Origin of the sequence: Lysinibacillus xylanilyticus (assembly GCF_001708185.1) — a bacterium.
GTDB lineage: Bacteria > Bacillota > Bacilli > Bacillales_A > Planococcaceae > Lysinibacillus > Lysinibacillus xylanilyticus_A.
In genome coordinates this window covers 1-115343 of record NZ_MDDN01000007.1, presented here as the reverse complement: position 1 = coordinate 115343, position 115343 = coordinate 1, and the positions used below count along the sequence as shown (strand labels likewise).

115 protein-coding genes, 1 rRNA gene, 1 pseudogene and 1 riboswitch are annotated in these 115343 nt (G+C 36.4%); of the genes and pseudogenes, 91 read left to right on the top strand and 26 right to left on the bottom strand.

All coding sequences use genetic code 11. From position 1 onward, the window contains the following. Positions 1 to 30: 30 nt before the first annotated feature. From BFJ97_RS23710 to BFJ97_RS14570, 4 genes are all read left to right on the top strand, one after another. Positions 31 to 273 carry a glutaredoxin family protein gene (locus tag BFJ97_RS23710; RefSeq protein ID WP_068985383.1) on the top strand — a complete coding sequence of 81 codons (243 nt, stop codon included), beginning with the start codon at positions 31 to 33 and terminating at the stop codon, positions 271 to 273. A 145-nt stretch (positions 274 to 418) separates the two neighbouring features. Continuing rightward, positions 419 to 1009: a sigma-70 family RNA polymerase sigma factor gene (locus tag BFJ97_RS14580; RefSeq protein WP_068985382.1), complete on the top strand. Its 591-nt coding sequence runs from the start codon at positions 419 to 421 to the stop codon at positions 1007 to 1009. 5 nt (positions 1010 to 1014) lie between these two features. Then, complete coding sequence (locus BFJ97_RS14575) at positions 1015 to 1215, top strand: hypothetical protein (protein WP_068985381.1); 201 nt, start codon at positions 1015 to 1017, stop codon at positions 1213 to 1215. Positions 1216 to 1790: 575 nt separating this feature from the next. Continuing rightward, a complete protein-coding gene (locus BFJ97_RS14570; RefSeq protein WP_068985380.1) occupies positions 1791 to 2819 on the top strand; it encodes an S-layer homology domain-containing protein in 1029 nt (342 codons plus the stop codon). A gap of 57 nt (positions 2820 to 2876) precedes the next feature. Here the strand turns inward: BFJ97_RS14570 and BFJ97_RS14565 are convergent, their stop codons facing one another. Continuing rightward, positions 2877 to 3542, bottom strand: a complete 666-nt coding sequence (locus BFJ97_RS14565) for a ZIP family metal transporter (protein ID WP_254660177.1) — start codon at positions 3540 to 3542, stop codon at positions 2877 to 2879. 258 nt (positions 3543 to 3800) lie between these two features. Here BFJ97_RS14565 and BFJ97_RS14560 point away from each other — a divergent pair, with 258 nt between their 5' ends. The 3 genes from BFJ97_RS14560 to BFJ97_RS14555 all read left to right on the top strand — a co-directional run bounded on the left by BFJ97_RS14560 (position 3801) and on the right by BFJ97_RS14555 (position 7526). After that, on the top strand, positions 3801 to 5489 hold the full coding sequence (locus BFJ97_RS14560; protein ID WP_068985379.1) for an FAD-dependent oxidoreductase: 1689 nt from the start codon (positions 3801 to 3803) through the stop codon (positions 5487 to 5489). Positions 5490 to 5635: 146 nt separating this feature from the next. Further along, positions 5636 to 5806, top strand: coding sequence for a hypothetical protein (locus tag BFJ97_RS24750; RefSeq protein ID WP_175401759.1), 171 nt, complete (start codon positions 5636 to 5638; stop codon positions 5804 to 5806). Between the two features lie 52 nt (positions 5807 to 5858). Next, positions 5859 to 7526: a GNAT family N-acetyltransferase gene (locus BFJ97_RS14555; protein WP_068985378.1), complete on the top strand. Its 1668-nt coding sequence runs from the start codon at positions 5859 to 5861 to the stop codon at positions 7524 to 7526. A gap of 81 nt (positions 7527 to 7607) precedes the next feature. On the opposite strand, the gene BFJ97_RS14550 is transcribed toward BFJ97_RS14555, so the two are convergent. Beyond that, positions 7608 to 8270 (bottom strand): NUMOD4 domain-containing protein, encoded by a 663-nt coding sequence (locus BFJ97_RS14550; RefSeq protein WP_068985377.1) that lies wholly within the window; start codon positions 8268 to 8270, stop codon positions 7608 to 7610. Positions 8271 to 8524: 254 nt separating this feature from the next. On the opposite strand from BFJ97_RS14550, the gene BFJ97_RS14545 reads away from it, so the two are divergent. The 8 genes from BFJ97_RS14545 (at position 8525) to BFJ97_RS14510 (ending at position 17120) form a co-directional block, all read left to right on the top strand. After that, complete coding sequence (locus BFJ97_RS14545) at positions 8525 to 8980, top strand: SACOL1771 family peroxiredoxin (RefSeq protein ID WP_068985376.1); 456 nt, start codon at positions 8525 to 8527, stop codon at positions 8978 to 8980. Between the two features lie 187 nt (positions 8981 to 9167). After that, the gene (locus BFJ97_RS14540) at positions 9168 to 9803 is read left to right on the top strand and encodes a sugar transferase (RefSeq protein WP_068985375.1); all 636 of its coding nucleotides are present in this window, start codon (positions 9168 to 9170) and stop codon (positions 9801 to 9803) included. 361 nt (positions 9804 to 10164) lie between these two features. Then, complete coding sequence (locus BFJ97_RS14535) at positions 10165 to 11259, top strand: glycosyltransferase family 4 protein (protein ID WP_068985374.1); 1095 nt, start codon at positions 10165 to 10167, stop codon at positions 11257 to 11259. Between the two features lies 1 nt (position 11260). Beyond that, entirely contained in the window at positions 11261 to 12934 is a 1674-nt protein-coding gene (locus BFJ97_RS14530) for a GNAT family N-acetyltransferase (protein ID WP_068985373.1), read from the top strand. Beyond that, on the top strand, positions 12915 to 13661 hold the full coding sequence (locus BFJ97_RS14525) for a hypothetical protein (RefSeq protein WP_254660176.1): 747 nt from the start codon (positions 12915 to 12917) through the stop codon (positions 13659 to 13661). The genes BFJ97_RS14530 and BFJ97_RS14525 overlap by 20 nt, the downstream gene beginning before the upstream one ends. After that, entirely contained in the window at positions 13649 to 14665 is a 1017-nt protein-coding gene (locus tag BFJ97_RS14520; protein ID WP_068985372.1) for a polysaccharide deacetylase family protein, read from the top strand. The genes BFJ97_RS14525 and BFJ97_RS14520 overlap by 13 nt, the downstream gene beginning before the upstream one ends. A 445-nt stretch (positions 14666 to 15110) precedes the next feature. Beyond that, positions 15111 to 16100: an agmatinase family protein gene (locus BFJ97_RS14515; protein WP_068985371.1), complete on the top strand. Its 990-nt coding sequence runs from the start codon at positions 15111 to 15113 to the stop codon at positions 16098 to 16100. Positions 16101 to 16232: 132 nt separating this feature from the next. Next, positions 16233 to 17120 (top strand): 5'-3' exonuclease, encoded by an 888-nt coding sequence (locus tag BFJ97_RS14510; RefSeq protein WP_068985370.1) that lies wholly within the window; start codon positions 16233 to 16235, stop codon positions 17118 to 17120. Positions 17121 to 17300: 180 nt separating this feature from the next. Here the strand turns inward: BFJ97_RS14510 and BFJ97_RS14505 are convergent, their stop codons facing one another. Together BFJ97_RS14505 and BFJ97_RS14500 are read right to left on the bottom strand one after the other, a co-directional pair. Continuing rightward, on the bottom strand, positions 17301 to 17804 hold the full coding sequence (locus tag BFJ97_RS14505) for a C39 family peptidase (RefSeq protein ID WP_068985369.1): 504 nt from the start codon (positions 17802 to 17804) through the stop codon (positions 17301 to 17303). Between the two features lie 59 nt (positions 17805 to 17863). Continuing rightward, positions 17864 to 18217 (bottom strand): thioredoxin family protein, encoded by a 354-nt coding sequence (locus BFJ97_RS14500; RefSeq protein WP_263297577.1) that lies wholly within the window; start codon positions 18215 to 18217, stop codon positions 17864 to 17866. Positions 18218 to 18603: 386 nt separating this feature from the next. Between BFJ97_RS14500 and BFJ97_RS14495 the strand changes: the two genes are divergently transcribed. The 18 genes from BFJ97_RS14495 to BFJ97_RS14410 all read left to right on the top strand — a co-directional run bounded on the left by BFJ97_RS14495 (position 18604) and on the right by BFJ97_RS14410 (position 39869). Further along, positions 18604 to 20988 (top strand): 3-hydroxyacyl-CoA dehydrogenase/enoyl-CoA hydratase family protein, encoded by a 2385-nt coding sequence (locus BFJ97_RS14495; RefSeq protein ID WP_068985367.1) that lies wholly within the window; start codon positions 18604 to 18606, stop codon positions 20986 to 20988. A gap of 53 nt (positions 20989 to 21041) precedes the next feature. Then, the gene (locus BFJ97_RS14490; RefSeq protein ID WP_068985366.1) at positions 21042 to 22214 is read left to right on the top strand and encodes an acetyl-CoA C-acetyltransferase; all 1173 of its coding nucleotides are present in this window, start codon (positions 21042 to 21044) and stop codon (positions 22212 to 22214) included. A 137-nt stretch (positions 22215 to 22351) separates the two neighbouring features. Next, entirely contained in the window at positions 22352 to 24136 is a 1785-nt protein-coding gene (locus BFJ97_RS14485) for an acyl-CoA dehydrogenase family protein (RefSeq protein ID WP_068985365.1), read from the top strand. A gap of 115 nt (positions 24137 to 24251) precedes the next feature. Beyond that, a complete protein-coding gene (locus BFJ97_RS24745) occupies positions 24252 to 24389 on the top strand; it encodes a hypothetical protein (RefSeq protein ID WP_175401758.1) in 138 nt (45 codons plus the stop codon). 333 nt (positions 24390 to 24722) lie between these two features. Next, the gene (locus BFJ97_RS14475; RefSeq protein WP_068985363.1) at positions 24723 to 25079 is read left to right on the top strand and encodes an arsenate reductase family protein; all 357 of its coding nucleotides are present in this window, start codon (positions 24723 to 24725) and stop codon (positions 25077 to 25079) included. Between the two features lie 82 nt (positions 25080 to 25161). Further along, complete coding sequence (gene gcvH, locus BFJ97_RS14470; RefSeq protein ID WP_068985362.1) at positions 25162 to 25542, top strand: glycine cleavage system protein GcvH; 381 nt, start codon at positions 25162 to 25164, stop codon at positions 25540 to 25542. Positions 25543 to 25726: 184 nt separating this feature from the next. Continuing rightward, positions 25727 to 26068: a hypothetical protein gene (locus tag BFJ97_RS14465; RefSeq protein ID WP_068985361.1), complete on the top strand. Its 342-nt coding sequence runs from the start codon at positions 25727 to 25729 to the stop codon at positions 26066 to 26068. 14 nt (positions 26069 to 26082) lie between these two features. Beyond that, positions 26083 to 26394, top strand: a complete 312-nt coding sequence (locus tag BFJ97_RS14460) for a thioredoxin family protein (protein ID WP_068985360.1) — start codon at positions 26083 to 26085, stop codon at positions 26392 to 26394. Between the two features lie 53 nt (positions 26395 to 26447). Further along, positions 26448 to 26551, top strand: a riboswitch (SAM riboswitch). A 171-nt stretch (positions 26552 to 26722) separates the two neighbouring features. Next, positions 26723 to 27751 (top strand): methionine ABC transporter ATP-binding protein, encoded by a 1029-nt coding sequence (locus BFJ97_RS14455; protein ID WP_068985359.1) that lies wholly within the window; start codon positions 26723 to 26725, stop codon positions 27749 to 27751. Further along, positions 27741 to 28409, top strand: a complete 669-nt coding sequence (locus BFJ97_RS14450) for a methionine ABC transporter permease (RefSeq protein ID WP_068985358.1) — start codon at positions 27741 to 27743, stop codon at positions 28407 to 28409. The genes BFJ97_RS14455 and BFJ97_RS14450 overlap by 11 nt, the downstream gene beginning before the upstream one ends. A gap of 67 nt (positions 28410 to 28476) precedes the next feature. Next, positions 28477 to 29313 (top strand): MetQ/NlpA family ABC transporter substrate-binding protein, encoded by an 837-nt coding sequence (locus BFJ97_RS14445; protein WP_068985357.1) that lies wholly within the window; start codon positions 28477 to 28479, stop codon positions 29311 to 29313. 1101 nt (positions 29314 to 30414) lie between these two features. Beyond that, positions 30415 to 31311 (top strand): response regulator, encoded by an 897-nt coding sequence (locus BFJ97_RS14440; protein WP_068985356.1) that lies wholly within the window; start codon positions 30415 to 30417, stop codon positions 31309 to 31311. 2 nt (positions 31312 to 31313) lie between these two features. Next, positions 31314 to 32357, top strand: coding sequence for a HEAT repeat domain-containing protein (locus BFJ97_RS14435; RefSeq protein ID WP_068985355.1), 1044 nt, complete (start codon positions 31314 to 31316; stop codon positions 32355 to 32357). Beyond that, positions 32354 to 33778, top strand: a complete 1425-nt coding sequence (locus tag BFJ97_RS14430) for a glycosyltransferase family 2 protein (protein WP_068985354.1) — start codon at positions 32354 to 32356, stop codon at positions 33776 to 33778. The genes BFJ97_RS14435 and BFJ97_RS14430 overlap by 4 nt, the downstream gene beginning before the upstream one ends. Further along, entirely contained in the window at positions 33775 to 36966 is a 3192-nt protein-coding gene (locus BFJ97_RS14425; RefSeq protein WP_068985353.1) for a hypothetical protein, read from the top strand. Before BFJ97_RS14430 ends, BFJ97_RS14425 begins: the two co-directional genes overlap by 4 nt. A 24-nt stretch (positions 36967 to 36990) precedes the next feature. Then, positions 36991 to 38085: a polysaccharide deacetylase family protein gene (locus BFJ97_RS14420; protein WP_068985352.1), complete on the top strand. Its 1095-nt coding sequence runs from the start codon at positions 36991 to 36993 to the stop codon at positions 38083 to 38085. A 337-nt stretch (positions 38086 to 38422) separates the two neighbouring features. After that, on the top strand, positions 38423 to 39586 hold the full coding sequence (locus BFJ97_RS14415; RefSeq protein WP_068985351.1) for a dicarboxylate/amino acid:cation symporter: 1164 nt from the start codon (positions 38423 to 38425) through the stop codon (positions 39584 to 39586). A 31-nt stretch (positions 39587 to 39617) separates the two neighbouring features. Further along, positions 39618 to 39869, top strand: coding sequence for a hypothetical protein (locus BFJ97_RS14410; RefSeq protein ID WP_068985350.1), 252 nt, complete (start codon positions 39618 to 39620; stop codon positions 39867 to 39869). 233 nt (positions 39870 to 40102) lie between these two features. Here the strand turns inward: BFJ97_RS14410 and BFJ97_RS14405 are convergent, their stop codons facing one another. Next, a complete protein-coding gene (locus tag BFJ97_RS14405; protein ID WP_068985349.1) occupies positions 40103 to 41005 on the bottom strand; it encodes a LysR family transcriptional regulator in 903 nt (300 codons plus the stop codon). A 940-nt stretch (positions 41006 to 41945) separates the two neighbouring features. Between BFJ97_RS14405 and sufC the strand changes: the two genes are divergently transcribed. From sufC to BFJ97_RS14295, 22 genes are all read left to right on the top strand, one after another. Further along, entirely contained in the window at positions 41946 to 42725 is a 780-nt protein-coding gene (gene sufC, locus BFJ97_RS14400) for a Fe-S cluster assembly ATPase SufC (RefSeq protein ID WP_068985348.1), read from the top strand. 18 nt (positions 42726 to 42743) lie between these two features. Further along, complete coding sequence (gene sufD, locus BFJ97_RS14395; RefSeq protein ID WP_068985347.1) at positions 42744 to 44051, top strand: Fe-S cluster assembly protein SufD; 1308 nt, start codon at positions 42744 to 42746, stop codon at positions 44049 to 44051. After that, a complete protein-coding gene (locus BFJ97_RS14390) occupies positions 44051 to 45280 on the top strand; it encodes a cysteine desulfurase (protein WP_068985346.1) in 1230 nt (409 codons plus the stop codon). The genes sufD and BFJ97_RS14390 overlap by 1 nt, the downstream gene beginning before the upstream one ends. Continuing rightward, positions 45270 to 45695 (top strand): Fe-S cluster assembly sulfur transfer protein SufU, encoded by a 426-nt coding sequence (gene sufU, locus BFJ97_RS14385; RefSeq protein ID WP_068985345.1) that lies wholly within the window; start codon positions 45270 to 45272, stop codon positions 45693 to 45695. The genes BFJ97_RS14390 and sufU overlap by 11 nt, the downstream gene beginning before the upstream one ends. 115 nt (positions 45696 to 45810) lie before the next feature. After that, positions 45811 to 47208, top strand: coding sequence for a Fe-S cluster assembly protein SufB (gene sufB, locus BFJ97_RS14380; RefSeq protein ID WP_068985344.1), 1398 nt, complete (start codon positions 45811 to 45813; stop codon positions 47206 to 47208). Between the two features lie 632 nt (positions 47209 to 47840). Beyond that, positions 47841 to 48569: a LytR/AlgR family response regulator transcription factor gene (locus tag BFJ97_RS14375; protein WP_068985343.1), complete on the top strand. Its 729-nt coding sequence runs from the start codon at positions 47841 to 47843 to the stop codon at positions 48567 to 48569. An 11-nt stretch (positions 48570 to 48580) separates the two neighbouring features. Next, positions 48581 to 49876, top strand: a complete 1296-nt coding sequence (locus tag BFJ97_RS14370; RefSeq protein ID WP_068985342.1) for a sensor histidine kinase — start codon at positions 48581 to 48583, stop codon at positions 49874 to 49876. Positions 49877 to 50261: 385 nt separating this feature from the next. Then, positions 50262 to 51164, top strand: coding sequence for an ABC transporter ATP-binding protein (locus BFJ97_RS14365; protein WP_068985341.1), 903 nt, complete (start codon positions 50262 to 50264; stop codon positions 51162 to 51164). Next, on the top strand, positions 51157 to 51918 hold the full coding sequence (locus BFJ97_RS14360) for a hypothetical protein (RefSeq protein WP_068985340.1): 762 nt from the start codon (positions 51157 to 51159) through the stop codon (positions 51916 to 51918). Before BFJ97_RS14365 ends, BFJ97_RS14360 begins: the two co-directional genes overlap by 8 nt. Before the next feature lie 4 nt (positions 51919 to 51922). Further along, positions 51923 to 52519: a CPBP family intramembrane glutamic endopeptidase gene (locus BFJ97_RS25715; RefSeq protein ID WP_068985339.1), complete on the top strand. Its 597-nt coding sequence runs from the start codon at positions 51923 to 51925 to the stop codon at positions 52517 to 52519. A gap of 2 nt (positions 52520 to 52521) precedes the next feature. Further along, entirely contained in the window at positions 52522 to 52959 is a 438-nt protein-coding gene (locus BFJ97_RS14350) for a hypothetical protein (protein WP_068985338.1), read from the top strand. Next, on the top strand, positions 52952 to 54214 hold the full coding sequence (locus BFJ97_RS14345; RefSeq protein WP_068985337.1) for a radical SAM/SPASM domain-containing protein: 1263 nt from the start codon (positions 52952 to 52954) through the stop codon (positions 54212 to 54214). The genes BFJ97_RS14350 and BFJ97_RS14345 overlap by 8 nt, the downstream gene beginning before the upstream one ends. Before the next feature lie 88 nt (positions 54215 to 54302). Further along, complete coding sequence (locus tag BFJ97_RS14340) at positions 54303 to 55994, top strand: ABC transporter ATP-binding protein (protein WP_068985336.1); 1692 nt, start codon at positions 54303 to 54305, stop codon at positions 55992 to 55994. Positions 55995 to 56398: 404 nt separating this feature from the next. Beyond that, positions 56399 to 57256, top strand: coding sequence for a DUF72 domain-containing protein (locus BFJ97_RS14335; RefSeq protein WP_068985335.1), 858 nt, complete (start codon positions 56399 to 56401; stop codon positions 57254 to 57256). After that, complete coding sequence (locus tag BFJ97_RS14330) at positions 57256 to 58083, top strand: sulfite exporter TauE/SafE family protein (RefSeq protein WP_068985334.1); 828 nt, start codon at positions 57256 to 57258, stop codon at positions 58081 to 58083. The genes BFJ97_RS14335 and BFJ97_RS14330 overlap by 1 nt, the downstream gene beginning before the upstream one ends. Positions 58084 to 58183: 100 nt before the next feature. Continuing rightward, complete coding sequence (locus tag BFJ97_RS14325; RefSeq protein ID WP_068985333.1) at positions 58184 to 59551, top strand: bifunctional metallophosphatase/5'-nucleotidase; 1368 nt, start codon at positions 58184 to 58186, stop codon at positions 59549 to 59551. Positions 59552 to 59586: 35 nt separating this feature from the next. Next, positions 59587 to 60681 (top strand): HD-GYP domain-containing protein, encoded by a 1095-nt coding sequence (locus BFJ97_RS14320; protein ID WP_068985332.1) that lies wholly within the window; start codon positions 59587 to 59589, stop codon positions 60679 to 60681. 35 nt (positions 60682 to 60716) lie between these two features. Continuing rightward, positions 60717 to 61517, top strand: a complete 801-nt coding sequence (yunB, locus tag BFJ97_RS14315; protein WP_068985331.1) for a sporulation protein YunB — start codon at positions 60717 to 60719, stop codon at positions 61515 to 61517. A gap of 103 nt (positions 61518 to 61620) precedes the next feature. Continuing rightward, positions 61621 to 62544: a lipoyl synthase gene (lipA, locus tag BFJ97_RS14310; RefSeq protein ID WP_068985330.1), complete on the top strand. Its 924-nt coding sequence runs from the start codon at positions 61621 to 61623 to the stop codon at positions 62542 to 62544. 32 nt (positions 62545 to 62576) lie between these two features. Further along, the gene (locus BFJ97_RS14305) at positions 62577 to 62930 is read left to right on the top strand and encodes a YutD family protein (RefSeq protein ID WP_068985329.1); all 354 of its coding nucleotides are present in this window, start codon (positions 62577 to 62579) and stop codon (positions 62928 to 62930) included. 174 nt (positions 62931 to 63104) lie between these two features. Next, a complete protein-coding gene (locus BFJ97_RS14300) occupies positions 63105 to 63632 on the top strand; it encodes a D-glycero-alpha-D-manno-heptose-1,7-bisphosphate 7-phosphatase (protein WP_068985328.1) in 528 nt (175 codons plus the stop codon). Positions 63633 to 63704: 72 nt separating this feature from the next. Further along, positions 63705 to 63896, top strand: a complete 192-nt coding sequence (locus BFJ97_RS14295) for a hypothetical protein (RefSeq protein ID WP_175401764.1) — start codon at positions 63705 to 63707, stop codon at positions 63894 to 63896. Between the two features lie 172 nt (positions 63897 to 64068). Here the strand turns inward: BFJ97_RS14295 and BFJ97_RS14290 are convergent, their stop codons facing one another. After that, positions 64069 to 64335, bottom strand: a complete 267-nt coding sequence (locus BFJ97_RS14290; protein ID WP_068985326.1) for a DUF3055 domain-containing protein — start codon at positions 64333 to 64335, stop codon at positions 64069 to 64071. An 88-nt stretch (positions 64336 to 64423) separates the two neighbouring features. Here BFJ97_RS14290 and BFJ97_RS14285 point away from each other — a divergent pair, with 88 nt between their 5' ends. Then, complete coding sequence (locus BFJ97_RS14285; RefSeq protein WP_068985325.1) at positions 64424 to 64876, top strand: DUF86 domain-containing protein; 453 nt, start codon at positions 64424 to 64426, stop codon at positions 64874 to 64876. After that, positions 64873 to 65625, top strand: coding sequence for a TIGR01457 family HAD-type hydrolase (locus BFJ97_RS14280; RefSeq protein ID WP_068985324.1), 753 nt, complete (start codon positions 64873 to 64875; stop codon positions 65623 to 65625). Before BFJ97_RS14285 ends, BFJ97_RS14280 begins: the two co-directional genes overlap by 4 nt. Before the next feature lie 177 nt (positions 65626 to 65802). Here the strand turns inward: BFJ97_RS14280 and BFJ97_RS14275 are convergent, their stop codons facing one another. Beyond that, positions 65803 to 66039, bottom strand: a complete 237-nt coding sequence (locus tag BFJ97_RS14275) for a YuzB family protein (protein ID WP_068985323.1) — start codon at positions 66037 to 66039, stop codon at positions 65803 to 65805. A 346-nt stretch (positions 66040 to 66385) separates the two neighbouring features. Here BFJ97_RS14275 and BFJ97_RS14270 point away from each other — a divergent pair, with 346 nt between their 5' ends. Continuing rightward, positions 66386 to 67450 (top strand): NAD(P)/FAD-dependent oxidoreductase, encoded by a 1065-nt coding sequence (locus BFJ97_RS14270; RefSeq protein ID WP_068985322.1) that lies wholly within the window; start codon positions 66386 to 66388, stop codon positions 67448 to 67450. Between the two features lie 300 nt (positions 67451 to 67750). On the opposite strand, the gene BFJ97_RS14265 is transcribed toward BFJ97_RS14270, so the two are convergent. Continuing rightward, positions 67751 to 68086 carry a YuzD family protein gene (locus BFJ97_RS14265; RefSeq protein WP_068985321.1) on the bottom strand — a complete coding sequence of 112 codons (336 nt, stop codon included), beginning with the start codon at positions 68084 to 68086 and terminating at the stop codon, positions 67751 to 67753. A gap of 83 nt (positions 68087 to 68169) precedes the next feature. Between BFJ97_RS14265 and BFJ97_RS14260 the strand changes: the two genes are divergently transcribed. Then, positions 68170 to 68406, top strand: a complete 237-nt coding sequence (locus tag BFJ97_RS14260; RefSeq protein ID WP_010857481.1) for a NifU family protein — start codon at positions 68170 to 68172, stop codon at positions 68404 to 68406. A gap of 53 nt (positions 68407 to 68459) precedes the next feature. Here BFJ97_RS14260 and BFJ97_RS14255 read toward each other — a convergent pair whose 3' ends face one another. Then, positions 68460 to 69152, bottom strand: coding sequence for a DUF2225 domain-containing protein (locus tag BFJ97_RS14255; protein ID WP_068985320.1), 693 nt, complete (start codon positions 69150 to 69152; stop codon positions 68460 to 68462). Between the two features lie 181 nt (positions 69153 to 69333). On the opposite strand from BFJ97_RS14255, the gene BFJ97_RS14250 reads away from it, so the two are divergent. After that, positions 69334 to 69705, top strand: coding sequence for a HesB/IscA family protein (locus BFJ97_RS14250; protein WP_068985319.1), 372 nt, complete (start codon positions 69334 to 69336; stop codon positions 69703 to 69705). Positions 69706 to 69960: 255 nt separating this feature from the next. On the opposite strand, the gene BFJ97_RS14245 is transcribed toward BFJ97_RS14250, so the two are convergent. Then, entirely contained in the window at positions 69961 to 70413 is a 453-nt protein-coding gene (locus tag BFJ97_RS14245; protein WP_068985318.1) for a GNAT family N-acetyltransferase, read from the bottom strand. Between the two features lie 215 nt (positions 70414 to 70628). On the opposite strand from BFJ97_RS14245, the pseudogene BFJ97_RS25255 reads away from it, so the two are divergent. Continuing rightward, a pseudogene (locus BFJ97_RS25255) lies at positions 70629 to 70733 on the top strand (iron-sulfur cluster assembly accessory protein); the annotation flags it as partial. 180 nt (positions 70734 to 70913) lie between these two features. Then, positions 70914 to 71315 (top strand): NUDIX hydrolase, encoded by a 402-nt coding sequence (locus tag BFJ97_RS14240; protein ID WP_068985317.1) that lies wholly within the window; start codon positions 70914 to 70916, stop codon positions 71313 to 71315. Positions 71316 to 71394: 79 nt separating this feature from the next. Here the strand turns inward: BFJ97_RS14240 and BFJ97_RS14235 are convergent, their stop codons facing one another. Then, positions 71395 to 71886, bottom strand: a complete 492-nt coding sequence (locus BFJ97_RS14235) for a CarD family transcriptional regulator (protein ID WP_068985316.1) — start codon at positions 71884 to 71886, stop codon at positions 71395 to 71397. 157 nt (positions 71887 to 72043) lie between these two features. Here BFJ97_RS14235 and BFJ97_RS14230 point away from each other — a divergent pair, with 157 nt between their 5' ends. Continuing rightward, positions 72044 to 72475, top strand: a complete 432-nt coding sequence (locus BFJ97_RS14230; protein ID WP_223555807.1) for a MarR family winged helix-turn-helix transcriptional regulator — start codon at positions 72044 to 72046, stop codon at positions 72473 to 72475. A gap of 261 nt (positions 72476 to 72736) precedes the next feature. Here the strand turns inward: BFJ97_RS14230 and BFJ97_RS14225 are convergent, their stop codons facing one another. Then, on the bottom strand, positions 72737 to 73288 hold the full coding sequence (locus BFJ97_RS14225; protein ID WP_068985314.1) for a hypothetical protein: 552 nt from the start codon (positions 73286 to 73288) through the stop codon (positions 72737 to 72739). 300 nt (positions 73289 to 73588) lie between these two features. On the opposite strand from BFJ97_RS14225, the gene BFJ97_RS14220 reads away from it, so the two are divergent. Further along, a complete protein-coding gene (locus tag BFJ97_RS14220; protein WP_068985313.1) occupies positions 73589 to 74086 on the top strand; it encodes an NUDIX hydrolase in 498 nt (165 codons plus the stop codon). 144 nt (positions 74087 to 74230) lie between these two features. After that, the gene (locus BFJ97_RS14215; RefSeq protein ID WP_068985312.1) at positions 74231 to 74560 is read left to right on the top strand and encodes a YuiB family protein; all 330 of its coding nucleotides are present in this window, start codon (positions 74231 to 74233) and stop codon (positions 74558 to 74560) included. Between the two features lie 263 nt (positions 74561 to 74823). Here BFJ97_RS14215 and BFJ97_RS14210 read toward each other — a convergent pair whose 3' ends face one another. Continuing rightward, complete coding sequence (locus BFJ97_RS14210) at positions 74824 to 75306, bottom strand: divergent PAP2 family protein (RefSeq protein ID WP_068985311.1); 483 nt, start codon at positions 75304 to 75306, stop codon at positions 74824 to 74826. A 112-nt stretch (positions 75307 to 75418) separates the two neighbouring features. Here BFJ97_RS14210 and BFJ97_RS14205 point away from each other — a divergent pair, with 112 nt between their 5' ends. The 12 genes from BFJ97_RS14205 (at position 75419) to BFJ97_RS14150 (ending at position 88376) form a co-directional block, all read left to right on the top strand. Then, positions 75419 to 76927 (top strand): leucyl aminopeptidase, encoded by a 1509-nt coding sequence (locus BFJ97_RS14205; RefSeq protein WP_068985310.1) that lies wholly within the window; start codon positions 75419 to 75421, stop codon positions 76925 to 76927. 66 nt (positions 76928 to 76993) lie between these two features. Further along, positions 76994 to 77179, top strand: coding sequence for a uroporphyrin-III methyltransferase (locus BFJ97_RS14200; RefSeq protein ID WP_068985309.1), 186 nt, complete (start codon positions 76994 to 76996; stop codon positions 77177 to 77179). Between the two features lie 651 nt (positions 77180 to 77830). Beyond that, entirely contained in the window at positions 77831 to 78607 is a 777-nt protein-coding gene (gene cobA / locus BFJ97_RS14195; protein ID WP_068985308.1) for a uroporphyrinogen-III C-methyltransferase, read from the top strand. 12 nt (positions 78608 to 78619) lie between these two features. After that, positions 78620 to 79369 carry a sirohydrochlorin chelatase gene (locus BFJ97_RS14190; protein WP_068985307.1) on the top strand — a complete coding sequence of 250 codons (750 nt, stop codon included), beginning with the start codon at positions 78620 to 78622 and terminating at the stop codon, positions 79367 to 79369. Further along, positions 79359 to 79508 carry a YezD family protein gene (locus BFJ97_RS23705; RefSeq protein ID WP_083227049.1) on the top strand — a complete coding sequence of 50 codons (150 nt, stop codon included), beginning with the start codon at positions 79359 to 79361 and terminating at the stop codon, positions 79506 to 79508. The genes BFJ97_RS14190 and BFJ97_RS23705 overlap by 11 nt, the downstream gene beginning before the upstream one ends. Before the next feature lie 115 nt (positions 79509 to 79623). After that, positions 79624 to 81426, top strand: a complete 1803-nt coding sequence (locus BFJ97_RS14185; RefSeq protein ID WP_068985306.1) for an assimilatory sulfite reductase (NADPH) flavoprotein subunit — start codon at positions 79624 to 79626, stop codon at positions 81424 to 81426. 120 nt (positions 81427 to 81546) lie between these two features. Next, entirely contained in the window at positions 81547 to 83265 is a 1719-nt protein-coding gene (gene cysI / locus BFJ97_RS14180) for an assimilatory sulfite reductase (NADPH) hemoprotein subunit (protein WP_068985305.1), read from the top strand. Positions 83266 to 83633: 368 nt separating this feature from the next. Continuing rightward, positions 83634 to 84335, top strand: coding sequence for a phosphoadenylyl-sulfate reductase (locus BFJ97_RS14175; RefSeq protein ID WP_068985304.1), 702 nt, complete (start codon positions 83634 to 83636; stop codon positions 84333 to 84335). Between the two features lie 12 nt (positions 84336 to 84347). Then, a complete protein-coding gene (locus BFJ97_RS14170) occupies positions 84348 to 85412 on the top strand; it encodes an inorganic phosphate transporter (protein ID WP_068985303.1) in 1065 nt (354 codons plus the stop codon). A 305-nt stretch (positions 85413 to 85717) separates the two neighbouring features. Next, positions 85718 to 86857 carry a sulfate adenylyltransferase gene (gene sat / locus BFJ97_RS14165; protein WP_068985302.1) on the top strand — a complete coding sequence of 380 codons (1140 nt, stop codon included), beginning with the start codon at positions 85718 to 85720 and terminating at the stop codon, positions 86855 to 86857. Continuing rightward, the gene (cysC, locus tag BFJ97_RS14160; RefSeq protein ID WP_068985301.1) at positions 86854 to 87447 is read left to right on the top strand and encodes an adenylyl-sulfate kinase; all 594 of its coding nucleotides are present in this window, start codon (positions 86854 to 86856) and stop codon (positions 87445 to 87447) included. The genes sat and cysC overlap by 4 nt, the downstream gene beginning before the upstream one ends. 461 nt (positions 87448 to 87908) lie before the next feature. Further along, positions 87909 to 88376, top strand: coding sequence for a GNAT family N-acetyltransferase (locus BFJ97_RS14150; RefSeq protein WP_068985299.1), 468 nt, complete (start codon positions 87909 to 87911; stop codon positions 88374 to 88376). 56 nt (positions 88377 to 88432) lie between these two features. Here BFJ97_RS14150 and mnhG read toward each other — a convergent pair whose 3' ends face one another. From mnhG to BFJ97_RS14115, 7 genes are read right to left on the bottom strand one after another with little or no spacing between them, the layout of a single operon-like run. Beyond that, a complete protein-coding gene (mnhG, locus tag BFJ97_RS14145; RefSeq protein WP_068985298.1) occupies positions 88433 to 88801 on the bottom strand; it encodes a monovalent cation/H(+) antiporter subunit G in 369 nt (122 codons plus the stop codon). Further along, a complete protein-coding gene (locus BFJ97_RS14140) occupies positions 88785 to 89066 on the bottom strand; it encodes a Na(+)/H(+) antiporter subunit F1 (RefSeq protein ID WP_068985297.1) in 282 nt (93 codons plus the stop codon). The genes mnhG and BFJ97_RS14140 overlap by 17 nt, the downstream gene beginning before the upstream one ends. Then, complete coding sequence (locus tag BFJ97_RS14135) at positions 89063 to 89542, bottom strand: Na+/H+ antiporter subunit E (protein WP_068985296.1); 480 nt, start codon at positions 89540 to 89542, stop codon at positions 89063 to 89065. The genes BFJ97_RS14140 and BFJ97_RS14135 overlap by 4 nt, the downstream gene beginning before the upstream one ends. A gap of 4 nt (positions 89543 to 89546) precedes the next feature. After that, complete coding sequence (locus tag BFJ97_RS14130) at positions 89547 to 91034, bottom strand: Na+/H+ antiporter subunit D (RefSeq protein ID WP_068985295.1); 1488 nt, start codon at positions 91032 to 91034, stop codon at positions 89547 to 89549. Further along, entirely contained in the window at positions 91027 to 91368 is a 342-nt protein-coding gene (locus BFJ97_RS14125) for a Na(+)/H(+) antiporter subunit C (protein ID WP_053593262.1), read from the bottom strand. The genes BFJ97_RS14130 and BFJ97_RS14125 overlap by 8 nt, the downstream gene beginning before the upstream one ends. Next, on the bottom strand, positions 91368 to 91790 hold the full coding sequence (locus BFJ97_RS14120; RefSeq protein ID WP_068985294.1) for a Na(+)/H(+) antiporter subunit B: 423 nt from the start codon (positions 91788 to 91790) through the stop codon (positions 91368 to 91370). The genes BFJ97_RS14125 and BFJ97_RS14120 overlap by 1 nt, the downstream gene beginning before the upstream one ends. Further along, on the bottom strand, positions 91777 to 94191 hold the full coding sequence (locus BFJ97_RS14115; RefSeq protein WP_083227048.1) for a Na+/H+ antiporter subunit A: 2415 nt from the start codon (positions 94189 to 94191) through the stop codon (positions 91777 to 91779). Before BFJ97_RS14115 ends, BFJ97_RS14120 begins: the two co-directional genes overlap by 14 nt. Positions 94192 to 94344: 153 nt before the next feature. Between BFJ97_RS14115 and BFJ97_RS14110 the strand changes: the two genes are divergently transcribed. Next, on the top strand, positions 94345 to 94908 hold the full coding sequence (locus BFJ97_RS14110) for a DUF5366 family protein (RefSeq protein WP_068985293.1): 564 nt from the start codon (positions 94345 to 94347) through the stop codon (positions 94906 to 94908). A gap of 78 nt (positions 94909 to 94986) precedes the next feature. Here the strand turns inward: BFJ97_RS14110 and BFJ97_RS14105 are convergent, their stop codons facing one another. After that, entirely contained in the window at positions 94987 to 96837 is a 1851-nt protein-coding gene (locus tag BFJ97_RS14105) for a transglycosylase domain-containing protein (protein ID WP_068985292.1), read from the bottom strand. Positions 96838 to 97246: 409 nt separating this feature from the next. On the opposite strand from BFJ97_RS14105, the gene BFJ97_RS14100 reads away from it, so the two are divergent. Next, positions 97247 to 97834 (top strand): peptidylprolyl isomerase, encoded by a 588-nt coding sequence (locus tag BFJ97_RS14100; RefSeq protein WP_068985291.1) that lies wholly within the window; start codon positions 97247 to 97249, stop codon positions 97832 to 97834. Positions 97835 to 97856: 22 nt separating this feature from the next. Then, a complete protein-coding gene (locus tag BFJ97_RS14095; RefSeq protein WP_068985290.1) occupies positions 97857 to 98069 on the top strand; it encodes a hypothetical protein in 213 nt (70 codons plus the stop codon). Between the two features lie 223 nt (positions 98070 to 98292). Here BFJ97_RS14095 and BFJ97_RS14090 read toward each other — a convergent pair whose 3' ends face one another. Then, complete coding sequence (locus tag BFJ97_RS14090) at positions 98293 to 99465, bottom strand: MalY/PatB family protein (RefSeq protein WP_068985289.1); 1173 nt, start codon at positions 99463 to 99465, stop codon at positions 98293 to 98295. A 72-nt stretch (positions 99466 to 99537) separates the two neighbouring features. Here BFJ97_RS14090 and BFJ97_RS14085 point away from each other — a divergent pair, with 72 nt between their 5' ends. After that, positions 99538 to 99798 carry a DUF1871 family protein gene (locus BFJ97_RS14085; protein WP_083227047.1) on the top strand — a complete coding sequence of 87 codons (261 nt, stop codon included), beginning with the start codon at positions 99538 to 99540 and terminating at the stop codon, positions 99796 to 99798. Positions 99799 to 99872: 74 nt separating this feature from the next. On the opposite strand, the gene BFJ97_RS14080 is transcribed toward BFJ97_RS14085, so the two are convergent. Next, positions 99873 to 101213 carry a sodium-dependent transporter gene (locus BFJ97_RS14080; RefSeq protein WP_068985287.1) on the bottom strand — a complete coding sequence of 447 codons (1341 nt, stop codon included), beginning with the start codon at positions 101211 to 101213 and terminating at the stop codon, positions 99873 to 99875. 115 nt (positions 101214 to 101328) lie between these two features. On the opposite strand from BFJ97_RS14080, the gene BFJ97_RS14075 reads away from it, so the two are divergent. From BFJ97_RS14075 to yugI, 4 genes are all read left to right on the top strand, one after another. Then, a complete protein-coding gene (locus tag BFJ97_RS14075) occupies positions 101329 to 101661 on the top strand; it encodes a hypothetical protein (protein ID WP_068985286.1) in 333 nt (110 codons plus the stop codon). Between the two features lie 38 nt (positions 101662 to 101699). Beyond that, a complete protein-coding gene (locus BFJ97_RS14070) occupies positions 101700 to 102251 on the top strand; it encodes an RNA polymerase sigma factor (RefSeq protein ID WP_068985285.1) in 552 nt (183 codons plus the stop codon). Continuing rightward, positions 102241 to 103893, top strand: coding sequence for a hypothetical protein (locus tag BFJ97_RS14065; protein WP_068985284.1), 1653 nt, complete (start codon positions 102241 to 102243; stop codon positions 103891 to 103893). Before BFJ97_RS14070 ends, BFJ97_RS14065 begins: the two co-directional genes overlap by 11 nt. A gap of 89 nt (positions 103894 to 103982) precedes the next feature. After that, on the top strand, positions 103983 to 104360 hold the full coding sequence (yugI, locus tag BFJ97_RS14060; RefSeq protein ID WP_068985283.1) for a S1 domain-containing post-transcriptional regulator GSP13: 378 nt from the start codon (positions 103983 to 103985) through the stop codon (positions 104358 to 104360). A 158-nt stretch (positions 104361 to 104518) separates the two neighbouring features. Here yugI and BFJ97_RS14055 read toward each other — a convergent pair whose 3' ends face one another. After that, positions 104519 to 105826: a sigma 54-interacting transcriptional regulator gene (locus BFJ97_RS14055; RefSeq protein WP_068985282.1), complete on the bottom strand. Its 1308-nt coding sequence runs from the start codon at positions 105824 to 105826 to the stop codon at positions 104519 to 104521. Between the two features lie 145 nt (positions 105827 to 105971). Here BFJ97_RS14055 and pruA point away from each other — a divergent pair, with 145 nt between their 5' ends. From pruA to BFJ97_RS14035, 4 genes are all read left to right on the top strand, one after another. Then, positions 105972 to 107516 carry an L-glutamate gamma-semialdehyde dehydrogenase gene (gene pruA, locus BFJ97_RS14050; protein WP_068985281.1) on the top strand — a complete coding sequence of 515 codons (1545 nt, stop codon included), beginning with the start codon at positions 105972 to 105974 and terminating at the stop codon, positions 107514 to 107516. Between the two features lie 230 nt (positions 107517 to 107746). Continuing rightward, positions 107747 to 108940 (top strand): ornithine--oxo-acid transaminase, encoded by a 1194-nt coding sequence (locus tag BFJ97_RS14045; RefSeq protein WP_068985280.1) that lies wholly within the window; start codon positions 107747 to 107749, stop codon positions 108938 to 108940. Between the two features lie 83 nt (positions 108941 to 109023). Further along, a complete protein-coding gene (locus BFJ97_RS14040) occupies positions 109024 to 110268 on the top strand; it encodes a Glu/Leu/Phe/Val family dehydrogenase (RefSeq protein WP_068985279.1) in 1245 nt (414 codons plus the stop codon). Positions 110269 to 110698: 430 nt separating this feature from the next. After that, a complete protein-coding gene (locus BFJ97_RS14035) occupies positions 110699 to 111862 on the top strand; it encodes an iron-containing alcohol dehydrogenase (RefSeq protein ID WP_068985278.1) in 1164 nt (387 codons plus the stop codon). Between the two features lie 236 nt (positions 111863 to 112098). On the opposite strand, the gene BFJ97_RS14030 is transcribed toward BFJ97_RS14035, so the two are convergent. Both BFJ97_RS14030 and BFJ97_RS14025 read right to left on the bottom strand, forming a co-directional pair. Further along, positions 112099 to 113085, bottom strand: a complete 987-nt coding sequence (locus BFJ97_RS14030) for a cation diffusion facilitator family transporter (protein ID WP_068985277.1) — start codon at positions 113083 to 113085, stop codon at positions 112099 to 112101. 14 nt (positions 113086 to 113099) lie between these two features. After that, a complete protein-coding gene (locus BFJ97_RS14025) occupies positions 113100 to 113819 on the bottom strand; it encodes an MgtC/SapB family protein (protein ID WP_068985276.1) in 720 nt (239 codons plus the stop codon). A 279-nt stretch (positions 113820 to 114098) separates the two neighbouring features. On the opposite strand from BFJ97_RS14025, the gene BFJ97_RS14020 reads away from it, so the two are divergent. Both BFJ97_RS14020 and BFJ97_RS14015 read left to right on the top strand, forming a co-directional pair. After that, positions 114099 to 114998: a DMT family transporter gene (locus tag BFJ97_RS14020; protein ID WP_068985275.1), complete on the top strand. Its 900-nt coding sequence runs from the start codon at positions 114099 to 114101 to the stop codon at positions 114996 to 114998. A gap of 276 nt (positions 114999 to 115274) precedes the next feature. Next, positions 115275 to 115343 (top strand): 16S ribosomal RNA (locus tag BFJ97_RS14015); the annotation flags it as partial.

The window sequence follows — 115343 nt, the reverse complement described above, 5'->3', positions numbered from 1 at the left end:
CCTCTTTATAGAAAAAAGGAGGTCTCTAAGATGAAGTATGATTTAACGGTTTATTCAAGCGATGGATGTCAATATTGTGTCAGGTTAAAGGAATGGTTAGAAGCAAATAATATTACTTATATTAATAAGGACATTAATGAAGAACACGTATTACAGGAGTTTAAGCAATTTAATAGTAGCGCTATCCCATTTACTTTAGTAGTCGCTGATAATAAAGTGGAGGAAATTATAGGCTATCAGCCAGAGAAAATAAAAGCTATTTTAGATAGTTGAAGAAGTTGGATTAAATCACCTTTTTTGTATAAAAGGTGATTTTTTATTCTCTTTTTAAGAACATTTGTTCTTATTTTGGTTTATAATATAGATACTACATTCACTTTATATAGAAAGAAGGCGGATATATAGGAGGGATTATTAAATGGAGAAAGATAATCAAAAAGTAGAGGAATTCTTCTATAGGAATAATAAACAGGTAAACAATCCAATTATAAAAAGCTTTTTGTTGGATTCTGAAAATCTTTATTTGGTACAAAAAGCGATCTTATATCCAACTGATAGTAATAAAAAACTCGTGGATGAATCTTTTCAATCTCACTTTATAAATGTTAGGAAGATCAAATACGTCAGTAATTTAATTTATTTCTTCAGTTTAGATTTTGATAAAAAAAGGAGAAAGCTGCAAAAGCATACTTTATTAATATTAGATAAGGGCTTATCAGAAGAAGGTGGAACGACTGCAAAAGAGCAAATAGAAGATGCAAGCAATGAAAAGGAGCTTGAAAATATAGTTGGAGAAGGGTTATTAGACAATATTGAGGATGAACAACTTTTAAAGTCCTTGCAAAAATTAACGGTTAAACAGCTACAAGTTTTAGAGATGATTTATGTAAAAGATCTTACTACAAAAGAAATAGCTCAAAAATTAAGAACAACACCACAGAATATATCCAATCTTCATCGCAAAGCTTTAAATAAGCTTAATCATACACTCAGAAAAAAGGAGGAATAATTTATATGGCAAATTTAGAAAATCAATTTAACGAAGAAACGCTTACAATTATAGAGAATTTCACACCTAAAATTAAACAATGTCTACACAGTACAGACTATCAAGAAAGGGAAGATTTAGAACAAGAAATCAAATTGAAAATTATAGAAAAGCTGGCGACAGTAAAGTTTCAGAATGCACCAAGTTTTTGGGATTTTTTCTTGTAATTCTTATAAAAAGAACGTCGAATTTATATACCTGACTTCAAGTAGGACGACAGAAAAAAGGGCAAGCTTCTACTTGCTCTTTTTGTGGATATGAACTACAGACGATTTTGACTGAACCTTACTTAATAAAAGAAATTGAGAGAAAATATTACTATAAAATTCATTAATTGGAATAAAAATACCTTCAAACAAGTTAATGGTACTTTCTAATTACTTTCTAGTGATAGAACAATACTGTGTGATTAGATCTTTATGACTACTTTATACCTAGTTAAGCAAGAACGAATTTACTAATTTTTTTCTATAAATCAAAAATAGAAATGAACATATTTGAGATAGTATTTTTATTCAAAAGCAGAAAAAAACGTTAGAATTTGTTAGGTTTATTAAAAAAATTCCTTAATTCATTGTAGAAATTATGCAATATATTTTCTGGATTTACATAAATATTTAGTAATTTTTTATGTTGTGGAATATAGGACTTTTATATAATTTTGATAAATTTACATATTTTTATAGATTTACTAACAGTTGTTTTAGTACACTGAATCTATGAATTGAAAGGGGAAAGAAACATGAAGAAAACAATTATTGCTGGAGCACTTAGTATCGCATGTTTAACTGGAGGCTTTAGTATACAAGCTAATGCACAAGAAAATGTAGATGTTTCTAGCTTCATCCAACCAAAAAATGTAGTTGCAGCTACTAATCAAGTGCAATCAATGTCCTACCAAGATATTTACAAAACGTTTTTACTTTCTAAAGTACAATATGACGATAAAGAAATGATCTTAGTATGTACAAAGGATAGTATTACAGTAAAAATATCCTTACAAGGACTTATGAAATTCTCTGAAGTGAGTGCAGAGGAGCAAAAAGAGTTTAAAGAGCTTTTCGGTGACTTTATGCAAATGAAATTTACTCCATCTGGAAAGACATTCAAAGCTGAAATGTTTGCTGAAGGAAGATGGCAAACTTTAACTGATAAAGAATTGAATGATTTTGTAACATCTATTAGTGAAGATATTTCAGACTTAAAACCAGGCGGTTACTTCACTGATACTATTGGACATTGGGCTGAGAGCTATATCCAATTACTGTACCAAGCTGACATTATTAATGGAACAACGGCTACAACATTTAATCCAAATGGACAAGTAACACGCGGACAATTAGCTTCTATGATTTTCCGTGCTGGTGGATTAGATGTGAAAGAGGATTACGAAAGCCCTGCTTCATATAAGGATTTGGGAAAATACCCAGGTGCTAAAGAAGTAGCGATTTTAGAGGATTATGGCTTAATCGATATTTTTGATGGTGCTAATTTTGAGCCATACAAACCTGTAACACGTGAGGAAATGGCCTATGTAACAGCAAGCTTATTAGAGGCAATGGAATTTGATGTAGCTAAGGCTAGCAAAAATAACACATTTACAGACAAAAATCAAATGCGTAAAGAAACGGTAGAATCAATCGGTTTATTACAACAATTAGGTGTTATTGACGGATCAAGTGGTAAATTTAATCCAAAAGGTAATCTTACACGTGCACAATTCTCTAAAATTTTATCACTTACATTATTAGCAGCAGGTGAAGAAGAATAATACGATTCTTCTTTTAACTGAAAAAAGCAATCCACATTATTTTGGTGGATTGCTTTTTTATTCGACTAGCATATGAAATACATAACTTAAAAAATAACCTAATAAAATATATGTTAAAAAGGATTTACGTGTTACTGAACGAAAATGATGCAAAATAAATTCTGAAATACTGGCGGTTGCGATTAACCCGATTGATATGCCCATTAGTAGCCCTTGTTCTTTCTCGGTTAATTCCCAATACTGACCAATCTGTATAAAGATACTAAAGAAAATTGAAAAGGCTATGAAATAGAGAAAGAGTTTCCATAGCCTTTCTCCTTGTGATAATAATGCTGTTGAAAGTGCAAAGCCTTCTGGCAGATGATGTAGAATAATGGATGCTGTAATGGTAATACCTAATGCAGAGTTCCCTAATAAATTTCCGACAGTGAGACTAATTGGAATGGTATGGATAATTATAGCCATTGCAAGTAGCGTTACAGAGGGGTTTTGTGTATGGGAAACGTGTAATAAACTATTGAGTATTTGAAAAATTAAATAGCCAATAAGAATTCCAAGTAAAAGACCGAATGATTTGTATAGATGAAAAGAAGAAGGAATAATGTCTAATATAAGTAAGCCAACTAAAAATCCGCCACATAATAATGATAATCCTTGAGTTGTATGCTGAAATAGCTTAGAAAATACCCAGGCTATCGCTCCTCCGATGCTAACACTGAACAAAAGAAATCCACCTAATATCATTGCATTCAACTGCAAAATTCCTTCACCCCATCGCCGTTTTACAAAATATATGCTAAATAGAAATGAATATGATTAGCGGAAGTTTTAGAAGAAAAGGATTCAATGTAGTAAAAGGCTATTATATGATCGAATGCTAGATAGGTATTAATTGACTGAAAATTTATTTAATTCTATACTTTTTAGATAATACCAGATTCATTGATTTAGTAACTACTAATGAAGGTGAGGAATATAAGTATGAAATGGGATGCGAGTTATGATGTAGTAGTCGTAGGTTCAGGAGCAGCGGGGTTAACAGCAGGTCTGACAGCAAAGCTACAGGGCCTAAAATCACTAGTTATTGAAAAGACAGATCGTTATGGTGGAGCTTCTGCCTTGTCTGGTGGTGCATTATGGATTCCAAATAATCATGTAATTAAGGGTGAAGGCGTTCCAGATACACATGATTTAGCACGTTTATACTTAGATTCAACCATTGGTGATCGTGTGCCAGAGGCTTTAAAGGAAGCTTATATTACAAGAGGACCAGAAATGTTAAGGTTTTTAAATAATCATACGAGGCATATGCGTTTCCAATATGCTAAAGGTTATTCTGATTATTATCCTGAAAAACCAGGTGGCTTACCGCAAGGACGGTCGATTGAGCCACGGATTTTTGATTTGAAGAACATGGGCTCATTAGCAGACACGATGCGTCGTTCGACCTTGTCCACTAAAGGCATTACGATGAATAGCTATGAATTTCATAAGGTCAATATGATTAGACGTACGACAAAGGGGAAAACGACAGCATTAAAATTAGGCATGCGATTGGTGAAGTCGAAAGTTACAGGAAGTTTGCCTGTTGCATTAGGCGAAGCATTAATTGCTCGTTTACGAATGTCACTTGCTGAAGCGAATGCAGAGTTGTGGATCTCGACTGCATTTAAAGATTTTATCGTTGAAAAAGATCGGGTGACTGGTATCGTAGTTGAGCGAGATGGGCAGGAGATGCATATTGAAGCAAAGCGTGGGGTTGTGCTTTCTGCAGGTGGTTTTTCTCATAATCAAGCATATCGCGAAAAATATTTGCCAGCTCCAACAAACACAAAATGGACTTCTACACCAGAAGGGCAAACAGGTGACATTATCGAGCCAAGCGTAAAAATAGGGGCGTCACTAGATTTAATGGATAAAGTATGGGGGGCACCTTCAGTGATTGATCCACAAGGACATCCTTTCTTCCTAGTTGCAGATCGAGGCGTTCCTAATATGATGGTTGTAGATGGTGCAGGAAAACGTTATTTAAACGAAGCGGCACCTTATCATGAATTTGTAGACAATATGCATAGTCACCATGAAAAAAACAACAAAGCTATACCTTCTTGGATCTTGATAGATGCAACAGCAAAGAGTCGTTATATTTTCACGGGACTTTTCCCTGGACAGCCCTTTCCAAAAAGTTGGTTTGACAGTGGTATTGTGAAAAGTGCACAAACAATTGAAGAGCTTGCATGGCAAATGAATGTTTCTCCAGAAAATTTAGTGGATACTGTGGAACGTTTTAATGCTTTTGCTCGTAATGGTCATGATGATGATTTCCTTCGAGGAGATAGTGCCTATGATAATTATTATGGAGATCCTACATTGCAGAATCCGAATCTAGCAGAACTGAAGAATGCTCCATTTTATGCACTTCGCTTATATCCGGGAGATATCGGGACAAAGGGAGGCTTAGTAGTTGATCAGCATGCTCGCGTTGTAAAGGCAGATGGTACGGTAATTGGAGGCTTGTATGCCTCAGGAAATTGTTCGGCCTCTATTATGGGCGAAACATACCCAGGGCCAGGTGCAACATTAGGACCTGGTATGACATTAAGCTATATTGCAACAACGCATATGGCAAATGTAGTTAAAAAAGAACACGCAACGCTGCTAGAGGTATAAATTAAAAGATGCTATTTGTAGACCTAAGTTCAGCAGTTTGCTGAATTTAGGTTTTTTGTTTATTTTCATTCAATTCCTTACTGAATAAAGGGTTCTATAAGATAAAAGCTAGGAATATGGTGGATATTAAGTGTTAAATTGGTTCATTGTCAAAAGTTGTGAATGACATTTGTTACATTAATGCCATATATAGGTTGCTTGGAGCGGAGGCGAAGCGGCTCATTGGACGCCCCCAGGAAGCTCTGCTCTGTGCGAAAGCGAAGCGACAGCTTACAAAGCGCCCAGCCGGAACGGAAATCAACCACACGTTATGGTGATGAGCGGTAAAATCGATAATTCATTGGAACATAAAAAGGAGTGAATCAGCACGTGCTATCTTATAGACTCGTAACAACGATGGAAGAGTTAGAGTCCTATAAAAATACTTGGTCAGAGATACTTGAACGTGAAAAAAATGATAATCCGTTCATTGAGTTTGAATGGGTTTCGACATGGTGGATGACGTTAGGTGCAAATGACAATGTTGAGATTTACATAGTCGAGCAAAACGGAGTAGCAGTAGCATTTTTCCCACTTGTTCGTTATGTACGATTTGGTGGTATACATTATTTTGTTTTTTTAGGACAAGGGTTTGCCACTTATATGGAAGTAATTGCAGAGAAGCAATGGAAGGAACCTGCAATTGAATACTTACTAAAGGAGCTTTCTCGGAAATATAAACGATTTATATTAGTGTTACAAGGCTTATTAGAAAGTAAACATACATCTCAAATTCTGGAAAAATATGCAATAGAGTATCAGGTACCTTATTCTATTTTTCGTACTGTCACTCCTTATATTGATTTTCAATCTATAAAACTTGAGGATTTTCTTTATAAGCATAGAAAAAAATTTAAAACGATTCAGCGGCGTGAAAAAAAATTAAAGGCTCTTGGTCAAGTAACCTTTCAAGAGGTACATCGTGAAAGGTTAGCTGACATGTTCGACTTGTTTACGAGAAGATGGCAAAAGAAAATCGATAAAAGTGGATTTACAGAACAACAAACGCGTCGTTTTTTTGAGCGTTTAGCAACGCAGAAAAGTAACGCGTTACGAGTAGAAGTAGATAGTCTTCAGTTTGAGGGGCATTGGATAGGCTTTACGATCGATATTTGCTGTAGAGATCGAAATTTTTGTCAGGCGATGGGACATGAGCCTGATTTTAATATTTTTGGGCCTGGTCGTTTAATAGAGCGAGAAAATATGCTCAAAGCACATGCTTCGAACTACCGTTTCTATGATTTAGGCAGTGGTTATGAGCCTTATAAGTTTGAATGGTATACACATGTTGATTTTACTAGAAAATTTATGATGAGTACGAAAGGCAAAAGGGAACGTACCTTAAGGCTAATGATGGTCTTGTTTAATAGATTGAAAGGCCAATTAACGAATAATCATCAGCTCGTGAAATTGAAACGAGATCGATTGGGAGAACTACGTTATTTTTTAAAAAGTGCCCGTTCAAAGGATTGGTTCCATTCTTTCAAGAAGGGGATTAATCGCCTAATAGCTGTGCATATTTTTGATATTTATGTTGCTGAGAATGGCCAAGGTCAAACGACATCAAACTTTAATGAAGTGTTTATCCAGGATGTAATGGTAAGTAGAAGACGTGCTAACTATGTTTCGAACTTTCATAAAGGCTATCGGATCTTTAGAAATAGCACGAACGAAATAGCTTATTTAAGACATGATCAAATATTTCGTGAAGAAGCGACAGGATTTACACACGAGCTTCCATCCAATGTTTCATACATTCAGGACCATAATCATCAGCTGTCCGAAATCGTCGCTAACATGCAGGAAGAAGGAAGAGCCATCTGTACTTCCGTTCAATGGTATGAAAGGAAAAGACGACGAGAGCTAGTACAGTTAGGGTTTCAAAGGGTAGAGAGGATAACAATAATTCAAATATTGAAAAAGAAAAAGGTATATCGCCAAGTAAACAATTGGTTAAAATATCTCCAATCACAAGGGAATAGTATTTATCATCTCTGACATTTAGCGCTATGACCTTTATTTATTAAAAAAATCCCCAGCGTTTATGAAGCGGCGCTGAGGATTTTTTTCTGAAAGAAATTAAAAGTGTATACCTGGTTTATCAGTAAGCTTACAGCCTGTGCCATACTTTGCTTTTAAGGCACCTTTAAAATTCGTTTGTTCAAGTTCAGGGTATGCCTGTTTCCAAAGTTCAAACACATTGTGACTTGAAGCAGAGCCGTCCTTTGTTAGTCGAACAATATGGAAACCATATTCATCATTGCATCGAGTTAATGGACGATTTTCACGCACTGTAATGATACGACCACTCGCTGTAACATCATATAGGCCCTCGTAGCCTGAAATGGCACGTCTTTCTTCATCGAAGTCAACTGCTTTTTCTTCTTTAACTTCATCTTGCTCTACAAGTTTAGCTGCTTCTTTGACTTCATCTTTCTCTACAGGCATAGCTGCTTCTTTGACTTCATCTTTCACTACTGGTTTAGCTTCTTCTTTACTTTGAGTTGGAAGCTGTTCCACAATGACAAAATCCTTATTTGAAGCTTTGTCGCTCATTGTAGCCATTACGTTCATAATGGAACCGACATAACGCAATGGTTTGTCTTTGCCTTCTTCAAAAACAAAAATATTATAATCGGTTTTATTCATTTTTTTAATAATAATATTTCCTGTTGTAATCGTAAAACCGATAAATTTGTTCTTTTTTAGTGCTTGTACTGCTTGTTGCTTTGTTAAAATCATTATTAAATCTCCTAAAGAATTGTTTTTTCTATTCTACCATAAAATTAGTTTTCTTGTTTTTCTTATAGTTTTGATGTTTCATTATTGTTCTGTTAATTTTTAATAAGAGGTGAGAAATAGAACCGCTCAGGTAAGTCAAGGAAGTAATCGGGCCCCATAGCAATCGCTCGGCTACGAAGGGGCAAAATACAATCTGTATCTCTAAAAAGTCATGTGTAAGTTATTACACTACATCATCAAAAGGAGGATTTTTTATGGTTCAACATTTATTTAGTATGAATTTAAAATGGTCGGAGGGGAGAAATGGGACAGGTACTATTAGTGCGGACAATTTAAAAACGAAAATCTCTATCCCTCGAGAAATGAATGGACCAGGGATTGGGACAAATCCGGATGAAATGCTGCTTGGAGCAGCAGCAACTTGCTATTTAATTACACTGGCTACGTTACTTGAAAATTCGAAGATTGCTGTGTTGGATTTGTCTATGCAAGCGGAAGGTTTTGTTGATGTCACGAATGGCATTTTTACTTATGAGAAAATCGTACATAAGCCAAGAATTGTTGTACAAGATTTATCTGAACGACAGCACAAACGAATTGATCGATTAGCTGAGAAGGCTGAACAATCTTGTATGATTAGTAAGGCATTAAAAGGAAACGTTCAAATAGAATGCGAGGTGCAAATTATTCAAGGATCAATAGATAGTTGAACAGATAAGGGTTATGCACTTTGAAGGTTTATCGAAACAAAATCTCATTTTATCGAAACTATTTGAATGTTTATCGAAACAAACTCCCTTTTTATATTTTATTATGTAAATGCTTTTCGAAAGTAGTTCTATAAATGTCCCAAATGAATATATAAAGTTAAGTGCAAAAAATGCAAAGGATGATGTATTGCACGAGCAATCAGCTCAGACGACCACATTTTATAGTCAGTACGGCAAGAGAATTTTTGATATTACCGGGGCACTCCTACTACTTTTTATAACCATTCCTCTTATGTTACCTGTATTCCTCATTTTACTCATTAGTACAGGCCGCCCTTTTTTCTTTAAACAAATCCGTACTGGATTGGCTCATCAACGCTTTATTATTTTGAAGTTACGGACAATGACCATACAGGCAGTTCCAGTGACTACGCCTACTGTGTGTGCAGACGGAATTCCAGATGATTATTACTTTAAAACTGAACAGGATGCACGAATCACGAAGGTTGGGTCCGTTCTTCGGAAGCTAAGTATTGATGAAATTCCACAACTCATTAATGTCTTAAAAGGAGATATGAGTATTGTTGGACCACGCCCTGAAGTTCCACCCATCACAAATGCTTATAACACTGTCCAGGCACGACGATTAGAAGTAAGGCCGGGATTAACGGGGCTTGCTCAAATTAACGGTCGATCTAATATTTCGCATGGGCAAAAAATTTCATATGATCTAGAATACGTTGATAATTATTCGTTTTGGATGGATTTGAGAATTATCATCAAAACATTTTACGTAGTGTTAGCGAGAACAGGTGCTTATTAACTTCTTTCAGCAGAAGTCCCCTACCTCTATAGGTGGTGAGATGGATGCGAATTTAAGCTGTTTTCAGGGGGGCCAAACGCCTGCTGAAAAAGAGGAACTCAGTCTAAGAACACCACGTCCTGTGGCAACGACTGAGTAACCAACATCGTGTTGGCTCAAAGCCTCCGGCGGATGTCATGGAATCGGAAAGGAGTTCTTAAAGGATGTTAGCCTAAAATCATCGCATCCATGCGATAACGGCTAACTGACCTGCATCACGCAGGCCTAAGCACAAAGTCGATTCCAGACGCAATTATGCCAAGGCACAATTGATAAAAATAAGGAGTGTTAGGTACTGAGAATTGTTCAGCTTATTACACGTATGGATAAGATTGGCGGAGCGCAAAAGCATGTGGAGGCACTTGCCATAAAATTAAAGCAAGACGCACATGAAGTAACTATTGTAACAGGCCTATACGATCCATCACTGTGGCGCTTACAAGCAGAAAAAATTGATGTTATCAGTATCCCAGCCATGCAGCGAGCGATTCATTTAAAAAAAGATTTACAATCCTTGTGGCAATTAAGAGCCGCTTTTAAAAAAATAAAACCCGATATTATTGCAGCACATTCATCAAAAGCGGGTGCAATTGGACGTGTAGTAGGTAGTCTTTTAGGCATTCCAACTGTTTTTACAGCCCATAGCTGGAGTTTTACAGAAGGCGTACCACATAAAAAAAAGATTTTGTATAGTCGAATGGAAAAATCAGTTCAGTCGCTAACAGCTAAAATTATTACGGTATCTGAATATGATCGCAAGCTAGCATTAACAAAAAGAATTGCTCCTGCCCATAAAATGTTGACCATTCATAATGGCATTGACCAAATAGATAAGCGAATAGCACCTAATCGAGAGAAAGAGGAGCATCCACTAATTGTGATGGTTGCTCGCTTTGAAGTGCCAAAAAGACAGGATTTACTGTTAGAGGCTTTAGCAGAGCTTTCTGATATTCCTTGGCGCCTTCAATTGATAGGTGATGGCTCATTGCGTCCTAATTTAGAAACATTTGTTGCTAATAAAGGCTTAACGGATCGTGTTTCATTTTTAGGCAACCAATTAGAGGTCACACCTTTGCTTGAGGACAGTCATTTATTTGTCTTGCTATCCGATTGGGAGGGCTTACCGATCTCAATTATTGAGGCGATGCGGGCAGGACTTCCGATTATCGCCACGAATGTAGGTGGCGTCAATGAGCTAGTTTCTGATCATGAGAATGGATTTTTAATGAACCGAGATGATACAGATTTACTAAAGAAAAGGCTTAAACAATTGTTAATGGATGAGAACTTGCGTCAAAAAATGGGGGACGCCAGTGAACGTTGCTTTTTAAGGAATTTTACGTTTCTACCAATGTATCAGAAAACCCTATTTGTCTACGAACAGGCTGTATCAAAGTCGGCTAAGAAAGGTGATTAATTTGCAATTAATTCGCATTCGAACAGATGATGAGCTCATGTGGTACAAGGATATTTGGGATGAAATTTTAGCAGCTGAGGTTAATGATAATCCATTTATAGAATTTTCTTGGTTTTATAACTGGTGGCAAATAGTTGGGCGAAGAGCGCGTGTTGAGCTCTACGCTGTTGAAGAAAATGGTCATATCATTGCCTTTTTCCCATTCACAGTTCGACTTCGATGGGGGATACGAATTTATGCCTTTACGGGAGAAAATATTGCAAATTATTCAGGTGTTGTAGCGAAAAAGGAATGGCTGCTGCCCGCTATAACCTTTGTATTTGATCAGCTCATCGAACGGCATAAAGATGTCATATTTTCGTTTCATGGATTATTGGAAAGCAAAGAGTCTACAAAGGTGATTGAACAATATTTTGTTGAAAGGCAGTTACAACCGAGTATTTTTCGTGTAGTGACACCGTATCTTGCCTTTCGCGATATAGATTTCCATAAGCATTTCAATCAACGTAGAAAAATGCATGGTGTGGATAGAAGGGAACGAAAGCTGCGGAATTTAGGTTCATTAACGAGGACAGTACCTTCGCGGGACGAGCTTTGGCAAATGTTTAGATTGTTTGATCGGCGATGGGCCAAAAAGCTAGATACGAGTGATTTTACAAAAGGAAAGAAAAGAGATTTTTTCGAACGGCTAACACTTCTTAAAGGGGAGGCATTGCAAGTCGAGGTAGACGCACTTGTTTTTGAAAACCAATGGATTGCCTTCACCTATGGCATTTGCTGTCGAGGACGTTATGTCACTTACGCCCTTGCGCATGAGCCGACATTTAATATATTTGGGCCTGGTAGATTAGTTAATCAGGAAATTATCAAGCGCACCTTTTCTGAAAACTATCATTTATTCGATATGAGTATTGGTTATGAGCCTTATAAGTTTGACTGGCGCTCTAGTATTGATTTTACAAGGCGTATGCTTGTAGGCAGTGGAACGAAGCGGGCAAAACTATTAGTAGGTCATTATTCGCTGAAGGAACGAATAAAGGAAATGTTAAAAGGCAATTATCGTGTTGTTGACTGGAAACGCAATACGCTCGGTCAATTACGGTACTTAGTAAAGTATGGAAAGGTAAAAGATTGGCTAGAATATGGACAACTATTCGTAGAAAAATTTATTCGTTTTAAGCTAGTGGATTTATATGAATTATCCCCATCAGATAGTGTCACACCGCATCGGCCTGTAGGAGATTTGTTTGAGGAGTTGTCAATACAGGAGGCGATGCAACTCGATGATGAAGAAATTATTTCTCTATTTTATAAGGGATACACCATTTATAAAGATTCCTTTGCTGAAAAGAATAAGGCTGCGTTTGCATTACATGCTGTGAACTGGCGTGTAGATGAATTGCAAATTGTTGAAGCATTGCCGAAGCAGACCTATTTTTTAACCTATGATGTTTATAAAAATATCGATATTATAACAGCTTTTTTTCAAAAAATGAAACCTGCACAAACACTTTGGGTTACAGCAAGCTTTTGGCAATGGCGAAAGCGTAAACGACTATTGCAGCTAGGTTATAAACGTATTTCTCGAATGAAACATTTCAAATGTGCTCGTTATGAACGAAATCATGTAGAAAAATACACAGAGAGTGGGGGCGATGTTCATTCTGTCCATTAAAAGTAAGCGATGGAATATCGCAATGCAGCATTTTTATTTTGTAGAAAAGCCAGCCAATGTTAGAAAATCAAAGAAGGTTGTTGGTTATACACATTCACTTGTACCTAGCCGTAAACTTGTTAAAAGTGAAACGGTTCATATTCACCTTACAGAAAGTGAGTTATCGTTATATCTTGCTCTTTCAGAAAGTAATCGAAAAATACTTCGTCGTGCACAAAAAGAGTCCTACCAAGTTTTTATTTATAAGGAACCATCAGAAGAAAATTTACGAGCCTTTCAGCAGTTTTATAATAATTTTGCCAAAAGGAAAAAACTCGAGTTAATTAGTAAGTCTCAAATGGAAGCTATTACGCTCTTAAAAGATAAAGGAGCACTATGGTTGTCCGAGATTCGAAGTATTTGTGGACAAACATTATGCTATAGACTCGATATTGTACACGCTAAAAAAGCAATGTCCTACTATGCAGCGACTTGTCATTCACAAATGATGCAAGATCATTTACAACGACCAGCTCGTTATGCAAATCGTTTCTTACTATGGCATAATTTATTGCATTTAAAGGAGCAAGACTTTGATTTATATGATATGGGGAAGCTGACAGATGACCAAAATGTTCGTGAGTTTAAACTGGGCTTCGGTGGACAGGTTGTCAATGTTTATTCCGGCTATATTACCCAATCCAAAATAAGTGCACTGTTACTGGGCGTGCAAAAATGGAGGAAGTAGCAATCAAAGTAAACCGTGGGGGTCTTGTCATATCATTAGATTTTGAGCTGAATTGGGGTGTCCACGATGTATTTAAATACGGTCAATACAATAAAAACTTATACGGTGTACGTGAGGCATTGCCTGAAATGCTGGAGTTGTTTGAACAATACGGTATTCATGCGACCTGGGCAACAGTTGGTTTATTGTTTGCAGAAACTAAAGCAGAAATGGCTCATTACTTACGAGGTATCCCGGTAAAATATAAAAACATGCGCTATGCAGCACATACACAACTTATTAAAGTAGGAGAAAATGAGCAGGAGGACCACTTACATTTTGGTAACTCCTTACTTGAGAAGATTAAACGTACACCGCATCAGGAAATAGGAAGTCATACATTTTCACATTTTTATTGTTTAGAAGATGGCCAAACTGAAGCGGATTTCCGTGCAGATTTACATGCTACTGCCATGATATGTGAAGAGTATATCGCACCGATGAAATCAATTGTATTTCCGCGAAATCAAGTGAATGAAGCGTATTTCACAGCTTGTCAGGATGTGGGGTTTGTTTGCTATAGAGGGAATGAAAAACACCCTTTGTACGATCCTCAAAAATTTACGAAAAAAGGTCGGCTATTAGGTGCGAAGAAGTGGCTGGATAGCTATGTAAATGTAACCGGAAATCATCTAGTAACATTAGCTGAAATGCAAAAGGATTCATTTATTAACATTCGTTCAAGTGCATTTTTAAGGCCATATTGTAGCCCATTACGGTTTTTTGAGGGCTTCAAGATAAAACGTATTAAAGAGGGCATGCATGCAGCTGCAACGTCTGAGGCTTTTTATCATCTATGGTGGCATCCTCATAATTTTGGCAAGAATATTGAAAAAAATTTAGCTATGCTTGAAGAAATTTTACAGTATTATCAGGAATTACGTCAGCAATATAACTTTCAAAGTTATACGATGCACGAGGTTGCGGAGCTTTGCCAAAACTTGTCTCGCATTAACGGACAGTAATTTATTTGTACCGAAAGAGATATGTCAGGTACAAGACGCCCATCTCAACATTCATCGAAAGCAAAGAAGTGGAGTGGAGTAGATTAGTGTTCACTTTATCCAAGCAAAAAAAGTAGCAAACTAGAACATTGCCTAGTTTGCTACTTTTTATGTTATTGGGGTAAATGGCGTGTGGAAAATTTTTTTAAAAAGAGGGGAAATACCGAACTTTGACGAAATTATACGAACTAATGGTACTATTAATATCAAAGGTAATTCTCTAGGTATATTTATGTGAACAATAAAGTAGCATAGGGCAATTGACTTCCATTTGGCTCATCACCAAAAATGGGATGACATTTTGTTCAAACGTTTCATGTGGATATGTTGATGAATTTTCAATACATAAAGAATGAAAGTACTTGAAGATAGTTATAGAAAAATGACGTGAAGGTGGTAGGTTAACATGTTTATTCAACCAGAATGGCGGTATAAGCAAGAAAATGGTTCAGCTATGCATCAATGGATTAAACAAAAAGAAAATCCGATTCCGGGTGATGTAGATATTATTTTGTATGGTGCTTTATTATCTTATGGACGTAAACCTTCCCCAAAAGCACTCTATCCAACGGCATTTCGAAAAGCTTGGCCAAGCTTTCAATCCTATAATTTAGATGAGCAAGTAGATTTACGCTCGTTGGCAGTTGTGGATGTAGGTGATGTAGCGATTCATGCGACAGATAGAATGCTTTCAGAGTCAGCTATCGAAGCTGCAGCAGAAAGCTTAAGTACCGCTTATTCTAAAAGTTTCACCTGTCTCATTGGTGGTGATCATGCGATTACGGCTTGCTCCTTAAGAGGAATAAAGAATGCTTTCCCACAAGATCGAATAGGGATTATTCAAATTGATACACATTTGGATGCACGGAATCAGGAGGAAATTGGCTTAGCAATGGATTCTCCAATACAGAAGCTAATTGCGGCAGGCATTGTAGAGGGAAAACATGTTTATAATGTAGGGCTACATGGTTTTTTCAATTCGCCGGAAATGATTCATTACGCGAAAGAACAAGGCATTCATATGATTACATTAAAGCAAATGCGTCGTGACGGCATACAATTAACAATTCGCGAAATGCTTCGTCAGCTGATGTATGCGGTAGATCGTATTTATGTATCTGTAGATTTAGACGCACTTGATATTATATTCGCACCAGGTGTACCTGCTGCAACACCAGGTGGACTAACTCCCTATGAATTATTCGATATCCTCAAGCTCATTGGAGAAAATGAAGGTGTCCGCCATATTGACTTTGTTTACGCAGATCCAAAGGAAGGAGATCTACGTCCAGAAACAGTAAAGATGGGTGTTACAGCATTTTTACATTGGCTAACAGGGATTCAACTGGATCATCGCAATCGTATTTCAAAGAAAGGCAAAACTGGTATTAGGTAGTGATGAAGCGGAACGTGGAACAATGGCTTGTATATATTTACAATGAAGTTTAATGATAGTTTGCTATAATAGAACAATGCTTAATAATGAATTACTACAATCATTGTATTGTTATAGAGAGGATTAGTTATCATGACTACAAAACCAAAATTATTAATTGTTGATGGCATGGCGTTATTATTCCGTTCGTTTTTTGCGTCAGCTGCGATGGGGCATTATATTCGCCTCGCGGATGGGACACCAACAAATGGTGCCCAAGGATTTGTGCGTCATGTATTAACGGCACAATCTATCATGAAGCCAACACATCTTGCTGTTTGTTGGGACATGGGTGCCCATACATTCCGTAACGAATTATTTGATGGCTATAAGGCAAATCGTCCAGCACCACCAGAGGAAATGCTGCCACAATTTGATATGGCGAAAAATTTATCTGAACAAATCGGCTGGCAAAATTTCGGTGTTAAAGGAATGGAGGCAGATGATTTAATTGGCTCGATGATTACGAAATGGCAGGATGAGGCTGACATTACGGTAATTAGTGGCGATAAGGATTTACTGCAACTTTTAAGACCATCAACGGAAATTGCTTTTACGAAAAAAGGCTACACAGAGTATGACGTTTATACGCATACACGCTTTACTGAAGAATATGGCATCGAACCAATTCAATTTGCACAAGTTAAAGCTTTTATGGGGGATACGAGTGACGGTTATCCAGGCGTTAAAGGAATTGGACCAAAGCAGGCACTTACATTAATTCAAACGTATGGTTCCATCGAAAATGTTCTTACATCAATAGATGAATTAAAGCCTGGTCAACGCACGAAAATTAAAGAGAATCTAGACATGCTAAAATTGTCACACGAGCTTGCAACCATTCAAACGAATGTACCTATTCAGGCAGAATTAGCGAGCTTAGTATTACCTGATTACGAGCCTCAAACGTTCAAAGAAATAGAACAACGTGGCTACACATTAATCGCCAAGCAGGCACGCTCACTGTATTCGCTTATTTAAAAACAAACAGCATGATCATCAACGCAGAGTATAGAAATATGCTCTGCTTTTTTTGGCTTATCACCAAATGTATAGAACAACAGATATTTTTGCACAAGTTCTAAAGGATATTCTTGAGAAAAGTAAATAAGCGTTGAATTATAAGAAGAGCGTGTCTAGACATTGCAGGCACGCTCTCACTTAGTTCGGTGTAATTTTCACGAAGCTCAATACTTTTTCATTATCTTTAAAAGGAGCCGTTCGAATTTTACTTTCACGATCACGGCCACCATTATCATGGAATATTAACAATAGCTCATCATTTCGTATTTCATAGCCAATAAGAGGTACCCAATGATAGGCGAAGGCAGATTTTTTATCGCGCCATTTTAGGCTGAAATATCTGTCAAAGCGTATGGCGACAGGGCGGCCTGCATCGATTTCCTGCATTGCCTCCTTTAATGTACAATCACGAATATCCCATGTTGGACGAAGCCGGCGAAGATTGCGAATTAGACGCCATTTAAATAACCCGATTTTTGTGCCGCCAAGAAGTTTATAAAGTTCATTTACCGAAGGAGCTTGATCTTCTAAATAGTTTAAGACTACGTGTACAGTTGTAGGTCCACAGGCAGAATTACGATAGTTTGGCGAAATCGATGCATCATATTGTGATTTTCCGAGCAGTGATAATTGTTTGCGCATCAAAATTTCCTTTCTAAAAAAGAGCTGCATTTCAACAAGAAATGCAGCTCTTTTTTTAATTATTGTTGTGCAGATAAGAACTCAATAACTTGCTGAGGTGATTTAGCATTGGCGCTATGTAAGTGCGCTAATTTTTCACCGTTTTGGAAAATTAATAGGCTTGGAATACCCATTACATCATATTTGTCCGCAATTTCTGGAAGCTCATCGCGATTAAGTTCGTGCCAGTCATATTGGCTGTACTCTTCGATAATTGGATCGATGAACATATCCATGCGTGTGCAATCTGGGCACCAGCCAGCGTAAAATTTCACAAGAACCTTTTTGTCACCAGAAATTAGTTCATTAAATTGTTCAGCAGTTGTAATTGTTTTCATTAGTGTTTCACTCTCCTTGCTTTCCATTCTACACATTTTTTGCGCAACCTGAAAGTTTTCTGTTTGGTATGGTTGTTATCTACTTATTGTTTTGTTTTCGCTCGTAAAAAACAAAAAAAGTTGTATATTGCAAAAAATAATGATGAAAAAAGATTGCTAAATTAAACAAAATAATCTACACTAAAATCAGAAAAAGTAGTTTTATTTTCATTCAGCGGAAAATATTTACCTCTGATATAAAAATGGTAGCTGAACGAAAATAAGCCTTAGTCGTATGTCACAGAAGGCGCTAGCGCGTTAAACTTGAATTGAACTAGATCAATGCAAAATCTGGACGAAAATACACTAAGGTAAACTTGATATTTTTTTGGACAAAAAATGAATGGCTATTCATTCAATGGGAGAATAAGGGGGAATTGCTTGTGACTTATAACATTAAAAAAGCGGCTGTTCTAGGTTCTGGAGTAATGGGTTCTGGGATTGCAGCACATTTAGCAAACATCGGTATTCCAACATTATTATTAGACATTGCACCGAAGGAATTAATAAAAGAGGAAGAAGCAAAGGGTCTTTCTTTAGAGCATCCTGCGGTAAGAAATCGTATTGTAAACGGGGCTCTTCAAAAGTTATTAAAGCAAAAGCCAGCACCACTTACTTCTAAGAAAAATTTATCACTACTAACGGTTGGTAACTTTGAGGACGATTTAGAGAAATTAAAAGATGTAGATTGGATCATTGAAGTTGTCGTTGAAAATTTAGCGATTAAACAAAGTCTATATGAAAAAATTGATGCAGTACGTAAACCTGGCACAATTCTTAGTTCAAACACATCTGGCATAAGCATAAATGCAATGGCAGAAGGGCGTTCCGAAGATTTTAAAAAGCATTTCCTAGGAACTCACTTTTTCAACCCACCTCGCTACTTGAAATTACTGGAGGTCATTCCAGCGAACACAACAGCGCCAGAGGTTGTAAGCTTTATGAAAACATTTGGCGAAGATGTCCTTGGGAAAGGTGTCGTACTTGCTAAGGATACACCGAACTTCATTGCCAACCGAATTGGAACGTACGGTTTACTCATCACTTTACAAGAAATGATGAAAGGTGGTTATTCAGTTGGTGAGGTGGATTCTGTAACGGGTCCATTAATCGGGCGTCCCAAATCTGCTACCTTCCGAACGCTAGATGTAGTTGGGTTAGATACATTTATCCACGTAGCGAAAAACGTCTATGATCAAACGACAGGTGAAGAGCAGCAAGTATTTGCAGTACCAGAATTCCTACAGAATATGGTCACAAACGGTTGGCTAGGAGCAAAATCTGGTCAAGGGTTCTTCATAAAGCAAGGTAAGGAAATACTTGAAATTGATCCAAGCACATTAACGTATAGCCCAGTGAAAAAATTAAAAACACCATCTATCGAAATGGCAAAACAAACTCGTGGGTTAGCAAATAAAGTGAAAGCATTAACATATGCTAAGGATCGTACAGGAGAGTTACTATGGGGGATATTCGCTCCAACGTTGATTTACTCGGCGCAGCTACACGGTGAAATTGCTGATGATATTGTTGCAATTGACAATGCCATGAAATGGGGCTTCGGCTGGCAGCAAGGTCCGTTTGAACTATGGGATGCAATTGGCGTGAAAGAGTCCGTAGCCAAAATGGAGGCTGAGGGTCGTGAGGTGCCGGCATTTGTCAAAGATATGTTAGCAAGCGGCTTTGAAACTTTCTATTCGGAAATTGACGGTGACCTAGCATTTTATAATGGCTCTGAATACGTTAAAGTGCCAGTTAATGAAAAGGAAATTAACTTAAAACGCTATAAGAAAAAACATGGCGTTATTAAATCAAATACAGGTGCTAGTTTAATAGATTTAGGTGACGGAATTGCATTACTTGAATTCCACTCTCAATCAAATGCAATAGGCTTAGACATTATTCAAATGATTAACTTTGCGATCGATGAAGTAGAAGCTAACTATAAAGGCTTAGTCATCGGTAACCAAGGGAAAAACTTCTGTGTTGGTGCGAATCTAGGAATGATTTTAGTAGAAGCACAGGATGATAATATTTTTGAGCTAGATTTCGTTATTAAAGCATTCCAAGATGCGATGCAAAAGATTAAATACTCTCGCAAGCCTGTTGTGGCAGCACCTTTTGCTATGACACTTGGTGGTGGAGCAGAGGTTTGCTTACCAGCTGCACATATTCAAGCAACAATGGAAACATATATGGGCTTAGTAGAAGTTGGCGTAGGATTAATTCCTGGCGGCGGCGGTAATAAGGCACTATACCAAAAGTTCCTTAAAGGGCTACCAAATGGTGTTGAGGTAGACTATCAACATATTGCGAATAAAGTATTTGAAGCAGTTGCGATGGCAAAAGTTTCGACATCTGGCGAAGAAGCACGTGAAAATAACTACTTAAACTTTGCTGATGGGATTTCTGTTAACCCAGATCACCAACTATATGATGCAAAACAAGCTGCACTAGCGCTTTATGAGGCAGGCTATCAAGCACCTGTACCTACGAAAGTTCCTGTAGTCGGTGCATCAGGCTACGGTACGCTACTAATCGGTGCGCAAGGAATGTTTGAATCAGGCTATATTAGTGAACACGATTTAAAAATCGCTAAAAAATTAGCGTATGTCATTGCTGGTGGTAAAGTTCCATATGGCACATTAGTAGATGAACAATACCTATTAAACCTTGAGCGTGAGGCGTTCCTAAGCTTAGTTGCAGATCCTTTATCTCAACAAAGAATGCAACACATGCTTCTAAAAGGAAAACCACTGCGTAACTAATTTCAAGACGAAATCAACCATACTTGCACATGAAACAAAGGGGGATTAATACGATGCGTGAAGCCGTTATTGTAGCAGGAGCACGAACTCCTATTGGAAAAGCAAAAAAGGGTTCTTTAGCAACAGTTAGACCAGATGATTTTGGAGCGGTCGTTGTCAAAGAAACATTAAAAAGAGCGGGCTATGAAGGTCCGATTGACGATTTAATTTTAGGATGTGCAATGCCAGAAGCTGAGCAGGGCATGAACGTAGCACGTAATATAGGAGCGCTTGCCGGGTTACCAGATACAACACCAGCGCTGACAATTAATAGATTCTGTTCATCGGGTTTACAAGCAATTGCTTTTGCAGCAGAGCGTGTAATGCTAGGACATTCTAAGGCGATTCTTGCGGGTGGCGTCGAGTCGATGAGTATGGTGCCAATGGTCGGTAATACACCTCGCTTAAATCCAACTTTAGCAGAAACTGCTCCGCAATATTATATGGGGATGGGGCATACGGCTGAGGAAGTGGCACGTCAGTACAATGTAAGCCGAGAAGATCAGGATGCATTTGCTGTTCGTTCACATGAGCTTGCAGAAAAAGCGATTAAAGAAGGTAAATTCAATGATGAAATTGTACCTATCGAAGTGGAACAGCATTATGTAGATGATAACAACAAACCACAAGTGAAAAAATTCACTTTTAGCATGGATGAAGGTGTACGTCCAGGGACATCTGTAGAAGGTTTAGCGAAGCTTCGTCCAGCCTTCCATGTACAGGGAAGTGTTACAGCTGGTAATGCCTCTCAAACTTCTGATGGTGCAGCAGCAGTACTTGTGATGGATCGTGAGGAAGCTGAAAAGCAAGGGCTTACACCAATGGCTAAGTTTTTAGGGTTTGCAGTTGGTGGCGTACCTCCTGAGGTAATGGGTATTGGTCCAATCGTGGCAGTACCAAAAGCACTTGAAATTGCAGGTTTATCAATAGATGATATTGACTTATGGGAAATTAACGAAGCATTTGCGTCACAGTCCTTACAGGTCGTACGTCATTTAGGCATTGACCAAAATAAAGTAAATGTCAATGGTGGAGCAATTGCCGTTGGTCACCCACTTGGTGCAACAGGAGCCATTTTAACATTAAAGCTTATTCATGAATTGAAGCGCCAAGGTAAAAAATATGGTGTCGTGACAATGTGTATTGGCGGCGGTATGGGTGCTGCAGGAGTATTTGAAATTCTTTAACTTCTTTAACTTCTTTATTTTCGCTAGATAAGCTTGGAGTGCGGCGTTTCTGGTTGCCTCCGGACAAGGTGCTTCAAGCTTTTCTATATATCGGGAAAAAAAACCATTAACAATAGATGCATAGGGAGGAATTTAGAATGACAGAAAAAACAACGGATTTCATTAAAGGCGGCGGATTTATTATTGAAGATGTGGAATTAAATCGTGTATTTACACCAGAAGATTTCACAGATGAGCATAAGATGATTGCTAAAACAACAGAAGAGTATGTTGCAAATGAAGTGTTACCAGTCGTTGAAAAATTAGAAAACCATGAATTTGAGCATTCAGTTCGTCTACTAAAAAGCGCAGGTGAGCTCGGCTTACTAAGTGCAGATGTACCTGAAGAATATGAGGGTCTAGGCTTAGACAAAGTTTCTTCTGCATTAATCGCAGAAAAAATGTCTGTTGCTGGTGGCTTCTCTATTACACACGGTGCACACGTAGGTATTGGTTCTTTACCAATCGTACTTTTTGGAAATGAAGATCAAAAGAAAAAGTATTTACCGAAGCTTGCGTCAGGTGAATTAATTGCTGCCTACGCATTAACAGAGCCAGGTTCAGGTTCTGATGCATTAGGTGCAAAAACAACTGCGAAGTTAAATGATGCAGGTACACATTATATTTTAAATGGTGATAAGCAATGGATTACAAATGCAGGCTTTGCAGATGTATTTGTCGTTTATGCAAAAATTGATGGCGATAAATTCACGGCATTTATCGTTGATCGTGCCTTCAATGGCGTTTCAGTTGGCGCAGAAGAGAAAAAAATGGGGATCAAATCTTCATCGACACGTACATTAATCCTTGAAGATGCAGAAGTACCTGTAGAAAACCTTTTAGGTGAAGTAGGTCGCGGACACGTTATTGCTTTTAATATTTTAAATATCGGTCGCTATAAATTAGGTGTTGGAACGATTGGTGGTTCGAAGCGTGCATTAGAGCTTGCTATTCAATATACAAACCAACGTCAGCAGTTTAAAACGAAGCTGTCTGATTTCAATCTAACAAAAGAAAAATTATCGACAATGGCTTCACAATTATATGCGTCTGAGTCATTAAATTATCGTACTGTAGGTTTATTTGAGGATCGTTTAAGCCAGCTAAGCCCAGATGAGCAAAAGCAAGGAAAAGTTATTGCTAGTGCAATTGCTGAGTATGCTATTGAATGTTCTATTGCGAAAGTATTTGGTTCTGAGACTTTAGATTACATTGCTGATGAAGCGGTTCAATTACACGGTGGTTACGGCTTTATGGCTGAGTATGAAGTGGAACGCATTTATCGTGACTCTCGTATTAATCGTATTTTTGAAGGAACAAATGAAATTAACCGCATGATCGTACCAGGAACATTTATGAAAAAGGCATTAAAAGGTGAATTGCCATTACTACAAGTCGCTCAAAATTTACAACAGGAGCTTCTCATGCTTATGCCTGAGGATGTTGGCACAGAGCCGCTAGCACAAGAAAAGTATCTTGTGAAAAATGCGAAGAAAATTGCTGTATTAGCATCAGGTTTAGCAGCACAACGCTACGGCGCAAAGCTTGATCAAGAGCAAGAAGTATTGGTGAATATTGCAAATATCGCAAACCAACTATTCGCTATGGAATCAGCTGTATTACGTACAGAAAAAGCGATTGCTCGTGACGGAGTTGAAAAAGCGCATCAAAAATTACTTTACACTCAAATCTTCTGCCAAGAAGCATTTGCAGAAATTGAAAAAGAAGCAAAAGATACGATTCTTGCTTCAGCAGACGGCGACGCTGCACGCATGACATTGTCTGCGCTACGTAAGTTAACGCGCAACAATCCGTACAACTTAATCGCGAAGAAACGCGAAGCTTCTGTTAAATTAATTGAAGCTGAAAAATACGTAGTTTAATAACAGACTTAACCTGGCTATCCGACATGTGATAGCCAGGTTTTTTGTTGAGAATAAAAGTATAGCTCTTGCAAATTGAGGGGGTGATTTCCGTTCCAGGCTGGGCGCTTTACCGATGTTGGTCACAGGCGTTATCACAGGACGTGATGGTTTTTATCGACCAACTTTCACGATTTATCACCCAACTTATGAGTTTTATCGACATCCACCTGCAAAAGAGCAAAAAAAGGATTCATACACAAACTGTGTGTGAATCCTTTGTTGCGCAGTCTTCACTCTCATTCAAATAATACGCATAGCATGCATCCTCTGACATTTGTTTTATAGCAAAAGGGTTTCGTCTGCGCGAAAGCAAAGCGTCAGCAACAAATGTTTTCTGTAGCGAAAGCAAAGCGGCAGCAACAAATGTTTTCTGTAGCGAAAGCAAAGCGGCAGCTACAAAGCGCCCAGCCGGAACGGAAATCAACCCCACGCTTTGGCAGGATGAGTTTCATTTTGGTTCGTAACGGTTATGATGGTATACTACAGAAAATGAGGGATACACTGAAAATGTAGTTCCTAAAAATGATTGTAGAGGAGCCTTTAAATGACGATTCAATTTATTCATTATCCAAAATGTACAACTTGTAAAAAAGCTCAAAAATGGTTAAAAGACAATGAGATTTCATTCGAAGAGGTACATATTGTCGAGCAACCGCCTACAAAGGACGAATTAACAAGTTTATGGCAAGAAAGTGGACTGCCATTAAAGAAATTTTTCAATACTTCTGGTATGAAATATCGTGAGCTTGGCTTAAAGGATAAGCTTGCTGACATGACTGAAGAAGAGCAACTTGAACTGCTTGCTTCAGATGGTATGCTGATTAAACGTCCGATGGTAACAGACGGGAAAAAAGTTACTTTAGGGTTTAAAGAATCAGATTTTGAGCAAGCTTGGAAATAACCCTATTTATCCTTGTTTTTATAGGTGAAGTATGGCAAACTGAAAGTGAATATACTACATATTTTATGGAGGGGTTTATTGCATGAGCACACCAAAAGACTTACGTTACTCTGAAGAGCATGAATGGGTAAAATTAGAAGATGGTAAAGTACGTATCGGTATTTCTCACTTCGCACAATCTGAACTTGGAGATATCGTTTTCGTTGAGCTTCCACAAGTTGGCGACGAAATTAAAACAGATGATCCATTCGGTAGTGTAGAATCTGTAAAAACAGTTTCTGAATTATACGCACCAATCTCAGGTACAGTAGTTGAAGTAAATGCAGATTTAGAAGATAGCCCAGAATTCGTTAATGAATCACCATATGAAAAAGCATGGATGATCGTTGTAGAGCCTGCTGATGCATCAGAAGTTGAAAAGCTTATGACAGCTGAGCAATACGAAGAAATGATTGCTGAATAAGACAAGCCCTAATAAAAAAACGTCGGAAATCACCGGCGTTTTTTATTATCTTTGATCATTTCCCACTTTAGTTGGGGAGACGAAAGCCGTTGTAGTCCCTTATCAATGGGTGTCTTATATGATCACCGACAGAGTATAATGGATATAATGAGCTATAAGGGATATGTCTAATGGGGGTGGCGTGATGTTCGAGGGAAAATGCTTAATTGTCGAAGGGCGTTCGGATAAACTTCAAATTAAACCTATTTTAAGTGAGGATGTTATAATACTTTGTACGAATGGTACAATTGGTGTGCATCAATTAGAAGAGTTACTCGATCCATATGAGGGCTGTGAGCTATATACATTTTTTGATGCAGATACATCGGGTGATAAGCTACGGGCATTAATGGACAGACATTATCCAGAGGCTGAGCATTTACGTACGATGCCGACATATAAGGAAGTTGAGACAACTCCGAGAAAGGTGTTAGCGATGATATTGCTGCGTGCACACTTCTCAATCCATAATGAATATATTTTGTAAGGTTGCGTGAAAAAATGGAAGAATGGTCAAAAGAGCAGTGGGATACGGCTGTACAGTCCGGTGAAAAGGCTGCCTTTTATTTATATACGCCTATGTGTGGAACGTGTGCAGTTGCATCGAAAATGATGACGATTGTCGAGCAATTGCTGCCACAGCTACAGGTTGGTAAAGCGAATATTAATTTTATAGAGCACATAGCTTTTGATAATAAAATCGAAAGTGTACCATGTTTACTCGTCTGTGATGGCGGAAAAGTAACAGAAAAGGTATATGCGTTTCAATCCGTACCATTTTTATACGAATTGTTAAAAAAATCAATTGACTGAACTTTGATAGCGTGATAAAGTACGAATATACTAAAAAATATAAATATATCGAACTCTTATAAAGAGTGGCGGAGGGAAGTGCCCTATGAAGCCCGGCAACCATCACAAAGTGAAAAGGTGCCAAATCACTCAAAGATTTATCTTTGAAAGATGAGAGAACGGTTTAGCGTATAATTACGTGACCCCTTCTACTTGTCTATAAGTGAAGGGGTCTTTTTAACTACTTTCAACACACGACTGAGTGACCAACATCACGTTGGCTCAATGCTTTCGGCGGACGACGCTATTATGCCGGGGCATAATTGATATGAGAAAAGGAGAATTCGCTATGATTCAACTTCAGAATATTACAAAAAAATACAAAACCGCGAATGGCGAATTAACTGCAGTCAAAGACGTCAATCTTTCTATTAATAAAGGTGAAATTTTTGGCATTATCGGCTATAGTGGCGCTGGTAAAAGTACGATGATTCGCTTATTAAACGGTTTAGAAAAGCCTACAACTGGTACTGTGACGGTTAACAATCAAGAATTTTCATCTATAAAGGGGCAAAAGCTCAGAGATGCTAGACAAAAGGTAAGTATGATTTTCCAGCATTTTAATTTACTTTGGTCAAGAACTGTTGAGGAAAATATCGCTTTCCCACTAGAAATCGCAGGTGTTCCAAAGGCACAACGTGAAGCACGAGTGAATGAATTGATCACACTTGTTGGTTTGGGGGGGCGTGCTAAGGCGTATCCATCACAGCTATCCGGGGGACAAAAGCAACGTGTAGGTATTGCTCGCGCGCTTGCTAATAACCCAGAGGTATTATTATGCGATGAGGCAACATCTGCACTCGATCCGGAGACAACAGATGCTATCCTTGATCTACTTGTCGATATTAATGAACGATTAGGTCTAACGATCGTATTAATTACACATGAAATGCACGTTATTCGCAAAATTTGTCATCGTGTAGCGGTTATGGAAGCCGGAGAAATTGTAGAACGTGGTGAGGTATTACAAGTATTCCAAGCACCGCAAGCTACCATTACGAAAAAATTCGTTTCTCAAATTACAGATACGAAAGAAACACAGGAAACTGTGGCTCAAATTAAAGCAAATTACCCTACTGGACAACTTGTAAAGCTGATCTTTGTAGGAGAAAAAACAGAGCAGCCTGTCATTTCACATCTTGTGAAACAGTTTGATGTGGAAGTAAGCATTGTACATGGTAATATTTCGCAAACGAAAAATGGTGCGTACGGTACACTTATTGTGCAAATAAACGGCTCAAAGGATAATGTTGCGGATGCACTTAACTACTTAAATACAGTCGAAGTACAAACGGAGGTGATTGCAAATGCTAACTAGTCTCTTTCCGAATGTCGACTGGGAAAAAATGTGGGAAGCTACGTATCAAACACTGTACATGACAACGATCTCTACAGTTATCACATTTATACTTGGCTTAGCAATTGGGATCTTACTATTTTTAACAAGTCCAACCCAACTATGGGCAAATAAAATTGTGAATTTTTTGACAAATTCGATTGTTAATATTTTTCGTTCTATTCCATTTATTGTATTAATTATTTTGTTAATTCCATTTACGAAATTTTTACTTGGCACAATTCGCGGAGCGAACGCAGCTTTACCAGCATTAATTATTGGTGCTGCACCATTCTATGCACGAATGGTATTAATTGCATTACGTGAAATCGATAAGGGTGTTATTGAAGCAGCTCGTTCAATGGGGGCTAAAACGTCAACAATTATTTGGAAAGTATTAATTCCAGAATCGTTACCAGCACTTATTTCAGGTATAACAGTTACTGCCGTAGCACTTGTTGGTTATACTGCGATGGCAGGTATTATCGGTGCAGGCGGTCTGGGGAATTTAGCTTTCTTAGACGGTTTCCAACGTAATCATGAAGATGTGACATTAATGGCGACTATTTTGATCTTAGTAGTTGTATTTATCATTCAATGGATTGGCGATATGATTACAACGAAAACCGATAAACGCTAAAAATTACAGGGTTATTTTGGTTTTATACCACTAACATATTTAAACAAGATTAAAGGAGTGTAATAAAATGAAGAAATTATTAGCAGGATTATTCTTATCAGTACTGGTACTAGCTTTAGCTGCTTGTGGTGCTGGTAAAAAAGAAGATACAAACGGAACAGACAGTAAAGAAAATGTAACATTAAAAGTAGGTGCTTCAAATGTACCTCACGCGGTTATTCTAGAACAAGCAAAACCAATCTTAGCTAAACAAGGCATCGATCTTGAAATTGAAACATATCAAGACTATGTATTGCCAAACCAAGATTTAGAAGGTAAAGAAATTGATGCAAACTACTTCCAACATATCCCTTATTTAGAGAAGGAAATTAAAGATAAAGGATATGATTTTGTAAACGCTGGTGGTATTCATATCGAGCCAATCGGTATCTACTCTAAAAAGTATAAATCTCTTGATGATCTACCAGAGGGTGCAACAATTTTACTTTCTAACTCTGTTGCAGACCACGGGCGCATGCTTTCATTATTAGAAGCTAAGGGCTTAATTAAACTAAAGGATGGGGTAGATAAAACATCTGCTGAGCTTAAAGATATCGAAGAAAACCCTAAAAAGTTCAAATTTGATGCAAATACAGCTCCTGAAATGCTTGTACAAATGTATGAAAATAATGAAGGTGATGCAGTTCTTATCAATTCTAACTACGCAATCGACAACGGTCTAAATCCAATGGAAGATTCTATTTCTCTTGAAGATAAAGAGTCTCCATATGTCAACATTATTACAGTACGCGCTGGTGATGAAACAAAACCAGAAATTAAAAAATTAGTAGAAGTATTAACATCTAAAGAAATCCAAGACTTCATCGTTAAAAAGTGGGGAGGCGCGGTGGTTCCAGTTAAATAATTTATCCTCATTCAGTGGATGAAATGAGGCTGGGACAAAAAGAAAAAATGTTAGACCGATTGCATTGGTCTAACATTTTTTTTGATTTAGGAAGGAACACTCTACTCATTGAAGCGAAAAGTTAATATCTGATTTCGCTATTTTTCGAAATAATCTAGTTCTGTCCCAGCCTCATTTTTTTGTAAAAATAGAGAGGGATTGAGCCATCCACCATCTTGAAAGTTGGATTGAAATGCGACCATAAATATCTTATCGGCTATTTAATTAACCGAGATAAAGTTGTCTTGTAATCAGCAATAAACAGGCATTTTTCCTTTATTTGTTCATTGTCATAAAAGGAAATAATCAGGCTCATCACCAAAAGTTGTGGATGACATTTGTTAAGACGCCATGTTTATAGGTTGATTGGAGTGAAGACTGGACGCCCAGTCAGAACGAAAATTAACCACACGTTATGGTGATGAGCTAATAATCTGTAAAACTTCTTCAGCTTATGTGGAGAAAGTAGCAAATTTTTTCATTCTATCCTATGGTATTTTGATTGAATTTTTGATTTGTTTAGAATTTGTTTAGTTTGAACTGATATCCTTAAAAAAGGATTCTAATATGATATACTGTAAAACGTTGAAAAAGCACATAACGAAATCGAGTAAAAAGCAATATCCTACCTTTATCTTTATCTCCAAGAAGCACATATTACTAAGGAAAAATATCTTGTATATATTCGTGTGACCGTTAACTATTTTTTATCTTCCTTCAGTAGATGTTTTGCTGCGAAAGCAAAGCGTCAGCTACAGAATGCTTGTACCTCTATGTAGAAAGTTCTAGAAGCAGTTATACTCATTTGATAAAACTAAGTTTATTTTAGGGTGGATTAGATGATTGAGTCTATACAAATTTGTTATAGCGGATATTGTATTAGTAATCATCAATTTTTTGTGGAATATATTCTATTTAATTTTACAGTAATGGATTCCCGCACTTCAATAAGTGAACTTAAAAATAAGAAAATCGTATGAAACTATGAAAACTATCTATTGATCATGATAGTTTTACAGAACAATCAAATACCATATTAAAAAAATGTAAGAGGAGTATAGGATGGACACTTTAATTAAAGCTACACAAAATGTAAAAATTTTGAAAGAAAGTGATATTATACCACTTTTTGATGTATTAAAGGCAAATGTTATTCGTTCACATATGGAAATGACAGTAATTTTTTTAAAGGCAACTGTGGCTGATTCCCATCAAATTAATGTGATTGAAAAATTAGAAGAACAAATTGCTCATTTTTTTGTATCCGAAGTTCGGAACACCGATATGCTTTTTAAGTTAGAGGGAAGTTTACGATGGGGAATTTTGCTACCACAAAATGGTGAGGAGGAGGGAAAAGCGTTTTTAAATCGAATTTTTCAACTCGTAAAAAATGAGAACTTCCCTACTAAAATCGATTCAGCTTTTACATTGCAAGGAATCATTGTAGAGATTAAAAATGATCAAGTAATGTTTGAAGATTTAATAGATAAACAGTTTGAAGTTTTAAGTCAACTATCGGAACCTTGGGAAATCGAAATCGTGACGAGCTATAAGGCACAGCCAATTAAAAGAGTGAAAGTCAGTATTTTAGAGGAAAATGCTATTTTTAGAGAAGTATTAGAATTGACAGTTCAAAAAATGATAGTAGATCACTTTCAATTGGAAACAAAAGTTTTTTCAGATGGATACGAATTTTTACAGTCAGATTGGTATTTATCTGGACATACGCATATCGTCATTATGAATGATATTTTACCTCGTAAAAATGGCCTTAATGTTTTGCATACATTAAGGCAAATGGCTAATCAAAAGAAATTTATTATTTATATGATGACAAATAGAAAATCTCAGTCAGATATGATTTACGCATATGAAAGTGGCGTTGATGAGTATTTAATTAAGCCATTTGATTTAAATTTATTTCAAGCACAATTAAAAAGAACATTTGCGAGGTTATGATTATGATTGAATTATCTATTCAATTGTTATTGTATATTATTGCTATTCTCTTAGGGTTTTGTGGTGTAGCAATGATTTATTTAATTTATCAAAAAAGAAACGAAGAAAAAAAGAATCATGAGATGGAAAAGTATATACAAAATACAAAAATACTTTGGCAGGGGTACTTTCTAGGCGACGACCAATTTGCTGTGACGCTAATTCCTAAAAATAAATATCAAATATTAGCGGTAGAACACATATTTTTATCGTATTTAAGAAATATATCCAATCCAATTATTCAACAAAAAATCTATACTTTTACACAGATGTATTTAAAGGAATATTACCAAAATGAATTAAAATCCAGAAACTGGAGTAGGAAAATGAATGCCATGTACCGCATTGCTGATTTTCATATACAAGAGCTTATCGGTACTTGCGAAGTATCGATTAAACACAAACATTCTATAGAAGTATTTCAGCTATTAAAAATATATTCTATTCTTGAAAAAGAAAAATTTATACAAGAAATATTGCTATGTAATTATTCTTTTTCAGAAAGTGAATATAAAAAGTTATTCTCATATTTAGAAGTAGAGATGCTTCAACGACTTATGGAAAAGATAGAGAATTTACAACAAGCAGCACAATATGCATTGATTGATACAATTGCAGCAAAGGGCAGTATGGCTGTTATAGAGGGACTTGAAGAATTACTAGTAAGTGAGGATACTGAAATTCGCATTCGTACTCTTAGAGGACTTGAAAGACTTGGCGTTATCCGAAATTTAGAGACGTATATTCCATTTGTCAATTCGTCTATATGGGAAGAAAGATTAATGGTCGCAAAATTATTTAAATATGCACCTTTAACATATACTGCCGAGCATTTAGAAAAATTGTTACAGGATAGTAATTGGTGGGTACGATCACAAGCAGCAAGCACGATCATTGAAGATCCACGAGGTTATCAGAGATTAAAAGAATTCATTGCAACGACAAATGACCAATATGCAATTGATATGGCTAATGAAGTATTAGAAAAAAGGATGCGTGCAGTATGATAATACTTGACTATTTAATGTGGTTTTTTGGCGGGTTAATCATAATTTATATGCTACTAGTTATAGTAACGTATGGGCTTATGTTCTTCTTCGCACTTTTAAAGCTACGAAAAGAATATAGGCTTGATCAAACTGAAATGGATGAAACGTATATTGATGCGTTCTATTCTAAGCCAGTATCTGTAATTATACCTGCTTATAATGAAGAAGTAGGTATTGTGGATAGTATTCATTCTCTACTTAGTTTACACTATCCAGAATTTGAAATCATCATGGTCAATGATGGTTCTACTGATCGTACTCAAGAAATAGTTATTGAGCAATTTCAAATGAAAAAAATTGAAAAAGTAATAAAAATGGAAATCCCAGCAAGTCCCATTATTCAAATCTATCAATCACAAATACACCCAAATTGTTTTTTAGTAGAGAAAGAGAATGGTGGAAAGGCAGATGCTTTGAATGTAGGTATTAATGTTGCAAAATATCCTTATTTTTGCTCTGTTGACGGAGATTCAATTTTGGAGAGTACATCTTTATTGCGTTTAATGAAGCCAATTGCCTTATCTGATGGTGAGGTAATTGCGGCAGGAGGAAATGTTCAAATAGCCAATGGAATGAATATGCAACTTGGCTCCATATTAGAAACAAACGTATCTAAAAATTATTTAGTTACGATGCAAATTATTGAATACTTTAGATCTTTTTTGATAGGACGAATTACATTAAGTAAATTTAACTTGGTTTTAATTATTTCAGGTGCATTTAGTGTGTTTTCAAAAAAATGGGTAGTAGAAGCAGGTGGTTATACTAAAAGTATGATTGGTGAAGATATGGAACTTGTAGTAAAACTGCATCGATATATCCGTAAAAAGAAAGAAAAAAAACGTATTGAATTTGTAGAGAACCCTGTTTGTTGGACAGAGGCACCAGAAACGATGGCTGTTTTAAGGCGACAAAGAAGGAGATGGCATCAAGGGTTATTGGAGAGTTTATGGAATCATAAAACAATGACTTTAAATCCGAGATATGGCGGTATTGGGTTATTATCCTTCCCGTATTTTTGGCTCGTAGAAGGTTTAGGGCCGATTATTGAACTAGGTGGGTATATTTATATTGTTTGTGCTTTTTTCTTAGGTGATATCTATTATGAGATAGCCATTTTGCTACTTTTAACATTTGTACTTTATGGTGTTGTATTTTCAATGATGGCTGTGTTATTTGAAGCATGGAGCAAAAATAAAACGTTCAAGGTTGCTGATTTAATACGTATGATGTTATTAAGTTTCACAGAAATTTTTTGGTATCGTCCCATTACACTCATTTGGCGCTGTGAAGGTCTTTTAAACTTTTTAGTAAGAAGACGAGAGTGGGGCAAAATGGATCGTAAAGGTATTTCAAGCAAGGAGCAAGAATCGATATGAAACGTATTTATTTGGGAATAATAGTAGTGCTATTACTTATAGTGATACCAATAGCTCTTTGGTTTGTGTCACCTAATAAACAACTGAATGTTGCAATTATTGATAAAACAGTGAAGGATGATTCATATCGAGAGCATTTAGGGTTAACTTGGCTATTAAATTATTTGAAGTACGAACATAAAGAAGACCAATATGATGAGTCCGAGGATTATTTTGGTACAATTCCAGATGTAAAAAATAACAGTGTGTCTACTTCTGAAATGCCAAAAGATTACAAAGGTTATGATGCAATCTATTTAGCAGATACGTATGGTGTCTATGAAGATGATCTTAACCCAAAGCAAGAAAGATTGGGGGCACGGTCAAAGAAAATTGTTGGTGGATTAGAATCGCAAGAATGGGATGCTATTATGAAACGTTTAACTAGTGAAGAAAAAAGTTTATTTATAGCAGAATTTAACTCTATTGCATCACCAACGTCTCCAGAAGTTCGAAATCAAGTGCTAGAGTATTTGAAAATAGATTGGACTGGCTGGATTGGTCGCTATTTTGAAGAATTAGACTATAGAAAAAATAATGAAATTCCACAATGGGTTGTTGATAAATTTGAGGATGACTGGAAATATGAAGGTGGGGGCTTCATATTAGTGAATGACTTTACAGATGAGGTTATTGTTTTAGAATTCAATAAACATATTGATAAAGAAGGTATTTATCTTAACTTCACTAAAGAAGGACAAAAGTTCTTGGATGTTTCATCAAGCCCTCGTTATGATTACTGGTTTGATATTGTTACCGCGGAAAATGAGCAAGATGTTTTAGCGAATTATGAGTGGAGTTTAACGAATGAAGGTAAAAAATTATTAAATAAACATGATATTCCCCTTTCATTCGCAGCAGTTGTTTCAGGTGAACAAAAAAACGCTACGAATTATTATTTTGCAGGCGATTTTAATGATATGAATAAAGTTCCATTTTTCTATAAGATGAAAGGGCTAGCATCAGTCTATAAAGTTTTACAACATTTTTCAGATGATGATTTTTATTGGTCAGCCTATGTACCGATGATGAAGTCTATTTTGGAAGACTTCGAGAAAAAAGAAGTTAAGCAGAAAGCTGACAATTCAGCAACAAAAAAATTAGGTTATAATGCACGTATTAATGATCAAACATTTGAAATCTTAAAAGATGGACAGTGGGAAGCGATCACCCTTAAAGGCGTTAATCTAGGTATGGCAAAACCCGGTTATTTCCCTGGAGAGGCAGCTATTACGGAGGATGAATATTATCGTTGGTTCCAACAGATTGGTGAAATGAATGCCAATACAATTCGAGTCTATACGTTACATCCACCTGGCTTTTATAGAGCTTTGAAAAGATATAATGAAGAAGCAGAAAATCCTTTATATGTACTACATGGAGTGTGGATTGAAGAAGAAGGTTTAGAGGAAACTTTAGATGCTTATGACCCTGCAACGCTTGAGAAATTCCGAGCAGAAATGAAAACCCTTGTAGATGTTATTCACGGTAATAAATATGTAGAACACGAAGTAGGACATGCTTCTGGTTATTATGATACGGATGTTTCTCAGTATATAATCGGTTGGGTTATTGGTATTGAATGGTACCCTCATATGGTAAACGGAACAAATGAAAAGCATGCAAATATTGGACAATATGATGGTGTTTATTTCGAAACGAAAGATGCTTCCCCATTTGAGTATTGGCTTGCAGAGCAAATGGATTACCTTACGCAATATGAGCAAAATAATTATGGCTGGATGCACCCTATGAGCTTTACAAACTGGGTTACAACAGATTTATTAGATCATCCATCTGAGCCGAATACAGATGAAGATATTGCAAGTGTTAATCCGAATGTTATTTATACAAAAGGGTTGGCGAAACAAACAGGTCAATTTGCATCGTACCATGTGTATCCATACTACCCAGATTTCTTTAACTATGATCAAAAATACTTATCGTATGTGGATCATCGTGGAGAAAAAAATAGTTATGCAGCTTATTTAGCAGATTTACACGCTGCACATCGTATGCCGATATTAATCGCTGAGTTTGGAATTCCTGGTTCACGTGGTTTAACCCATGATAATCCGTACGGCTGGACTCAAGGATTTGTCTCAGAGCAGGAACAAGGTGAAATATTAACCCATCTATTTGAGGATATTATGGCAGAGGATTTATTGGGCGGATTAGTATTTACCTGGCAAGATGAGTGGTTTAAACGTACATGGAATACGATGGACTATGATAATCCAAACCAACGCCCTTATTGGTCTAATGCACAAACAAATGAACAACAATTTGGTTTACTAAGCTTTGATCGGCATAAGGTTCAGGTTGACGGAGATACGTCAGAATGGAAAGCTCCTCCCTTATATGAACAACAAAAAAACAAGCCCGCAATGAGCGTGGATTATGATGAAAGATACTTGTACCTTCAATTAAAAGGAGATTTACTCAATAAAACATCTTCTACTCAAATTCTATTAGATGTTATTCCGAATCAAGGAAAAACAGCCAAATCTGATTTGAAAGGAGTAACGTTCAGGAATGGTATTGAGTTTGTTGTCGAGCTTAATAAGAATAAGGAGTCACGTATTGTCATCGACCCGTATTATGATTTCTATTCTTATTTATATGGGCATGAATTAAAGCTTATCGACATTCCATCTCCAAACGTTATGAAGGATAACACTACGTTCAATCCGATTTACTATGCTTTAAATAAGGAGCTATACTTGCCAGAACGGGATATAGCTGTACCTTTTGAAGCATATGAAACAGGCAAATTAATAGAGGGGAATGGTAATCCGGAGGCAGAGAATTATAATTCACTTGTCGATTATAATTGGAGCGACGACGGAACGATAGAATTACGTATTCCTTGGTTACTTCTTCAATCAAAGGATCCTAGTCATAAAGAATTTATAGGGGATTTTTATAAAGAAAACGGAGAAGTATCAGTTTTTGTAGATGAAATAAATATAGGTGCATTGTTTGTGAATGATAAGCATGAGGTTGTCTCTTCGTTGCCAGAAATTGAAAAAGGTGAACTTAATCAATTGCATAGTTTTACATGGGATAATTGGAATATGCCTAAAACTGAAGAACGCTTAAAAAAATCCTATGGAATTATGCAAGAAACATTTAAGAGGTTTGAATAGTGGTTTAAAGGAGAGCGAGAACGATTGATTCAGTGGAGAAAGCTGATCGTTGTATTAGCGATACCATTTGTGCTTTTTTGCATAAATGGTATTACTATAACAAAAGCCGAATCTTTGGTAGAGCACAAAGAAATTGCAGATTTAAATAAGGAATGGACGATTACATTTAACCATCCAATTAATAAAGAATCGATTACTAGCTCGTCAATTACGATTAAAGATGAAGCGGGAAATGATTTTCCGATTACATTAGAGATTAATAAGAATAAAGTCAAAGTGAAGCCTAAAAAACCATATGAAAACTATACGACATATACGTTAAATGTCCAAACTGATATTGAAAATGATAAATCAAAGCGTTTGAAAAATAGTTTTAAGTTGATTTTTACGACCAATTTTGCGATCGAAAGTATTAAAAAAATCACGCCTTTAAATACTTCTGATTATCATGGACAGGCACTTGTAACCCTATCCTATGACGATGGCTATCGAAATTGGTATGATAAGGCACTACCACTTCATTCGAAATATAATATGCCGGGAACTTTTAATATTATCGGTAATAAGTTGTACTCAGGTGATGAGATTTATATGACACCATCTCAAGTATGGGTTGCACATGATTTAGGTTTAGAAATTGCATCTCATACACAAAATCATCAATTCCTAACAAAAAAATCTGTGGGCGATATTCATTATGAATTTTCTGAAAGCATAAAAACAATCGAGTCTTTACTAGGTAAAGGTGTTGTTTCAACGGTTGCGATTCCTTATTCCGATTATAATGAAGAAATACGGAAAATTGCTATGCAATATTTTGACGGTATACGTGTATTAGGTAGAGAAACGAATATACCTAATAATTATGATCCGTACTGGCTAAAATCATATGCTATTACAAATACAACAGAATTTTCGGATGTGAAAAAATGGATTGATAAAGCGGTTGCTGAGAAATCTTGGGTTATTATTATGTTGCACGGTATTACAGAAGAGCGATTGGAAGAGTATGAAACAACGCCAGAAATTTTAGAACAGATTATGAAATATATTAATGGGTTAGGTAAAGATTCAATTTTACCAGTGAGTACAGAGGAAGGATTACAGCTCACTAAATAGGAAAGTGGAATCCGAAAATCAGCAGCAGTTAATGTTTTGGTTATTTGAGACTAGCGTACAACTTGAACGTAACGAATGAAGCTAATCCTGTGCTAAGCTACAAATTCTCTATGTAATAGTAGTAAATTGAAAAGGAACCTTAAAGTAGACACATTGTACTTGTCTGCTTTAAGGTTTTTTATCTTTTCTGAGAACGAGGGCGAGATTATTTTTAGATTATAAACAATAATTCTTCGATTCTGTCTATTTATCAAACGGTTTATTAGAGCAACAATTTATGATAAATTACTAATATACATTCAGGGAAGACAGTTGTTTTTGTAAGGAGGACAATCAAGTGAAACTAAAATTTGGTCTATTGGCAAAAATCATTATCGCTATTTTGTTAGCGGTAATACTTGGGAATTTCGTGTCAGAGCCATTTGTACGTATATTTGCAACATTTAATGGTTTATTCGGTAATTTTTTAAATTTTGTTGTACCACTTATTATTATTGGATTTATTGCGCCGGGTATTGCCCAGCTTGGAAAAGGCTCAGGGAAATTATTAGGGTTGGCAACATTCTTTGCTTATTTCTCAACAATACTGGCTGGTATAGTCGCCTTTTTCGTAGCGCGAAATGTATTGCCTAATTTCATTGCAAACGGTGAAATGGAAAGTATGAAAAACCCGGAGGAATTTTTAGCGCAGGCATTTTTTAAAGTTGACATGCCACCATTAATGGATGTGATGGCTGCACTAATTTTTGCGTTTATTATAGGTATTGGGATGGCTGCCATTCAAAGTGATGTTATGAAACGTGGTTTTGAAGAGTTTAATGTTATCATTGAAAAATTGATATCATTCGTTATTATTCCACTTTTACCATTCCATATTTTCGGTATCTTCTTGAACATGACATTTGGTGGTCAAGTAGCAAAAATCTTATCTGTTTTCGCAATTGTATTCGTACTAATAATTGTGATGCATTGGGTAATATTACTCGTTCAATATACAGCTGCGGGAATTTTAAATAAGAAAAACCCTCTTAAGTTACTTCGAACTATGCTTCCTGCGTATTTTACAGCATTGGGCACACAATCTTCAGCAGCGGCAATTCCAGTTACATTGCGTCAAGCACAAAAAACGGGCGCTTCAGAAAAAGTAACGAACTTTACAATCCCATTGTTTGCAACAATTCATTTATCGGGCAGTACAATTACATTAGTGACATGCTCTTTAGGTGTAATGATGATGAACGGTATGGATATAAGTTTTGCACAATATATAGGCTTTATTTTTATGTTAGGTATTACGATGGTTGCCGCACCAGGTGTCCCAGGGGGCGCTGTTATGGCAGCGATTGGTTTGCTGCAAACAATGCTCGGCTTTGATGAAACAATGGTTGCACTGATGATCGCATTGTACCTAGCGCAAGATAGCTTTGGTACAGCTACAAATGTAACTGGAGATGGTGCATTAGCCATGATTGTGGATCGTTTTAACAAAAAAACGAATTAGTACATGCTGAGTGATGGATAGAAACGTCGGAGTGGCGGATAGAAGTGCCGAGGCGACGGATGGAAAGGCGAGAGCGACGGAAAGAAGAGCCAAGGTGACGGATGGAAACCAGAGCGACGGAAAGAAGAGCCAAGGTGACGAATGGAAAGGCGAGAGCGACGGAAAGAAAGGCAAGAATGACGGAAAGAATCACCAAAGCGACGGAAAGAAGAGCCAAAGTGACGGAGTGAAATCAAAGCGACGGAAAGAAAGGCGAGAACGACGGAAAGAAACGTCAAAGTGACGGATGGAAAGGCGAGAACGACGGAAAGAAGAGCCAAAGTGACGGATGGAAATCAAAGCGACGGAAAGAAAGGCAAGAACGACGGAAAGAAACGTTAAAGCGACGGATAGAACAGCCGAAGCGACGGAAAGAAGAGCCAAAGTGACGGAGTGAAATCAAAGCGACGGAAAGAAAGGCAAGAACGACGGAAAGAATCACATAAACCCAAAAAATCGCCGTAGCTGGCGATTTTTTTATTGGAATTGAGAAAGGCGTGAAAAGAAGTTCGTAACAAAATTTAAAAATATTTTTTCTGATGGTGCAATTTCACGATTTACGGGTGAAATGATGCCGACTGTTCTTGGAATCGTAGGTGATTTAATTGGCACTTTTACTGTGAAGCGGGCAGCTGAATCATACAGGGAGCTTTCTGGTAATAAGCTGACCCCAATACCTGCAGCGACAAGACCCTTTAGTGCATCTAAGTCCTCCCCCTCAGAGATGACGTTTGGCAAGAAGCCGGCAGCTCGACAGGCATCCATAGCCACTTTGTGTAAAATATAGCCATCTGGGAATAAGACAAATAAGTCGTTGCGTAAATCAGCGAGTTGGATACTTTCCCTTTTAGCTAATGGGTGTTTTGCTGGTAGTAAAGCGGCGATATTTTCAGTAAACAAAATTGTTGATTGAATCGCTTCATCCTTCGGTGGAAGAGGGCCTAAAAATGCTAAATTTAATTCACGATTTTTGACTGCATCAATTAAAAAACGATAGGAGCCTTGACGGAGCTGGAATTGCAAATCTGGATATTCACGTTTGAAGGCTGAAATAACCGTTGGCAATACATAGCTAGCCAAGCTTGTTGGAAAACCGATTTTTATCGTACCTTTAGCCGGATCTAAATATTCTTCTACTTGCTTTGCGGCAAAATCAATGGCTTTCAGGGCGGTAATTGTGTGCTCAAGAAACGTTTTTCCAATCGGTGTCAATTTAACATTTCGTCCTACCCGTTCAAAAAGTGGTGTGCCTAATTCATCTTCTAGATTAGCAATTTGTCGGCTAATTGCAGATTGAGCAACATGAAGATGTTCAGCAGCCTCAGAAATGTGTTCACGTTCAGCAACTTCAACAAAATAACGTAATTGACGTAACTCCACTAGATATTCACCTCTATTAATCGAAAAATACGATTGATTATACCTCAATTATATACTATTTAAGATGAGAAATGATTGTAAATAAAACAGATGTTTAAATCAATTTGGCCCATCATCATAACGTGTGGTTGATTTCCGTTCCGGCTAGGCGCTTTGTAGCTGACGCTTTGCTTTCGCTACAGAAAACACTTGTAGCTGCCGCTTTGCTTTCGCATAGAGCAAAGCTTCCTGGGGTCGCCCGATGAGCCGCTTCACTCGCGATGCTCGCTCCAGGGTCTCGGGCCAACAGATGTTTTTTGCGCGAAAGCGTAGTGCAAACGCAGCGTCAGCAGCACGATGTTTTTTGCGCGAAAGCGTAGTGCAAACGCAGCGTCAGCAACACGATGTTGGTCACGAAGGCGTTATCACAGGACGTGATGCTCTTAGCCTCCGTTCCTCAATCGCTGATCCCAAAGGAGTCGCCCAGCCTCCACTCCAATCAACGTATATACATGGCATATGTTCTTATTACTAATGTCATCCCTGAATCTTGGTCATAAGCAGAATAAGTTTCCGATAAAATCATACTTCCTTGATTTCTTTCCCTTAATTGATTCCATTCTAATGAAAAAGGTTATAGTATAGGTATTGTTATTTATGCATAACTGTCACAAAACCGCTACAATTAACGCTTCCTGCGAGGTTTCCACTATGTTGCTAGATGAAATTCATTCTCAATTAGATCTGATTTATTGAAAATGAAGGAAGTCGATTCTCATTGTCAATAATGATTGGCAATAATCTGAAAATGCTTACAAAGTCTTTGTTTTTAAGGATTATATCAGAAGAGAATGAAAGTGATTGAAATGGTTTGCATAGAGAACGATTTTCAGTTAAGATTAGAATGATGATAATTAAGGAATGGTTCACCATTCACTGAACACACTATGGAGGTATTTTCATGTCAACTTTAGTTATTAAAGATCTTCACGTTGAAATCGACGGGAAAGAGATATTAAAAGGCGTAAACCTTACTATCAATACAAATGAAATTCACGCAATTATGGGACCAAACGGAACGGGTAAATCTACACTAGCTTCTGCAATCATGGGTCACCCTAAATATGAAGTAACTTCTGGTACAGTTGAACTTGATGGCGAAAACGTACTTGAAATGGAAGTAGACGAGCGTGCTCAGGCAGGTCTATTCCTAGCAATGCAATATCCTTCTGAAATCGCTGGTGTAACAAATGCTGATTTCTTACGTTCAGCTATTAATGCACGTCGTGAAGAAGGCGATGAAATTTCACTAATGAAATTTATCCGTGAATTAGATAAAAACATGGAATTCCTTGAAATGAATGAAGATATGGCACAACGTTATTTAAACGAAGGTTTCTCTGGCGGTGAGAAAAAACGTAACGAAATTCTTCAATTAATGATGATTAAACCAACTTTCGCGATTTTAGATGAAATTGACTCTGGTCTTGATATTGACGCACTTAAAGTTGTATCAAAAGGTATCAATGCAATGCGTGGAGAAGGCTTCGGTTGCTTAATGATCACTCACTACCAACGCCTACTTAACTACATTACACCGGACCATGTACACGTAATGATGCAAGGTCGTGTTGTTAAATCTGGTGGCGAAGAATTAGCACAACGTTTAGAAGCAGAAGGCTATGACTGGATTAAAAAAGAATTAGGTATCGAAGAAGAAACAGAAGAACAAGAAGCATAAGAGGGAGGACGAACTAGCATGACAGTGGAACTTAACTTGCCTGTAACAGTACAGGACGTGCGCTCGTTCTCAGAAGCAAATGGTGAACCGGCTTGGTTTACAGAGCTTCGCGCGGCAGCACTAGACAAAGTAACTGGTTTAGATTTGCCAAAACCAGACAGAACAAATATTACAAAATGGGATTTTGTGAATTTCCCAACTCATACAGTTGACAGTGAAGGATTCGCTTCACTTGATGTATTACCAGAAGAAGCAAAAGGCTTAATTGATTTTGAGGCACAAGAAAATCTTTATATTCAACGCAATAACACACCAGCTTTCATTAAAACATCACAGGAACTTACTGATAAAGGTGTTATTTTTACAGATATTTTAACAGCGATTCGTGAACATGATGAGCTTGTTAAAAAGTACTTTATGACAGAAGCAGTAAAAGTTGATGAGCATAAGCTAACAGCGCTTCATGCGGCACTTGTAAATGGTGGTGTGTTTGTATATGTACCGAAAAATGTAATTATCGAACAGCCGCTTCAAGTAGTATTCTTAAACGATAACGCAGAAGCTTCTTTATATAACCACGTGTTAGTTGTAGCTGAAGCAAATTCAGCTGTAACGTATGTTGAAACATATATTTCAACAGTTGAAGAAGCAAAAGGTCAAGCAAATATTATTGCAGAAGTAGTAGTGCAAGATAATGCACAAGTAACTTACGGTGCTGTTGATGTACTTGCAAAAGGATTTACTACTTATGTTAATCGTCGCGCTCGACTAGCTCGTGATGCGAAAGTAGATTGGGCTCTTGGCTTAATGAATGATTCAGATACTATTTCTGAAAACATTTCACATCTAATCGGTGACGGTTCTCATGCTGATACAAAAACAGTAGTTGTTGGTCGCGGTGAACAAAAACTTAACTTTACTACTGAAGTTCGTCACTGGGGTAAAAACTCAAACGGTCATATCTTAAAGCATGGTGTGATGAAAGACGCAGCACAATCAATCTTTAATGGTATTGGCTACATCGAACACGGTGCAACAAAAGCTGATGCACAACAAGAATCACGTGTATTAATGCTTTCTGAAAAAGCTCGTGGCGATGCAAACCCAATTCTATTAATCGATGAAGACGATGTAACAGCAGGACACGCAGCATCTGTTGGTCGAGTTGATCCACTACAACTGTACTACTTAATGAGTCGTGGTATCTCAAAAGCAGAAGCAGAGCGCCTTGTTATCCATGGATTCCTTGCGCCAGTTGTTACGCAATTACCAATCGAGGGCGTTCAAAAGCAACTGACGGAGGTTATTGAAAGGAAAGTTCGCTAATGATGAATAAAGACATTAAAAGCTATTTCCCAATTTTAAATCAGGAAGTAAACGGTCATAAGCTTGTTTACCTTGATAGTGCAGCCACTTCTCAAAAACCTATTCAAGTGATCGAAGCAATGAAGCATTATTATGAATTCGATAATTCCAATGTTCACCGTGGTGTGCATACATTAGGAAATCGTGCTACTGACAAGTATGAAGGAGCACGTGAAAAGGTTCGTAAGTTTATCAATGCTACATCAACACAAGAAATTATCTTTACTCGTGGTACTACAACCGCTTTAAATACAGTAGCAGCAAGTTATGGTCGTGCTAATGTTGCTGAGGGTGATGAAATTGTCATTACTCACATGGAGCACCACTCTAATATTATTCCTTGGCAGCAGCTAGCAAAGGAAAAAAATGCAACACTGAAATACATTGAACTTGAAGCAGATGGCACACTTAACTTGGAGAAGGTACGTGCGACTATTACGCCTAAAACAAAAATTGTGTCGGTGTCAATGGCTTCAAACGTATTAGGAACGATTAATCCAATTAAAGAAATCGCTCAAATTGCACATGCTAATGGTGCTGTAATGGTAGCTGATGGGGCACAAGCAGCACCACATATGAAAATCGATGTCCAGGATTTGGATGTAGATTTCTTAGGATTCTCAGGCCATAAAATGTGCGGACCAACAGGAATAGGTGTACTATATGGTAAAAAGGAACACCTTGAAAAGATGGAGCCAATTGAATTTGGTGGCGAAATGATTGACTTTGTTGGACTTTATGACTCGACGTGGAAAGAATTACCGTGGAAATTTGAAGGTGGAACGCCTATTATTGCAGGTGCAATAGGTTTAGGAGCCGCTATTGATTTCTTAACTGAAATAGGGCTTGATCATATTGCGGAGCATGAGCATAAGCTTGCAGGTTACGCGATGGATCAGCTTGAAACAATTGACGGACTTAAAATTTTCGGCCCGCGTGATCCAATGAAGCGTTGTGGACTTGTTACGTTTAACCTAGACGATGTACATCCACATGATGTGGCAACGGTTCTTGATATGAGCGGTATTGCTGTTCGTGCAGGACATCATTGCGCTCAGCCATTAATGAAATGTCTTCAACAAGTAGCGACAGCGCGTGCAAGTTTCTATCTGTATAACACAGAGGAAGATATTGACCGCCTAGTTACAGGGTTACGTTCTGCGAAGGAGTATTTTGGCGATGTCTTTTAATAATTTAGATCAACTATATCGTTCAGTCATTATGGATCATTATAAAAATCCTCGTAATAAAGGATCGATTGAAGAAGATGCTGTAACGATTGATATGAACAATCCAACTTGTGGTGACCGTATTCACTTAACGCTTAAAGTGACTGACGGTGTTGTAGAGGATGCGAAATTTGACGGTGAAGGCTGTTCAATTTCGATGTCGTCTGCATCAATGATGACACAACTTATCAAAGGGAAAAAGGTTGAGGAAGCATTAGACCTTGCTGATATCTTTTCTAAAATGATGATGGGTGAAGACTATAGCGACAAATATGACCTTGAGGATGTTGAAGCACTACAAGGTGTTTCACAATTCCCTGCACGTATTAAATGTGCGACGTTAGCTTGGAAAGCGATGGAAAAAGGCGTAAAGTAATAATTTTATCCCAATAAACACTTGAATAAAAGCAATAATACATGTTTTCATTCAGGACGAGGGGTTTCGTTTTAGACTAGATAAATAACAATAATTCATGAACGGAGGAGAAACAATGGCTAAAAAAATGCCTGATATTGGCGATTACAAATACGGTTTCCATGACAAGGACGTATCAATTTTCCGTTCAAAACGTGGTTTAACTGAAGAAATCGTCCGTGAAATTTCAACTATGAAACAAGAGCCTGAGTGGATGCTTGAGTACCGCTTAAAAGCACTTGAAACTTTCTATACAAAACCAATGCCGCAATGGGGTGGCGACCTAGGAGACTTAGATTTTGATGAAATTACGTACTACGTAAAACCATCAGAAGCTACACAAAAATCTTGGGATGAAGTACCTGATGAAATCAAAGCTACTTTCGATAAATTAGGTATTCCAGAAGCAGAACAAAAATATCTTGCTGGTGTATCTGCTCAGTACGAATCTGAGGTAGTGTATCACAACATGAAACAAGATCTTGAAGACCTTGGTATTGTGTTCAAAGATACAGACTCAGCTTTACGTGAAAACGAAGATATTTTCAAACAGTACTGGGGTAAAGTGATTCCTTACACTGACAACAAATTCGCTGCATTAAACTCAGCTGTTTGGTCAGGTGGATCATTCATCTATGTACCACCAGGTGTAAAAGTGGAAACACCGTTACAAGCTTACTTCCGTATTAACTCTGAAAACATGGGTCAATTCGAACGTACGCTAATTATCGTAGACGAAGGTGCTCACGTACACTACGTTGAAGGTTGTACAGCTCCTGTTTACACAACAAACTCTTTACACTCAGCAGTAGTAGAAATTGTTGTACGTAAAGACGCATACTGCCGTTATACAACGATTCAAAACTGGGCGAACAACGTTTACAACCTAGTAACAAAGCGTACAGTTGTTGAAGAAAACGGTACGATGGAATGGATCGATGGTAACATCGGTTCTAAGTTAACAATGAAATATCCAGCTTGTATCCTTAAAGGTGAAGGCGCTCGTGGTATGACATTATCAATCGCGCTAGCAGGTAAAGGGCAACACCAACATGCGGGTGCGAAAATGATTCATATGGCACCAAACACATCTTCAACAATCGTATCGAAATCGATTGCAAAACAAGGTGGTAAAGTAACATATATGGGTCAAGTTCGTTTCGGTCCTAAAGCAAGTGGTGCACGTGCGAACATTGAATGTGACACGTTAATCATGGATAACCAATCTACTTCAGATACAATTCCTTACAACGAAATCTTAAATGATAATGTTTCTTTAGAGCATGAAGCGAAAGTTTCAAAAGTATCAGAGGAACAATTATTCTACTTAATGTCTCGTGGTATTTCTGAAGAAGAAGCGACAGAAATGATCGTAATGGGCTTCATTGAACCATTCACAAAAGAATTACCAATGGAATACGCAGTAGAAATGAACCGTCTGATCAAGTTTGAGATGGAAGGTTCAATCGGATAAAACTTCAAAATCCCGTCACAGCAATTTGTGGCGGGGTTTTTTTATGGAATGTTTTGTGGCTAATATATCAAAATAACCGTGAACCTTACTTGTTTCTCCAGTGACTATTTATTGATCCACTATTTTAATAAAAATAAACAAAAGAATCGAAATAAATCTAAAGTGACAGGACGTAATATACAATCTGAAGAAAGCACGCTTGTTATACAAAGCACTTATCGATGTTTGTATTTATGAGTAGATAAACCTTTAATTTCCATTTATCAATCTTTTCATATATTTTGACAAAAGTTGATAAACTTCGAATAGAAGTTTGCTAGAAATACCGCCATATCAATATTTATGGCAACTTTTTATAAGTTTGAACGCTCTTTTTCGTAAATTTGTGAAATTATAAATATATAGTATGATAGATACAATCTACTATATTTAAGTGATTATGGTATATTATTTAGTTGGTTTCTTTACGATTAGACATGATAGGAAGGGAAAAACAATGGTTTAGCAAGTTTTGTTGTCTATTTAAAATCTTTTTTGTCATTGGAAGGGTCGATTTCTTAGAAAATTTTCAGACACTCAAAAAATGGCGTGATCATTGATATATCATTTAAAGGGTGTGGATGGAGGAGAATATGAAAATTTATATTTCAATATGTGATGATAATATTAAAGATACAGTAATTTTAGAAGAGAATATTAACAAGGTCTTTAATCAAATAAAAGAAGCCACTATTGAAATTGATGTTTATCATAATCCACATAACTTTTTAGAAAATTTCCAGAAGGGTCTAGAGAAATACAATATCATTTTCTTGGATATAGAAATGCCTGAAGAAAACGGTATAAGAATCGCCCGAAAAATAAGAGATATTGATTCGGATGTATTAATCATTTATGTAACCAGCTATGACAGGTATATGAGAGAAAGCTTTGAAGTACAACCATTTAGATACATCCTCAAACCAATAAAATTTGAAGAGTTTAGAAAATCAATTTTTCAAGCTTTTCATTTTATTGTAAATAATAATAATTTGATTACTTTTTCATTAAAGAATATTACTTATCAGCTTCGTATAAAAGATATTATCTACATAACCGTAGAGAACGGGAGAAAACTAAATATAATAACATCAGAAAACGAATATAAAACTTATGGTAAACTTGGAGATTTAGAAAAACATTTAAAACCATATTTTTTTGCGAGAGTGCATACAGGTTATGTAGTTAATATGGACAATATTCGATCAATAAATAATGTTCAAATCATTATGAATAACGAGGATGAGATTCCGATAAGTAGAGGTAGACGGCAGGAATTTAAGCTTCAATATCACAATTTTATTGAATTAAGATTAATATAATGGTGAACACTATGGAATTTAACTTATTTCAAATTTTGCTATTAATTCTTTTTTATATCTTTATTAGTTTACTTCAAGGTTATTCACTCTACATTTTTTTATGTATTTTTTTTCAGAGAAAAATAACTTTAATAAAAATGTTCTTTATCATCTTTGGCACTTTGCTCTTAAAATCTTTAGTAGGAAGCTATTTAAGTAGTATTGGAATTATTATTTTCTCAGTTTTAATGTATTTTATCGTTTCTGTAAAAGGTTTTTATGGAGATTATCCTCAGAAAATTTTTGTATCTATATACTATACGGTTTTTGTTCTTTGTACGGAGCTTTTAATTACATTTTTATTTGGATTCGTTAGCAATTTTGTAGAACCATTTATTATTTATAGTGTGCAAATGTTATTTGTTATAACCATTACCCTTTTAATTGTAAAAAGACTATATGTATTTAAAAATGATAGCTATATTACTTTAACTTCTAGAGAATGGCTCACTTTAACAGTTATATCCATGTGTTCATTAGCTATACTCTTAGTAAATTTGTATAAAAAGGATAAAGATATCGCAAGCATTAACGAATATATGAATATTCAATTTGTAATCATGGTTGTATGTTTATTAGTAATGAACATAGCCATTTTATTTTTATACCAGAAACTTCTTGAATTCACAAATAATAAATTGAAAACACAACTAATAGAAAAACAAATTTTGGAGTATGAAAAGAGATTTCAAAATCAAAAAAAGATACACTATTTACGCCATGATATTAAAAATATTCTAGTCACAATTAGGGGTTTCATTATGAGTAAATCAACTACGAAGGCAGAAAACTATATTAATACAATCATTGAAAGTCACGCTATGTCTAATGAGTCTATAACGGGGCATATCGTAATTGATGCTATTTGTAGTGAAAAGATTGAAGAGGCAAAAAAAAGAGGCGTTTCTATTATAAAGAACATTGTAATCCCTTATGATATGCCTCTTGAAGGTAAGGAACTCGAATTATCTTTAATATTAGGGAATGTTTTAGATAATGCTTTAGAAGAAGTAGTAACATTAAAAAATCAGACAGAGCGCTGGATTGAAATTGAAATGAGATACTATAATAACAATCTCATCATTAGAGTAATGAATCCTACGAAAAAAATAAAGGAGTTATTTTATTCTAGTGAAAAAAACGCTTTAAATGCTAGAGGAAATGGTATCAATATTATTAAAATGTTTGTTGAGAAATTAAATGGAACGGTAACTTTTGATCAGTCCAATCAAGTATTTAAGGTTGTTATCCTTCTAAATATGGAATAGGAATAATGTAATGTCTAAATGCCCTGAAGACCCATATCTTCAACGGCATTTAGACATTTTTTATGACCACAGGATGTTATTTACTACAACATCCATGCATGTTACTACATGTAGGTAAAGAACTCCTTAAAAGCACGATAAATTATATGTGTATACTTCAAAAGAAGTACAAATGTATTGAAGAGAGGAGGAAAGAAAGATGTTATTTAATTCTAAAAGTAGATTTGGTTCAGGATGTATTAGCGTGGGAGCTGTATTTGTTTGTATAAGTTACGGCAAGAAGGGTTTATAGCTTAATAGCTTAAAAGAAAGGTGCGAACATCTTTAACGTCTGTTAAGTTGCACCTTTCATTTAAGGATATTAAAGGAGTAGAGGTGATACATTGTGAAAAATATTTTATCTGTGCAGGGTGTTTCTAAAATATTTAATAATAACAAAGTATTAAATAATAACTCTTTTAACATAAAGGAAGGTGAAATTGTTGGATTAGTTGGAAGAAATGGGGCAGGTAAAACAACGTTAATGAAAGGAATACTGGGGTTAGTTAATTTAAATACGGGTACTGTAAGTTATTTAGGGGATGAAAAATATATTAATAACTCAAAACTTATGGACTCATTAGGTTATCTTATTGATTATAAATTTTATGAAGATTTAAATGCAGCTGATAACATTACAATTCAATGGCTATATAGTGGTAGGAATAACGATCAGCAAATGTCACAAAAAATTGATGAAGTTTTGTCGTTCGTTGGATTGGAAAATAACTCGAAAAGAGTTTCTGAATATTCATTCGGAATGAAACAGAGGCTTAGATTAGCTTTGGCCCTTATAGGTGAACCCAAACTGTTGATTTTAGATGAACCATTTGTAGGGTTAGATCCAATTGGAATAAAGACATTTAAAGAATATCTCTCCAAACTTACTAAAGATAAAAAGTTAGCTGTTCTTATGTCAAGCCATCAATTGTCTGAAATCGAAAATTTATGTACTAGATATCTTTATTTGGAAAACGGAAAGATTATGGAATATGAGGGATATAAAACCAAGGAAATTAAATTTTCGTTTTATTCAACTAATAAGGATAATTTAGCGTTTCTAATTAAAAAATATCAAGAAGATATTTCAATTATTAACAACCAGATCATTCTCCATCAATCAAATAGTTATTCATACAATGACTTATTTTATGATTTTTTAGAATTGGGCATTGAAATTCAAAGTATAGATTTAGAAATAAATTCGATAAATGAATTATTTGAAAAGGATGAATTGACCAATGGATAGTATAGCTTTGATGAGAGTGGAACTTTATAAACTTAAGAAAAAGAAAACGGTTAAGATTTTATTTCTCATAAGCATAATACCGTCATTTTTTTATGCTATGGCGATGAAATTTAACTGGAGCTTTGTTAGTGTTACTGTAGATGGATTTTCAATAATAAATTATATTACAAGTATATATACAATTATTTTTATATTAGGAATCCCTATGTTTATATTATTTTTCATTTCAACAAATTTAATAGCAAATGAAATATATGAAGGTCAGATGATGTTAGCTATCACTAGAGTGGCAAAGAGGGAGCGCATATTAAGTGGTAAATTTTTAGCTATTACGTACTTATTATTTTTATTTTTTATCACAAATATTATAGCTTCTATTGTTGCCTTTTACCTTTTTATTTATGATACGAAGTATTTTATACCTTTTACACTTAATATGGACACATTGAATAAAGTTGTTAATTTATTTGGCGTTCAAATTTTTCTGTTATTACTTTGCTACATTGTTATGCTCTGTTCGACAAGATTTAATTTAGTTATATCTATAGTATGTGGATTACTGTTTTTAACTATTACTTCGTTTGCAAATTATATTCCTTATGTTAAATATATTTCTCCAGGTTATCTAGCATTGAGTGATCTTGATATCGGATCAAATTACTATATTATATTCATTCAAATATGTATTAATTTAATGTTGTTTATTTTTATTGTTAGAAAAGGATGGAAAAACTTTAGGCAGATAGAGTTTTAAGAATATGGAAACGGGACTCAGAGTTTATCGAATATTCACTTATATTTTTGTGACAATTCTAGTGTTAGTTAGTACAGTAATCCTTACTTTTATTATCACACTACTGTTTAATTCCAAGCATCAGCTCATGTTGTTAATGAGTCTATCTTTCCCATTACTAGTATGTCTAGTGATCATCCCATGTCTAATTAGAAGAAAATATATTAACATTTTTTTAATAGACAATAGACAGTTACTGATAACAACGGCATTGTACCTTGGTATTTTACCTGTTCTCTTTATTTACGTTAGTATGCAAGAGCCTTTAGTATATTGTGTACATTTACTAGTTATTTCAATAGCAGAAGAATTCTATTGTAGAGGTGTTCTAACTAAAGAATTACAAAAATCTTTTTCTAGAAATAGAACATTAATAATTGTAAGTTTAATATTTGCGTTAATATTTCATCTTAATGAATCATTTGTGCAAAATCTTTTTATAAGATTTCCCTTAGGATTAGTGTCGGGTATATCTTACAACAAAACTAACAATATATGGATACCGATTTTGATTCATACGGTTTATAACTCACTTATTATTATAATTATAGGAGGACAGTGAACATGAAATTATTACAATTATGGATTTTCTACCCAATTATATTAGGGATCAATTCGATTTTAATTTTTTATTTTATTAATTCAAATTTAATACCATTAGGGCTAATCTTTTTAACGATCTCTATTTTCTTACCTGCTATTATATATTTCTTTATGGTAAGAGAAACTCCTAGGGGAAATGAGCCTATAATTATTGCGGGGATTATGGCAGCAATTAGTAGTTTATATTTTTATTTGTTAAACAACCACATTATAAAAAAAGAGTCTATCAATAATATTTCGAATTTTTTGTCTTTTTATAATAACGAAAACTTGGAAATATCTTTTAGTATGACGGGTGCGAAACCTGTGTTGTCACTATGGTTTATTACTTTCCTTAGCATATTAGTAGTACATAAAATAAAACAATTCATTCTAGGGAAGAAGGTTAATTATGGATAAGGTATTAATAAATAAAAAAGTAACGTTTAATGATTATATTCGAATTTTTACAGTAGATGATATTCATTTCATTGGGAATTTAAAGAATACCGTGATTGCTGGGTTAGATCAAGAAGGAAGAAATTTAGTATCAGATATCCGAAAAGGTAAATTAGTTGAATTAGACACTAAAAATAAAAAACAACTATTTGACTTTTTGGATAAAAATGATTTTTTTATCGATCCTAATTATAAAGTTTCAAAAAATAAACATGAATTAGATATAGCTTATGTTCATGTTACAAATAAATGTAATTTGCACTGTACTGGTTGTTATTCGTTTAATGATAGTAGAAATAATGTGGAAGATTTAGAAAAGAGTGAAATCTTTTCGGTCATTGATCAATTGTGTGATGTTGGAATTAAATCTGTGGTTATTTCTGGTGGAGAACCTTTGATGAATAAGGATATACTCGAAATTCTAAATTATACGAAAAACATAAAAAAGTTAGGGGTAACTCTTATTACAAACGGAATGGTCCGAAAATTGGGTATTATAGAAAATTTACGTGGCAAAGTTGATGTAGTTAGTGTTTCTGTAGATGGTTATAGCGAAGATTATCCAACCTTTTTAAGGGATGAAGGTATTTTTGAGAGAGTTATTGGTACAGTTAAAATATTTAAAGAGTATGGATTAGATGTCTCGATATTACCGACAATTCATTCTCAAAATTCTTATCGTATTACAGAGTATTTGAAGTTGGCGGATTCATTAAAAGTACCCATTAGCTTTAGTTTACTAAGTTGTAGCACAGAAGTTTTTCGAGATTTCATTCCAAGTAAACAACAGTTGAAAGATTTAGCTGACACTATATATGGTAATGGTGCAATTATTGAAGATTCTACATTTACTGGTGATCTTGGAGTAAGAAATAATTGTGGTGCAGGAACTAGTACGATAAGTATTGGTACAGACGGTCACGTTTATCCATGTCATGCTCTTATGTATCCAGAATTTGATATGGGGAATTTATTAGAAGTTCCACTAATTGATATACTTGAACAAAATGAGATTGCACAAGAATTCCAAGAGTTATCGGTTGAAAAAATTAGCGGCTGTAGCAAGTGTGATTTAAAGTATTTTTGTGCTGGATTTTGTCGAGCGAGATCGTTCTATGATTATAATACAATTTATAAACCAGATCCGTATTGTAGTTTAAGCAAAACATATAATAAGAGAGTTTTGAGTGAGTTGAAAGCACATCTCCAACATTAGAGTGTACAGAGTCAAAGTGGCTAGTTCTTAGGCAATATTCTGTACTTTCTTCAAAACATAGTTATTGGTGATGAATGGAGGATAGCATATGCTTTCCTATTTAAATAAGGTTAAAAAAGTTCTTATCTTTTTAATTTTTTTCCTAATTCTTGGATCACTTTCTAGTGTACTTTTTGCAATAATAATTGAAAGAGCTATTGATGTAACGGTGACTGGAGAATTTAATGAATTTAAGAAAATCTTGTTTTATTTCTTATTGTTTGTAGTTGGAAGTTTTTTAGTTGGTTATATTAGTAATGTTTTAAACGCTAAATTAAATAAAAAAATAATGGTGAATTTAAGAAGGGATGTTTTTATATCCTTAATATTTTTAAAATTTGATGATTTTAAGAAGTCTAGTTCAGGAAATAAGATTTCAATTTTTGAAAATGATTTAAAAATAATTGAACGCGATTATTTCAATAGTATAGTTTCCATTATTCAAAGTCTACTCTTATTTACATTTTCTGTAATCTATTTAATTCAGATTAACTTCATATTAGCTTTGAGCATTATAATAGGAAGTATCTTATTATTAATAATACCTGTTTTATTTAGCAGGGAGCTTAATGTATTAAACAGTAAGCTTTCAGATCAAGTTGGCCAGTATTTAACTAGTATTAAAGACTACTTTACAGGAATAGAAGTCATTAAATCGAACAGTATTGAAAAGAAAGTAATAGAAGAATACACAATTTCCAATGAGAAAATGGAAGATGCACGCTATCATTTTAATAAAAAATTAGCTTTATTTGAACAAGTTTCCTTGAATAGCAGTTATATACTAGTTGTGATTTGTTTTGCCGTCGGTGGGATTTTATTATTAAATAAGGATATTTCAATTGGACAATTGATTGCTTCAGTTCAACTATTGAATAATATAATGAGTCCGGCATCAAACATTAGTCAATCTCTTATGGGTATTAAAGGGTGCACGCTACTCATTGAAAAGATTGATAACTTACTTAATAGTAAAAAAGAATCTGGATTGTCTGAAGAAATTTCCTTACCAAATTTATATTCTATTCAACTTAAAAATGTAAGTTATTCTTATGAAACGAAGGAAAATGCTTTAAGGAATCTCAATCTAACGTTGGAAAATAAAAATAAATATGCGATCGTAGGGACTAGTGGAAGTGGAAAGTCAACTATATTAAAGTTAATAACTGGTTTCATTGATTCGCTTTATATAGGTAATATTTTCTTAAATAATAAAAATATCCGCGAGATTAAGAGTGAAGAATTACTTAACTATTTTTCATACATTCATCAAGATACTTTTATATTTAATGATACGATTGAAAACAATATAACATTGTTTCAAAATTACTCTAAAGAAAAGCTCGATAAAGCTATTCGTGATGCACAACTATATGATTTAATAGAACAGCTTCCTGAACAAATGCAGTATATATGTAGTGAAGATGGATCTAACTTATCTGGTGGTGAAAAACAAAGAATTGCAATCGCTAGGGCTTTATTACGAGACTCTCCTGTTATAGTATTAGATGAAGGAACAAGAGCCTTAGATAATGGAACAGCCTCAAAAATAGAAGAAATTCTACTACATCTTAATGATAAATTAATAATTGTAGTAAGTCATAAATTAGAAGAAAATTTTTTGAATAAATTTGATCAAATAATTTGTTTACATAAAGGTGAGGTAACTGAAACAGGAAGTTTTTACGAACTTGTGAAGAAAAAGCAATTCTTCTTTAGCCTGTACAATGTATACAAATAATCAAGTTTGTTGAAAAGATTAATAAGAATTTCATCTTTCTTATCACATGAAAATTCAAATCTTGATTTTACTAAAGGTACAAATATATAGGTTTAGTTAGTGCTAATTTTTGTACAGGTACAATTCAACAATCGTAAAAATGCATTCTTTTCACTGAATGCATTTTTTTTGCTCTACTTGTAACTGAAATGATTACAAGTGAAAAAGAAGAGTAAAAGTAAAGGAATACTAGCAGTGACATCTATTAAAACGTATATCATGTGCTTAGGTTGATCTTCGTTCCAGCTGGAAACCCTCAGGAAGCCTTGCTCTGTGCGAAAGCGAAGCGTCATCATTTTTTATGATACGTTCATATTTCGTTAGAAAGTGTGTGCTATGATAATGTACATAGAGGAGGGAGTCACATGATTCGAGTTGGATTAACTGGTTGGGGTGATCATCCTTCACTTTATAGTGGAGTGACTGCCTCAAAGGAAAAATTATTCGATTATACAGGTCATTTTTTAGCGGTAGAAGTAGATACTTCTTTTTATGCCATACCTTCGATAGAGAATGTTCGGAAATGGTGTGTGGATACGCCAGAAAATTTTCGTTTTGTTGTGAAGGCCTATCAAGGGATGACTGGTCATTTACGTGGGGACATACCATTTGAATCGAAGAATGACATGTTTAATGCCTTTATCGAATGTGCTAATGAATTTAAACGTCATGGGAAGCTAGCGATGATACTTGCACAATTTCCACCTTGGTTTGATTGTCAGGCAAAAAATGTCCAATATCTTTTGTATATTAGGAAGCAGCTCGAAGGTTTTGACGTAGCTATAGAGTTTCGCAATCGGACGTGGTATGCGGACAATGTAGCGCAGCAAACGATGGATTTTTTACGAGAGCATCAATTTATTCACACGATTTGTGATGAACCACAGGCTGGCGTAGGCTCTGTACCATTTTATCCTACTGTTACTGCGACAAAGGCACTTGTACGTATTCATGGACGTAACATTCATGGGTGGCGTAATACTGGTAATGCCGAAAATTGGCGCAAGGTTCGTTTTTTATATGATTATAATAGTGAAGAATTACAGCAGCTTGGTCAGCATGTGAAACGTCTCCAATCAGAGGTACAGGATCTGTATGTATTATTCAATAATAACTCAGGGCTTCATGCTGCTAAAAATGCAAAGGAGTTACAAGGGATTTTAGCGATTAAAGATGTAGGGTTAGCGCCTAAGCAATTAAACATGTTTGAAGGGGAACTATAATGGAATTTATTCTTTTAGCGATTATTGCATTATTTTCAGGGTTAATTGGCTCATTAGTTGGGCTTGGTGGAGGAATTATCTTAGTTCCAGCAACATTATACATTGGATTAAATCTAGGGATGATGCCAGATATAACTCCCCAAAAAGTGGTTGGTTTATCTGTTGTTATGATGATTTTCACTGGACTTGCCTCAACGTTAAGCTTTATGAAATCTAAAACAGTTGATTATAAAAGCGGTTCTATATTTTTCATAGGGAGTATTCCTGGGACAATGCTGGGCGCATGGGTAAATAAGGGATTAGATCTACCATCTTTTAATTTATATTTTGGTATTTTATTGATCATTTTAGCGACGATATTACTTGTACGTGATCGATTGAAACCTGTAAAATGGTTTGTAAAAAATGGTGTGCAACAGGAATTCACGGATAATGAAGGAAATACCTTTGTATACGGCTATCCAATTTGGTTTGCCATTATATTAACATTTGGCATAGGCTTTGCCTCTGGATTATTTGGGATCGGTGGAGGCTCAATGATGGTGCCTGCTATGATTATTTTATTTTTATTCCCACCACATGTTGCAGTGGCAACATCGATGTTTATGGTCTTTCTTTCGTCGCTTGTTAACTCAGCGAGTCATATTTATTTAGGGCATGTACCATGGCTCTATACAATACCAGTTATTCCAGGGGCTTATATTGGGGCAAAGCTTGGGGCAGCATTAAACAAAAGAATTAAATCGGATACTCTTGTAGTAGCACTTCGAGTTATTTTGTTGTTATTAGGAATTCGTTCTATTATCGAGGGTTTATTGTCAACTTGATTGGAAGTGTCTAGAAAACGACTTTATACAGACATTAAGGTCTGATGAGTTATAGCACTTATACAGAAACAGAAGCTATTTTAAAGATGAGGTGGCTTTCATGCAGGAAAAAATTCATATTTTTCATACGAATGATTTGCACAGTCATTTTAAGTATTGGCCACGAATGCAAAGCTATGTGAAAGAGATGCGTATCGGGCTTACAAACCTGGGGGAAACAAGCTATTTATTTGATGTCGGAGATCATTTAGATCGGTCAAATATTTATACAGAAGCAACAGTCGGTAAGGGCAATGTGATGTTATTAAATGAAGCTGGCTATGACGTAGTGACAATTGGTAATAATGAAGGTATAACATTGTCCCATGAGGAGCTATATCATCTGTATGATGAAGCAGCTTTTGATGTTGTCGTTGCTAATGTGTATGCCTCACAAGGAACAAATCCAGCGTGGATGAAGCCGTATATTGTATTAACAACTGCTCATGGTACAAAGCTAGCAGTTATTGCAGCCACTGCTATGTTTGAAATTTATTATAAGGAATTAAACTGGGAGATGAATGAGGCACGAAGTACACTCATTCACTTAGCACTGCAGCTCCGTAAAGAAGTAGATATTATTGTTTGTCTGTCACATTTAGGGATAACAGAGGATGAGCTTTTAGCGGAGGAATGCCCAGAAATTGATGTAATATTCGGCTCACATACACATCATGTTCTCCCGAATGGAAAACTAGTGAATGGCGTTTTATTAACAGGTGGCGGTAAATTTGGACAATATACTGGTCATCTTGTTGTAGAATTTGATAAAAAAATGAGGAAGATTGTTGAAAAAAAGGATATATTAATTCATAATAAGGACTTGCCAACTGTTCAATACGAAAAAAATATTGTACAGTCTTTAGAGGAAGAAGGTAAACGATTACTTGATATTCCAGTATTCACCACGAAAAAATCGTATAACAAGGAATGGTTCCATTATTCGCAATTATCCGATTTGTTTGCGCAGGCCATTTTAGAAAAAAGTGGAGCGGACTGTGCGTTATTTAATGCGGGTATTTTTTTAGATGGTTTACCTAAAGGAACAGTGACTGCACTAGATTTGCATCGAATTTTCCCTCATCCTATAAATTTATGTACGATTGAATTATCAGTTGCTGAAATGAAAGAGATTTTTCAGGAATCTAAAAATGAAGAGTGGCCCTATATTGAGCTCAAAGGATTAGGGTTTAGAGGCGTTATCTTTGGAAAGATGCTGACTTATGGCTTTTCAATGAATGAAGATCGTCAATTACTTATCAATGGTAAGGTTGCAGATAACGATCGAATTTACAAATTAGTAACGCTGGATTTGTTTACGTTCGGTTATTTTTATCCAAGCTTTAAATATGCGAAGAAGAAATATATTTTACCAGAATTTTTACGAAATATTATGATAGATTATGGGCAAAGATTCTTTAAGCAATAGATAAAGATGCTTTAGAATGGAATGGGGAAGAGGTCATGCGTTTAATTTCAATCGATGCAGTAAAAGAAGGAATGCTATTAGGGAGAACCATTTGGAATGAGGCAGGACACCCTCTTTTAAAGAAAGACGTTGTCATTAATGCACGTATTATTCAAAGACTACAACAATTAAATACACATTATGTATATATAAATGATGAAATTTCTGAAGGTATTGAGGTAAAGGAAACCGTTCCAACTGTTATTCGAAATAAAGCAATTTCAACCATTAAAGAGTCTTTCCAATCAATCAATGGTTTAAATTCAGTAAATGCCTCTTATGTACTTGACAAGCAATCAAAAGCAATTATTTCAATTGTAGATGAGTTATTGTCTGCAATTAGTAGTAATGATGAAATTCTAACAATCCTAACAGATGCTTATTTATTTGATGAATATTTATATCAACACTCCTTTCAAGTCACTCTTTATTCGATAGCAATTGCTAAAGAGCTTGGATATTCAGTTGAGGATTTACGTTTGATTGGGATTGGCGCTTTGTTACATGATGTAGGGAAGCTGATGGTACCAAAAGAGATCCTAACTAAACCAGGGCGACTAACGAATGAGGAATTTGAAACGATGAAGCAGCATACTCGATATGGCTTTGATTTGTTACGTAATTTACATTCCATATCATTGCTTGTCGCACACTGTGCCTTCCAACATCATGAACGAATTGATGGGAGTGGCTATCCACGGGGCTTAGTTGATTTTGAAATCCATCCGTTTGCAAAAATTATTGGTGTAGCAGACGTCTTTGATGCGGTGACTACCAGTCGTGTATATCGTGAAAAAATGCTACCTTCTCAGGGCCTAGCAATTGTAGAAGCCGGCTCTGGAACTATATACGATGCACGTATTGTGCAAGCATTGAAAAAGTCTGTTGTCCATTATCCAAACGGTGTTATTTTGAAATTATCGGATGGGAGTCGAGGTATTGTATCTAGACAAAATCCATCTTGTGCAGCATTACCATGGATTCGTATTTTTGAGAAGCAAAATCAAGTATTGTCGGCTACATATGAAATTAATTTAATGGACTACCCATCCGTAACAATTGAAAGTGTTGAAGCGGATTATATACCATAGAAAATCGAATAAACATCTCCTCTTGTTCATACGTTATGGAACAGGAGGAGATTTTTTTGTTTTTCCCTCGAAAAAGGATGAAATTACGATCATATAGCAATTCTGGAAACTATCGAAAAAAGGGAAGTCGTTTAAATCGTTTAACCCTATTAATTGTATGTGTGATTGTTGGTGTTTTTTTATTTATTTATCTTCTGAATGAAAGGCTTATGCCAACCTATTTAGAATATGCGGAAGCACAAACGAACAAGATTGCCTCTTATGTTGTCAGTAATGCCACATCCAATGTTTTAGATATTGATGATATTCTTGTAGAAGTATCCCCTGGTGATAACTCTAATTTGAAATTTAATACAGAAATGATTAATCGAGTTCGTGCCGAAACAGTAAAGCAAGTAAAGATGAATTTAGAACAGGCTGAGCAAGGGGAGTTATCGCATTTACCAAATCTTGATAACATAGAATATGATTACAACAAGATAAAAGAGAAAGAAGGAATTGTTTTTTATGTACCTCTCAGCCAGGCGGCCAATATCCCTTTACTCGGGAATTTAGGACCTAAAATTCCAGTACGCTTCCATGTAATGGGTAATGTGCATAGTGATGTTACTTCTTCAATAGAGGAATATGGTATTAATAGTGCGTTTGTGAAGGTAGGAATTCATTTAGAGGTAAATGTACAAATTATTGTCCCTTTTGCTAGTAAAACCGCTATAGTTTCCCAGGATATTCCGGTAGCAATGGGCATAGTGAAGGGCCATGTGCCAAATGTTTATTCAAATGGCGATGGAGCAACACAGCCGTCAATTGAAGTCCCTCTTACTAAAGACAAATAGAAAAGTTACTGTGATAGTTGTTGGAGTTCATATATTATGTTACATTGACAACAGTGAAGATAGTTTTATAAAAATGCATATTTTTGATAGGGGCGATATTCGTATGACATCTTGTAAACCTACAAGCAAAGAAAGAGAAGAACATTTAAGAAAACCTGATTGGTTAAAAATAAAGCTTAACACAAATGATGAATATAAAGGGCTAAAGAAGCTCATGCGTGAAAAAAATCTGCATACAGTTTGTGAAGAAGCACGCTGTCCTAATATTCATGAATGCTGGGGTGAACGACGTACAGCAACAATGATGATTCTTGGGTCGGTTTGTACACGTGCTTGCCGTTTCTGTGCTGTTAAAACAGGTTTACCAAATGAGTTAGACTTAGCAGAGCCAGAACGCGTAGCAGATTCAGTAGCTATTATGAACTTAAAGCACGTTGTTATTACAATGGTAGCGCGTGATGACTTAAAGGATGGCGGTGCACAAGTATTAGCTGAAACAGTGCGTGCGATTCGTCGTAAAAGTCCGTTGACATCTGTTGAAGTATTACCATCTGATTTAGGTGGCTTGGAAGAAAATCTTCAAATTTTAATGGATTCGAAGCCAGATATTTTAAATCATAATATTGAAACAGTGCGTCGCTTAACGCCAAGAGTACGTGCACGTGCAAAATACGAGCGTTCATTAGAGTTTCTGCGTTTAGCAAAAGAAATGCAACCAGATATCCCTACGAAGTCATCTTTAATGATTGGCTTAGGGGAAACAGAGGAAGAAATTATAGAAGTTATGGACGATCTACGAGCAAATGACGTAGATATTATGACAATTGGCCAATACTTACAACCAACGAAAAAACATCTACCTGTCAAAAAGTATTATTCTCCAATAGAGTTTGGTAAACTGCGTAAAATAGCGATGGAAAAAGGTTTCAAGCATTGTGAAGCAGGTCCACTTGTACGTAGTAGCTATCATGCTGATGAACAAGTTAACGAAGCAACAAAAGCACGTCAGTTACATGCAGAACTGTAAAAACATATGTTGAAATAGAAGGTGGTGTCCCTTTGATTAATATTGAAGGATATGAATACGAGCTTATTGAAGATTACCGAGAAGCTTTTCAAGAAGAAGTGTTCAAGGAACGATACTCAGATATTTTAGCCAGATATGATTATATTGTGGGCGACTGGGGCTATAATCAATTACGCTTAAAAGGCTTTTTTGACGATAAAAACCAGAAAGCTACGTTCGATACAAAAATTAGTACACTTCAAGATTACTTATATGAGTATTGTAATTTTGGCTGTGCATTTTTCGTATTGCGCAAATCCGGTAAGTCTATTCAACAGCCAGAAGTTGTAGTGAGTGAAGCGAGCGAAGTGACAAAGCCTGTTGAGAATGAACGACTAGCAGAATAAACTTTTAAAGCCTGATGTAATTTGCATCAGGTTTTTATTTTGTAGTGATAGGTTTTTTTAAAATTGGGAATAATAATAACGTAGTTCATCAACCACATGTTATGGTGATGAGCCTGCATTTTTTGACTTTTATACTAACCTACTTATTTTATATTAAAGGTGTGTGTTGTTTAGATGAAAAAAGCTGTATTTTTGGACCGTGATGGGGTCATCAATGAAGTCTTAACGAATCGCGTTAAATTTGTGAATAAGCCTAAGGAACTTTATTTCCTGCCGCATGTTCCGGAAGCTATAAAAAAATTAAATAAATACTTTGACTATATATTTGTGGTAACCAATCAAGGTGGGGTTGGATTAGGGTATATGAAAGAAATGCAGCTTCAAAAAATACATGAGCACATGATGAAGGAATTGAAGAAGGAAGGGGCTATTATTCATGAAGTCGTATATTGTCCCCATAAACCAAAGTCGGGCTGTGCCTGCCGTAAGCCCAATAGTAAATTAATCGTTGATCTGGGTGAAAAGTATAATATTAATTTAACACAATCCTATATGGTGGGAGATACGGATACAGATATTATAGCAGGTAAAAGAGCAGGGACTAAGGGAGTATTCTTAGGTGAGAAAGATCCACTTGCTGATGCCGTTTTTCCAGATTTAATAAGTGCTGCTGATTGGATTATTAAGGATGCAACAGCATAATTCGATGTAGCAAAGCATCATCCAAGATACGTATAAATCCATTAAAAAAGGATAATTTATTTATTGGAGGTGATGAATTTGACTAAAGAAAAACGCAATAAAAAACCGTTAGACCGAGAAGAATATGGTTATGGCTTTGATATTAGTGTAGATGATTTAGCTGTCATTGGACAAAATCAACAAGCGAAAAAGCAAAATGATAATGAAAATAAAGACAAGCCTCACAATAAGGATAATCCTGCAATTGTAAATAATAATGAATAGAACAGCCCGATAGATGCTCTCCATTTAGCTGTAAATTTGAGATATTTACAAAAAAATTTCGTTTACCTTCTGCCGAACGGTGCACAAAGCTACCATATGCTTGCAGAAAGAGCGGAATTTTTTTGTATTGAATCTTTTATGGAAGCATAAAAAAAACACCCAATCAAGGGTGTTAGTTCAATAATTCACGTAAATATTCACGTAGTTCTACTGTATCTTCTTCTGTACGATTGTAAACATGTTCTAGGTAGCCCGGCTCTTCTACATCATCTGGCCCTATTATAGCAAAGCGTCCAAATTGGATATCCATGACAAGCACTTTACCAAAGAAGCGACCTGATTGCAAAATGGCTAAATCATAACGTAACTTATTTCCAGCAAAACTAACAAAGCGTGTTTTCGTATCCTCTACATCATCATATAAAAAAAAGCGTTCCATCTTTTAATCTCCTTCCAGTCCTATAGATATGGTACTATAGAAGAGAAATGACTATCAACTTTTAAAGATTTGAATGGGGGCTTTCCTTGTGTATTTTGTAGATCGTAATAAAATCACAAAAAATTTACAGTACTTAGATGGACTATTAGCTATTTTAGAGTCAGAAGATAACTGGCTAGAAAACGATATTAAGAAATTAGCAATCGAGCGAATTGGTCACAATGTGATGGAGTCGATGATGGACGTAGGAAATTTAATGATTGACGGTTTCATTATGCGTGATCCAGGAAGCTATGAGGATATTATTGATATTTTAATCGATGAAAAAGTCGTGTCATCTGAAATGGAAACACCGTTAAAAGCAGTTGTTGGCTTACGTAAAATGCTTGTTCGTGAGTTTATAGAAGTAGATATTCAAGAAGTCGTAAATGTGTTAACAGCGAGTCTACCTACCTTAAAGCAATTCTCACCAGCTGTGAATAGCTATTTAACAAATGAACTAGGCCCTGTTTCAGCATTTTTGCCAGAGGATCATCAATGAAAACGTACAAGGCATATTGCTTTGATTTAGATGGTACAGTCTACCGTGGAAAGGAAGCTATTCCTTCTGCGATTACTTTTATTCATCGTTTACAACAAGCAGGAATTGAGCCATTTTACGTAACAAACAATTCTTCTAAAACAAGAGAGCAGCTGCAGGAAGCTTTATGCGCTATTGGTGTGGGAGCACCGTTAGAGCATATTTACTCTAGTGCATTAGTTACAGCGAAATATGTAGCGTTGAATTTCCCAGGCAAAAAAGTGGCCATGTTAGGTTCTGATGGTATACGAAAAGCGTTATTTAATGAAGGCATTGAACCTATCGAGGAAGAGCCTGAAGTATTTGTCATGGGGATTGACCGAAATCTAGATTATATGGCACTTGCAAAGGCGACGATTGCCGTGCAAAATGGAGCGACGTTTATCGCAACGAATCAAGATATTAAATTTCCGACAGAATATGGATTTCTCCCGGGGAATGGGTCCTTCGCTCGATTAGTAGGTGAGGTTGCAGATGTTGAGCCCATCTACATCGGTAAGCCATCACCTGCAATGCTTGAAGTCATTGCGACAGAGCATAGCTTTGCAAAAGATGAGATGGTGATGATTGGCGATAATTATGACACAGATATAATGTGTGGCATTCGTTTTGGCTGTGACACAATCCATGTTAATACAGGTGTTACCCCAACAAAGGTTGTGCTAGAAAAAGAGCAGCAGCCTACTTATGTAGTGGAAGCTTTAGTTTAATTTCTTTCAGCAGGTGTTTGGACACCTGCTGAAAGAAGTTAAAGCCTCCGGACGCAATTATGCCGAGGCATAATTGATTAGTCTATTGGGACTAAACATAAAAAAAGGATGTTATGTCGAATTTTTTGGCATAACATCCTTTTCATATGTTCAAATTTATAAGTAGAAGGTTTTGCATTACCATAAAGGGTTATCTTCGATAAATTGATAAATAGCATTCGTCAACTCTTCAGGAGAATCTGCCTCAACTAATTCACCATTGACGATTGCGTAAAATGATTCTGAACACTTTGTACAGTAACTGAGGCAGCCATATTCCAAAACGTCAATGTTAGGATCGCGCTCTAGTATTTCAAAAGTTTTTTGAGAGCCATTTGCCAAATTACTTATACAAAATTCAACCATTGGATTCATACATGTCACCTCACCAAAGTAATGCTACTCGCTTTTAAAACATTCGTCAATGATTTAAATTTATCATGAATAACAGCAAATACTAAGTGCTAAATTAGGACGTAAACAAAAATTAGCTACAGAGACAAGTGATTTGTGCAAGAATAAAGTAACAGTAAACAATATATTTGGCGTATTTTAAGTAGTAAATGATGCAAAAATCGTTAGAAAAGAGCAAGTTATCAGTCATTTTGTGAAATCTTTCACAAAATTGCATTCTGATATTGTGAAACTTCTCACAATCGGTTATACTCATTTGTGGATACTTTGTGAACAATTATTACAAGAGATATAAAAGGAGACTATTATGGGTAAATTAGTACTTTTAGGTGGCGGCTACGGCAATATGCGTCTTATGCTTCGATTATTACCAAACATTCCATTAGACACAGAAGTTGTGCTAGTAGACAGAGCCCCTTTCCATAGTTTAAAAACAGAATTTTACGCATTAGCAGCAGGGACTGCAACAGATAAAGAAATTCGTGTAGATTTCCCAGAGCATGAACGTTTATCGGCTGTCTATGGAGAAGTCGTTGAAATTAATCGTGCGGAAAAAGTAGTCATTCTAGAAGATGGTCAACGTATTGAATATGATGATTTAGTAATTGGTCTTGGCTGTGAGGATAAATATCATGGTGTACCAGGTGCAGAGGAGTACACATATAGCATTCAGACAATGGCGAAATCACGTTCAACATTCCAATCACTTTGTGGTTTACCAGCAGGCTCTACAGTCGGAATTGTAGGTGCTGGCTTAAGTGGTATTGAGCTTGCAAGTGAGCTACGTGAAAGTCGATCAGATTTAAAAATAAAGCTATTCGACCGTGGTCCTCGTATTTTGAAGGACTTCCCAGAAAAGTTAAGTAAATACGTGAAAGACTGGTTTGTGAAACATAATGTTGAAGTCATTGCCAATTCAAATATTACAAAAATTGAGCAAGGTAAAATTTACAATCACGAAGAAGAAATTGCACTCGATACTGTAGTTTGGACTGCTGGTGTACAGCCTGTCAAAATTGTTCGCGATTTGGAAGTTGAAAAAGATAAACAAGGTCGTCCACTTGTAACACAATATTTCAATCTTCTTGATGATGAGCATGTATATGTTGTAGGTGACTGCGCTGCTTCAGATTTACCTCCAACTGCTCAGTTAGCTGAGGAGCAAGCAGAACAAATCGTCAAAGTCCTTCGCATGCGTTGGAAAGGCGAAAACTTACCTGAGAAAATGCCTGACATTAAATTAAAAGGTTTCATGGGGGCCCTTGGTAAAAAACAAGGCTTTGTCTATTTAGCAGATACAACAGTAACAGGACGTATTGCTCGCTTGATGAAATCAGGATTATTATGGTATTACAAACGTCAAAATGATTAATTAGATGGATCTTCGTTGAGCCTTATAAAAAGGGATTGTTTCGAAATAAATTTCGAAGCAATCCCTTACTTTTTATCCTGTATTAACGGGCAGCAATTTATCTGTACCGAAAGCAAAGATTTCACTTCAAAATTCATCGAAAGCTAAGAAATTAGGCGGAAGATGAACAGCCCGTAAAGACCCGATTGGTTAGGGGCAACAGGATGTTGGTCACACAAGGGTTTTCACAGGATGTGAAGGTTTTAGCTTGTGTTCATTTATCTAGTGGGGATAAAGAACCCTACTAATTAAAATTTCACTTTATACAGTTTCGTCTGGCGTGAAGCCTAAGTTTTCAAGTGTTGTGAATACAGGCTTTAACTGCACATAGCCTTCCCCTACGACTTCATCATTTATAAGAACAAGAGGATAGAAAAATTCATCTTCCTGAATACGTGTAGCATAGTCTTGATCGCGCTCATTCTCAATTGGTCCTTCTATATCGATATAGCGAATATCATATGCTTGGTTTGGATATTTTCGATCTATGGCCGCTTGTAGCCACTCATATGTATCCTTTGAAGATGGCGCATTGACACAGCTCGCGCAAATTACTGCTGTTCCATAAATTTCAATCATCGGTTTCGTTTGTCCCATAGTATTTCCTCTCCTTGTGATTCTATATTGGATTTTTTCTGTTGCTAACATTATAATCATTATAAGGAAAGGAGTCGAGACAAATGGCTGAAGCAACAATTAACGACCAAGTTCAAGAAGTATTAGATAAATTACGCCCATTCTTACTACGTGACGGTGGAGACTGTGAATTAGTAGATGTAGAAGACGGCATTGTAAAATTACGTTTATTAGGTGCATGTGGCAGTTGCCCAAGTTCAACAATTACACTGAAAGCTGGTATCGAACGTGCATTATTAGAAGAAGTACCAGGTATAATTGAAGTTGAGCAAGTATTCTAATCGATTGATTATAAAAAAGTTCTAGCTGATTTCTCAGACTAGAACTTTTTTTCTTATATTTGGCGAGCGTGTTCTTTTTCCTCGCGAATAATTGCCCATTGTTCTTTAGCCATATCAATTATTTTTGCTTCTCCGCCATGACTTTGCTTTTCAATAACTTTTGAAAAGAAGCGTGTCGCATTTTCTAAATCACCGATACGTCGTGATAATTCGGCAATCATATACATAATTCGTACGTCTGACATTTGAGTTGAGCTATAATCCTCAGTCGAATAAGAATCCATATAGTAATCTCTAGCCATTGTCATAAAGCGTTGTTCTTGACCTTCGTTTTTAAGTGAACGATATAACCAGGCAAGACGTAAGGTAAGTCCTGCTATTGCGACAAATTTTTCTTTTTTTATTGTAGCGCAAAGAAATGCTAATTTATAAGCTTGTATCGCTTGGAATACAGTGCGCTCTCCTTTAAAATCATGATGAACCCATTTTTCAGTAATGTGCGCGCGAATTTCATCCTGTGTGCCAGGCGCAAAATATTTTGTAAAGTCTTCTGTAAATGAAAAGCCGCAATGCTCACAAACAAATACATTATAATAAAGGGCATTTACACCGTCTGCATAGATAGGGTGAAAATCTGTTTCTGTATGATCTACTTTTATGAATTTAGAGCGTACTTTTAATGTTGGAAATTCTTTTTGACAATTATGACATTGAATTTTTTTTTCGTAATAAGGTGAAATCTCCATATTTTATACCTCTTTCATTGACTTAGTATAACTATTATACCAATGTAGTTTTTATAAACATGAATAAAAAATACCTATAATGTGAAAAATATTAGAATTTTTACTAAAAATCCTCTTGAGCTGAATGTTTGTCATACAATAGTCAAAATTGATATGATAATAAATAAGGAAGGTGATTGGGATGACAAGTAAGCAAGTAATTGAAGTTACTGAAGCTGCAATCTTTCATATTAATGAAATGATGGAGCACAATGAAGAGCAAGGATCTTTTTTACGTGTAGTTGTTAATGGTGGCGGATGCAGCGGTCTATCGTATGGCATGCATTTTGATAAAGAGAAAAAAGAAGATGATTTTGAAGATATACAACATGGTTTAACAATTCTTGTTTCCCGTGAAGATGCGCCGATTTTAATGGGAACAAAAATTGACTATAAACAATCGCTAATGGGTGGTGGCTTCACCATCGATAATCCAAATGCAATCGCATCATGCGGCTGTGGCACGTCTTTCAAAACAGCAAAACGTGAAGGTACACCTGAGATTTGTGATTAATAAGCGTTTATCTATAAGTATAGGATGCATAATGAATCACAGCTAAAAGGTATGTACACAATTCCAAAAATAGATAAAAACAACCCTAAATTAGGCTAAAAAGGGTTGTGAATAACGAGCTTCTTTGATTTGTCATGTTGCAAAACATGATAAATGAGGGAGGCTTTTTTTAACTTTAATTGATTGGAAAGTTGAATCGTTGCAGAGTAAGCTCTTCATTAAATTATAATATGGTCACATTACATCAATAAAAGTTTATAATTTCTTTTCAAAGAAGGTTAAAGATAATTGTTCATTTACTGTAACTTCTTTAGTTTTTTCAAAGCCATTCTTTAGATAGAAATTAACTGCAGGAGTGTTTTTCGAACCAGTTGCCACTTTTACTTTTTTAACATCAAAATTACTTATTACGAAATTTAAAAGAAGCTGGGCAATTCCTTTTCTAAAATGGTTCGGATGTACAATTAATCTGTGTATATTAGCAATATTGTCATCTTCTACTTTTAATGATATTGCGCCACAAAGCTCTGTATTTTCATAATAACCAAAGAAAGTTTCTTCGCATTTTTGTAATGTATCAACAGTGTCTTTCAATGGAGGTATTTCATAGTAGCCGATTATTTTAGCTTCTACTTCATAAGATGGTATTTGAATAGATAATACTTCTTTAGCGTTATTTCTATTGCTAATGTCAATTAATTTAATCAATGTAACCCCCCATTCCTTTTCCTAAATTTCTGCAGTTTTTTATACAGAATATTTATTATATTGAAAATTATAACATGGCATATTGCGAATGGGTATCAATATAGTAAATGCGCAACAAATGAGATTGAACGTTATAGACAACGAATTGATGAACCAATTAAATCCACACTGTTTTGATTGATAATCCGCCAAAACATCAATAAACATTGATATAACTAACAGGCGGTGGTTTCACCATCGATAATCCAAATGCAATTGCATCATATGACAAGTCTTTCAAAACGGCGAAACGTGAAGGGACGCCTGAGATTTGTGAGTAAACATAAATAAAAAATTCCTCATTTAGTTTTAGCTCTAAATAATAAGCTTCTTTGATTTATGATGTTGTAAAACATTGTGAATGAGGGAGGCTTTTTTATGACCTGATGGGAATATAGTTAATGTGGTAAGTGTCGATTATTTATGACTTGTAAATTAAATAGTAAAGGAGTTGAACCACCATTCGCAAATTTATCTTAACGTCAGGGGCTGTTATTTTAAATAAACAAAATAAAATACTTTTGAAAAAGGATCCTATTAGAGGATGGGAATTACCAGGTGGCTGTGTAGAAACAAATGAAACAATTAAAGAAACGGTTATTAGGGAAGTAAAAGAGGAAACTGGTATTGAAGTCGAAGTTATTAAATTTTGTGGTGTTTCACATGAAATAAAAAATAATATTTGTAATATGTGGTGGCTAGGAACTCCTATTGGCGGTGAGCTACAAACGAGTTGTGAAAGTTTAGAGGTCGGATTTTTTGATGTTGAGGAAGCGTTGTTATTAATAGAAAATGAAGATTTTAAACACGAAGTATTACATTGTTTAAATTGCGGAGAAGAACCTTTTTATATTTCTTTTTGAATATAAAGTTTATTTAATATGAAATAAGCCATGATTATATTTTCTAATCGTGGCTTATTAATGCACTAACAATTCACAGTCAGTAAAGTTTTGTTAATACATAATCATAAATTTCATCTGATGATTTATCAAGAGCTATGGAAAATTCTGAAAAAATGTTGTCTTGTAAAGATTGCAGTAGTTTCTCTTCTTGGTTAGGGAATTTTTTTTCAGTAACGCTATATTCGAGCTTTTTTCGTAATAATGTGTTTAAAAGGTTTGCTTGTTTTTGGCGATTACCGGATTTAATTATTTCTAGATAAAATCTCAATCGATGAGTGCTTTGTTCAATCCATTCCACGCCAGGTGATGTGAATGAATGTAAAATTTTGAGTGCTTCTTCTTTTTTAATAATGCCTCTAAGCTGTTTTTTTGAATTGTCAATTGGGGTACGAATGATTAATTGTGGTTCATTTAGTGGCTGTAAAACGTAATAAGATTTTGTAATATCGTTAAAAGTTTGTTCACAAATATCTTCAATAGAACAAAGTCCATGTGATGAATAAATGACTACATCGCCAACATTATACATGTATATTCCCTCCAACAAACTTTTTTGTCAACTTAGTTGACTAAAGTAATTGTAAGCAATTCAAAGATATTTGTCAACTTGATTGACGATTACTGTTGTTTTTTTGTATATTAATAACAAAAAATATGGAATGAGGGTGATCTAGCTGAAGGACGAATTGAAGAGTCGAGATGTCATTGATTTGTTGAGCGAACGTCACGAACTACTTCGCCAACTTGTTGAAGAGAAGTGGAATAAACATCATAATATTTATATTTCAAACTCAGAATGGTGTATTTTGGGAAGAGTATATAAAAAGGAACTTATGATTTCGGAGGTAGCTAAGGATGTTGATTTTTCAAGACAAGCAACCCATAAATTTATTAAAAGTTTGGAAGCAAAAGGGTTAGTGAAGGTGATCAATGTCGAACATAGTAAAAAACATAAAGCAATTCAAATGACTGAATTGGGTCAAGACTGTTTTGAAAAGAACGAACATTATAAAGCTGTGATTGTACAGCAGCTGATCAATACTATTGGAGAAGATCAAGTGACCAAATTAAAAAAAATATTAAAGCTTAATTGGAATATGGAGCATCTGAAAGCATAAGATTCGTTGGATTTAGTGATGCAAACGAGTATATGAGTGAAAAAAGTAATACACTATTTTTGGCAAGTAGACCAAATACTGATGCAAAAAAAGTTAGCAAGCCTCTCTCGTCCTATACGAAAGAGGCTCTTTGTGGCGAGGATAATAACTGCCGAGAATAGAAAATGGGCAGTTATTATATCGATATAGAGGAAAATCTTGATGAGAAATCGAAGCGATTGTTTTTTTAGATTTCAACCTAGCTTTTTTAAACAATAATAGTTACTCTACCTTCTCGCGCTCTATGAATGAAGCTCCATTTTCATGTGCTGAATGGTAAATGGCACTTTTCTCTTCTGTGCCAAATTGCCCGTTTTCTTCAATAACAAACTTTTCATTATTTTTCGTTTGAAAATAATAAGTGCCTACTGTACCTACTTCATATTCATAAATGACTTCCTTAATATCCTGCCATTCATATGTGGTTTGATGATGAAATTCTTTAAAAACAATTTGTGTTTTCTGTATAGCGATATAATTTACAAGAGAAAAATAGCCTAAAACCAGACTGCTCACAATAACTATAATCGTAATCAAATAGGTGTATTTATTTCTTTTGAATCCAAGTATGATCAACGTTAAAATAATTAATGCAATTGCTAAGACAAGCATAGTGAAGTTGTTTGTTGGAGTGATTAGCACGATATTATCTCTACTAAAATAAAACGTTTGGGAAATAGCAAATGGCAATATAAAAACAATGATGGGTGATACTAAAAGTAATACTATCGCTAAAATAAAAAGCCTTGCACTAGGTGATAGTTCGTTTAGCATTAACCTCCTCCTTTTTAGTGTTTGAATATTCGGTTATTTTATCTAAGTGTAACATATTTATAAATAAGGAATACATAAGGTCTATTACCAAAAATTGTGGATGACATTCGATGCCTTGAATATAAGTTGATTGGAGTGGAGACTGGACGCCCCGTCGGAACGGAAGTCAACCACACGTTATGGTGATAAGCTTACATACGTATTTTATGACTAAGGGTGTGAAGTAACCATAAAATTCTGAATTAATACTTCTATACATTGAAAATGAGCCGTTATAATATCGATATAGAGGTGAATGTTATGAGAAAAGATAGAGGGAAAGTTTGGTTAGGGGTTGCAGGGGTTGCTGTAAATGAGCTGGGTCAATGGTTAGTTGTCAAAAAAGCATATAGCGGTCTAAAGGGAAGATGGTCATTGCCTGCCGGTTTTGTTAATGCTGGTGAAACTGTGGATGAAGCGGTTGTACGTGAATTAAAGGAAGAAACGGGTATTGATTGTTGTGTATCTGGCTTAATCGGTTTTCGAACGGGTGTGATTCGTGGTGACATTAGCGATAATATGGCGATATTTTATTGTCGGATGAAAGATGAGCAGCAGCAGATTTGCATTCAGGAAAATGAAATATTAGAAGCGAAATGGATGTATCCAAAGGAGCTTGCACAAGATGAAATGACATCAGTTATGTTAAAGGAAATGGCATCCAACCAATTTGAAAAGCATCAATTGGAAGGAATTGAAGGTATTAATCCAGGAGATATATTTGGATATTCCTCTTATAGATTGTTCTTTAAAAAATAAAGTGACAGTGGAAGAAAAAGTATGTAAGGGATGTACTTGTTGATTTTCCTAAATATGACGAACAAGCGAAATCAAGGATAAGTTCATTGAAAGCGCTGTAGTAATCATGTAAACTAATGAGAGGAAAACGGAGGTTATACATACATGGAAGGTCCAGTTTCAATAGTACAGTTAATCATTTCAATTTTGTTATTTTTCGTCATGTTCTTTGGTATCGGATTTTTATTGAATATGCTTCTGCGAATGACTTGGTTAATGGCGATTGTGTATCCAATTGTTGTTATTTTCATTGTTGATGAGGTCAGCTTTTTTGATTATATTTTCAAACCAGGATCCGCATTTCCAGCTCTTTTAGATAAGTTACAAGCACTGCAATTTGTAGATATTGCAATCTTATCGGGTGGCTTTGCAGGTTCAATTGTAGCTGGAATAGTCATGATTTTTTTACGTAAAAGTGGATATCGAATGTTTTAACTTCTTTCGGCGGATGTCACGGAATCGGCTTTGTGCTTGCACAAACCGATTCCGGACGCAATTATGCCGAGGCATAATTAATCTTCTTTCAGTGGGTGTCCAAACATCCGCTGATTTTTTTTGAATGTTTCCGATAAAACTCAAGATGTTTCCGATAAATCGTGAAAAGTTTCCGATAAATCATGAAAAGTTTCCGATAAATCATAAAAGTGTTCCGATAAATAAAAAAACACAGCCTCAACAGGAGGATGTGTCCAATTTTTTTACAAAATAAACTGGTAGGTTATGATGGCGATAAAAATTCCGGTTAGTGCTCCAAAAAATACCTCGCTTCGTTTATGACCCAGCAATGTTTTTAGCTCTTCCATTTTTTCTTGCCCATCCATTTGTGGCCATTTTTTAAAATCGTGAAGCAGTATTTGAAAGTCCTTACGTAGTTGATTTAAAACAGCTGCATGTTGACCTGCCTGATAGCGTACTCCACTCGCATCATACATGACGATAAATGAAAACATAGCGGCTACAGCAAAAATTGGGGAATCTAGCCCTGTTTCGTAGGCAATAGAGGTTGTTAGTCCTGTTACGGAAGCGGAGTGTGAGCTAGGCATACCTCCAGTGGAAGTAATTAGTCCCCAGTTCATTTTTCTTGTCATTAAAAAATGAATAGGAATTTTTACAAACTGTGCAAAGAGAACTGCAAAGAGGGCAACGAGTAAAGGGGTATTTTGAAGTAAACTCATAATCATCACAACCTTCACTTATAATAATTTTATTATACCATTCATTTTTTTCTAAAAGCCAAATATTACGCGTTTTCTGAAATTTAGGTATAATAAAGTAATGAATGGAGGAATTTACATGCATATTGTAAAAGAAGCAAAAACATTTGAAACGATTTCTACTGAGGTGTTAGTAGTAGGGGTCACTAAACATCGTGAGCAAATGCAGGATTGGGCAAGCTTTTCATCATTTTATGGAGAAACCCTTGATGCGTGGATTAGTGCAGGGGATGTTTCTACTGAGCTAAAAAAAATGACGAAATTACCATTCTTGAAGAGTCACCCAAATCTTAAACGTATTTTATTTGTTGGTTTAGATGACCGTAAAAATTTAACAGAAGGCGATGTTCGTGCAGCATTTGGATTGGTCGGCAAGGAACTTAGAGCTTTAAAAGTTAAAGAATATTCAATTTGGCTTGAATCGTTTACGACAGATGCTATTACTGTGGCAGATGTTGCTTTTTTAGCTGGTGAAGGAACAGGTCTTGGTTATTATTCAATTCCTCATTACAAAACAACTTCAAATGAAGTAGATAAGCGTATTGACGCTGTTCATCTTGTGACTACTGTTGATGACATAGATGAGGTTGTGGCAAGCTTTGAGGTTGGCGCTATTTATGCAGATGCAGTAAATGAAGCACGTAGCTTAATCAATTTACCACCAAATCTACTTACAGCGACAGATTTAGCTAACTATGCAGAATCTCTAGCAGTGGAGTATGGTTTTGAGGTTGAAATTTTAGATAAAGCTCAACTAGAAGAACTAGGTATGGGTGGTATTTTAAGTGTCAATCAAGGCTCCTATGAAGAACCTCGTTTAATAACATTAAAATATAAAGCGACTGAAGATTTTGAGGATCCAATTGGCCTTGTCGGCAAAGGGGTTACGTATGATACAGGTGGCTATTCCTTAAAGCCAAGAGATGCAATGGTAGGCATGAAGGGCGATATGGGCGGTGCGGCAGCAGTGCTAGGTGCCATGAAAATCATCGGTGAATTACGTCCTAATAAAAACGTCGTTGCAGTAATTGGTTCTACCGATAATATGGTATCTGACACAGCATTTAAGCCGGATGATGTTATTACGACATATAGTGGCAAAACGGTTGAGGTTTTAAATACCGATGCTGAGGGACGTTTAGTATTAGCAGATGCTACTACATACGCTAAGCAACAAGGTGCTACTGCCCTTATCGATGTTGCAACGTTAACAGGTGGAGTCATTACTGCACTTGGTATGGATAAAACGGGTGCACTTGCTAATGATGATGAATTCTTTGCGGATTTCATGGAAGCTGCACAAGAGACTGATGAGTTTGTATGGCGTATGCCTTTAACAGAAAGTGATAAAAAGCGAATTCGTAAATCAGATGTTGCTGATTTAAATAACTCTCCTGGTCGTGATGGACATATGATCTTTGGTGGAGGCTTCGTTGGTGAGTTTGTTGGTGATACACCATGGATTCACTTAGATATTGCAGGGACATCAGATGCGATTGCTGTACATGACCTAGGCCCAAAAGGTGGTACAGGTGTAATGGTACGTACACTAGCAAACTTTGTGCAACGTTTAGGAGAAGAAAAATAGAGTAGGCGATATACATGTGAGATATGTATCTTCCTTCATACGATAGAGTAAAAAGGGAGGAAGCATATGTCATTTTTCGGAGGTTATCCAGGAGGAGGCTTTTGGACATTCGGTGCGCCGTTTTTTGGAGGGTTTTTAGGAGGTTTACTAGGAACGCAATTTAATCAATATCCTTACTATCCTGGCTATCGACCATATCCACCGTATCCACCATATCCACCATATAGACGGCCTCGTTATCGACCGTATTAATTCGAATAAAATAAAGATCATCACAAAAATTGCAAACCAGCTGTCGGTAACAAAATCGACGGCTGGTTTTTCCTTTAATAATTGTAGCCATTTAAATCTTTCCTAAATAAATTGAGTAAATAACATTTAATTGGAAATGACAAAAAGTTAAAGGCGTTTTGTAATTGAATGAAAATTAGTAACTAAGTATTAAAAAAATTGTTGACAAGACTACACTGAATTGTTTATTATTCTTATTACATTACTAAGAATTGAAAACGAAGCTGACTAGTAAACTAGAGGCTCTTATTATTCACAGGTCCCGCTATGACTATGGATAATTTGAGTCTTTTTTTTATCTTCATTCAGAGAAGACTACTATCTCTAAAGGTGAGGAGATGAATACGGGTGTGGTTCCTTTTCAGGATATGTCTAAACACCTGCTGATATAAAGGAACTCAGTCTAAGAACGCCACGTCCTGTGGCGATGACTGAGTGACCAACATCATGTTGGCCTAAAGCCTCCAGCGGATGTCACGGATTTTGAAAGGAATGAATTGTGCTGGCACAATCCAAAATCCGGACGCATTGTTTATCTGTAGCGACAGCTACAATTACGCCAAGGCGAAATCGATCTCTATCTATCTAAGAGACGAGAAGGAGTGAAATCAAATGGGGAAAGTTTTTATAGTAGGTGCTGGTCCTGGCGATGTTGATCTTATCACTGTCAAAGGATTACGGTGTATCGAATGTGCAGATGTCATTCTATATGACAGACTCATCAATAAAGAGCTATTATCTTATGCAAAACGAGAGGCTAAGCTCATCTTTTGCGGTAAGATGCCTCAGCAGCATGCCATGATTCAAGAACAGATAAATCGATCACTTGTCAGCTATGCACAGCAAGGATTGGTTGTGACGAGATTAAAGGGAGGTGACCCATTCGTTTTTGGAAGAGGCGCTGAGGAAGCAGAGGTATTAGCACAGCATAATATTCCTTTCGAAATTGTACCTGGCATCACTTCGGGGATAGCAGCGCCAGCCTATGCAGGGATTCCAGTTACACATCGTGATTTAAGCTCAAGTTTTGCAATGGTCACTGGACATATGCAAGAGGGCAAGGACGATGCAATTCGATGGGAAAGTCTTGCAAAAGGGATTGAGACAATTGCGATTTATATGGGGGTCGGTAATCTTCCTTATATCCGTCAGCAGCTGCTCAAATATGGTCGTGCTGAGGAAACACCAGTAGCACTCATCCATTGGGGTACATTTTCTCAGCAAAAAACAGTCACTGGTACTTTAGCCGATATTGAAGATATAGTGCAGCAAGAAAATATTCAAAATCCAAGCATAATTGTAGTGGGAAAAGTTGTTGCCTTAAGGGAACAAATTCAATGGTTCGAGCAAAATATTCCACAGCCTAAATTGGCGGAAAATTCTGTGTAAGGATGTGGGTTCATGCAAGCTATTTTATATATCGCTCATGGAAGTCGTGTAAAGGCGGGAGTGGAGCAAGCAGTTACCTTTCTAAAGAGCGTACAACAGGAAATTGAGTTACCGATCCAAGAAATTTGTTTTTTAGAGCTCACGGCGCCAACTATTGCTGAAGGTATAGATAACTGTATTAAACGAGGGGCTACAGCTATAGCCGTCATGCCTATTTTATTATTAGCTGCGCAGCATGCAAAGCATGATATTCCAAGTGAGATTGATCAAGCAAAAAAACAGCATCCACAAGTGCGCTTTACATACGGTGAACCGCTTGGTGTCCATGAACTATTAATCGACACACTACAGACTAGAGTTTTAGAAGCAAGGTTACCTACTAACAATGCAAGTGTTTTACTAATAGGTCGTGGGAGTAGTGATCCTGCGGTAAAGAGCGATTTAGCCAAAATTGCAACAAGATTACGTGACAAATATGCTTATGGAGTTGTAGACACATGCTTTTTATATGGAAAAGGTCCTACGTTTGAAGATTGGCTACAGCAAGAGAAGAATGGGTCCAATCAAGTATTTATAGTACCGTATTTATTGTTTACTGGGATTTTGCGCCAAAGCATAGCAAGGCGATTACAGGCCTATGAAAACAATCATATTATTTTATGTGAAAGTTTAGGCTATGACGATAATGTAAAGAAAGTTTTAGTGGAACGTATTTATCAATTACTACAATTAAATGAGGAAGGTGTTTGTAATGGTAGATAAAAGGACTGAAAATATAAATCTAGCATTAGATAATGTCCGCCAAATTTTAAATACGATGAATCATGGATCCATTACATTGATTGTACAAAATTCCTACGTGGTCCAAATTGAAAAGAAGGAAAAAATAAGACTCCGATAATTTTGTATTGGTTAAAGGATAGCGTCGGTCTAGTATGATCAACCCCGCATTATGGGGGTGAGCTCGAATTCAGATAATTTACTAAGAAAAGAAAATGATACGTGAGGTGGCAAGATTGAAACTGCATGTAATAAACAGTCCATTTAATGAGGAGCAGGTAAAGCTGTTAAATGAGTTGCTTCCTAAACTAACAAGAGAACAGAGGATTTGGTTAAACGGCTATCTAAGTGCTCCACTAGCAACTATTGATACCATTGTTGAAGAAACAAAGCCGACAGTAAAACCATTCACCAAAACAGTGACGATTTTATATGGCTCACAAACAGGCAATAGCCAGGGGTTAGCTGAAAAATACGCCTCAGCATTGAAAGACAATGAAGTTGACGTAACAATCTCATCGTTAGCAACGTTTAAGCCAAACAATATAAAAAAGGTAACAAATCTTTTACTCATTGTTAGCACACATGGGGAAGGGGACCCACCTGATCAAGCGATTCAGTTCTACGAATTTTTGCATAGCAAGCGTGCTCCAAAGTTAGAGCATCTTCATTATTCAGTGTTAGCTTTAGGCGATAGCTCCTATGAATTTTTCTGTAAAACAGGAAAGGATTTTGATGAGCAGTTTGCTAAGTTAGGGGCAACTAGAATCGTCCCTCGTACAGATTGCGATGTAGATTATGATGATGTGGCAGCACAATGGTTCTCAGCTGTTCAGCAGGAATTACTTCAACAGACGGATAAAGCTACTACGTCTACTACACAAAATCAGACAGCACAAGGAGACACTACATATTCTCGTAAAAATCCGTTTTATGCTGAAGTACTTGAAAACATTAACTTAAATGGCCGCGGCTCAAACAAAGAAACACGTCATATTGAATTATCAATCGAGGATGCAAATTTTCATTTCGAACCAGGGGATAGTATTGGGATTCAACCAGAAAATGATGAAAAACTAGTCGATGCTTTAATAACAGCGTTACAGTTTGATCCACAAACTGAAGTAAACGTATTTGAAGAAACACTGCCATTAAAGAATGCATTACTAAAGAAGCTAGAAATAACAGTGCTATCTAAGCCGTTGTTACAAAAAATAGGTGCCTTTACGGTGCATCAGGAATTTACAAAGCTACTTGAAGACACTAGTGCCTGGAAGGACTATGCAAATGGGAGAGATTTGCTTGATATTGTGGAAGACTTTGCACCATTTACATGGGATGCACAACAATTTGTAGAATTGTTACGTAAAATTCCAGCGCGACTTTATTCAATTGCTAGTAGTCAGAAGGCAAACAGTGAAGAAGTACATTTAACAATTGGGAAAGTAAGCTATGAGACGAATGGACGACAAAGACTTGGCGTTTGTTCTGGTAGCGTTGCAGAGCGTGTACAAATTGGTGATTCATTACCAATATATGTTCAAAAAAATCCGAACTTTAGATTGCCAGAGCATGAGGACACACCGATTATTATGATTGGAGCCGGTACAGGGATTGCTCCGTACCGTGCATTTTTAGAGGAGCGTGAGGAACTAGGTATCGAAGGAAAAGCATGGCTAATTTTTGGCGATCAACACTTTGTAACAGACTTTCTTTACCAAACAGATTGGCAGCGTTGGCTTGCTTCAGGCACACTAAGTCAAATGCATGTCGCTTTCTCCCGTGATACAGATAAAAAAATATATGTACAACATAAAATTGAGGAAAATGCTGTTGCCTTTTATGAATGGATAGAGCAAGGAGCTGTCATTTACGTCTGTGGCGATAAAAAATCGATGGCGACAGATGTTGATGCAATAATACATCGCGTCATTGAGCAGCAAGGGCAAAAAACGCCAGAGGAAGCAAAAGCCTTTGTCAATGAACTTAAAAAACAGAAACGCTATCAACGTGACGTTTATCTTCATTCAGCCTACTGAATGAAGATAAAGCCTCCGGCGGATGTCACGGATTTTGAAAGGAATGAATTGTGTTGGCACAATTCAAAATCCGGACGCAATTACGTCAAAGCGAAATTGATTAATAAAGGGGCGAAAAAAATGACTGAAAAAATTATTTTACCTCCACAACCGGGGAAGCCTAGTGATGTAGAGCGTATTAAGAGCGATAGTAACTATTTACGTGGAACACTTGAACGTACGATGAATAATCCATTAAGCTCAGGTATTCCAGAGGATGATAATCGTTTGATGAAATTCCATGGTAGTTACTTACAAGATGATCGTGATCTTCGGAATGAACGCCAACGTCAAAAGCTAGAGCCAGCTTATCAATTTATGGTGCGCGTACGAACACCAGGGGGGGCAGCAACATCAGCACAATGGCTAGTAATGGATGAAATGGCGAGAAAGTATGGCAATGGCTCCTTAAAATTAACAACACGTCAGGCATTCCAAGTACATGGGATATTAAAATGGAATGTCAAAAAATATATGCAGGAAATTAATGAGGTATTATTGGATTCTCTCGCTGCCTGTGGGGATGTGAATCGTAATGTGATGTGTAATGTGAATCCAAACCAATCCGCATTACATGAGGAAATTTATAACTGGTCCGCAAAATTAAGTGAGCACTTACTACCTAGAACACGAGCATACCATGAGCTATGGTTGGATGGTGAAAAGGTAGTAGATAGTCAGGATGAAGAAATTGAACCTATATACGGTGCTCAATATTTGCCGCGTAAATTTAAAATTGGTATTGCTATTCCACCAAGTAACGATGTGGACGTATTCTCCCAAGATATTGGACTCATTGCCATTGTTGAGGATGATCAGTTAGTAGGCTTTAACGTGGCAGTTGGCGGAGGAATGGGCATGACACATGGTGATCATGAAACATATCCCCAGCTCGCTCGCGTCATTGGTTTTATTACTCCTGATAAACTATTGGAAACAGCGGAGAAAATTATTACGATTCAGCGCGATTATGGGAATCGTTCAGTGCGTAAAAATGCACGTTTTAAATATACTATTGATGCTAGAGGACTTGAATGGTTTAATGATGAACTGACGCGTCGTCTAGGCTGGGACATCCAACAAGCTCGTCCATTTACCTTTGAGCGTACAGGTGATGAATATGGATGGATTAAAGGTGCAGACGACAAATGGCACTATACATTATTTATTCAGAATGGCCGTATTAAAGACTTTGAAAACTACGAGCTTCTAACAGGATTACGCGAAATTGCTAAAGTGCATACGGGTGATTTCCGCTTAACACCAAACCAAAATTTAATGATTAGTAATGTAACATCAGAAAAGAAGGAAAAAATCGCTACTATTATTGAGCAATATAAGCTTACAGATGGTGCGCACTATTCTGCATTGCGTCGTAATGCGATTGCTTGCGTTTCATTACCAACATGTGGTTTAGCGATGGCAGAAGCGGAGCGTTACTTGCCTTCTCTAATTACAAAAATTGAAACAATCATCGATGAAGCAGGCTTAAACGATACAGAAATTGTTATTCGTATGTCAGGCTGTCCGAATGGATGCTCACGTGCGGCAATGGCTGAGATTGGATTTATCGGTAAAGGCCCAGGGAAATATAATATGTATTTAGGAGCAAGCTTTACTGGTAATCGTCTCAATAAAATCTATCGTGAAAATATTGGGGAAGAGGAAATTTTAGCAGAACTTCGTCCGATCCTTCTGCACTATGCTAAGGAACGTTTAGAAGGCGAGCATTTCGGTGATTTTGTGATTCGTGCAGGCTATGTAACAGCTGTTTACGACGGGCGAGATTTTCATAATTAACCCGTTAATCACTGTGAACTGACAATTACATGATCACTAACCTTAAGCTAATTGATTCTAAACATTCATCAATATATTCACGACATAGCTCCATCAGCACGATAAGTTCAAGCAGTAGATATGGCTTATTTAACGAGAACGATGTCTGGGGTGTTCGCGCATTAAAAAATGAATTTTTTATAAAACCTAGTTGTCTGCTAGGTGTACTTAGTCTATCTTGGGGATAAGAGGAAGTAATGTAGAACGAGGTAGCTAATACCATCGTTTCATAATAAGCTGGCTAGTCAAACTAGAGGCGTTTTAACAAAGGCATGTCTATTACTATGTCTTGCGTTAGAACGTCTTTTTTCGTTACGAGGGGGACTATTATGTTAACATATGCAACTTGGCATGAGCCAACAATGGATTTTAATGTTGATGAAACTTATAAAGCTGCACTGGAGGTTTTACAGTGGAGTTATGCAGAATACGGAGAGGATATCGTTTATGCATGTAGCTTTGGAATTGAGGGAATTGTCTTGATTGACCTTATTTCAAAGGTGAAGCCTGATGCTACGATTATCTTTTTAGATACAGGTGTTCATTTTAAGGAAACATATGAAACGATTAACAGAGTGAAAGAAAAATATCCACAGCTTAACATTATTATGCAAAAACCAGCACTTACGCTAGCACAGCAAGCAGCACAATATGGCGAAGAACTATGGAAGTCTAATCCAAATAAATGCTGCGAAATTCGCAAAATAAAGCCATTACATGAAGCGTTAGCGGGTGCAAAGGCTTGGATTTCAGGCTTACGTCGTGAACAATCAGCAACTCGTCAAAATACAAACTTCATCAATCGTGATGATAAATTTAAGTCGATTAAAATTTGCCCACTCATTCATTGGACATGGAAGGATGTCTGGCGATATGTCACAAAGCATGATTTGCCTTACAATCCTTTACACGACAGAGGCTATCCAAGTGTTGGTTGTGAGCATTGTACAAAACCAGCATTTACGTTGGATGATTTACGTTCAGGTAGATGGCAGGGATCTGGTAAAACTGAGTGTGGATTACATGAATAAAGGAGTTTTGCCATGCTTGAATATGTTGCGATAGCAATTAGTTTATTTTTTGCGATGAATATAGGGGCCAGTGGAGCGGCAGCCTCAATGGGGGTTGCTTACGGTGCAGGTGCCATCAAAAAAGCTTGGCAAGCATTGTTAATTTGCTCAGTGGGTGTTTTTAGTGGGGCTGTACTTGGTGGTGGAGAGGTAGTAAAAACAATTAGCTCCGGCATTATGCCACAGGAGTACATTACTGTAAAGATTGTCATTATTATTTTGATTTCTGCCACAAGCTCGCTATTCCTAGCTAATCTTTTAGGCATCCCCCTATCGACGAGTGAAGTAACAGTGGGAGCAGTTGTAGGTGTTGGGATTGCCTATAAAGTGTTATATGTAAAATCATTGCTTGTCATCATTTCATTTTGGGTCATTATTCCGATTATTGCGTTTGTCATCGCACTTGTATTTGGTAAGTGGCTGTATAAATTACGAGGCAAAGGCTTATTAAAGGATCGACCGATTTTAACGATTCTTCTTGTCTTTGCCGGATTTTTCGAAGCATTTTCAGCAGGGATGAATAACGTAGCAAATGCAGTTGGCCCACTTGTTGGTGCAGGCGTGATGGGCGTAACAAGTGGAATATGGCTTGGTGGGGCATTTGTGGCGCTCGGTGCTATGCTACTAGGGAAGCGAGTACTTGAAACAAACGGTAAAAAAATTATGCGCTTTGAGAAGGCAGAGGGGATATTGATATCGAGTACAGGAGCACTACTTGTCGGTATTAGCTCTATTTTCGGGCTTCCTGTACCGTTAACACAAGTAACATCCTCTTCCATCATTGGAATGGGGATGGCCAAAAACGGTAAACAAATTTTTCATAAGCATATCGTGAAAAAAATAATCCGAATTTGGATTGTCTCGCCAATTTTTTCTTTAGTCATTTCTTATTTTTTAGTACAGCTATTCTTAGAGAAAGATTTCTATGCCATCGTATTAACTGGCGGTATTATTGTTGGAACGCTTGGTGTCATTAGCTTAATGCGAACAATGCGTGAAGAAGAGCGCTCAATATATGACGCAGGTGAAGGTATTTAATGGGAGCCAATTAAATCAGCGAGGGAGCCAATCACTTTTGAATTGGAGCCGATCAGATCAGAGTGGAACCCGATTACATTTGAAGGGAAGCCAATCAAATCAGAGTGAGACCCGATCACTTTAAAATGGAAGCTGATCAAAACAGTGGGAACCCCAATCCATGCGCATAAAAACTTACGACGAAGCGAGTAGCCCGTAGCGGAAATCAGAGCCTTCTAATTAATTGTGATGGATAAAAATAGTTAATTAACACATCTGCTTAAATATAAAACATAGTAATTTAATAAAAATAGGAGGAGATTTTGATGAGTTTACAACCACATGGTGGACGATTAGTGCAAGCCTTTAATCCAAAGAAGGATGTAACACAAATAAAAAAAGTCATTGAGCTTGATGCCATTTCACTTAGTGATTTAGAGTTAATTGCTATCGGCGGTTACAGTCCAATTGAAGGTTTTTTAACGCAGGAAGATTATGAATCCGTTGTTGAGCATACACGTTTAGCATCAGGCGTGGTGTGGAGTATTCCGATTACATTACCTATAACAAAGGAAGTGGCGGCAACATTACAGTCTGGCGATGAGGCAAAATTAGTTTATGGTGATGCTGTTTATGGTGTGATCGAAGTTGCTGATATTTATGAACCGAATAAGCGGAAAGAGGCATTATTAATATATGGAACAGAGGATTTAGAGCATCCCGGTGTTAAAAAGCTGCATGAACGCCCAAGTATTTATGTGGGCGGCAAAATTACATTAATAAAACGTCTTGAGCAAAAGTTTCCCGCCTATTCATTTGATCCGATTGAAACTCGTCATCTGTTTGCAGAAAAGGGCTGGAAAACGATTGTTGGCTTCCAAACACGTAATCCGGTACACCGGGCACATGAATATATTCAAAAGGCGGCACTTGAAACAATTGATGGATTATTTTTAAACCCGCTTGTTGGGGAAACGAAATCAGACGATGTGTCAGCCGCAATTCGTATGGAAAGCTACGAGGTTCTACTTAAAAATTATTATCCTGAAAATCGCGTGCAATTAGGGGTGTTTCCAGCTGCAATGCGTTATGCAGGACCAAAGGAAGCCATTTTCCATGCACTTGTACGAAAAAATTATGGCTGTACGCACTTTATCGTCGGGCGTGACCATGCAGGTGTGGGTGATTACTATGGCACATACGATGCACAAAAAATCTTTGAACAATTTTCTGAAGATGAAGTAGGGATTGTTCCGTTAAAATTTGAGCATAGCTTCTATTGTAACAAATGTGAGGGCATGGCAACGACGAAAACTTGTTCTCATGATAGCTCAGCACACGTCATTTTATCGGGTACTAAAGTTCGTGAAATGTTACGTAATGGTGAAGTGCCACCAAGTACATTTAGTCGTAAAGAGGTTGTTGATGTACTGATTAAAGGAATGCGTAAGGAGGTATTAAAGTGAGTTCGAATATCGTTTGGCATGAAGCATCCATTACGAAAGAGCAGCGTCATACACAAAATAAACATCAAAGCTTTATTTTATGGTTCACAGGTTTATCGGCTTCCGGAAAATCTTCTGTGGCGAATGCTTTCGCTCACCGGCTCTTTGAACGTGGCAATCAAGCATTTGTCTTAGATGGTGATAATGTTCGTCATGGCTTGAATAAGGATTTAGGATTTGACGAAGCAGGCCGAAAGGAAAATATTCGTCGCATCGGAGAGGTCTCTAAGCTTTTTGTAGAAAGTGGTCAAATTGTATTAACAGCTTTTATTTCTCCTTATAGGGAAGATCGTCAAGTTGTACGTGAGCTGGTAGAAGAAGGAGAATTTATAGAGGTATATGTGAGATGTTCTGTAGAAACGTGTGAAAAGCGTGATCCAAAGGGGCTTTATAAAAAAGCACGGAATGCAGAAATCCCAAACTTTACAGGTATTAGTGCGCCTTATGAAGAACCAGCAAATCCAGAAATTATGTTAGACACAGAACGTAATTCCATTGAAGAATGTGTAGACCGGCTCACAGACATTTTAACTTCAAAAGGATATATTTAATAAAAATTGCTTTCTTAAAGAATCTGCTTGCTTTTGATGAAGCAGATTTTTTTGTGAGAAATTTTTGGCTCATTACCATATCTAAAGGACATATATTTTAAAATGTCATCCACATCTTTTGGTTAAGGTCCGAATTTTGGCTCATCACCAAAAGTTGTGGCTGACATTTGTTAAAACATATACTATGTAAATAAGTTGATTGGAGTGGAGGCTGGGTGACTCCTTGGGGATTAGCGTCACAGATGAGACCCTGGAGCGAGCAACGCGAGTGAAGCGGCTCATCGGACGCCCCCAGGAAGCTCTGCTCTGCGCGAAAGCGAAGCGTCAGCGGCAAAGCGCCCAGTCGGAACGGAAATCAACCACACGTTATGGTGATGAACCCGAATTTTTCCATTTCTTATAGAGTTATTCCATTTGTTGTGAGATGATTTAATTATCAAATGTTATAGGAGATGAAAAAAATGAGCGTACATATTCAATTACTAACCAAAGATGATGTGAACCCGAAATTATTAAATGAAATAGTGGGACTGTGGAATGAAAATGCCATAGAAACGGCAGATAGTGAATTAGAGAAGAGTGAAAGACAAGGTATTCAGGAACAGCTAGAACAATATATTCAATCAAAATATGGGGTTATTTATATTGCAACTAATGACAACTATCAAATTATTGGTTTTGGAATGGCTTCGATAAAAAAAGATTTAATTTATGATATGAACTATGGCCAAATAGATGAAGTTTATGTAATACCTACTTATAGAAGACAGAAGGTTGCTAAACGTCTAGTAGATGATTTAGTGAATTGGATTGACGACGAGCACGATACTTCTGTAATAAATGTTTATGTAGATTTAGAAAATGACTTAGCATTAAACTTTTGGGAAGGGATCGGGTTAGAAAAAGAGTTTTTTATGCTATCCAAGTAATTAAAAAATGGCCAATGAAGTCTAGATGATTTCATTGGCCATATGTTTTAGATAAGTTATTTAATGCCTTGTTCCTTTTTCATTCGATCAATTTCAGGTCCTAGATCGTCACGTACTGTGCCTTTCCAAGGCTTTACGCCAGCGATGTATGAGGAGCGGGTCATAATATGTCCTCCAACAGGACCTGTAATGAACAGGAATAATATACCTAGCAAAATGCGGGGATTGAAGTGATCTTCAATCAGCCAAAAGTGAAAGAATACGCCAATGAGTACGCACATGACACCGAGCGTTGCACTTTTGGAAGCAGCGTGAGCACGTGTGTATAAATCAGGTAAACGGACAAGACCAATGGCTGTCACGACAATAAATAGCACCCCTATAGAAATGAAAAAGATAACTAAACTATTAGCGAGAATTGTCACGTTTAATGATATCTCCTTTCTCTATGAATTTAGAGAATGCAACAGTACCGATAAACGATAATATCGCTAACAATAATATAATTTCAAGGAAGAAGCTTGTTTCAACCAATATTGAAAACAGTCCAATTAGCGAGATTACTGACACACCTAATGAATCCAATGCTACAACACGGTCAGATGCAGAAGGACCTTTAACCATTCGATAAACGACTGCAATCATCGATAAGCAAATCACTACAATCGCAGCAATAATAAACGTTGTCATGATTTACTCACCTCCAAAATTGCTTTCTCAAATGAATCTCGAATTGCTGCAATTGCTTCATCGACATCGCTAATATCGATCGCGTGTACATACAAAGTTTTTGCATCATCTGATACATGCACTACTACTGTACCAGGCGTTAAAGTAATAAGACTCGATAATAAAGTAATTTCCCATTCTTGTGTTAAAACAGTCGGATAGGCAAAGAATGCAGGCTGCATATTCAACTTAGGTTTTAAAACCACTTGAAGAACTTGAATATTCGCTAACACTAATTCCTTTAAAAAGAGTAAAGTTAGCTTAATAATTGCCCAGATACGGTAGACGTAAAGACGTGTAGTAAAAAATCTACGCATAATAATGATCAATATAATACCGAGAATGAACCCAACAATAAAGCCTGTTGCTGTGAAATTAGAAGAAAGGAACATCCAGACGAAGGCAAGTACAAAATTTAAAATAATTTGAAATGCCATAACTCTAATCCTCCTTCAATACAGCATCTATATAAATAGATGGATCATTTAAAAGTTTTGCGGCATCGTCCATGAATGGTGTAATCCATTCAGAGCCAACACCATATGCTACGGTAATGAGCACTAAAAGGACAGTAGGTACAAACAGTGTATGATAGACTTTTTTATCGACTGTACCCTTTGTTTCCTTTTCTTCACCCCAGAAGGCATAAAGGAAAATACGAATAACAGACAATAAAACGAGAAGTGATGAAGCTAAAATAAATATACTACTCCACATACTACCTGCCTCAAAACCACCCTGGACAATCAAGAGTTTTCCGACAAAGCCACTAAGTGGGGGAATTCCTGCTAAACCCAATGCAGCAATTAAATAGCACCAACCAAGAGCAGGATAGTTCTTCATAAGACCGCCCATTTTTCGTAAATCAGATGTGCCGGTAATGTAGATGATAATACCGATCAACATAAAGAGTGCTGCTTTAATAAGCATGTCATGAATTAAATAAAACATTGCCCCCTTTAGAGCAACCTCATTCATTTGAGATACACCGAATAAAATAACACCTACAGCAATGACGATGTTATAAATAATGATGAGCTTAACATCATAATAGGCAAGTGCGCCAATACAGCCTGCAATAATTGTTGCAATGGCTAATGCCATTAGTAAATCATGTGTATACGATAAATCATGAACAAAGAACAATGTATACGTTCGAGTAATCGCGTAAATACCGACCTTTGTTAGTAGTGCACCAAATAACGTTAACACGGGTATAGGTGCTGCCGCATAAGATGTTGGAAGCCAGAAGTATAGCGGGAAAATAGCCGCTTTTAACCCAAATACCATTAAAAATAGTACAGCTATAACAGTAATAATGCCTGGTTGATCGATTTCAGCAATTTTTACTGCAATATCTGCCATGTTTAATGTACCTACTACAGAGTAAAGGAGGGCAACTGTAATAACGAATAATGCAGATGAAATAACATTGATTAAAATATATTTAATGGAACCTTTAAGCTGCCCTTTTTCGCCACCGAGAACGATGAGTAAATACGAGGCCATTAACAATACTTCGAAGAACACGAAAAGGTTAAAAATATCACCTGTCGTAAATGCCCCATTAACCCCAGTTAAAATAAACATGATTCCAGGGTAATAAAAGAAGCGTTCACGTTCCTTTGTGATGGAACCAAAGCCATACCAAACAACAAAGAAGGTGATAAGCAACGTTGTTGTGACAAGTAATGCAGACACCATATCTGAAACCATCGTAATGCCATATGGCACAGGCCAATCCCCGAATGTCACCTTTTGAATACCATCATTTTTCACCTTTATTAGCAGTGAAATGGCTGATATAAGTGCAAGTCCTATACCAAGTAATGCGAATGAACGCTGATATTTTAAATTCTTTTGCCCAAACATTAAAATCATGCCGAAGAAGAACGGAATGATAATTGGTAGTAGAAGGAAGTTATTCATCCTCATCACTTCCTCTCATTAAACTTATATCATCTGTCTCGAGCTCCTGATAAGAACGGTAAGCAAGTACAAGGAAGAACGCTGTTACCCCAAAGCTAATAACAATGGCTGTTAAAATTAGCGCCTGTGGTAAAGGGTCTGCAAATGTTTTCGCCCCTTCTTTTAAAACAGGGGGTGCTTCACCGCCAAGTCCACCCATCGTTAAAATGAGAAGGTGGGCACCATGACTTAAAAGACCTGTCCCAATAATAATGCGCAATAAGCTTTTAGATAAGATTAAATAAACCGCTGCCATAAACAGAAAGCCGATGACAAACGCCATAATTATTTCCATTATTCATCCTCCCCAATTGTTTGAATAATGGTCATCGTAACGCCGACAACAACCAAATAGACACCGCTATCAAAAAGCATCGCCGTGTGTAATGACTGTTTGCCTAGAAGCGGTAAATCGAAATAATCAAAGAAATGTGTAAAAAACGGTTTGCCCAAAAACATAGGGAAAGCGGCCGTTGCAAAGGCTAGTAGTAAGCCAATTGCTGTTAAATACGTATAATTTATTGGTAATACCTTACGAACCGTATTTAAATCAAAGGCAAGGACTAAGAGCACAATGGCACTCGATGTTAACAATCCACCTACAAAGCCGCCCCCAGGAGTATAATGTCCAGCAAGAAAAATATGAATGGAGAAGAAGAAAATAATGAAGAATACAATTTTTGCTGTAAATTGTATAATTACATCATTTGTTTTCATGTGATTTCTCCTTTCTATTCATGCGTAGCTTGATCATTGCTAAAATGGCCATCCCAGCAATAGCTAACACTGTAATTTCAAATAATGTATCAAAGCCACGATAGTCTACTAAGATAACATTGACAATGTTTCCACCGCCGGCTTTTGAATAAACTGTTTCCTCGTAATACTTCGAAATAGATGGAATCAATTTTTGTGATTGTGCAGACAGCGCTACAAGAGTAACCATAACACCGACTGCAATTGAAACAATCGCGCGATTTAATTGGAATCTCATGCGTTCTTCTCGTTTACCAAGCTTAGGCAGATGATAAAACGCTAGTAAAAATAGTGCTACAGAAATCGTCTCAATGACAAGTTGTGTTAATGCTAAATCAGGAGCATTAAAAATAACGAAGAATAATGCCACTGTGTAGCCGACAGCGCCAAGACCTATAATGGCTGTTAAACGTGACTTTGCCAAAATTGTAATGGACGTTCCAATGACTAAAACTACAACTAAAATGATTTCGTAAGGACGAATAGGTGCAGTGTCTTGGAAGGAGACTGTAAAAGCATTTTTCACAAATAAAGAACCTATAACAATTGCTGCAATGCTACTAAACATATATAGCAGGTAGTGACGCATAGAGCCTGTCATATAAAGACGTGATACACGATTTAACCCAACATCTAGTCCGAGCATAATTTTGTCGTACGCATTATTTAATGTCAAAGCTCGTGGGAATTTTTCATAGATGTTCTGCCATTTCGGTAATGCTACAAACAAGAGAAACCCAATAATTACTATGCCAATTGTCATGAGTAATTCAGGTGTGATTTCACCATGCCAAGCAGACACATGAATATCAATATCCTTTGGTGAATCATATAAGAATGGTTGAATAGCTTGTACTGCTGGCTTTACAAAAGTATCACCAACAAAGTTTGGAATAAAGAATATTGTTACGACTAATGCTGCTAAAATCATTGGCGAAATTAGCATGCCAATTGGTGCCTCATGTGGTTTATGAGGTAATTTCTCTGGTGTATATTTACCAGTAAATGTTCTAAAGACAAAATAGAAACTATAGATAAATGTGAAAATACTAGCAACCCAAGCGATAATAGGGAAGAGTGCTCCCCACGTATCAAAGCCGAAAAATTCGAAATTTTGAAGTGCAAGCATGGCAGTTAAAAACATTTCCTTACTTAAGAAGCCATTAAATGGTGGTAGACCAGCCATTGATAAGCTTCCGATTGCTGCGACTGTGAAACTAAGCGGCATAATACTCATTAAACCACCGAGTTTACGAATATCACGCGTACCTGTTTCATGATCGACAATACCGGCAATCATAAATAAGCTACCTTTAAACGTCGCATGGTTTATAAGGTGGAAAATCGCCGCAAAAGCAGCAAATTTAATAGAATCTGTTGCTCCATTGCCATGAAACGCTACGGCACTAGCTCCAAGCAATGACATAATAAGTCCAAGCTGACTCACGGTAGAGAATGCAAGAATTCCTTTTAAATCTGTTTGTTTCACTGCAAAGAAAGATCCCCAGAATAAAGTTAAGATACCAACGCCTGTAACAAGCCATATCCAAAGTTCAGAAACAGCAAAAATCGGTGTAAAACGTGCAACTAAATAAATACCTGCTTTTACCATTGTTGCGGAGTGAAGGTATGCACTAACTGGTGTTGGCGCTTCCATTGCATCTGGTAGCCAAATGTAGAATGGGAATTGTGCGGATTTCGTAAAGGCACCTAGAAGTATTAAAACGAGCGACCATGTGAATAACGGATCCTGCACTAAATTAGGTGCCATGACAATAAGTTCACGGATTGAATACGTTTCTCCCATTAAATAAAGAAGGACAAATCCTCCCAACATCATTAAGCCGCCACCGACCGTAATCATCATAGACTTAAGTGCACCAAGGCGAGAGGCATCACGGTTATACCAGTAACCGATTAGTAAAAATGATGAAATAGATGTTAGCTCCCAGAAAAAGTACAAAGTAATTAAATGATCCGACTGAACTACTCCAAGCATCGCGGTCATAAATAATAATAAATAAACATAAAAATTATGTAATTTTTCTTTATGTTTGTCTAAATAAAAAATCGAGTAAAGTACGACCAATGAACCAATTCCAGTAATTAGTAATGAGAATAGCAAGCTAAGTCCATCTATATAAGAAACGATGGAAATATCGAGCGATGGAATCCAAGGAAGCTCTTCAAGAAATACTTCACCATCTGCTACTTTTGGGATATAAGAGGCGTAAATAATCGCAAGTGTAGCAGGTACTGCAAGAACAAACCAGCCTGTATGAATATTTTTAATGCTTTTATATAAAAATGGCACAAATATTGCGGCAAGCATTGGAATGAAAATATAAAGTACTTGTAACAAAAAAATCCTCCTTTATGCAGGTAGTATGTCAATTATAACGTACTTTTTGTATGAATGCATATGCACTAATAGGATTTAACTTGCGATAGTGGAAGAAATTTGGCTATATTATAAATAGGAAGTTATCAATAGAATCAGAGGAAAAAAAATTTTATGAAGAACCCTTATATTTATGGTTATTTACCATTAATTACAATTTTGTTATTCAGTTTAACATTTGGGATGTATGCTGTAAGTGAATCGTTGCAAATTTTTCAAGCAATTGGCGTATATTCTGGCATGCGTGAATTTTTATCCGATTTCGAACTACGTGTTTTTTTGCTTATTGTCTTTGCTGTCATCTTTTTTATGCTATTTTCAGCACTAAAATTAGTAGGGGAAACTATTCACGAGCTGGGAATGTTATTTTTCTCAAAAGACAATGAAGGTGCGACAGTTCATCAAGCACGAGGCGGTTACATAATTTTAGTTGTCGGTGCAATATGCTCAGCCTTTGCTATTCAATTTATCTATATTTTAATAGGGATATTTGTCTTAACTGTCTTTATTTATTTTATTTATCTTATTTATAAAATGAGCCACTTTATGTCTATGAGTGGAACGATTGGGTTACTAGTTTTTGAGCTTTTTACTTGGACAATATTATTATCACTTTTAGTTTACGTCGTTTTAAAATTGTATAATGGCATTTTGGCGAGTTTACCGTTTGCTAATTAAATAGCAACTTAAACAATGAAAGGAGCGGCCCTAGAGTGATGGATGTCACAAAGGGCTGCTCCTTTTAATCGAGAATCTTTATTCTATCAATACATTAAATAGCTGATGATGAATCTTATAAGCTTCTAAGTTTTCCATAGATTGTGGCTTATCATAGCCGAGCCATACTGCTGCTGTATATTCATCATTTAATCCAGCAAGCCAGTAGTCACGATAGTTGTTTGTTGTTCCGGTTTTGGCACCTACATAGTTACTTCTACTATAAACACCTTGTCCTGTACCATTCGCGACAACATCCGCAAGCAATGCACGCATATACTTTACCGTTTTCGGTGACCAAATTTGATCGCGTGCTGTATCCCAGCTGTAAAGCTCCGTTCCATCAGCTGCTGTCACTTTACGGATGCTATGGGCTAGTACATATGAGCCGTCTATAAAGCTCGTATAGGCATCTGCTAGCTCAAGTGCTGTAACACCATATGTTAATCCTCCTAACGAGGCAGCATAGTTATGATCTTTTTCAACGATGGAGCGGAAGTTAAAGCGATCTAAATAACTAAAGGCTGTTTCAATCCCAACTGTGTTAAAGAGACGGAGAGCCGATGTATTATAGCTATATCGAAATGCTGTCCGAATTGATACGTCACCGTACGTAAAGCCTCCATAGTTTTGTGGACAAAATGAACCGACACAATAACTGCCACCACTGACTGTAGAATCTGGTGTGTATGTTGTCGTTTCAAACAAAGGTGCATATACCGCTAGCGGTTTAAAGGCAGAGCCTGGCTGCCTTGTACCTTGAAAGGCTCGGTGAAAATCAAATTTTTCATAGTTTTTCCCCGCATAAAGACTAACGACTTCACGGGACTTATTATCAATAACTGCTCCAGCTGCTTGTAATTTGCCTGAACCTAGAATTGCCGTCATTTTTTTCTCATCATGTGCTTGTTTGTTAGGATCAAGTGCGGTATGAATCGTTAATCCATTTTGAAATAATGTATTAAGTCGCTTGTCTAACTGTGCTTTAATTTTTTTCTTTTCTTCCTCGCTTTGCGTTTTTGCAAGACGATCTGCATAGCCCTCTTTTTCTGCAACTAACCATCTAAGCTCTTGTAGAACGTAAGTGCTATACATAGGATAGTTTTGAACTTTATTCTTTACATTTAACGTGATTGTTTCAGCTTTATATGTAATAGCATCTTCTGTTGTTATAGCCCCACTCGCTGCAAGAGTATCTAATAACCGCTCCTGTCTCGCTTTTGTTTTATCAAAATTTTTTAAAGGGTTATAAAGTGAGGGGTTATTTGGGATGGCAGCAATAAATGCAATTTCAGCAACAGATAATTCTTGGAGTGGTTTCTGAAAGTAATATGTAGCTGCTCCACCGATTCCATAAACTTGATTGCTAAAATAGGATTCATTTAAATACATCGTTAATATCGCGTCTTTATCAAATTCTTTCTCAAGCTCATAGGAATAGAAAAGCTCAGTTAATTTTCGTTCATATGTTTTTTCATCGGATAAATAGCGCATACGAACGAGCTGCTGTGTAATGGTACTACCACCTTGTGAAGAAGAATTTGTGTTTGAGTTGGCAACCATTGCACGAATGATCGCACTGAGGTCAAAGCCGATATGTTCATAAAAATTAGCGTCCTCACTTGCAATAAAAATTTCCTGGGCAATTTGTGGGATTTCTTGTAATGTTAGAGGTTGCCGCCATTCGACATATTCCTCGCTAAATGTTTCCCCGTTTTGGTCAATAAGTATTACTGGAAGCTGTGACTGTACTTCCGGTAAATGAATTGCGTCAACAATTTGCTCCTCATGCGCTTTTGCTGAATTGATCTCTGTCCTAATATGTGTACTAATCCACCAAAGGGCAGGTAAGGATAGTAAAATGATAAAAAAACCACAAGCCTTTTTCATATGTGCCTCCACTCTAAATATGGGTCATTTTACAGAATAACATAATTTGGATAGTTTCCAAATACTCGTTCGGACCTATTTACACTTTATCGAAATTCTTAGATAGCTGTATTAAGAACTGTTGACATGTTTTATTTTTTTAGAGTTGGTTCATTATGGAAAATTGAAGATGGCATTTGACTATGTGTTGATTGGAGTGGAGGCTAGGCGACTCCAGATAAGCGCCCAGTCGGAACGGAAATCAACCCAACGTTATGGTGATGAGCTAAAAAGTTAAAAGTGCATAAATCGTCAATACTTTGGTGAAGAAAACCATTAAGAAGTATGGTAGACTAAAATGAGGTCAGAAATGATATACTACTATCATTTACATGAAAACTGAAATTTTACATTTAAAGGAGAGACTTGAATGTTTCCACAATTAACAACAGAAGTACAAACAGGCGAAGTGCTTGTAGAAATGAAAACAACGTTAGGTGCCATCAAGATTAAATTATTCCCAGAACATGCACCAAAAACTGTTGAAAACTTCTTAGGTCATGCAAAATCAGGTTACTATAACGACATCATTTTCCACCGTGTAATCCAAGACTTTATGATTCAAGGTGGTGACCCAACTGGTACAGGTATGGGCGGCGAATCAATTTGGGGTAACTCTTTCGAAGATGAGTTTTCTGATAATGTATTTAACCTTCGAGGTGCTCTTTCAATGGCAAATGCAGGTCCAAACACAAATGGTTCACAATTCTTTATCGTTCAAATGAAGCACCTTCCAAGTGATATGCTTCGCCAATTACAAGGTGCGGGCTTCCCAGAAGAAATTATTGAAGCCTATGCTCAAAATGGTGGTACACCTTGGTTAGACCATAAACATACAGTATTTGGTCATGTTGTTGAAGGAATGGACATTGTAGACAAAATCGCAGATGTAGAAAAAGACTTCCGTGATAAACCGTTAGAAGATGTGAAAATTGAGTCAATTACAGTTTTTGAATAATAATTGTAAGGACGTGTAAAACATGGAACATTTAATGTATCAATTTTTCTATATCCCAGAAGATAAATCAGGCTATCTTCCTGCAGCTTTTGAATTTTTAATAATGCTTATTTTATGTATTATTGTCTTTATTGCTTTCCGTAAAATTTCTAAAAAACAAGAAATGAAAACAAAGGAAATCGAAGCACGTATTCTAGCTGAGAGAAAAAATACAAACAATCAGCAAAATATTTAAAGTGTAGAAAGCCAGATGCCTCGCAGTCAAAAATGACTGTGAGGTAATTTTTTTAGGATTTCTAACTGTTTTAAAAGTGGTAAAGCAAACGAGTACAAGCGATAAATATCTCTATGAAAACGTCGATATTACTACCTTTTCATTATTTGGGATAACAAACTTTTATTTCTAAACATAAAAAGGATATCTCCGAACAACTCGAGATATCCTGTACAATTTATTGTTATGCCTGTAGTGCTTGCTTAAAGCGTTGAACACCATCTTTAATTGTGTCAAATGAGCAAGCAACATTCATACGCAAGAAGCCGCGGCCTTCTTCGCCATATTTTGTCCCTTGCTCTAATGCAAGTTTGCCATCTTCTAGCAAGCGTTTCATGATTTCCTTTTCGTCAAGTCCTAATTCTCGATAATCAATCCAAAGCAAATAAGTGCCCTGAGGTTTTGTAATATGAATACCAGGTAATTGTTCTAATTCAGCAATGACATAGTCCATATTATTAGAAATATAAGTAAGCATTTCTTCTAACCATGGAGACCCCTCTGTATAAGCAGCCTGAAGTGCAACCGAAGCAAAGGTATTTAAGGAGCCTTGCCCACTAGCCATATTCACTGCCTCTAACAACATACGCTTTTTCTTATCCGTAACAATCATATAGGCAACCTGAATACCAGCTAAATTAAATGTTTTAGTTGGTGCCATGCATGTGACAATACGATCCATTTCATCCCCAGCAATTTTTGCTAGTGGCGTATGTTTTGAGCCATCTAACATCAAATCAGAATGAATTTCATCGGAAATAATGACTACATCATATTTTGCACAAAGGCGCACGATTTCCTTTAAAGTTGCTTCATCCCATACATAGCCCCCTGGATTATGCGGATTACACAATATGTAGGCTTTCACATTTTGAGCAAGTGCCTGTTCAAAAGCTTCAAAGTCATAGACAAATGTTCCGTCTTTTTCGACTAAAGGACAGCTTACTACCTCACGAGCATTACTTTTCGTTATGTTAAAGAATGGCGGATAGACTGGTGTGGAAATAAGTACTTTATCTCCAGGATTTGTCAGCGCTGTGATGCTATTTGCTAAAGCAGCGACAACACCGTTACAGAATAGAATAGATTGGTTTTCAATGTGCCAACCATGTCGAATAAATTGCCAGTCTACAATTGACTGTATGGCTTCCCCGCTTACAAAACTATAACCGAAAACAGTCTTTTCAGCATGCTTTTGTAGCGCCTTTGACACCGCTGCTGGTGCGGAAAAGTCCATATCGGCAATCCACATTGGCAGTATGTCTGATGCATCTTTTAATCCATAGACGTTTTCCATTGCGTCCCATTTTACAGAGTTTGTACAACGACGTTTATTAGTTTGATCGAAAATAGACAAGCAAATCACTCTTTTCTTTTTTTTTTACTATGGTATCATACGAGTATGATAAAAGGATAATAGGTGAGCATTTTGGAAAATATAAAAATGAATCGAGCAGCTGTACATCTGCTAGAGGAGTGGGATCCATTTAACTTAGGTCCAGACCATTATGATACTGAAACGGCAGATGTTGTAGCAGCATTGCAAGGCATTGATGACCCATCCGTTCTTGCAAAGGTTATTCAAGAAACATATGAGCATTCGTTTGAAGAATGGATTCCATTTGAGAATTGTGTAGCCATTTCATACAAACTTATTGCGATAAAATTTGAAGCAAAATGCATTATCTAATTATGCTTTTTGCTTTTCTATAGAAAACGAGGATGTCATTCAATGTTGTGACAACCTCGTTTTTTAGATTCAAATTATTTAAATAACGGTAAAATCCCTTGAATGAAAATAATTAAAATGGCAATCGGAGAAACATAACGAATTGAATAATACCAAATATTGAACATCAGATTTGAGGAGGCAAGCTCCTTACGCGAAATGTCTTTTGTATAATAATAGCCTGCAAAGATGGAAATTAGTAAGGCTCCAATTGGCATACCAATACTATTGGTTAAAAAGTCTACAAAATCAAAAATAGAGCGGTCTAAAATTTTTACATCGGATAGGATGCCGAATGATAGGGCACTTGGAATACCAATGATGAAAATAATGATACCACCGATCCAAGCGATTTTTTTACGCTTTTCAGGCTTATCTCCAATTGCGATTGCCACGACGATTTCTAACATGGAAATCGAAGAAGTTACTGTTGCAAATAGTAGAAGAACAAAGAAAATCGTTAAGAACAGTCCACCAAGAGGTAATTGCTCAAAAACAGCAGGTAAAATAATAAATACGAGGCCAGGACCTTGATCAGGTGTATAGCCGAGTGCGAACACTGCTGGGAAAATTACTAGGCCTGCAAGTAACGAAATGATAATATTCATGGATGCAACATTGATGGCTGAGTTTCCAATTTTTTCGCTTTTGGATAGATAGGAAGAATATGTGATCATTACGGCGATACCGACACTTAACGAGAAGAATGCTTGTCCAAGCGCCTTTAAAAATGTTTCCGCGTTTAAGTATGACCAATCCGGAACGAACATAAATTTGACGCCTTCCATCGCGCCATCCAATGTTAAGGAGCGAATAACTAACACGATGAAGAAGATGAATAAAAGAGGCATCATCCAAGTGCTAGCTTTTTCAATACCACCTTTAATACCTGCTGATACAATCGTTACAGTTAATAACATAAATAACCCTTGTACAAGTACTGCTTCAAGTGGGTTTGAAATGATGTCATTAAACAAATCTGCATAATTAATATTTGAACCAGGATTATTCAGCTGTAATGTAAAGGCACGGCCCAAATAACTTAAAATCCAGCCACCAACAACACTATAGAATGAAAGTATTAGACCGGCAATAATCATGCCACCCCATCCTATCAAGTACCACGGAGTTCCTGGTGCTTGTTCCTTGAACGACGTGACAGCATCTTTTTGCCCACGACGACCAATCATAAATTCTGCAATTAACACCGGCAAGCCGATGAGAAATGTACATAAGATGAATAATAAAATAAAGACACTTCCGCCATTAGTACCCGCCATGTAAGGAAACTTCCATATAGCTCCTAACCCAATAGCACTTCCAGCGGCAGCTAAAATAAACCCAATTTTAGTTGTAAATTGATCTCTTGAAGACACGAAAATAAATCCCCCTTATACTAAAGCTTTATTTTACCGCAATATTTTCATAACACAAGCAAATTTCAGTAAATTAAGTTCGCACATGCAGCAGAGGTTGTTCTAGTAACTTAATATGGTTCTACCGGCGAAATTAGAGGAGTTAGCGGCGGAGTTAGGGGAGTTAGCGGCGGAGTTAGAGGAGTTAGCAACGGAGTTAGAGGAGTTAGCGGCGGAATTAGGGGAGTTAGCGGCGAAGTTAGAGGAGTTAGCGGCGGAATTAGGGGAATTAGCGGCGAAGTTAGGGGAGTTAGCGGCGAAGTTAGGGGGTCTTACCGGTGGAATTCGAGGTTCCAGCGGCGGAGTCTTGGATCTTACCAGCGAAATTTATGGTTCAACTGGTGAATTTGCAAATCTTACCGGCAAAGTATATGGATTTTTAATAATAAGTAAAATATGTAACAATTAGGAGAAATGTTTCGTTTCATGCACAAAGGAGGGATGGCAGTGACAGAAACTGAATTAATCGAACGAGCTCAGCGAGGAGACAAAGACGCTTATATAGAGCTTATCCGAATACATCAACGAACAGTTGAAAAATTTGCCTTTCAATGCGGCGTACATAGTAATGACCTAGCAGACGTTTCACAGGAGGTATTTGTGAAGCTCTACCGTTTTTTACACCAATTTAAGCAAGATCGTTTTACAACATGGCTCTATAAAATCACACTAAATGCCACACGTGATTATTATCGCAAAGAACAACGAGAGCAGGCGAAAGAAGAAAGGCTAAGTGCTCAACAACAAATGCCTTCATCTTCAGCAGAAAAGCATGTCCTTAATTTTGAGGAGGATAGGCTATTACATAATGCCATTCAAGCACTTGATGAAAAATATCGTTACCCGCTCATATTATTTTACTTCCATGAATTAAAGTATGAGGAGATAGCGGAGGTACTAAATATCTCGTTATCAGCTGTCAAAGTTCGTATTTTACGTGCCAAGGAAAAACTCAAAGCAGAGTTAATGCAAGAGGGGAGTGTTAAAAATGGACGATAAACAGTTTGAAAAACGAATGGAGCTTCTAAAAAAATCCTACGATCGGATAGAATCACAGCTAGATCCAGAAGCCATTTTCGCACAAATTGAGGCGGAAAATACAATGCAACAAGCAGAAGAATCCAATACCACTCAAAAGCCTCCCTCAAAATGGCAAAAGCCAGCTGTTTGGATAGCAAGTATCGCAAGTGTACTTTTAGTGGGTGTGCTAGTTTCGTCGTATGTGATTAATCAACCAGAAAGCACAAGTAGTGAAGAAGATGTTTCTCAGGAAGAACTACAGAAAGCTGGAAATCAAAAGTGGGTTGAAAATATCACCAAAAAATATAACAGTAAAAAAGAACAAATAAGAAGAGAGTTAAAAGTTTCTGCTGAGGAGCTAAATTCATTTGAATTTATTAAAAATGCTGACACCATGTTAGACTACTATACAAAAAACAATTTGAGTTTACAATCTAGTGATGACCAGTATTTAAAATATGCTGAAGAAAATGTTCTTAATGAATTAATGACACCAAGAAGAGCGCTAGAAACTATAGGACGGAGACAGTTAACTTTTGATGAATCTTTTGAGGTATACCGCTTATATGAAAAATCTGTATTAGAACTAGAGAACTTTTACAGTAGCCTTCTTGTACAATATGAACCGCTCTTAATGAAGAAAGTAGATATTAATCAATATCCATCAGATTTAAAAGTAATTATTGAAGCTGCGAATAATCAATTTATGGAACTGAAAGTGGACGATAAAGGTTCGTATTATTTTAAAGCCAATCCTATTAATGGTGAATTTGCGCAAGATTCTATGAAACAATTACATCCAGATATTTTTGGTTACTTTGAGTATTTACAAAAGGAACATTTATTATTAGCAGATGATTTAAGATATACACGAGAAGAAACTGCCAAATCCTTGAAAATAATGGAACGTTCACTACTTGCAGATGTGAACGCAGGCTCATCGACTTATAAGGTTTTAAGACAAAGCTTTGAAAATACATGGTTAGTGTTGTTAAAGGGAACAAAACGTTATCCGGCTTTCGCAAAAGATGACAAGCCTCATGAAGATTATGTAGATTTTTTACAAAAAGTAGCAAATGGAAAGTACGGAGAAGTCATGAAAAAAACTGCTGCAACAATTTTAAATGAATTGCAACAGGACAATCGCTCGGATACTTTAACACAGTTATCGACTTACGATATTTGGACAATCATATTGCAGACTAGAGAAGAAACAGCGGGACTTATTAATGATAGTGATTTTAATATCGTATATGTAGATGAATCAGAAATAGAGCAAATAAAGAGAATATATGAACAATGTAAGAAAAGCGACACTGAAACATTTATCAATCAACTACGCCCGTTGAATATGGTTTCTCTATATTTATATGCAGTAACAATTGGAGATGAAAATTTACAAAAAGCTATATTAATGCCTGATACAAAAATTGATACTAGTATGTTAGATAAAGTTAAAAATTTAGATATCTTTAGCCAATTAGGGGAATACGATGGTATTTATCCAATGATTGCGGTTCGTGTTTCTGGAGAGTATCAAAATATATATGGAAGACAATACCTTATTAAATTATCGAAAAATAATGATGGTCATTATCGAATAGCGGGGGTCATTGATTGATAGGATGATTTTTTGCCCGACTTTTACACGTATGTTATAATTTAAGGTGATATATACGTAGCAATCAAAAAGAAAGTGGGCAAGAGGTTATGGTGAAAAAATATGAATTAGGAGACGTGTTGAACGGAAAAGTTACAGGTATTCAGCCGTACGGTGCATTTGTTGCGCTTGATGAAGATACACAAGGCCTTGTGCATATTTCCGAAATAACGTACGGCTTTGTAAAGGATGTTAGTGAGTTTTTATCAGTTGGGCAAGAGGTAGAAGTGAAGATACTTGAAATCGATGAAGAGGCCGAAAAAATTAGTTTATCGATTCGAGCTTTGCAAGAGCGCCCAGCAACATTGCGTAAAAAAGATGCACCACCACGTAAATCATTGCAGGACCGTGTAGATGAATCGGATGCGAATGGTTTTAATTCCCTAAAAGATAAATTACAGGACTGGATCGAGCAGTCAGGACACTAAAGTGAATCTTTTTACGTCTTTCAGCGGAAGTCTCCTACTTCTATAGTTGGTGAGAGGAATTCACTTTCGGTACAGCAAAAATTCCTGCCTGTTAATGCGGGATAAAAAAACGAGGATGCTTTCATATTGAAGGCATCCTCGTTTTTTTATATTCAAAATTACTGATTTTTTATTTTCCGAATTCGGTATTGTAAGTTTTGGCGACTCATGCCAAGTGCGCTAGCAGCCTTTGTAATATTGCCTTCATATAAATTTAAGACATTTTGCACATAATATGATTCGGCTTCACGTAAATAAGCATCGAGCGGCATTACATCATTTTGTTGATGGAACATAAAGAATTCTGGCTCGCGATTGGATTCATCTTGCTGTTGTACCTTGAAGCGGAAATGCAGCGGGAGTAAATCTGAGGTAACTGTTGACTCAGTCGTCATAAACGACACGATTTCATCTAGTAATAGCTCAAGCTCCTTTAAATTCCCTGGCCAATCATATTGCAAGAATAAATCCCGTACATCAGGTGCCAGTTCCGCTACATTTGAAGCAAAGCGTTCTCGATGGCGGCTAAAATAATCCTCTACGAATGGAAGAATATCTTCTTTTCGATCTGTTAAATTTGGGATGGTAATGGCCATTGTTGCAAAGAAATAATACAGTGATTTTGAAAGCTTCTTTTCCGCAATTAATGTAATTGGATCGCTACCAACACTCCCAATGAGCATGTACTTTGACTGTGGAAGGGATTGCAATACTTCTAATAATTGCTCTTGGATATCTAGGCTTAAAAAATCAATGCGTTCAAAGAAAAAAGTGTATGCCTTGTCATCCTGTAAGAGCTCTTGTAATTTATCTAAAACAGATTGTGCAGACCGACGACTCACTAGAGTGACAAATGCTTCAGGATCAGAAGATGCTGCATGGTGAATACTCTCTGCGATTAAATCTTTTCCTGTACCGGATTCACCTATTAGTAAAACAGGTAATTTCACAGCTGCTGCTTTTTTGGCATTTGCGATAACCTGTTGCATCGATTCGGAAACAGAAGTAATGACATCGAATGTTAATGGTTCACCATATCGACGAAGAGGCTGATAAACAAGCTTTTCGAGTGATGTAATGTCACGAGCAAATTCAATTGCTCCAATTAGTTTATTTTCAGTATAAAGTGGGAAAGTATCATTAATCGTTGTAATTTCATGACCATTTTTATTCCAATAGGTTTGTTTAACATTAATTTCTTTTTGACCAGTTTGTAAAACACGCATTAAAGTACTTTCATGCTGGCGGAAAGAAAACATTTCAATAACAGAACGATCTGCTAATTCATCAAAATGAAATCCCTCAATTTCTTTCATCTTTGTATTATAAATAATTGTTTTGCCAGAAAGGTCTACGGCGTGAATACCAACAGTTACATTTGTTGCAATAAACTCATAAAAAGGTAGTAAGGGTTCAGAAATTTTCATAAAATGTGCACCTCAAAAAATTTTTTACTTGAAATATGCAACAGAATTTTGCATTATAATAAGTGTAAGAATATTCTAAACGCAAAAATATTTTGCGTCAATGTTTTTTGCACTCTAAAATACATCTCACTAGGGAGGATAAATTATGATTTCATACAAACACGAACCATTCACGGATTTTACTCAAGAAGCAAACTACAACGCATATGTAGAGGCTTTAAATAAAGTTGAGAGTTATTTAGGTCAAGACTATCCACTTATTATTGGTGGCGAACGTATTACTACAGAAGATAAAATCATTTCATATAACCCTGCAAAGAAAACAGAAGTAATTGGTCGCGTATCAAAAGCAAGTAAAGAGCTAGCTGAAAAAGCGATGCAAGCGGCTGATGAAACATTTAAAACTTGGAAAAAAGTAGATCCAGCTATTCGTGCAGATGTTTTATTTAAAGCAGCAGCGATTATTCGCCGTCGCAAACATGAATTCTCTGCACTTTTAACAAAAGAAGCAGGTAAACCATGGGCTGAAGCTGATGCAGATACTGCAGAAGCAATCGACTTTTTAGAATACTATGGTCGTCAAATGCTACGTATTAAAGACGGTCAACCTGTAGAAAGCCGTCCAGGTGAATACAACCGTTATGACTATATTCCATTAGGGATTGGTATTGTTATTTCACCTTGGAACTTCCCATTCGCAATTATGGCAGGTACAACGGTTGCAGCTTTAGTAACAGGTAACACTGTATTATTAAAACCAGCTTCTACAACTCCAGTAGTTGCTTATAAATTTATCGAAGTATTAGAGCAAGCAGGTCTGCCAGCAGGTGCTGTGAACTTTGTACCGGGTTCTGGTGCAGAAGTTGGTGACTATTTAGTTGATCATCCAAAAACACGTTTCATTAGCTTCACTGGTTCACGTGATGTAGGTTTACGTATTAACCAACGTGCATCTGTATTAAATGATGGTCAAATTTGGATTAAACGTGTAATCGCTGAAATGGGCGGTAAAGATACAATTGTAGTTGATAAAGAAGCAGATTTAGAGCTTGCTGCACAATCTATCGTAAAATCAGCATTCGGCTTCTCAGGTCAAAAATGTTCAGCATGTTCTCGTGCTGTTATCGTTGAAGATGTATATGACACAGTAGTGAATCGCGTAGTGGAGCTTACGAATGCACTAACAGTTGGTGATCCAGCAGACTTCAGCAACTTCATGGCAACAGTTATCGACCAAGCAGCATTCAACAAAATTACAGAATACATTGAAATTGGTAAGGGAGAAGGTCGCCTTGTTGCTGGTGGTACAGCTGATGATTCAGTTGGTTACTTCGTCCAACCAACAGTATTTGCAGACGTAGATCGTAATGCACGTGTTATGAAAGAAGAAATTTTTGGACCAGTTGTAGCTATTACAAAAGCTAAAGATTTCGATGAAGCAATCGATATTGCAAACGATACTGAATACGGTTTAACTGGTGCGGTTATTACAAATAATCGTGTGAATTTAGAAAAAGCACGTGAAGATTTCCATGTAGGTAACTTATACTTCAACCGTGGTTGTACAGGTGCAATCGTAGGTTACCAACCATTTGGTGGCTTCAATATGTCAGGTACAGACTCAAAAGCAGGTGGTCCTGACTATTTACAACTTCACATGCAAGCAAAAACAACTTCAGAAATGCTGTAATGTTTAAGGTCAAGCTTAAGCTTTTCTATAAGTATTAGGATTAAAAAGAATCTGCGAAACTCCTCCTGGGAAAGTATGCCTGGCAAGAACCGCAGTAGCAAACGTCGAGGTGGCTTTACCTAGGGGAAGCGTAGATTCTTATTTTTTCTTTATTCAGAAAATGCTGTCTAGTAAATTAGCTTTTAGTCTTCCATAGATTTTTCATGATGAAAGTAAGGAGAGAATACTATATGACAAAAACACAACAAGTTATTGAACAAACTCAAAATTTTGGTGCTGCAAACTATCACCCACTGCCAATCGTTATTTCAGAGGCTGAGGGTGCTTGGGTAAAAGATCCAGAAGGAAACAAATACTTAGATATGCTATCAGCTTACTCTGCTGTTAATCAGGGACATCGTCATCCTAAAATTATTGCTGCGTTAAAAGAGCAAGCTGATAAAGTAACATTAACTTCTCGTGCGTTTTATAGCGAAAACCTTGGTGAATGGTATGAGCTTGTAGGTAAATTAACGAATAAACAAATGGTATTACCAATGAATACAGGTGCAGAAGCGGTAGAAACTGCATTTAAAGCGGCTCGTCGTTGGGCATATGATGTAAAAGGTGTAGAAGATGGCAAGGCTGAAATCATTGCGTGTAACGGAAACTTCCATGGCCGTACAATGCTTGCTGTATCTTTATCATCTGACGAAGAATATCGTCGTGGCTTCGGTCCGATGTTACCGAATGTTAAGTTAGTGGATTATGGTAACTTAGAAGCATTGAAATCAGCGATTACTCCGAACACTGCAGCGTTTTTAATCGAACCAATCCAAGGTGAAGCGGGTATTGTTATTCCACCAGAAGGCTTCTTAAAAGCAGCTCGCGAATTATGTCGTGAAAACAATGTTTTATTCATTGCAGATGAAATCCAAGCTGGTTTAGCACGTACAGGTAAAATGTTTGCGTGTGACTGGGAAGATGTAGAGCCTGATATGTACATTTTAGGTAAAGCTCTAGGTGGCGGTGTATTCCCAATTTCTTGTGTAGCTGCAAACCGTGACATCTTAGGTGTATTCAATCCAGGTTCACATGGTTCTACATTCGGTGGTAATCCATTAGCATGTGCGGTTTCTATTGCATCACTTAAAGTATTACTAGATGAAAAATTAGCTGAGCGTTCTCAAGAGCTAGGTGAATATTTCAAAGGTAAATTACGCAACATTAATAATCCGGTAATTAAAGAAGTTCGTGGTCGTGGTCTATTCATCGGAATGGAATTAACTGAGGCAGCACGTCCATACTGTGAAAAGCTTAAAGAACTAGGCTTATTATGTAAAGAAACACATGATACAGTCATTCGATTTGCGCCACCACTTGTTATTTCACAAGAAGATTTAGACTGGTCGATTGCTCAAATTGAAAAAGTATTTAATCTTTAACAAAATGTTCACATTTTAATTCGGAAGTATGTTACAATGATGCCGATATACTATCATTAAAAAAAACAAAGAGGCGATTTAATATGTCTGAAAACTTAAACCTATTCACATCAACACAAGATGTCATTCAAGATGCTCTAAATAAACTTGGCTATGACGAAGCAATGTATGAATTGTTAAAAGAACCACTTCGTATGTTACAAGTACGCATCCCAGTGAAAATGGATGATGGTACAACTAAAGTATTTACTGGTTACCGTGCACAACATAATGATGCTGTAGGACCAACTAAAGGTGGGGTACGTTTCCACCCAGCAGTTTCTGAGGAAGAGGTTAAAGCGCTTTCAATGTGGATGACATTGAAATGTGGTATTGTGGATCTACCTTATGGCGGTGGTAAAGGCGGTGTCATCTGTGATCCACGTCAAATGTCTATGGGTGAAATTGAACGATTAAGCCGCGGCTATGTACGTGCAGTTAGTCAAATCGTAGGACCAACAAAAGACATTCCTGCTCCAGACGTATTTACGAATGCGCAAATTATGGCTTGGATGATGGACGAATACAGCCGTATGGATGAATTCAACTCACCAGGTTTCATCACAGGTAAGCCACTAGTGCTTGGTGGTTCTCAAGGTCGTGACCGTGCTACTGCACAAGGTGTAACAATCGTTATCCAAGAAGCAGCGAAAAAACGTGACATTGATCTTAAAGGTGCACGCGTTGTTATTCAAGGCTTTGGTAACGCAGGTAGCTTCCTTGCGAAATTCATGCATGATTTAGGTGCAAAAGTAATCGGTATTTCAGATGCTTATGGTGCACTTCATGATCCAGAAGGTTTAGATATCGAATACTTATTAGATCGTCGTGATAGCTTTGGTACAGTAACAACATTATTTGAAAACACAATTTCAAATAAAGAATTATTAGAGCTTGATTGTGACATTCTAGTGCCTGCTGCTATTGAAAATCAAATTACTGCTGAAAATGCACACAACATTAAAGCAAACATTGTAGTAGAAGCAGCAAATGGTCCAACAACTGCTGAAGCAACTAGAATTTTAACTGAGCGTGGCATTTTACTTGTACCAGACGTATTAGCATCTGCTGGTGGGGTAACAGTTTCTTACTTCGAATGGGTACAAAATAACCAAGGTTATTACTGGACTGAGGAAGAAGTTGAAGAACGTCTATACAAAAAAATGGTTGATGCATTTGAAAACGTTTATACAACAGCAACAACACGTAACATTAACATGCGTTTAGCAGCTTATATGGTAGGTGTTCGTCGTACTGCAGAAGCTTCACGCTTCCGTGGATGGGTTTAATCAAAATATAAATATGAAACGAGTCATTCCTTTAATGGGATGACTCGTTTCGTGTTTTTAAAGACTTAGTGTGTCAATGAAATTAAGGCGTCAAATTAAATAAAGTAGGGCTCTTGAGCAAAAAGAGGGGGTGATTTCCGTTCCGGCTGGGCGCATTCTTGGGAGCGTCTGATGAGCTGCTTCACTCTGATAACATCGAGAAAATCGCTGATACTTTGATGAGCAGTATATGTTTTTACTATTAGAATTTTTAATCGAGTAAAACCAAAACCAGGATTGTTTAAAATGCTATGAGTTGAGAAATAAGCAGAAATAAATGTCCCAGTTCCTGAATAGATTCATAAGATTTATAACGACGACTCGCCAAAATTTAATCTTTGCTTTCCCTAATAGAAATATGAGAAAATCCAACTAGAAAGGGGCGAATTGAATGGATTCATTTACATTTTATAATCCGGTGAAGTTACATTTTGGTGAAGATGCACTGGAAAAGTTACCAAAAGAGATCGCGCAATACGGTAAAAAGGTGTTAGTTGTATATGGTGGAGGTAGCATTAAGAAAAATGGTGTATACAATGCCGTCATCGAAAAGTTACATGAAGCGGATAAAACGATCTTTGAATTGAGTGGTGTCGAGCCAAATCCGCGTGTTGAAACAGCAAGACTTGGTATTGATATTTGTAAGGGAGAAGGAATTGACCTTGTTCTAGCCGTTGGTGGAGGTTCTGTTATTGACTGTTCAAAATTGATCGTTGCTGGTGCAAAATACGATGGCGATGCGTGGGATATTGTGAAACGTAAAGTTTTCGTACAGGACGCTTTACCGCTCGGAACAGTTTTAACGCTTGCTGCAACAGGCTCCGAAATGAACTCTGGCTCTGTTATTACAAACGCAGCTACAGAAGAAAAACTAAGTTGGGGTAGTCCTGCTGCATTCCCGAAATTTTCGATTTTAAATCCAGTGTATACAGTGACAGTACCAAAAGATCATACAGTTTATGGAATCGTTGATATGATGTCACATGTATTTGAACAGTATTTCCATAGTACGACGAATACACCAATTACAGATGAAATGTGTGAAGGTGTTTTACGAACGGTCATTACTACAGCACCTAAATTACTTGGCGATTTGGAGAATATCCAGTTGCGTGAAACAATTTTATTAGCTGGAACAATTGGGTTAAATGGATTCTTATCAATTGGGTCTCGTGGTGATTGGGCGTCACATAATATTGAGCATGCTGTATCTGCAGTTTACGATATTCCTCATGCAGGTGGATTAGCAATTTTACAGCCTCATTGGATGCGTCTAAGTGTATCGGTGAATCCAGAACGTTTTGCAGGCCTTGCAACACGTGTCTTTGGCGTTGATGCGACAGGGAAGTCACCGGAAGAGGTTGCATTTGAGGGGATTGATCGTTTATCTTCAATCTGGACTTCATTAGGAGCTCCAAGTCGCTTTGCAGATTATGATATTGATGATTCGAAATTCGATCAAATTGTAGAACATGCTATGCAAAATGGACCTTTTGGAAACTTCAACAAATTACAAGAAGAAGATGTCCGTACTATTTTGCAAAACTCACTTTAATATTGAATATGGATATGAGGCTACGCATTGTGGTCTCATATTTTTTATTGTCATGTAAGAATCGTGTTTTTGTATGTAATGGAGAGGTTTAAAGGTGGCTTCATTGAAATATGATTAAGTGAAACGAGGGCGTCTACAATTAATTAAAAAAATAGCCAACTGCCTGAAATATGGCAATTAGCTATTTATCCCATTATAGAAAAAATATTATGGATAATAAGGTTGATGTTACTGTTTTAATGTTTAGTTTCTGGTCTTTCACCAACATGCACCCAATCTAATTTCCCGTCATCCTCATCAAATAAAATGGTCACTTTTGATACGCCCTTCTGACTTGAAATGATCTCTGTTAAATGGTCGCGTACGTCATCTAGAAAAGCGAGTGATAGATTAGCGTCAGCTTCAGCAACTAATTCCACATGTAAAAATTCGCCTTCTTTAATAACCTCTAAGCGTACAATATCTTGAATGTTCGGATCATCCATAACAAGATGAGCGATGTGGTTGAGCATTTCTTCGTCTGTTTCACCGATAACGCCACGTGCATTATCAAGGAACACTTTTGCTACTACATAGAACATCATGCAGCCAATTATCATTGAAACTAGTCCTTCTATTCTTGTCCAGCCTGTAAAATGTGCGATTAAAATAGCAGCGAAGGCCAAAACATTACCACCTGTAGCAACTAAGTCTTCCATAAATACTAATTTTGTTGCTGGTTTTGCACGATGTAAATAGCCAAAAGCTTTAGGGATTGCTGATAATATTCCTGCTTTTTCCTGACCAGCTTCATGGAGAATTTCAACTGCAGCTTTAGCAAGAACAGACCCTTCTAAAACAATCCCGATCAATAATACTCCAAGTGCAATGAGCATTCCTTTAGATTCTCCAGCAGGGTGTATAAAATGATGCCAACCTTCTTTTACCGTTTCATAAGAAAGGATGGCTACAATAATAACGGCAAAAAGACAAACTAAATTTACAATTCGGCCAAAGCCTGCAGGGAATTGTTTTGTCGGTGCTTTTTTAGAAAGTGCTGAGCCGATATAAACGAAAAATTGGTTTGCTGCGTCCCCTAGAGAGTGCATCATTTCTGCAAACATGGCAACATTACCTGTAAAGAAAAAGGCAACACCTTTAATAATTCCTAAAAAGGCATTGACAAATGCCGCCATTAGAGAGGGTTTATTACCGTCTTTTAATAGTTTCAATATTTCCGCCACGAAGAATCCTCCAACTAATTTAAAATTTCCATTTCTATTTTTTCTATATAAGGTAGTGCTCGTAATGAACGATAAAATGACAGTAAGTTATCAGAGATAATTAATGATAAACGTAAATCTAATTCATGTAAAACATTATCATTGTTTGGCACATCTTGAATACGGATGTTTTCGATAATAATATTGTTCTCCTTTAGAAATTGCAGAAAGGATTCACTGCTTTTATCATCATTAATCTGAACTTTCAATGATATTTCCCGCATACGAATCCGTTTTGGTCCTATTTTCATAAGAAATGGCGATAAAACCTCAATTCCGAAGACAATGATAATAACAGCTAATGTAGCATCCATATAAAATCCTGCGCCAACAGCAATTCCTATCCCAGCAGCTCCCCAAATCATAGCGGCGGTAGTTAAACCTGAGATACTATCATTTCCGCGTCTTAAAATAACGCCTGCTCCAAGAAATCCTATTCCACTAACAACTTGGGCAGCCAAGCGAAGAGGATCCATTGTAATATTGATGTCAGACCTTGGGGGTGTTGAATAGGCGGTTTCAATCGAAATAATAGTTAATAAACAGCTAAAAGTAGCAATGACTAAGCTTGTTTTTAATCCTACAGGTTTCTTTTTTAATTCCCTTTCAATGCCGATTACTAAACTTAATGTGGCTGCAATAACTAATTTTATGCCAACTTCATATGTAATCATATTTCCAAATAAGGTTTCCATAAGCAACCCTCCACAGATATTTCGTATTGCTAAGAGATATGCAAGGTATCATTATTATATGTACATTACTTTTTTGTATTGTACATCACGATCGGAATGATGTATAAGTATTTTTTAACTTCTTTTAGCCATAAGTCACTCACCTCTAAAGGTAGTAAGATGAATGTGGGTTTAAGTGAGTGTTCAGTGGGTGTCCAAACATTCACTGAGAGCAGTTAAAGCCTCGGGCGATTCCGGACGCAATTATGCGGAGGCATAATTGATTGGAGGTTGGATTTTATGGAGAAACCCAAAATTCATCCATACATCCCTATTTTTATTGGCGTTGTCTCGGTATCCTTATCTGCTATATTAGTAAAATTAGCAAATGCAGAAGCAGGGGTTATTGCGTTTTACCGTATGTTGTTTTCGGTCTTAATAATGGCTCCTCTGTTTTTTTGGAAATACACTAACGAGGTAAAACAATTAAGAATACGTGATTGGCTATTTTCTTCAATTGCAGGCATATTTTTAGCTTTTCATTTTATATTGTGGTTTGAATCACTTAATTACACTTCTGTAGCAAGTTCTACAGTTTTGGTTACGCTTCAGCCATTGTTTGCGTTTATAGGTACGTATTTTTTCTTTAAAGAGAAGATTACTGTAAAAACTATTATTGCAGGAGCAATTTCTATAATCGGAAGTGTTTTAATTAGTTGGGGAGATTTTAAAGTTAGTGGAACTGCATTTTATGGAGATATGCTTGCTTTGATTGCGTGCGTACTTGTTACAGCCTACTTTTTATTTGGACAGGATGTACGTAAAAGGTTATCTCTTGTGACTTACACGATGATTGTTTATGTTGTTAGTACAATTACGTTATTTATCTATGTTCTTATTAAAGGTGAATCATTCGGCCCTTATTCTATTATGGACTGGATATGGTTTGTTTTATTAGCGATAGTTCCTAATTTATTTGGTCATACACTATTTAATTGGTCCATCAAATACGTTAGTACAAATGTAGTTTCGATTGCGATGTTATTTGAACCGATTGGTGCGGCCATTTTAGCTCTAGTAATTTTTAAAGAGTATTTAATAAACACACAAATTATTGGTGGATTAATTGTTATAGTAGGAATTCTATTGTTTATAGTTGATGAGAAAAAGATTTTTAAGTTTTTTTCTAAAAAAGCTTGATTTTTAAAATGCTATATTATATATTATTACTTGTCCTTAACAAGAAGGACGACTTGATAAAAAAGATTTTAAAAAAAGTTGTTGACTTCTTGTTGAATACAAGTTATGATAATAAAGTCGCTGAAAACAAACGGTGACAAAATGAACCTTGAAAACTGAACAAGCAAAACGTAATCAATAAAGTTTTAAGTAACTAACCTTGAGTTAGTGAACGAAATAAAATTTTGGACATCAAACATGATGCCAGCAAAACAATTTGAGCTAATCAAATTTCTTTTTATGGAGAGTTTGATCCTGGCTCAGGACGAACGCTGGCGGCGTGCCTAATACATGCAAGTCGAGCGA

Coding starts and splice junctions, on each gene's coding strand:
- BFJ97_RS23710 (WP_068985383.1), top strand. CDS start 31: ATGAAGTATGATTTAACGGTTTATTCAAGCGATGGATGTCAATATTGT.
- BFJ97_RS14580 (WP_068985382.1), top strand. CDS start 419: ATGGAGAAAGATAATCAAAAAGTAGAGGAATTCTTCTATAGGAATAAT.
- BFJ97_RS14575 (WP_068985381.1), top strand. CDS start 1,015: ATGGCAAATTTAGAAAATCAATTTAACGAAGAAACGCTTACAATTATA.
- BFJ97_RS14570 (WP_068985380.1), top strand. CDS start 1,791: ATGAAGAAAACAATTATTGCTGGAGCACTTAGTATCGCATGTTTAACT.
- BFJ97_RS14560 (WP_068985379.1), top strand. CDS start 3,801: ATGAAATGGGATGCGAGTTATGATGTAGTAGTCGTAGGTTCAGGAGCA.
- BFJ97_RS14550 (WP_068985377.1), bottom strand. CDS start 8,270: ATGATTTTAACAAAGCAACAAGCAGTACAAGCACTAAAAAAGAACAAA.
- BFJ97_RS14545 (WP_068985376.1), top strand. CDS start 8,525: ATGGTTCAACATTTATTTAGTATGAATTTAAAATGGTCGGAGGGGAGA.
- BFJ97_RS14535 (WP_068985374.1), top strand. CDS start 10,165: ATGGATAAGATTGGCGGAGCGCAAAAGCATGTGGAGGCACTTGCCATA.
- BFJ97_RS14525 (WP_254660176.1), top strand. CDS start 12,915: ATGTTCATTCTGTCCATTAAAAGTAAGCGATGGAATATCGCAATGCAG.
- BFJ97_RS14520 (WP_068985372.1), top strand. CDS start 13,649: ATGGAGGAAGTAGCAATCAAAGTAAACCGTGGGGGTCTTGTCATATCA.
- BFJ97_RS14515 (WP_068985371.1), top strand. CDS start 15,111: ATGTTTATTCAACCAGAATGGCGGTATAAGCAAGAAAATGGTTCAGCT.
- BFJ97_RS14510 (WP_068985370.1), top strand. CDS start 16,233: ATGACTACAAAACCAAAATTATTAATTGTTGATGGCATGGCGTTATTA.
- BFJ97_RS14505 (WP_068985369.1), bottom strand. CDS start 17,804: ATGCGCAAACAATTATCACTGCTCGGAAAATCACAATATGATGCATCG.
- BFJ97_RS14500 (WP_263297577.1), bottom strand. CDS start 18,217: ATGTGTAGAATGGAAAGCAAGGAGAGTGAAACACTAATGAAAACAATT.
- BFJ97_RS14490 (WP_068985366.1), top strand. CDS start 21,042: ATGCGTGAAGCCGTTATTGTAGCAGGAGCACGAACTCCTATTGGAAAA.
- BFJ97_RS14485 (WP_068985365.1), top strand. CDS start 22,352: ATGACAGAAAAAACAACGGATTTCATTAAAGGCGGCGGATTTATTATT.
- BFJ97_RS24745 (WP_175401758.1), top strand. CDS start 24,252: ATGTTGGTCACAGGCGTTATCACAGGACGTGATGGTTTTTATCGACCA.
- BFJ97_RS14475 (WP_068985363.1), top strand. CDS start 24,723: ATGACGATTCAATTTATTCATTATCCAAAATGTACAACTTGTAAAAAA.
- gcvH (WP_068985362.1), top strand. CDS start 25,162: ATGAGCACACCAAAAGACTTACGTTACTCTGAAGAGCATGAATGGGTA.
- BFJ97_RS14465 (WP_068985361.1), top strand. CDS start 25,727: ATGTTCGAGGGAAAATGCTTAATTGTCGAAGGGCGTTCGGATAAACTT.
- BFJ97_RS14460 (WP_068985360.1), top strand. CDS start 26,083: ATGGAAGAATGGTCAAAAGAGCAGTGGGATACGGCTGTACAGTCCGGT.
- BFJ97_RS14455 (WP_068985359.1), top strand. CDS start 26,723: ATGATTCAACTTCAGAATATTACAAAAAAATACAAAACCGCGAATGGC.
- BFJ97_RS14450 (WP_068985358.1), top strand. CDS start 27,741: ATGCTAACTAGTCTCTTTCCGAATGTCGACTGGGAAAAAATGTGGGAA.
- BFJ97_RS14445 (WP_068985357.1), top strand. CDS start 28,477: ATGAAGAAATTATTAGCAGGATTATTCTTATCAGTACTGGTACTAGCT.
- BFJ97_RS14440 (WP_068985356.1), top strand. CDS start 30,415: ATGGACACTTTAATTAAAGCTACACAAAATGTAAAAATTTTGAAAGAA.
- BFJ97_RS14435 (WP_068985355.1), top strand. CDS start 31,314: ATGATTGAATTATCTATTCAATTGTTATTGTATATTATTGCTATTCTC.
- BFJ97_RS14430 (WP_068985354.1), top strand. CDS start 32,354: ATGATAATACTTGACTATTTAATGTGGTTTTTTGGCGGGTTAATCATA.
- BFJ97_RS14425 (WP_068985353.1), top strand. CDS start 33,775: ATGAAACGTATTTATTTGGGAATAATAGTAGTGCTATTACTTATAGTG.
- sufC (WP_068985348.1), top strand. CDS start 41,946: ATGTCAACTTTAGTTATTAAAGATCTTCACGTTGAAATCGACGGGAAA.
- sufD (WP_068985347.1), top strand. CDS start 42,744: ATGACAGTGGAACTTAACTTGCCTGTAACAGTACAGGACGTGCGCTCG.
- BFJ97_RS14390 (WP_068985346.1), top strand. CDS start 44,051: ATGATGAATAAAGACATTAAAAGCTATTTCCCAATTTTAAATCAGGAA.
- sufU (WP_068985345.1), top strand. CDS start 45,270: ATGTCTTTTAATAATTTAGATCAACTATATCGTTCAGTCATTATGGAT.
- sufB (WP_068985344.1), top strand. CDS start 45,811: ATGGCTAAAAAAATGCCTGATATTGGCGATTACAAATACGGTTTCCAT.
- BFJ97_RS14375 (WP_068985343.1), top strand. CDS start 47,841: ATGAAAATTTATATTTCAATATGTGATGATAATATTAAAGATACAGTA.
- BFJ97_RS14370 (WP_068985342.1), top strand. CDS start 48,581: ATGGAATTTAACTTATTTCAAATTTTGCTATTAATTCTTTTTTATATC.
- BFJ97_RS14360 (WP_068985340.1), top strand. CDS start 51,157: ATGGATAGTATAGCTTTGATGAGAGTGGAACTTTATAAACTTAAGAAA.
- BFJ97_RS25715 (WP_068985339.1), top strand. CDS start 51,923: ATGGAAACGGGACTCAGAGTTTATCGAATATTCACTTATATTTTTGTG.
- BFJ97_RS14350 (WP_068985338.1), top strand. CDS start 52,522: ATGAAATTATTACAATTATGGATTTTCTACCCAATTATATTAGGGATC.
- BFJ97_RS14345 (WP_068985337.1), top strand. CDS start 52,952: ATGGATAAGGTATTAATAAATAAAAAAGTAACGTTTAATGATTATATT.
- BFJ97_RS14340 (WP_068985336.1), top strand. CDS start 54,303: ATGCTTTCCTATTTAAATAAGGTTAAAAAAGTTCTTATCTTTTTAATT.
- BFJ97_RS14335 (WP_068985335.1), top strand. CDS start 56,399: ATGATTCGAGTTGGATTAACTGGTTGGGGTGATCATCCTTCACTTTAT.
- BFJ97_RS14330 (WP_068985334.1), top strand. CDS start 57,256: ATGGAATTTATTCTTTTAGCGATTATTGCATTATTTTCAGGGTTAATT.
- BFJ97_RS14325 (WP_068985333.1), top strand. CDS start 58,184: ATGCAGGAAAAAATTCATATTTTTCATACGAATGATTTGCACAGTCAT.
- BFJ97_RS14320 (WP_068985332.1), top strand. CDS start 59,587: ATGCGTTTAATTTCAATCGATGCAGTAAAAGAAGGAATGCTATTAGGG.
- yunB (WP_068985331.1), top strand. CDS start 60,717: ATGGAACAGGAGGAGATTTTTTTGTTTTTCCCTCGAAAAAGGATGAAA.
- lipA (WP_068985330.1), top strand. CDS start 61,621: ATGACATCTTGTAAACCTACAAGCAAAGAAAGAGAAGAACATTTAAGA.
- BFJ97_RS14300 (WP_068985328.1), top strand. CDS start 63,105: ATGAAAAAAGCTGTATTTTTGGACCGTGATGGGGTCATCAATGAAGTC.
- BFJ97_RS14295 (WP_175401764.1), top strand. CDS start 63,705: ATGAATTTGACTAAAGAAAAACGCAATAAAAAACCGTTAGACCGAGAA.
- BFJ97_RS14290 (WP_068985326.1), bottom strand. CDS start 64,335: ATGGAACGCTTTTTTTTATATGATGATGTAGAGGATACGAAAACACGC.
- BFJ97_RS14280 (WP_068985324.1), top strand. CDS start 64,873: ATGAAAACGTACAAGGCATATTGCTTTGATTTAGATGGTACAGTCTAC.
- BFJ97_RS14275 (WP_068985323.1), bottom strand. CDS start 66,039: ATGAATCCAATGGTTGAATTTTGTATAAGTAATTTGGCAAATGGCTCT.
- BFJ97_RS14270 (WP_068985322.1), top strand. CDS start 66,386: ATGGGTAAATTAGTACTTTTAGGTGGCGGCTACGGCAATATGCGTCTT.
- BFJ97_RS14265 (WP_068985321.1), bottom strand. CDS start 68,086: ATGGGACAAACGAAACCGATGATTGAAATTTATGGAACAGCAGTAATT.
- BFJ97_RS14260 (WP_010857481.1), top strand. CDS start 68,170: ATGGCTGAAGCAACAATTAACGACCAAGTTCAAGAAGTATTAGATAAA.
- BFJ97_RS14255 (WP_068985320.1), bottom strand. CDS start 69,152: ATGGAGATTTCACCTTATTACGAAAAAAAAATTCAATGTCATAATTGT.
- BFJ97_RS14250 (WP_068985319.1), top strand. CDS start 69,334: ATGACAAGTAAGCAAGTAATTGAAGTTACTGAAGCTGCAATCTTTCAT.
- BFJ97_RS14235 (WP_068985316.1), bottom strand. CDS start 71,886: ATGTATAATGTTGGCGATGTAGTCATTTATTCATCACATGGACTTTGT.
- BFJ97_RS14225 (WP_068985314.1), bottom strand. CDS start 73,288: ATGCTAAACGAACTATCACCTAGTGCAAGGCTTTTTATTTTAGCGATA.
- BFJ97_RS14220 (WP_068985313.1), top strand. CDS start 73,589: ATGAGAAAAGATAGAGGGAAAGTTTGGTTAGGGGTTGCAGGGGTTGCT.
- BFJ97_RS14215 (WP_068985312.1), top strand. CDS start 74,231: ATGGAAGGTCCAGTTTCAATAGTACAGTTAATCATTTCAATTTTGTTA.
- BFJ97_RS14210 (WP_068985311.1), bottom strand. CDS start 75,306: ATGATTATGAGTTTACTTCAAAATACCCCTTTACTCGTTGCCCTCTTT.
- BFJ97_RS14205 (WP_068985310.1), top strand. CDS start 75,419: ATGCATATTGTAAAAGAAGCAAAAACATTTGAAACGATTTCTACTGAG.
- BFJ97_RS14200 (WP_068985309.1), top strand. CDS start 76,994: ATGTCATTTTTCGGAGGTTATCCAGGAGGAGGCTTTTGGACATTCGGT.
- cobA (WP_068985308.1), top strand. CDS start 77,831: ATGGGGAAAGTTTTTATAGTAGGTGCTGGTCCTGGCGATGTTGATCTT.
- BFJ97_RS14190 (WP_068985307.1), top strand. CDS start 78,620: ATGCAAGCTATTTTATATATCGCTCATGGAAGTCGTGTAAAGGCGGGA.
- BFJ97_RS23705 (WP_083227049.1), top strand. CDS start 79,359: ATGGTAGATAAAAGGACTGAAAATATAAATCTAGCATTAGATAATGTC.
- cysI (WP_068985305.1), top strand. CDS start 81,547: ATGACTGAAAAAATTATTTTACCTCCACAACCGGGGAAGCCTAGTGAT.
- BFJ97_RS14175 (WP_068985304.1), top strand. CDS start 83,634: ATGTTAACATATGCAACTTGGCATGAGCCAACAATGGATTTTAATGTT.
- BFJ97_RS14170 (WP_068985303.1), top strand. CDS start 84,348: ATGCTTGAATATGTTGCGATAGCAATTAGTTTATTTTTTGCGATGAAT.
- sat (WP_068985302.1), top strand. CDS start 85,718: ATGAGTTTACAACCACATGGTGGACGATTAGTGCAAGCCTTTAATCCA.
- BFJ97_RS14150 (WP_068985299.1), top strand. CDS start 87,909: ATGAGCGTACATATTCAATTACTAACCAAAGATGATGTGAACCCGAAA.
- BFJ97_RS14140 (WP_068985297.1), bottom strand. CDS start 89,066: ATGACAACGTTTATTATTGCTGCGATTGTAGTGATTTGCTTATCGATG.
- BFJ97_RS14135 (WP_068985296.1), bottom strand. CDS start 89,542: ATGGCATTTCAAATTATTTTAAATTTTGTACTTGCCTTCGTCTGGATG.
- BFJ97_RS14130 (WP_068985295.1), bottom strand. CDS start 91,034: ATGAATAACTTCCTTCTACTACCAATTATCATTCCGTTCTTCTTCGGC.
- BFJ97_RS14125 (WP_053593262.1), bottom strand. CDS start 91,368: ATGGAAATAATTATGGCGTTTGTCATCGGCTTTCTGTTTATGGCAGCG.
- BFJ97_RS14120 (WP_068985294.1), bottom strand. CDS start 91,790: ATGAAAACAAATGATGTAATTATACAATTTACAGCAAAAATTGTATTC.
- BFJ97_RS14110 (WP_068985293.1), top strand. CDS start 94,345: ATGAAGAACCCTTATATTTATGGTTATTTACCATTAATTACAATTTTG.
- BFJ97_RS14105 (WP_068985292.1), bottom strand. CDS start 96,837: ATGAAAAAGGCTTGTGGTTTTTTTATCATTTTACTATCCTTACCTGCC.
- BFJ97_RS14100 (WP_068985291.1), top strand. CDS start 97,247: ATGTTTCCACAATTAACAACAGAAGTACAAACAGGCGAAGTGCTTGTA.
- BFJ97_RS14095 (WP_068985290.1), top strand. CDS start 97,857: ATGGAACATTTAATGTATCAATTTTTCTATATCCCAGAAGATAAATCA.
- BFJ97_RS14075 (WP_068985286.1), top strand. CDS start 101,329: ATGGTTCTACCGGCGAAATTAGAGGAGTTAGCGGCGGAGTTAGGGGAG.
- BFJ97_RS14065 (WP_068985284.1), top strand. CDS start 102,241: ATGGACGATAAACAGTTTGAAAAACGAATGGAGCTTCTAAAAAAATCC.
- yugI (WP_068985283.1), top strand. CDS start 103,983: ATGGTGAAAAAATATGAATTAGGAGACGTGTTGAACGGAAAAGTTACA.
- BFJ97_RS14055 (WP_068985282.1), bottom strand. CDS start 105,826: ATGAAAATTTCTGAACCCTTACTACCTTTTTATGAGTTTATTGCAACA.
- pruA (WP_068985281.1), top strand. CDS start 105,972: ATGATTTCATACAAACACGAACCATTCACGGATTTTACTCAAGAAGCA.
- BFJ97_RS14045 (WP_068985280.1), top strand. CDS start 107,747: ATGACAAAAACACAACAAGTTATTGAACAAACTCAAAATTTTGGTGCT.
- BFJ97_RS14040 (WP_068985279.1), top strand. CDS start 109,024: ATGTCTGAAAACTTAAACCTATTCACATCAACACAAGATGTCATTCAA.
- BFJ97_RS14035 (WP_068985278.1), top strand. CDS start 110,699: ATGGATTCATTTACATTTTATAATCCGGTGAAGTTACATTTTGGTGAA.
- BFJ97_RS14025 (WP_068985276.1), bottom strand. CDS start 113,819: ATGGAAACCTTATTTGGAAATATGATTACATATGAAGTTGGCATAAAA.
- BFJ97_RS14020 (WP_068985275.1), top strand. CDS start 114,099: ATGGAGAAACCCAAAATTCATCCATACATCCCTATTTTTATTGGCGTT.